Origin of the sequence: Streptomyces sp. CWNU-52B (assembly GCF_047444975.1) — a bacterium.
Lineage (GTDB): Bacteria > Actinomycetota > Actinomycetes > Streptomycetales > Streptomycetaceae > Streptomyces.
In genome coordinates, this window is sequence record NZ_JBLFJV010000019.1 from 400,997 (window position 1) to 513,194 (window position 112,198).

General features: G+C 71.1%; 101 protein-coding genes (2 of these 101 cut by a window edge). 57 read left to right on the forward strand and 44 right to left on the reverse strand.

Annotation, left to right across the window (positions count from 1 at the left end):
• The 3 genes from ACLVWQ_RS19620 to ACLVWQ_RS19630 form a co-directional block, all read right to left on the reverse strand.
• Positions 1-1,043: the 5' portion of an acyltransferase family protein gene (locus ACLVWQ_RS19620; RefSeq protein WP_414110185.1), read on the reverse strand. The gene continues 130 nt to the left of window position 1, outside the view; only the first 1,043 of its 1,173 coding nucleotides appear in the window; it begins with the start codon at positions 1,041-1,043; its stop codon lies beyond the left edge, outside the window.
• 302 nt (positions 1,044-1,345) lie between these two features.
• Complete coding sequence (locus ACLVWQ_RS19625; protein WP_414110187.1) at positions 1,346-2,680, reverse strand: polysialyltransferase family glycosyltransferase; 1,335 nt, start codon at positions 2,678-2,680, stop codon at positions 1,346-1,348.
• A complete protein-coding gene (locus ACLVWQ_RS19630) occupies positions 2,677-3,654 on the reverse strand; it encodes a glycosyltransferase family 2 protein (RefSeq protein ID WP_414110188.1) in 978 nt (325 codons plus the stop codon). The genes ACLVWQ_RS19625 and ACLVWQ_RS19630 overlap by 4 nt, the downstream gene beginning before the upstream one ends.
• 198 nt (positions 3,655-3,852) lie before the next feature.
• Here ACLVWQ_RS19630 and ACLVWQ_RS19635 point away from each other — a divergent pair, with 198 nt between their 5' ends.
• The 12 genes from ACLVWQ_RS19635 (at position 3,853) to ACLVWQ_RS19690 (ending at position 19,764) form a co-directional block, all read left to right on the forward strand.
• Positions 3,853-5,187: a DUF6716 putative glycosyltransferase gene (locus tag ACLVWQ_RS19635; RefSeq protein ID WP_414110190.1), complete on the forward strand. Its 1,335-nt coding sequence runs from the start codon at positions 3,853-3,855 to the stop codon at positions 5,185-5,187.
• A gap of 151 nt (positions 5,188-5,338) precedes the next feature.
• On the forward strand, positions 5,339-6,652 hold the full coding sequence (locus tag ACLVWQ_RS19640; RefSeq protein ID WP_414110191.1) for a cytidylyltransferase domain-containing protein: 1,314 nt from the start codon (positions 5,339-5,341) through the stop codon (positions 6,650-6,652).
• Between the two features lie 14 nt (positions 6,653-6,666).
• Entirely contained in the window at positions 6,667-7,605 is a 939-nt protein-coding gene (locus ACLVWQ_RS19645) for an N-acetylneuraminate synthase family protein (RefSeq protein WP_414110192.1), read from the forward strand.
• A gap of 50 nt (positions 7,606-7,655) precedes the next feature.
• Positions 7,656-8,888, forward strand: coding sequence for a hypothetical protein (locus tag ACLVWQ_RS19650; RefSeq protein ID WP_414110193.1), 1,233 nt, complete (start codon positions 7,656-7,658; stop codon positions 8,886-8,888).
• Positions 8,889-9,200: 312 nt separating this feature from the next.
• Positions 9,201-10,421, forward strand: a complete 1,221-nt coding sequence (locus tag ACLVWQ_RS19655) for an amidohydrolase (RefSeq protein ID WP_414110402.1) — start codon at positions 9,201-9,203, stop codon at positions 10,419-10,421.
• A 269-nt stretch (positions 10,422-10,690) separates the two neighbouring features.
• The gene (locus ACLVWQ_RS19660; protein ID WP_414110194.1) at positions 10,691-11,776 is read left to right on the forward strand and encodes a BMP family lipoprotein; all 1,086 of its coding nucleotides are present in this window, start codon (positions 10,691-10,693) and stop codon (positions 11,774-11,776) included.
• Positions 11,777-12,589: 813 nt separating this feature from the next.
• On the forward strand, positions 12,590-13,642 hold the full coding sequence (locus ACLVWQ_RS19665; protein WP_414110195.1) for a BMP family lipoprotein: 1,053 nt from the start codon (positions 12,590-12,592) through the stop codon (positions 13,640-13,642).
• Positions 13,643-13,876: 234 nt separating this feature from the next.
• A complete protein-coding gene (locus ACLVWQ_RS19670; protein WP_414110404.1) occupies positions 13,877-15,622 on the forward strand; it encodes an ABC transporter ATP-binding protein in 1,746 nt (581 codons plus the stop codon).
• Complete coding sequence (locus tag ACLVWQ_RS19675) at positions 15,619-16,743, forward strand: ABC transporter permease (RefSeq protein ID WP_414110197.1); 1,125 nt, start codon at positions 15,619-15,621, stop codon at positions 16,741-16,743. The genes ACLVWQ_RS19670 and ACLVWQ_RS19675 overlap by 4 nt, the downstream gene beginning before the upstream one ends.
• Entirely contained in the window at positions 16,740-18,002 is a 1,263-nt protein-coding gene (locus tag ACLVWQ_RS19680) for an ABC transporter permease (RefSeq protein ID WP_414110198.1), read from the forward strand. Before ACLVWQ_RS19675 ends, ACLVWQ_RS19680 begins: the two co-directional genes overlap by 4 nt.
• Positions 17,999-18,415 (forward strand): cytidine deaminase, encoded by a 417-nt coding sequence (locus ACLVWQ_RS19685; protein ID WP_414110199.1) that lies wholly within the window; start codon positions 17,999-18,001, stop codon positions 18,413-18,415. Before ACLVWQ_RS19680 ends, ACLVWQ_RS19685 begins: the two co-directional genes overlap by 4 nt.
• 71 nt (positions 18,416-18,486) lie before the next feature.
• The gene (locus ACLVWQ_RS19690) at positions 18,487-19,764 is read left to right on the forward strand and encodes a thymidine phosphorylase (protein WP_414110405.1); all 1,278 of its coding nucleotides are present in this window, start codon (positions 18,487-18,489) and stop codon (positions 19,762-19,764) included.
• Between the two features lie 163 nt (positions 19,765-19,927).
• Here the strand turns inward: ACLVWQ_RS19690 and ACLVWQ_RS19695 are convergent, their stop codons facing one another.
• Positions 19,928-20,848 (reverse strand): AEC family transporter, encoded by a 921-nt coding sequence (locus ACLVWQ_RS19695; RefSeq protein WP_414110200.1) that lies wholly within the window; start codon positions 20,846-20,848, stop codon positions 19,928-19,930.
• A 175-nt stretch (positions 20,849-21,023) separates the two neighbouring features.
• Entirely contained in the window at positions 21,024-21,509 is a 486-nt protein-coding gene (locus ACLVWQ_RS19700) for a MarR family winged helix-turn-helix transcriptional regulator (RefSeq protein WP_414110202.1), read from the reverse strand.
• Positions 21,510-21,618: 109 nt separating this feature from the next.
• Here ACLVWQ_RS19700 and ACLVWQ_RS19705 point away from each other — a divergent pair, with 109 nt between their 5' ends.
• Positions 21,619-22,005, forward strand: a complete 387-nt coding sequence (locus tag ACLVWQ_RS19705) for an STAS domain-containing protein (RefSeq protein WP_414110203.1) — start codon at positions 21,619-21,621, stop codon at positions 22,003-22,005.
• Here ACLVWQ_RS19705 and ACLVWQ_RS19710 read toward each other — a convergent pair.
• Both ACLVWQ_RS19710 and ACLVWQ_RS19715 read right to left on the reverse strand, forming a co-directional pair.
• On the reverse strand, positions 21,898-22,905 hold the full coding sequence (locus tag ACLVWQ_RS19710; protein WP_414110204.1) for a sigma-70 family RNA polymerase sigma factor: 1,008 nt from the start codon (positions 22,903-22,905) through the stop codon (positions 21,898-21,900). The genes ACLVWQ_RS19705 and ACLVWQ_RS19710 overlap by 108 nt on opposite strands.
• Before the next feature lie 203 nt (positions 22,906-23,108).
• Complete coding sequence (locus ACLVWQ_RS19715; protein WP_414110206.1) at positions 23,109-24,419, reverse strand: MFS transporter; 1,311 nt, start codon at positions 24,417-24,419, stop codon at positions 23,109-23,111.
• Positions 24,420-24,481: 62 nt separating this feature from the next.
• On the opposite strand from ACLVWQ_RS19715, the gene ACLVWQ_RS19720 reads away from it, so the two are divergent.
• Positions 24,482-25,444 carry a LysR substrate-binding domain-containing protein gene (locus tag ACLVWQ_RS19720; RefSeq protein ID WP_414110208.1) on the forward strand — a complete coding sequence of 321 codons (963 nt, stop codon included), beginning with the start codon at positions 24,482-24,484 and terminating at the stop codon, positions 25,442-25,444.
• 11 nt (positions 25,445-25,455) lie between these two features.
• Here the strand turns inward: ACLVWQ_RS19720 and ACLVWQ_RS19725 are convergent, their stop codons facing one another.
• Positions 25,456-26,139: an NADPH-dependent F420 reductase gene (locus ACLVWQ_RS19725; protein ID WP_414110209.1), complete on the reverse strand. Its 684-nt coding sequence runs from the start codon at positions 26,137-26,139 to the stop codon at positions 25,456-25,458.
• A 198-nt stretch (positions 26,140-26,337) separates the two neighbouring features.
• Between ACLVWQ_RS19725 and ACLVWQ_RS19730 the strand changes: the two genes are divergently transcribed.
• Both ACLVWQ_RS19730 and ACLVWQ_RS19735 read left to right on the forward strand, forming a co-directional pair.
• Positions 26,338-27,267, forward strand: coding sequence for a LysR family transcriptional regulator (locus tag ACLVWQ_RS19730; RefSeq protein ID WP_414110211.1), 930 nt, complete (start codon positions 26,338-26,340; stop codon positions 27,265-27,267).
• 171 nt (positions 27,268-27,438) lie between these two features.
• Entirely contained in the window at positions 27,439-27,783 is a 345-nt protein-coding gene (locus tag ACLVWQ_RS19735) for a hypothetical protein (RefSeq protein WP_414110213.1), read from the forward strand.
• Between the two features lie 103 nt (positions 27,784-27,886).
• On the opposite strand, the gene ACLVWQ_RS19740 is transcribed toward ACLVWQ_RS19735, so the two are convergent.
• On the reverse strand, positions 27,887-28,855 hold the full coding sequence (locus ACLVWQ_RS19740; RefSeq protein WP_414110214.1) for a helix-turn-helix domain-containing protein: 969 nt from the start codon (positions 28,853-28,855) through the stop codon (positions 27,887-27,889).
• Between the two features lie 380 nt (positions 28,856-29,235).
• Here ACLVWQ_RS19740 and ACLVWQ_RS19745 point away from each other — a divergent pair, with 380 nt between their 5' ends.
• Positions 29,236-29,709 (forward strand): hypothetical protein, encoded by a 474-nt coding sequence (locus tag ACLVWQ_RS19745; protein WP_414110215.1) that lies wholly within the window; start codon positions 29,236-29,238, stop codon positions 29,707-29,709.
• 213 nt (positions 29,710-29,922) lie between these two features.
• On the opposite strand, the gene ACLVWQ_RS19750 is transcribed toward ACLVWQ_RS19745, so the two are convergent.
• Together ACLVWQ_RS19750 and ACLVWQ_RS19755 are read right to left on the reverse strand one after the other, a co-directional pair.
• Positions 29,923-30,132 (reverse strand): DUF397 domain-containing protein, encoded by a 210-nt coding sequence (locus ACLVWQ_RS19750; protein ID WP_414110216.1) that lies wholly within the window; start codon positions 30,130-30,132, stop codon positions 29,923-29,925.
• Positions 30,129-31,007: a helix-turn-helix domain-containing protein gene (locus ACLVWQ_RS19755; RefSeq protein WP_414110218.1), complete on the reverse strand. Its 879-nt coding sequence runs from the start codon at positions 31,005-31,007 to the stop codon at positions 30,129-30,131. Before ACLVWQ_RS19755 ends, ACLVWQ_RS19750 begins: the two co-directional genes overlap by 4 nt.
• Positions 31,008-31,207: 200 nt before the next feature.
• Here ACLVWQ_RS19755 and ACLVWQ_RS19760 point away from each other — a divergent pair, with 200 nt between their 5' ends.
• Both ACLVWQ_RS19760 and ACLVWQ_RS19765 read left to right on the forward strand, forming a co-directional pair.
• Positions 31,208-31,831 carry a TetR family transcriptional regulator gene (locus tag ACLVWQ_RS19760; protein ID WP_414110219.1) on the forward strand — a complete coding sequence of 208 codons (624 nt, stop codon included), beginning with the start codon at positions 31,208-31,210 and terminating at the stop codon, positions 31,829-31,831.
• Between the two features lie 128 nt (positions 31,832-31,959).
• Positions 31,960-33,528 (forward strand): FAD-dependent monooxygenase, encoded by a 1,569-nt coding sequence (locus ACLVWQ_RS19765; protein ID WP_414110220.1) that lies wholly within the window; start codon positions 31,960-31,962, stop codon positions 33,526-33,528.
• Positions 33,529-33,562: 34 nt separating this feature from the next.
• Here the strand turns inward: ACLVWQ_RS19765 and ACLVWQ_RS19770 are convergent, their stop codons facing one another.
• Positions 33,563-34,324 carry an alpha/beta hydrolase gene (locus ACLVWQ_RS19770; RefSeq protein WP_414110221.1) on the reverse strand — a complete coding sequence of 254 codons (762 nt, stop codon included), beginning with the start codon at positions 34,322-34,324 and terminating at the stop codon, positions 33,563-33,565.
• 113 nt (positions 34,325-34,437) lie between these two features.
• Here ACLVWQ_RS19770 and ACLVWQ_RS19775 point away from each other — a divergent pair, with 113 nt between their 5' ends.
• A complete protein-coding gene (locus ACLVWQ_RS19775) occupies positions 34,438-35,592 on the forward strand; it encodes an adenosine deaminase (protein ID WP_414110222.1) in 1,155 nt (384 codons plus the stop codon).
• Positions 35,593-35,716: 124 nt separating this feature from the next.
• Positions 35,717-36,076 (forward strand): ATP-binding protein, encoded by a 360-nt coding sequence (locus tag ACLVWQ_RS19780; protein ID WP_414110223.1) that lies wholly within the window; start codon positions 35,717-35,719, stop codon positions 36,074-36,076.
• Between the two features lie 138 nt (positions 36,077-36,214).
• Here the strand turns inward: ACLVWQ_RS19780 and ACLVWQ_RS19785 are convergent, their stop codons facing one another.
• The 5 genes from ACLVWQ_RS19785 to afsQ1 form a co-directional block, all read right to left on the reverse strand.
• The gene (locus tag ACLVWQ_RS19785) at positions 36,215-36,418 is read right to left on the reverse strand and encodes a PspC domain-containing protein (protein WP_414110224.1); all 204 of its coding nucleotides are present in this window, start codon (positions 36,416-36,418) and stop codon (positions 36,215-36,217) included.
• 148 nt (positions 36,419-36,566) lie between these two features.
• Positions 36,567-37,142, reverse strand: a complete 576-nt coding sequence (locus ACLVWQ_RS19790) for a VanZ family protein (RefSeq protein ID WP_414110226.1) — start codon at positions 37,140-37,142, stop codon at positions 36,567-36,569.
• Positions 37,143-37,255: 113 nt separating this feature from the next.
• Positions 37,256-37,942 carry a hypothetical protein gene (locus ACLVWQ_RS19795; RefSeq protein ID WP_414110227.1) on the reverse strand — a complete coding sequence of 229 codons (687 nt, stop codon included), beginning with the start codon at positions 37,940-37,942 and terminating at the stop codon, positions 37,256-37,258.
• Positions 37,942-39,522: an ATP-binding protein gene (locus ACLVWQ_RS19800; RefSeq protein ID WP_414110406.1), complete on the reverse strand. Its 1,581-nt coding sequence runs from the start codon at positions 39,520-39,522 to the stop codon at positions 37,942-37,944. Before ACLVWQ_RS19800 ends, ACLVWQ_RS19795 begins: the two co-directional genes overlap by 1 nt.
• 50 nt (positions 39,523-39,572) lie before the next feature.
• A complete protein-coding gene (afsQ1, locus tag ACLVWQ_RS19805; protein ID WP_414110229.1) occupies positions 39,573-40,250 on the reverse strand; it encodes a two-component system response regulator AfsQ1 in 678 nt (225 codons plus the stop codon).
• A gap of 288 nt (positions 40,251-40,538) precedes the next feature.
• On the opposite strand from afsQ1, the gene ACLVWQ_RS19810 reads away from it, so the two are divergent.
• Complete coding sequence (locus ACLVWQ_RS19810; protein ID WP_414110231.1) at positions 40,539-41,306, forward strand: SigE family RNA polymerase sigma factor; 768 nt, start codon at positions 40,539-40,541, stop codon at positions 41,304-41,306.
• Between the two features lie 353 nt (positions 41,307-41,659).
• On the opposite strand, the gene ACLVWQ_RS19815 is transcribed toward ACLVWQ_RS19810, so the two are convergent.
• Positions 41,660-42,316 carry a uridine kinase gene (locus tag ACLVWQ_RS19815; RefSeq protein ID WP_414110232.1) on the reverse strand — a complete coding sequence of 219 codons (657 nt, stop codon included), beginning with the start codon at positions 42,314-42,316 and terminating at the stop codon, positions 41,660-41,662.
• Positions 42,317-42,443: 127 nt separating this feature from the next.
• Between ACLVWQ_RS19815 and ACLVWQ_RS19820 the strand changes: the two genes are divergently transcribed.
• The gene (locus ACLVWQ_RS19820; protein WP_414110234.1) at positions 42,444-42,857 is read left to right on the forward strand and encodes a hypothetical protein; all 414 of its coding nucleotides are present in this window, start codon (positions 42,444-42,446) and stop codon (positions 42,855-42,857) included.
• Between the two features lie 117 nt (positions 42,858-42,974).
• On the opposite strand, the gene ACLVWQ_RS19825 is transcribed toward ACLVWQ_RS19820, so the two are convergent.
• From ACLVWQ_RS19825 to deoC, 3 genes are read right to left on the reverse strand one after another with little or no spacing between them, the layout of a single operon-like run.
• Entirely contained in the window at positions 42,975-43,928 is a 954-nt protein-coding gene (locus ACLVWQ_RS19825) for an aldehyde dehydrogenase family protein (RefSeq protein WP_414110236.1), read from the reverse strand.
• Positions 43,921-45,357 (reverse strand): aldehyde dehydrogenase family protein, encoded by a 1,437-nt coding sequence (locus tag ACLVWQ_RS19830; RefSeq protein WP_414110237.1) that lies wholly within the window; start codon positions 45,355-45,357, stop codon positions 43,921-43,923. Before ACLVWQ_RS19830 ends, ACLVWQ_RS19825 begins: the two co-directional genes overlap by 8 nt.
• Positions 45,358-45,374: 17 nt before the next feature.
• Complete coding sequence (gene deoC / locus ACLVWQ_RS19835) at positions 45,375-46,340, reverse strand: deoxyribose-phosphate aldolase (protein ID WP_414110238.1); 966 nt, start codon at positions 46,338-46,340, stop codon at positions 45,375-45,377.
• A gap of 558 nt (positions 46,341-46,898) precedes the next feature.
• On the opposite strand from deoC, the gene ACLVWQ_RS19840 reads away from it, so the two are divergent.
• Positions 46,899-47,666: a PH domain-containing protein gene (locus ACLVWQ_RS19840; protein WP_414110240.1), complete on the forward strand. Its 768-nt coding sequence runs from the start codon at positions 46,899-46,901 to the stop codon at positions 47,664-47,666.
• A 271-nt stretch (positions 47,667-47,937) separates the two neighbouring features.
• On the forward strand, positions 47,938-49,647 hold the full coding sequence (locus ACLVWQ_RS19845) for a hypothetical protein (RefSeq protein ID WP_414110241.1): 1,710 nt from the start codon (positions 47,938-47,940) through the stop codon (positions 49,645-49,647).
• Between the two features lie 20 nt (positions 49,648-49,667).
• Here ACLVWQ_RS19845 and ACLVWQ_RS19850 read toward each other — a convergent pair whose 3' ends face one another.
• The 3 genes from ACLVWQ_RS19850 to ACLVWQ_RS19860 form a co-directional block, all read right to left on the reverse strand.
• Positions 49,668-51,317, reverse strand: coding sequence for a phospho-sugar mutase (locus tag ACLVWQ_RS19850; RefSeq protein ID WP_414110242.1), 1,650 nt, complete (start codon positions 51,315-51,317; stop codon positions 49,668-49,670).
• A gap of 384 nt (positions 51,318-51,701) precedes the next feature.
• The gene (locus ACLVWQ_RS19855; RefSeq protein ID WP_414110244.1) at positions 51,702-52,526 is read right to left on the reverse strand and encodes a purine-nucleoside phosphorylase; all 825 of its coding nucleotides are present in this window, start codon (positions 52,524-52,526) and stop codon (positions 51,702-51,704) included.
• Positions 52,527-52,628: 102 nt separating this feature from the next.
• Entirely contained in the window at positions 52,629-53,066 is a 438-nt protein-coding gene (locus tag ACLVWQ_RS19860; protein ID WP_307131724.1) for a gamma-glutamylcyclotransferase, read from the reverse strand.
• 162 nt (positions 53,067-53,228) lie between these two features.
• On the opposite strand from ACLVWQ_RS19860, the gene ACLVWQ_RS19865 reads away from it, so the two are divergent.
• Together ACLVWQ_RS19865 and ACLVWQ_RS19870 are read left to right on the forward strand one after the other, a co-directional pair.
• Positions 53,229-54,677 carry an NAD(P)H-quinone dehydrogenase gene (locus tag ACLVWQ_RS19865; protein WP_414110245.1) on the forward strand — a complete coding sequence of 483 codons (1,449 nt, stop codon included), beginning with the start codon at positions 53,229-53,231 and terminating at the stop codon, positions 54,675-54,677.
• A gap of 235 nt (positions 54,678-54,912) precedes the next feature.
• A complete protein-coding gene (locus ACLVWQ_RS19870) occupies positions 54,913-55,902 on the forward strand; it encodes a DeoR/GlpR family DNA-binding transcription regulator (protein WP_414110246.1) in 990 nt (329 codons plus the stop codon).
• Between the two features lie 69 nt (positions 55,903-55,971).
• Here ACLVWQ_RS19870 and ACLVWQ_RS19875 read toward each other — a convergent pair whose 3' ends face one another.
• The gene (locus tag ACLVWQ_RS19875; RefSeq protein WP_414110247.1) at positions 55,972-56,538 is read right to left on the reverse strand and encodes a TetR/AcrR family transcriptional regulator; all 567 of its coding nucleotides are present in this window, start codon (positions 56,536-56,538) and stop codon (positions 55,972-55,974) included.
• Between the two features lie 246 nt (positions 56,539-56,784).
• Entirely contained in the window at positions 56,785-58,557 is a 1,773-nt protein-coding gene (locus ACLVWQ_RS19880) for an acetyl/propionyl/methylcrotonyl-CoA carboxylase subunit alpha (RefSeq protein WP_414110248.1), read from the reverse strand.
• Between the two features lie 373 nt (positions 58,558-58,930).
• On the opposite strand from ACLVWQ_RS19880, the gene ACLVWQ_RS19885 reads away from it, so the two are divergent.
• Positions 58,931-59,449 (forward strand): hypothetical protein, encoded by a 519-nt coding sequence (locus ACLVWQ_RS19885; RefSeq protein WP_414110249.1) that lies wholly within the window; start codon positions 58,931-58,933, stop codon positions 59,447-59,449.
• Positions 59,450-59,462: 13 nt separating this feature from the next.
• Here the strand turns inward: ACLVWQ_RS19885 and ACLVWQ_RS19890 are convergent, their stop codons facing one another.
• Complete coding sequence (locus ACLVWQ_RS19890; RefSeq protein WP_414110251.1) at positions 59,463-60,083, reverse strand: Maf family protein; 621 nt, start codon at positions 60,081-60,083, stop codon at positions 59,463-59,465.
• A 109-nt stretch (positions 60,084-60,192) separates the two neighbouring features.
• Positions 60,193-60,321 carry a morphogenic membrane protein MmpB gene (gene mmpB / locus ACLVWQ_RS19895; protein ID WP_414110252.1) on the reverse strand — a complete coding sequence of 43 codons (129 nt, stop codon included), beginning with the start codon at positions 60,319-60,321 and terminating at the stop codon, positions 60,193-60,195.
• A gap of 150 nt (positions 60,322-60,471) precedes the next feature.
• Here mmpB and ACLVWQ_RS19900 point away from each other — a divergent pair, with 150 nt between their 5' ends.
• Positions 60,472-61,623: an SGNH/GDSL hydrolase family protein gene (locus ACLVWQ_RS19900; RefSeq protein ID WP_414110253.1), complete on the forward strand. Its 1,152-nt coding sequence runs from the start codon at positions 60,472-60,474 to the stop codon at positions 61,621-61,623.
• Positions 61,624-61,698: 75 nt separating this feature from the next.
• On the opposite strand, the gene ACLVWQ_RS19905 is transcribed toward ACLVWQ_RS19900, so the two are convergent.
• Both ACLVWQ_RS19905 and ACLVWQ_RS19910 read right to left on the reverse strand, forming a co-directional pair.
• Positions 61,699-61,914: an acyl-CoA carboxylase epsilon subunit gene (locus tag ACLVWQ_RS19905; RefSeq protein WP_414110254.1), complete on the reverse strand. Its 216-nt coding sequence runs from the start codon at positions 61,912-61,914 to the stop codon at positions 61,699-61,701.
• Between the two features lie 36 nt (positions 61,915-61,950).
• Positions 61,951-63,549 (reverse strand): acyl-CoA carboxylase subunit beta, encoded by a 1,599-nt coding sequence (locus ACLVWQ_RS19910; RefSeq protein ID WP_414110255.1) that lies wholly within the window; start codon positions 63,547-63,549, stop codon positions 61,951-61,953.
• Between the two features lie 147 nt (positions 63,550-63,696).
• Between ACLVWQ_RS19910 and ACLVWQ_RS19915 the strand changes: the two genes are divergently transcribed.
• Both ACLVWQ_RS19915 and ACLVWQ_RS19920 read left to right on the forward strand, forming a co-directional pair.
• Positions 63,697-64,575 carry a biotin--[acetyl-CoA-carboxylase] ligase gene (locus ACLVWQ_RS19915; RefSeq protein WP_414110256.1) on the forward strand — a complete coding sequence of 293 codons (879 nt, stop codon included), beginning with the start codon at positions 63,697-63,699 and terminating at the stop codon, positions 64,573-64,575.
• Between the two features lie 436 nt (positions 64,576-65,011).
• Positions 65,012-66,103 carry an adenylate/guanylate cyclase domain-containing protein gene (locus tag ACLVWQ_RS19920; RefSeq protein WP_414110407.1) on the forward strand — a complete coding sequence of 364 codons (1,092 nt, stop codon included), beginning with the start codon at positions 65,012-65,014 and terminating at the stop codon, positions 66,101-66,103.
• A 206-nt stretch (positions 66,104-66,309) separates the two neighbouring features.
• On the opposite strand, the gene ACLVWQ_RS19925 is transcribed toward ACLVWQ_RS19920, so the two are convergent.
• The gene (locus ACLVWQ_RS19925) at positions 66,310-67,119 is read right to left on the reverse strand and encodes an enoyl-CoA hydratase-related protein (RefSeq protein ID WP_414110257.1); all 810 of its coding nucleotides are present in this window, start codon (positions 67,117-67,119) and stop codon (positions 66,310-66,312) included.
• 144 nt (positions 67,120-67,263) lie between these two features.
• Here ACLVWQ_RS19925 and ACLVWQ_RS19930 point away from each other — a divergent pair, with 144 nt between their 5' ends.
• From ACLVWQ_RS19930 to ACLVWQ_RS19945, 4 genes are all read left to right on the forward strand, one after another.
• Entirely contained in the window at positions 67,264-68,406 is a 1,143-nt protein-coding gene (locus ACLVWQ_RS19930; RefSeq protein ID WP_414110258.1) for a diguanylate cyclase domain-containing protein, read from the forward strand.
• 147 nt (positions 68,407-68,553) lie between these two features.
• The gene (gene hutH, locus ACLVWQ_RS19935; RefSeq protein ID WP_414110408.1) at positions 68,554-70,092 is read left to right on the forward strand and encodes a histidine ammonia-lyase; all 1,539 of its coding nucleotides are present in this window, start codon (positions 68,554-68,556) and stop codon (positions 70,090-70,092) included.
• A 147-nt stretch (positions 70,093-70,239) separates the two neighbouring features.
• On the forward strand, positions 70,240-70,443 hold the full coding sequence (locus tag ACLVWQ_RS19940; RefSeq protein ID WP_003969786.1) for a cold-shock protein: 204 nt from the start codon (positions 70,240-70,242) through the stop codon (positions 70,441-70,443).
• 140 nt (positions 70,444-70,583) lie between these two features.
• The gene (locus ACLVWQ_RS19945) at positions 70,584-72,224 is read left to right on the forward strand and encodes a DEAD/DEAH box helicase (RefSeq protein WP_414110260.1); all 1,641 of its coding nucleotides are present in this window, start codon (positions 70,584-70,586) and stop codon (positions 72,222-72,224) included.
• Between the two features lie 19 nt (positions 72,225-72,243).
• Here the strand turns inward: ACLVWQ_RS19945 and ACLVWQ_RS19950 are convergent, their stop codons facing one another.
• Both ACLVWQ_RS19950 and ACLVWQ_RS19955 read right to left on the reverse strand, forming a co-directional pair.
• Positions 72,244-74,355 carry a glycosyltransferase family 4 protein gene (locus ACLVWQ_RS19950; protein ID WP_414110261.1) on the reverse strand — a complete coding sequence of 704 codons (2,112 nt, stop codon included), beginning with the start codon at positions 74,353-74,355 and terminating at the stop codon, positions 72,244-72,246.
• 179 nt (positions 74,356-74,534) lie between these two features.
• Complete coding sequence (locus tag ACLVWQ_RS19955; protein ID WP_414110262.1) at positions 74,535-74,903, reverse strand: cell wall protein; 369 nt, start codon at positions 74,901-74,903, stop codon at positions 74,535-74,537.
• 110 nt (positions 74,904-75,013) lie between these two features.
• On the opposite strand from ACLVWQ_RS19955, the gene ACLVWQ_RS19960 reads away from it, so the two are divergent.
• The 6 genes from ACLVWQ_RS19960 (at position 75,014) to ACLVWQ_RS19985 (ending at position 83,829) form a co-directional block, all read left to right on the forward strand.
• The gene (locus ACLVWQ_RS19960; RefSeq protein ID WP_414110263.1) at positions 75,014-75,358 is read left to right on the forward strand and encodes a hypothetical protein; all 345 of its coding nucleotides are present in this window, start codon (positions 75,014-75,016) and stop codon (positions 75,356-75,358) included.
• Positions 75,359-75,561: 203 nt separating this feature from the next.
• A complete protein-coding gene (locus tag ACLVWQ_RS19965; RefSeq protein WP_414110264.1) occupies positions 75,562-76,827 on the forward strand; it encodes a L,D-transpeptidase in 1,266 nt (421 codons plus the stop codon).
• A gap of 239 nt (positions 76,828-77,066) precedes the next feature.
• A complete protein-coding gene (locus ACLVWQ_RS19970; protein WP_414110265.1) occupies positions 77,067-78,533 on the forward strand; it encodes an ABC transporter permease in 1,467 nt (488 codons plus the stop codon).
• Positions 78,534-78,810: 277 nt separating this feature from the next.
• Entirely contained in the window at positions 78,811-79,494 is a 684-nt protein-coding gene (locus ACLVWQ_RS19975; RefSeq protein WP_414110266.1) for an ABC transporter ATP-binding protein, read from the forward strand.
• A 96-nt stretch (positions 79,495-79,590) separates the two neighbouring features.
• Positions 79,591-83,022, forward strand: a complete 3,432-nt coding sequence (locus ACLVWQ_RS19980; protein ID WP_414110267.1) for a S8 family peptidase — start codon at positions 79,591-79,593, stop codon at positions 83,020-83,022.
• Positions 83,023-83,109: 87 nt separating this feature from the next.
• Positions 83,110-83,829, forward strand: coding sequence for an antibiotic biosynthesis monooxygenase (locus ACLVWQ_RS19985; protein WP_414110268.1), 720 nt, complete (start codon positions 83,110-83,112; stop codon positions 83,827-83,829).
• A 185-nt stretch (positions 83,830-84,014) separates the two neighbouring features.
• Here the strand turns inward: ACLVWQ_RS19985 and ACLVWQ_RS19990 are convergent, their stop codons facing one another.
• Complete coding sequence (locus ACLVWQ_RS19990) at positions 84,015-84,947, reverse strand: helix-turn-helix domain-containing protein (protein WP_414110269.1); 933 nt, start codon at positions 84,945-84,947, stop codon at positions 84,015-84,017.
• A 172-nt stretch (positions 84,948-85,119) separates the two neighbouring features.
• Between ACLVWQ_RS19990 and ACLVWQ_RS19995 the strand changes: the two genes are divergently transcribed.
• From ACLVWQ_RS19995 to ACLVWQ_RS20005, 3 genes are all read left to right on the forward strand, one after another.
• Positions 85,120-86,160 carry an NAD(P)-dependent alcohol dehydrogenase gene (locus ACLVWQ_RS19995; protein WP_414110270.1) on the forward strand — a complete coding sequence of 347 codons (1,041 nt, stop codon included), beginning with the start codon at positions 85,120-85,122 and terminating at the stop codon, positions 86,158-86,160.
• Positions 86,161-86,404: 244 nt separating this feature from the next.
• Complete coding sequence (locus ACLVWQ_RS20000) at positions 86,405-86,815, forward strand: VOC family protein (protein ID WP_414110271.1); 411 nt, start codon at positions 86,405-86,407, stop codon at positions 86,813-86,815.
• A gap of 256 nt (positions 86,816-87,071) precedes the next feature.
• The gene (locus ACLVWQ_RS20005; RefSeq protein WP_414110272.1) at positions 87,072-87,623 is read left to right on the forward strand and encodes a DUF3455 domain-containing protein; all 552 of its coding nucleotides are present in this window, start codon (positions 87,072-87,074) and stop codon (positions 87,621-87,623) included.
• Here the strand turns inward: ACLVWQ_RS20005 and ACLVWQ_RS20010 are convergent.
• A complete protein-coding gene (locus ACLVWQ_RS20010; RefSeq protein ID WP_414110273.1) occupies positions 87,605-88,048 on the reverse strand; it encodes a winged helix-turn-helix transcriptional regulator in 444 nt (147 codons plus the stop codon). The genes ACLVWQ_RS20005 and ACLVWQ_RS20010 overlap by 19 nt on opposite strands.
• A gap of 114 nt (positions 88,049-88,162) precedes the next feature.
• On the opposite strand from ACLVWQ_RS20010, the gene ACLVWQ_RS20015 reads away from it, so the two are divergent.
• The 3 genes from ACLVWQ_RS20015 (at position 88,163) to ACLVWQ_RS20025 (ending at position 91,195) form a co-directional block, all read left to right on the forward strand.
• Complete coding sequence (locus ACLVWQ_RS20015) at positions 88,163-88,825, forward strand: NADPH-dependent F420 reductase (protein ID WP_414110274.1); 663 nt, start codon at positions 88,163-88,165, stop codon at positions 88,823-88,825.
• Between the two features lie 105 nt (positions 88,826-88,930).
• Positions 88,931-89,623: an alpha/beta hydrolase gene (locus tag ACLVWQ_RS20020; RefSeq protein ID WP_414110275.1), complete on the forward strand. Its 693-nt coding sequence runs from the start codon at positions 88,931-88,933 to the stop codon at positions 89,621-89,623.
• A gap of 153 nt (positions 89,624-89,776) precedes the next feature.
• Complete coding sequence (locus ACLVWQ_RS20025; protein WP_414110277.1) at positions 89,777-91,195, forward strand: hypothetical protein; 1,419 nt, start codon at positions 89,777-89,779, stop codon at positions 91,193-91,195.
• A gap of 77 nt (positions 91,196-91,272) precedes the next feature.
• Here ACLVWQ_RS20025 and ACLVWQ_RS20030 read toward each other — a convergent pair whose 3' ends face one another.
• On the reverse strand, positions 91,273-92,193 hold the full coding sequence (locus tag ACLVWQ_RS20030) for a DUF5829 family protein (protein ID WP_414110278.1): 921 nt from the start codon (positions 92,191-92,193) through the stop codon (positions 91,273-91,275).
• 271 nt (positions 92,194-92,464) lie between these two features.
• Here ACLVWQ_RS20030 and ACLVWQ_RS20035 point away from each other — a divergent pair, with 271 nt between their 5' ends.
• The gene (locus tag ACLVWQ_RS20035) at positions 92,465-94,531 is read left to right on the forward strand and encodes a restriction endonuclease (RefSeq protein WP_414110279.1); all 2,067 of its coding nucleotides are present in this window, start codon (positions 92,465-92,467) and stop codon (positions 94,529-94,531) included.
• A gap of 198 nt (positions 94,532-94,729) precedes the next feature.
• On the opposite strand, the gene ACLVWQ_RS20040 is transcribed toward ACLVWQ_RS20035, so the two are convergent.
• Positions 94,730-95,317, reverse strand: a complete 588-nt coding sequence (locus tag ACLVWQ_RS20040) for a TetR family transcriptional regulator (protein WP_414110280.1) — start codon at positions 95,315-95,317, stop codon at positions 94,730-94,732.
• A gap of 152 nt (positions 95,318-95,469) precedes the next feature.
• Between ACLVWQ_RS20040 and ACLVWQ_RS20045 the strand changes: the two genes are divergently transcribed.
• Positions 95,470-96,453, forward strand: a complete 984-nt coding sequence (locus ACLVWQ_RS20045) for an amidohydrolase family protein (RefSeq protein ID WP_414110281.1) — start codon at positions 95,470-95,472, stop codon at positions 96,451-96,453.
• A gap of 159 nt (positions 96,454-96,612) precedes the next feature.
• Positions 96,613-97,125 carry a peptide-methionine (S)-S-oxide reductase MsrA gene (msrA, locus tag ACLVWQ_RS20050; protein ID WP_414110282.1) on the forward strand — a complete coding sequence of 171 codons (513 nt, stop codon included), beginning with the start codon at positions 96,613-96,615 and terminating at the stop codon, positions 97,123-97,125.
• Between the two features lie 216 nt (positions 97,126-97,341).
• On the opposite strand, the gene ACLVWQ_RS20055 is transcribed toward msrA, so the two are convergent.
• Positions 97,342-98,463 carry a hypothetical protein gene (locus ACLVWQ_RS20055; protein WP_414110283.1) on the reverse strand — a complete coding sequence of 374 codons (1,122 nt, stop codon included), beginning with the start codon at positions 98,461-98,463 and terminating at the stop codon, positions 97,342-97,344.
• 143 nt (positions 98,464-98,606) lie between these two features.
• Here ACLVWQ_RS20055 and ACLVWQ_RS20060 point away from each other — a divergent pair, with 143 nt between their 5' ends.
• Positions 98,607-99,761: a cystathionine gamma-synthase gene (locus tag ACLVWQ_RS20060; protein ID WP_414110284.1), complete on the forward strand. Its 1,155-nt coding sequence runs from the start codon at positions 98,607-98,609 to the stop codon at positions 99,759-99,761.
• A gap of 39 nt (positions 99,762-99,800) precedes the next feature.
• On the opposite strand, the gene ACLVWQ_RS20065 is transcribed toward ACLVWQ_RS20060, so the two are convergent.
• From ACLVWQ_RS20065 to ACLVWQ_RS20075, 3 genes are all read right to left on the reverse strand, one after another.
• Entirely contained in the window at positions 99,801-100,052 is a 252-nt protein-coding gene (locus ACLVWQ_RS20065) for a hypothetical protein (protein ID WP_414110286.1), read from the reverse strand.
• Positions 100,049-100,558, reverse strand: a complete 510-nt coding sequence (locus tag ACLVWQ_RS20070) for a sigma factor-like helix-turn-helix DNA-binding protein (RefSeq protein ID WP_414110287.1) — start codon at positions 100,556-100,558, stop codon at positions 100,049-100,051. Before ACLVWQ_RS20070 ends, ACLVWQ_RS20065 begins: the two co-directional genes overlap by 4 nt.
• Before the next feature lie 253 nt (positions 100,559-100,811).
• On the reverse strand, positions 100,812-101,324 hold the full coding sequence (locus ACLVWQ_RS20075; protein WP_414110409.1) for a MarR family winged helix-turn-helix transcriptional regulator: 513 nt from the start codon (positions 101,322-101,324) through the stop codon (positions 100,812-100,814).
• Positions 101,325-101,487: 163 nt separating this feature from the next.
• Between ACLVWQ_RS20075 and ilvA the strand changes: the two genes are divergently transcribed.
• The 3 genes from ilvA to ACLVWQ_RS20090 all read left to right on the forward strand — a co-directional run bounded on the left by ilvA (position 101,488) and on the right by ACLVWQ_RS20090 (position 104,780).
• Positions 101,488-102,717 (forward strand): threonine ammonia-lyase, encoded by a 1,230-nt coding sequence (ilvA, locus tag ACLVWQ_RS20080; protein ID WP_414110289.1) that lies wholly within the window; start codon positions 101,488-101,490, stop codon positions 102,715-102,717.
• 201 nt (positions 102,718-102,918) lie between these two features.
• Entirely contained in the window at positions 102,919-103,938 is a 1,020-nt protein-coding gene (locus ACLVWQ_RS20085) for an ATP-binding cassette domain-containing protein (RefSeq protein ID WP_414110291.1), read from the forward strand.
• Entirely contained in the window at positions 103,935-104,780 is an 846-nt protein-coding gene (locus tag ACLVWQ_RS20090) for an ABC transporter permease (RefSeq protein ID WP_414110292.1), read from the forward strand. The genes ACLVWQ_RS20085 and ACLVWQ_RS20090 overlap by 4 nt, the downstream gene beginning before the upstream one ends.
• A gap of 183 nt (positions 104,781-104,963) precedes the next feature.
• On the opposite strand, the gene greA is transcribed toward ACLVWQ_RS20090, so the two are convergent.
• Positions 104,964-105,461, reverse strand: a complete 498-nt coding sequence (greA, locus tag ACLVWQ_RS20095; protein WP_414110293.1) for a transcription elongation factor GreA — start codon at positions 105,459-105,461, stop codon at positions 104,964-104,966.
• A 246-nt stretch (positions 105,462-105,707) separates the two neighbouring features.
• Positions 105,708-106,100: a DUF4307 domain-containing protein gene (locus ACLVWQ_RS20100; protein ID WP_414110294.1), complete on the reverse strand. Its 393-nt coding sequence runs from the start codon at positions 106,098-106,100 to the stop codon at positions 105,708-105,710.
• 125 nt (positions 106,101-106,225) lie between these two features.
• Here ACLVWQ_RS20100 and mca point away from each other — a divergent pair, with 125 nt between their 5' ends.
• Entirely contained in the window at positions 106,226-107,107 is an 882-nt protein-coding gene (gene mca / locus ACLVWQ_RS20105; protein WP_414110295.1) for a mycothiol conjugate amidase Mca, read from the forward strand.
• Positions 107,100-107,357 carry a hypothetical protein gene (locus ACLVWQ_RS20110; protein WP_414110296.1) on the forward strand — a complete coding sequence of 86 codons (258 nt, stop codon included), beginning with the start codon at positions 107,100-107,102 and terminating at the stop codon, positions 107,355-107,357. Before mca ends, ACLVWQ_RS20110 begins: the two co-directional genes overlap by 8 nt.
• A 682-nt stretch (positions 107,358-108,039) precedes the next feature.
• Here the strand turns inward: ACLVWQ_RS20110 and ACLVWQ_RS20115 are convergent.
• On the reverse strand, positions 108,040-111,243 hold the full coding sequence (locus tag ACLVWQ_RS20115) for a tetratricopeptide repeat protein (protein WP_414110297.1): 3,204 nt from the start codon (positions 111,241-111,243) through the stop codon (positions 108,040-108,042).
• A 263-nt stretch (positions 111,244-111,506) separates the two neighbouring features.
• Here ACLVWQ_RS20115 and ACLVWQ_RS20120 point away from each other — a divergent pair, with 263 nt between their 5' ends.
• A protein-coding gene (locus ACLVWQ_RS20120) for a thioredoxin domain-containing protein (protein WP_414110298.1) crosses the window boundary here: on the forward strand, positions 111,507-112,198 show its 5' end (the start). Its footprint extends 1,342 nt past the window's final position; only the first 692 of its 2,034 coding nucleotides appear in the window; the start codon lies at positions 111,507-111,509; its stop codon lies off the right edge, out of view.

The window sequence follows — 112,198 nt, forward strand, 5'->3', positions numbered from 1 at the left end:
AGCCGCCGGTGGAACGTCTCGATGGCGACCCAGCCCAGGTGCTCGTGCACCAGGTAGAAGGGGTACGTCAGAGCACCCGCGAAGGTCAGCCAGCGCCAGTTCGCCCAGTTCAGCCAGCCGAGAGCGATCGCGGCGACGGCGACGAAGCCCAGCGTGACGACGAGGACGATCCCGAACGAGCTGCGGTAGGAGAAGAAGTCCGGGTTCGGCGCGTGCCACAGTCCGCGCATCGCGTAGTGCTGCCCGATCAGCCAGCTCACCAGCACGATGCCCCAGGCGTGTGCGTCGTGCCGGTTGCGGTGGACCAGGTAGAGGCCTATGCCGCCGATGAAGAACGGCGCGTACTCGGGCATCAGGACGAGGTCGAGGAGCGGCTCGTTCGCGGCCTCGGCGATCGCCGAGGCCAGGGTCCAGCCCGCGCAGAAGAGGATGACGCGCTGCCGGGTCGCCCCGGGCAGCACGATGCACAGCGCGAACAGCGCGTAGAAGCGGACCTCGGCCCAGAGCGTCCAGCAGACCCCCAGCACCCGGTCCGCGCCCAGCGGCTGCTGCATCATCGTCAGGTTCAGCAGCGCGTCGCTCGGCGAGACCGCCTTGTACGCCACCGCCGGCAGCGCGAAGACCGCGGTCACCAGGATGACCGCCGCCCAGTACGAGGGCAGCAGCCGGGACGCCCGGGAGGCGAAGAACGAGCGCAGCGGCTTGCCCCAGCCGCTCATGCAGATCACGAAGCCGCTGATCACGAAGAAGATCTGCACGCCCAGGCAGCCGTACGCGAACCAGGTGTGCAGCGTGGGGAACTGGAGCTGCGGCGAGCTGCCCCACGCCTTGCCGACCTCGCCGCCGCGGCCGCCGTAGTGGTACGCCGCCACCATCAGCGCGGCGATCAGCCGCAGCCCGTCCAGGGCGCGCAGCCGGTTCTCCCGCGGCTTCGGCTGCGGCGGTTCCGGTGGGAGGGGCGGGGCGGGTTCGGATGTCGGGAGGACGGTGCGCGTCAGCGTGCCCACGGATGTCGCGCGGGTGTCCTCGGGGGTTTCGGTCACGGGTTTCCCCTCAACGGCCGTCAGTGGTTTATGCGCACTGCGGGCCGTGGTGTTTCCGTGACCCGGGGCCACAGGAAGGCCTCAGTTGACGCATAAGCACACTAGTGCGACGCACAGGTAAGCCCTGGTTGAAGAGCCGACGATTCCCCGTTCGGACCCCATGAATTCACCCGCCGTTATCCTTGCTCCCCGTTTCGCCCGTGCCTCTCCTTTCGTTCTCATGCCTTTGTTTCGCACCGCACCGCAACAACACCCCGTAACACCCCGCCCCGCCCCGCCCCGCCTCGGCCGGGCCGAAGGCGTCAGCCGCGTACGGCCCTCTTGATCGAGCGTGCGCGGCGGGCCACCCGGCGCACCGTCGCGTTGCGCGGGAGGAACGCCAGCTGCGCCGGGACCGCGCCGGGCAGCGCGAGCGAGGTGAGGCGCTTGCGCTTGAAATAACGCCAGGTGTAGGTGCCCAGGTGCTTCGTCAGATAGGCCTCGGCGGCGGGGCGCAGGTCCGGGTAGATCTTGGGCTGCATCGCGTAGCCGACGGTGCGTACGAGTTCGGTCAGGACCTTCTCGTCGGTGCCCCGGCGCTGCTCGGTGACCGCCTCGCGGTCGGCCAGGTCCGGCAGCAGCGCGTCGACCACCGTCACCGGGACGCGGTTGCTGTTCTCGTACGGTGTCAGGTGGTCGAGGAGCAGCTCGGTGCCGACGCGGGCGACCGGCAGGCCGTACAGCGCGTAGGCCGTGAGCAGTGCCGTGGAGAAGCAGCCGACGACCAGGGCGGGACGCATCCGCTGGTAGAGGACCTCGGCGAGGACCGGGGTGGCGAGGACCGTCAGGTCGGCGCCCAGCTTCTCGGCCTCCTTCTCCAGGTCGCGGGTCCAGCGGGACGGCGCCGAGGGGTGCGGCTTGAAGACCACCCGGGTGTGGCCGAGCTCGACGGCCCCCCTCAGCATCCGCACATGGAGGTTCTCCTCCTCCTCGGGGGTGAGGATGCCGAGCGCGGAGAGGTACTGGCCGAGCAGCAGGGCCGGTTCGTCGATCGACGGCAGCGCGTCACCCGTGTCGACCAGTTCGGCGAGCACCTTCACGAACGCGTCCGTCGGCACGATCTCCGGCGCCACGCCGAACTCGGTGAGCAGCAGGGGCTTCAGCCCCGGGACCAGGTCGAGGTGGAGCAGCCGGTCCACCCGGGTGCCGACCAGCGGGTCGAGCTTGTTGCGCGTGGGGCCGTAGCTCATCAGGCCGTCGGCGTAGACGGTGACGGGCGCGCCGGTGAAGATCTGTGTGACGCCGAGCGCCGGGTTGACCTGGATCGACTCGACGGCGAGTTCCACGGGGTCCTCGCCCAGTCCCCAGGCGAGCCGCAGATGCCGCTCCCACAGGGGGACGTCGTCGAGCCGGGGGGCCCAGCCGCCCGGGTGGAAGGGGTAGATGGTCTCGTTCCACGACACGATGTCGTCGAACCGCCCGCGCAGCTGCTCGAAGCCGGGCATCTCGTCGACCCCGGGTGTCGTCTCCGGTGTCGTCGCGTTGTTGCAGACGAGCAGGATGCGCCGGTCGGCGGGCGCGAAGCAGTCGGCGTCGAGGGCCGCGGCGAGCGTGGCCGTGCCGTAGAGCGTCGACGCCAGGAAGATCTGCGTGGTCACGCGGCGACCCCCGCGGAGGCGGGACGGCGGCGCAGCCGGCGCAGCCGGGTGGCGCGCTGGACGTCCATGGAGTCGAGGGCTTCGTCGAGGACGCTCTGGGGCATACGGCGCAGTGCCGCGGCGCTCATCGACTTCAGTTTCCGTGCCACCGTCGGCTCGAACCTTTCCATGGATCCAAGATGATGAGAAATAATCGCGCAATACGTACGTACGGCTTTGGGGAGCAGTTTGTCCGCGTCCGGGTCCTGCGCGGTTTCCACGACGACCTGGTCGAAGGCGCGGATGAAATCGAGCTGCCGTACGTCGCCGATCTGCGTCAGCGAGGAGGCGACCCCGCGCCGGTAGAACACCCCGAGCAGGCCCACCGTGGCGAACGACTCCGCTTCCCGGTGCAGCTTCCAGATCCACGGCCGGTCCTCGGCCGTGCGCAGCCCGTCGGTGAAGTGCAGCAGGCCCCGGTCGGCCAGCCTGCGGTGGTAGATGCCGGCCCACGCGTACGCGTAGTCGACGGAGGTGGAGCGGTCGGCCGGCAGGATCGCCTCACGCGGATCCAGTACGACGCCGCGCCTGCCGTGCGGCACGCGGTGGACGGTGCGGGCCCGCGCGGTGCACTGGACGTGGTCGGTGCGCACGAAGTCGCACCCCAGGCCCTCTATGGCGGCGAGGAGCTGCTCGTAGTAACCGGGGGCGAGCCAGTCGTCCCCGTCGAGGAACGTGAGGTACTCGCCACGCGCCGCGTCGATGCCTGTGTTGCGCGCGGTGGCCAGCCCTCCGTTCTGCTCGTGTCTGACATGCACCGCACCCGGGAGCTCGCGCTCCGCGCGCGCGAGGATGTCCGGCGTCTCGTCGCGGGAGCAGTCGTCGACGAGAATGAATTCGAAGTCGTCACGCGCGTTCGCGCGCAGACTCTTCAGGGTGTCGGGTGCATATTGCTGCACGTTGTAGAACGGCACGATGACGGAGAGCTTGACCACCCGAGTGACGTTAGGCGGCGGCCCGGCATTCGTCTTGACCGTTGGTGAGATGCCAGGTGAACGACACGTGTCGGAATGGTGAACCCAGCCTTTTTGTATGCCGATCGGAGCCCGGGTCGCCATTCGTCGGTGTGCTGTTAACCCTTTGTTGTATTTGGGTTGGGCCAGTGATCGGAATGGCTTCCTAGCGTCTTCGGTGTGCCAGCAAGTACCACGAAGTCCCTGCGAGTGGCCGTCCTCGCCGATTCCGACACCCGGTGGAAATGGGGCGCGCTCACCGCGAACCGTATCGCACCGGCCGATTCGGACATCAGGCTCGACGGCTACCTCCTGCGGGGTCGTGCGACCCCCACCGCCCGCCAGCTCGAAGAGGTCGGCGTCCGCGCCGACTCCCTCAAGGAGGTCACCTCCGCCGAGTTCCTGCGGGAGATGGCCAGCGAGGAGGCCGCGTACGACGTCGTCGTGCTCTCCCTCGTCGGCGGCGGCGTCCAGGCGATGCTCCACGGGCTCTCCCACCAGTGGCGGGAGCGCGCCGCGACGAGCGGCGCCAAGCGGCCCGTGGTCGTCACCGGCTATGTCGGCGTCGTCTACGAGAAGCTCGCCGACGGGCTGCTGCTGCGGCACGGCGCGGACCTCGTCCTCGCCAACTCCCGCCAGGACGCGGACCGTTTCACCGCCGTGTACGAGGGAGTGGGCGCCGACGCCTCCGCGGTGACCGAGGTCGCGCTGCCGTTCCTCGGCGGCGACACGTACGAGAAGCACGACCCGTACACGGTCGTCTTCGCCGCGCAGCCCTCCGTACCGGAGAGCCGCAAGGACCGTACGTACCTGCTCAACCGGCTGGTCCAGCACGCCAGGCTGCACCCCGACCGCGAGGTCCTGCTGAAGCTGCGGTCCAGGCCGGGCGAGCACACCACCCACATCGAGGAGCAGCCCTACCAGCGCCTCGCGGAGCGGATCCCGGGCGGCCTGCCCGCCAACCTCCGCCTCGTGTACGGGCACATGGGCGAGGTCCTCGACCGTACGGACCTGCTGGTCACCGTCAGCTCCACGGCGGCCCTGGAGTCCCTGCACCGCCGGATCCCCACCGTCGTCCTCACCGACCTCGGGGTGCGCGAGTCGCTCGGCAACCACCACTTCGTCGGCTCCGGCTGCCTCGCCTCCTGGGACCAGCTGGACGACGGGCACGTCCCGACGCCCGACGCGCGCTGGGTCGCCCGGCAGGGTGTGGCCGCCGACGGCTCGTACGAGACGGCCTTCGACGCGGCCCGCGAGCGCATCGCCGCACTGCTCGGCGGCGGCGAACTCCCCGCCCTCGCCCCCTACTACACGCCCGTCACCGCGCCCGGCTACCTGCCCGGTGTGCTCGCCCGCCACCACCTCGCCCCGGACGGCAGCCCGCTGCCCGGCGCGCCCGACGCCGACCGGGAGCCGGGGCCCGTGCGGCAGATCGTGCGGCGGGCCGCGCGGGGTGCCTACCGGCACGGGGTGCAGCGGGTGGCGCCGGTCATCCGGCGGATGGGGGAGCTGTGAGCCCCGCCACGCCGGAGGACCGGGGCCCTGCCGCCGTCCTGAACCTGCGGGCCCGTGGTGGCCGGTCGCGCCCACTCGGCGCGGCCGTCATCGGCACGGCCCCGCGCCCCTTCGGGCGCGCCACGCGATCGTCGACCAAGGAGTACAGCCAATGACCAACTCGGAAGCGGGACCGGTGGCGGCGGGGCGGGTGAAACCGGTGCGGCGGGTGCTCGCCGTGATCCCCGCGCGGGGCGGCTCCAAGGGTGTCCCCGCCAAGAACCTGCTGCCCGTCGGCGGCGTACCGCTGGTCGCCCGTGCCGTGCGCGAGTGCCGCGCAGCCCGCCTGGTGACGGACGTCGTGGTCTCCACCGACGACCAGGCGATCGCCACCGCCGCCCGCGAGGCCGGCGCCGAGGTCGTGCTGCGGCCCGCCGCCATCGCCGGCGACACCGCCACCTCCGAGGCGGCCGTGCTGCACGCCATGGACGCCCACGAGGCACTGCACGGCTCCGCCGTCGACGCCGTACTCCTCGTGCAGTGCACCAGCCCCTTCATCGTCCGCGAGGACATCGACGGGGTGGCGGGCGCGGTCGTGGAGAACGGCGCCGACACCGCGCTGACCGTGGCGGCCTTCCACGGCTTCATCTGGCGGGACGCCGACGACGATCCCGCCGTGGTCGACACCGGGAGCACCCGCTCCGTCGCGGGCGGCACCACCGTCGCCGACCCCGCGGTCACGGACGGCGGTTACGGCGTCAACCACGACAAGTCCTTCCGCCCCCGCCGCCAGGACCGGCCCCAGGACCTCCTGGAGACCGGCGCCGCCTACGCCATGGACGCGGCGGGCCTGCGCGAGCACAAGCACCGCTTCTTCGGCCGGACCGAACTCGTCCGCACCGACCCCGCGCGGGTCCTGGAGATCGACGACCCGCACGACCTCGCCCGCGCCCGCGCCCTCGCGCCGCTCTTCGACGCGAACCGGCCCGGCGCCCTCCCGACCGCCGACGACATCGACGCGGTCGTCCTCGACTTCGACGGCACCCAGACCGACGACAGGGTGCTGATCGACTCCGACGGACGGGAGTTCGTCTCCGTGCACCGCGGGGACGGACTCGGCATCGCGGCCCTCCGCAAGAGCGGCCTCACGATGCTGATCCTGTCCACGGAGCAGAACCCGGTCGTCGCCGCCCGCGCACGGAAGCTCAAGATCCCCGTGCTGCACGGCATCGACCGGAAAGATCTCGCACTGAAGCAGTGGTGCGAGGAACAGGGCATCGCGCCCGAGCGCGTGCTCTACGTCGGCAACGACGTCAACGACCTCCCGTGCTTCGCCCTCGTCGGCTGGCCCGTGGCGGTCGCGAGCGCCCACGACGTCGTGCGCGGCGCCGCACGCGCGGTCACCACCGTCCCCGGCGGCGACGGCGCGATCCGAGAGATCGCCAGCTGGATCCTCGGCCCCTCTCTCGACTCCCTCGACAGTTAAGGAACTCCCTCACCATGAGCACCAACTCCCGTCTGCGCACCTTCGGTTCGAAGACCGCAGGACCCGGCCACCCCGTCTATGTCGTCGGCGAGATCGGCATCAACCACAACGGTGACCTGGAGAACGCCTTCAAGCTCATCGACGCCGCCGCCGAAGCCGGCTGCGACGCCGTGAAGTTCCAGAAGCGCACCCCGGAGATCTGCACCCCGCGCGACCAGTGGGACATCGAGCGCGACACCCCCTGGGGCCGGATGACCTACATCGACTACCGCCACCGCGTGGAGTTCGGCGAGGACGAGTACCGCCAGATCGACGAGTACTCCAAGTCGAAGAACATCGCCTGGTTCGCCTCCCCGTGGGACACCGAGGCCGTCGCCTTCCTGGAGAAGTTCGACGTCCCGGCCCACAAGGTCGCCTCCGCCTCCCTGACCGACGACGAGCTGCTCCGCTCGCTGCGCGCCACCGGCCGCACGGTCATCCTCTCCACCGGCATGTCGACGCCGAAGCAGATCCGCCACGCGGTCGAGGTCCTCGGCAGCGACAACATCCTGATGTGCCACGCCACGTCGACCTACCCGGCGCAGGCGGAGGAGCTCAACCTCCGCGTCATCAACACCCTCCAGTCCGAGTACCCGAACGTCCCGATCGGCTACTCCGGCCACGAGACCGGCCTGCAGACCACGCTCGCCGCGGTCGCCCTCGGAGCCACCTTCGTCGAGCGCCACATCACCCTGGACCGCGCGATGTGGGGCTCCGACCAGGCCGCCTCGGTCGAGCCCCAGGGCCTGACCCGGCTGGTCCGCGACATCCGCACCATCGAGGCCTCCCTCGGTGACGGCGTCAAGAAGGTCTACGAGTCCGAGCTGGGCCCGATGAAGAAGCTGCGCCGTGTCTCGGGCGTCGTCGCCGAGGCCGAGATCGCCGCCGCCGCAGGCGAGCCGGTCGCGGTCTGAGCCACTCCCACCCCTTCCGAATAATCCAGGGAAGCGACGGTCGTACGTCGATGAGTCCCCACGCCGGGTCCACCGGCCCCCAGTCACCCGCCACCCTGGCTTTCGTCGAAAGCCCGGTGCAGCTCCTGAACGTCCTGGAGTGGGCGCACGCGCACGCCCTCAGGGCAGCCGCCCTGAGGACCACGGGAGAGACCTCCGGACCCCCGGGTCCGGAGCTGGGGGCCGGCAGGCCCGGCGGAACGGGCCGGTTCGGCCGCTCCGGCAAGCCCGGCGGTTCGGGCAGGCCCGGCAGATCGGTGGACGCCAGACCCGGCGACGCCGGCACCGGACTCACCCTCGTCGTCCTGTCGCCCACCGACCCGATGACCCGGGGACAGCTCAGGCGCATGGCCGAGCTGGCCCGGGACGAGGGGTACGAAGTGCGGTGGGAGGAGGCGAGGGGCGGCGCGAGCGCGCCCTTCCACACGGTCGGCGGACTCGCCCCGCTGCTGCGGCGCGCACAGCGCATCGTGATGGGCGACCCCTTCTCGCGGTACGTGCAACTGCTGCTGACCATCACCCGCGCCCGCGACCTGGTCGTCGTGGACGACGGGACCGCGACCATGGAGTTCGTCTCCCAGCTCGCACGCGGTGAACGGCTGGTGCGCTGGCACCGGCGCGGCGGCCGCCCAGGGCCCCGGGACCTGGTCTTCGCACCGGTCTCGGCGCGGGCCCGCCGCCGGCTCACCCCCGGCGCCGGACGGCGCGTGGAGGTCTTCTCCTCCATGCCGATCACCGAGACGCCCGAGGGCGTCGACATCACGGCCAACGACTTCGCCTGGACCCGCGCGCGGTTCGGGCCGCCCCGCATCACCAAGGGCGCCGACCTGGTCGGCACGTCCCTGGTGGAGACGGGCGTCGTGGACCCCGACCGCTACCTCGAAGCCGTGCAGTCACTGGCCGGCACCTACGGCGCCACCCGCTACTTCGCCCACCGCAGGGAGAGCCCCGAGAAGCTGCACCGCCTCGCCGTCGAGACCGGCCTGGAGATCGTCCGCCCGGACCTCCCCCTGGAGCTGATCGCCCGGCGCGGCCCCATCGGCCGGACGATCCTGAGCTTCCCCTCGACGGTCGTGCACACCCTGCCGCTCGCCCTGGCCGGCACGGACGTCAAGGTCGCCGTCCTCGACATCGACCCGGCCTGGCTCACGGACGGTGCCTCTCCCCGAGCCCAGGGCTTCCTGTCGGGCGTCACCGGCACGGCCCGCGACGTCCACCGCCTGCCGGCGGTCACGGCCACCTGAATCACCCTGTCCGGCCGGTGAACGCAACCGTTCGACGGCCCGAATGCGTGGTATGCGTAGAGAGCCTGTTCCCGGGACCCGGGAACAGGCTGCGTCGCTCGGAGGTTGTCCCGGAGAGGGAAGACCGCATCCAGGTCCCTCCGGGCCCGGCTCACGACCCAGCACCCTGGAGAAGCCGGGCGAGTGTACCCAAGCCAGTCAATTCCTAAGCGCCACGCGGACAGGTTTTCTGCCTCAATCGGGTTGAAGTTTTGTTGATCGTAGGTCAGTTGGCCGTCGCGTCGCCCTACCCTTCAGAGGGTGAACCAACTGATGTACCGAGAGCCCGAGGCCGACTCGCCCGGGGAAGCACTGCTTCCCGGCACGCTGCCCGAGGCGCTGCGCGCCGAACTTGTCGCGTTCCGACGTGATCTGCACATGCACCCGGAGCTGGGCAACCAGGAGTTCCGCACCACCGCCGCGATCAAGGAGCGGCTGGAGCGGGCAGGCCTGCGGCCCCGCGTTCTCGACACGGGCACCGGGCTCGTCTGCGACATCGGCGTACCGGACCCGGCGTTCCCGATGCTCGCCCTGCGCGCCGACATCGACGGCCTGCCCATCCCGGACACGAAGGACGAGTGCGCGTACCGCTCGACCGTGCCCGACCGGGCCCACGCCTGCGGGCACGACGTGCACACCACCGTCGTCCTCGGGGCCGGACTCGTCCTCGCGGACCTCCACGCGAAGGGCCTCCTCGACCGGGCCGTACGCCTGATCTTCCAGCCCGCGGAGGAAGTGCTTCCAGGAGGCGCCCCCGACGTCATCAAGAGCGGCGGCCTGGACGGCGTCGGACGCATCGTCGGCGTCCATTGCGACCCCAAGGTCGACGCGGGGCGCATCGGCCTGCGCTACGGGCCCATCACCTCCGCCTGCGACCGGGTCGAGGTCTCCCTCGACGGACCCGGCGGGCACACCGCGCGGCCCCACCTCACCACCGACCTCGTCACCGCCGCCGCGCGGGTCGCCGTCGACGTGCCGGCCGTCGTCGCCCGGCGGGTCGACGCGCGCTCCGGGCTCTCCCTGACCTGGGGACGCATCGAGTCGGGCCACGCCTGCAACGTGATCCCCCAGCACGCCGAACTCTCCGGGACCGTGCGCTGCCTGGACCTCGCCGCCTGGCGCGCCGCGCCCGACCTGGTGCACGCCGCCATCGACGAGGTCGCCACGCTCCACCGGGCCAAGTCCGTGATCGACTACGTGCGCGGGGTGCCCCCGGTCGTCAACGACCCGGACGTGACCGATCTGCTGCGCGCCGCGATGACCGCCCGGCTCGGGGCCCACTCCGTGGAGGACACCGAGCAGAGCCTGGGCGGCGAGGACTTCTCCTGGTACCTGGAGCAGGTGCCCGGCGCCATGGCCCGCCTCGGTGTGCGGACGCCGGGCGAGCGCACGGTGCGGGACCTCCACCAGGGGAACTTCGACGCGGACGAGGCGGCCATCACGGTGGGCGTGGAGCTGTTCACGGCGGCGGCGCTGCTCGACACGCGGGACTGACGCCGGGACCTGACACCGGGACTGACGCCGGGGCCGACGAGGCTGACGCGGCCGACGTGAGGAGGGGGCGAAAGGGTGCCCCGGTAGGCACCCTTTCGCCCCCTTGTGTCACTCGTACGTAACCGGCGGCGGACGTTCGTAACCAGCCGTCGGCACGAATCGATAACGGCAGCGATGAACCCCGTTCCCCTCCTCTTCTACGCGCGTTACTGTGCGCCGCAGTCAGCGTCGGCAACGGCGCCGTTGGGGAACGTAAGGGGTGCTCTCTCATGCGCGGGATTTCTCGGAGAACTAGGCTTTCCCAAGCCGCTGTCGCCGTCGCGGTCGTCGTCCTCACGGCTGCCGGCTGCGGCGAGACCAGCGACGAGTCGTCGGGCAGCGACTCCGGCTCCGACTCGGGATCCGGGTCCGGCTACCAGGGCAAGGGCATCGGGCTCGCCTACGACATCGGGGGCCGGGGCGACCAGTCCTTCAACGACGCCGCCTTCACCGGGTTCGAGAAGGCCCGGAAGGAATTCAAGATCGGCGGCAACGACATCGAGCCGAGCGACGGCGAGTCGGACGCCGACAAGGTGCAGCGGCTGACGCAGATGGCCAAGGCCGGTTACAACCCCATCATCGGGGTCGGCTACATCTACGCCCCGGCGGTCAAGGAGGTCGCGGCCAAGTACCCCGACATCACCTTCGCCGTCATCGACGACGCCCAGGTGAAGGCCAAGAACGTCGCCGACATGGTGTTCGCCGAGGAGCAGGCCTCCTACCTGGCCGGTGTGGCGGCGGCCAAGACCAGCAAGAAGGACCACGTCGGGTTCATCGGCGGTGTGGACATCCCGCTGATCCACAAGTTCGAGGCGGGGTTCGTGCAGGGGGTCGCGTCGGTCGACCCGAAGATCAAGATCGAGAAGCGGTACCTGACGGAGAAGCCCGAGGACGGCGGGTTCGCCAACCCGAGCATGGGCAAGGAGGCGGCCAGCGGGCAGATCGAGGCCGGTGCGGATGTGATCTACCACGCGGCCGGTCTGTCGGGCCAGGGCGTCATCCAGGAGGCCGCGGCCGACAAGGTCTGGGCGATCGGTGTGGACTCGGACCAGTACAAGCAGAAGGCCCTGGCCGCGTCCAAGGAGTGGATCCTCGGCTCCGCGCTCAAGGATGTCGGCGGTGCGGTCTACGAGGTGACCAAGTCGGTGGTCGACGGCAAGCCGCTGTCCGGTGAGCACCGGGGTGACCTGAAGAGCGGCGGGGTGGGCTTCTCCGACGCGAACCCGAAGTACCGGGCGATGACGGAGGTCGCCGAGGCGGTCGACAAGGCGAAGGAAGACATAGTCACCGGCAAGGTAACGGTAAAGACGGCCTAGCCCTGCGGGGCTTGGGCCGTTGTTTGTCTGCGGGCCCGGTGGGGGCTGGGCGCGCGGTGCCCTGCGGGGCTTGGGCCGTTGTTTGTCTGCGGGTGCGTCGTGGCTGGTCGCGCAGTTCCCCGCGCCCCTAGGTGGGTGGGGGTGGAGGCTGGTGGTCGGGTGCGGGTGGGGGGCGTGTCGGGACGTGCGTCCGCAGCCGGAAACGCGTCGGGCCGGCCACGTTCGTGGAGGTGGGTGGGAGTCGTCGTACGCTGCGGCCACACATCCCGCCACACCCCTACACCAGGCAACCGACCCCAACCCCCACTCGTCAAGGGGCGCGGGGAACTGCGCGCTCAGCCACAACGCACCCGTACCCATCATCGAACCTCACCCCCCACCCACCCAGGGGCGCGGGGAACTGCGCGCTCAACCACAACGCACCCGCACCCGACAGCGCCGCTGAACCCCCGCCTACCCAGGGGCGCGGGGAACTGCGCGACCAACCCCCACCGGGCCGCACCCAAAAACCTGCCCAAGCCCCGCAGGGGCGCGCGGGGAACTGCGCGACCAGCCCCCACCGGGCCGCACCAACAAACCCGCCCAAGCCCCGCAGGGGGGCGCGGGGAACGGCGCGACCAGCCCCCACCGGGTCGCACCCAAGAACCCGCCCAAGCCCCGCAGGGGCAGACACCGTTCCGTAGGCTGTACGCCATCTGTGGCCACAGCTCGATAACGGACCGGACAGAAGGGGTTTTCCGTCCGGTCTACGCGCGTTACGCTGCGGCGGAACCTGCGCCTGGTATGGGCGCTTGCACTAAGGAGTCACGTTCCATGCGCCGGGTGTCCCGAATCGCTGTTGCGGGCGTTGCGACCGCTACCCTCACTGCCGCCCTCGCCGCCTGCGGCGGCACGTCCACCGACGCCGCGGACAGCGGTGGGGACGGAAAGAGCAAGGGCATCGCCCTCGCGTACGACGTCGGCGGCAAGGGCGACCAGTCCTTCAACGACGCCGCGACCGCCGGCATGGAGAAGGCCGCCGGTGAGTTCAAGTACGGCTCCAAGGCCGTCGAGCCCACCGACGGCGAGTCGGACGCCGACAAGGTGCAGCGCCTGGAGACGCTGGCCAAGTCCGGCTACAACCCGGTGATCGGCGTCGGCTACGCCTACGCCACGGCCGTCGGCGAGGCCGCCGCGAAGTTCCCGAAGACGACCTTCGGCATCGTCGACGACGAGACGATCGACAAGAAGAACGTCGCGGACATGGTCTTCCACGAGGAAGAGGCCTCCTACCTCGCGGGCGTCACCGCGGCCCTGACCACCAAGTCCAAGACCGTCGGCTTCATCGGCGGCGTGGACAACCCGCTGATCCACAAGTTCGAGGCGGGCTACAAGCAGGGCGTCGCGGCCACGAACCCGAAGGTCAAGGTCGTCTCGCGGTACCTGACCGAGAAGGCCGAGGACGGTGGCTTCGCCAGCCCCGACAAGGGCAAGACCGCCGCCGAGGGCCAGGTCGAGGACGGCGCCGACGTGGTCTACCACGCCGCGGGCCTGTCCGGCCAGGGTGTCATCGAGGCCGCCGCCGCCGCGAAGGTCTGGGCGATCGGCGTCGACTCCGACCAGTACAGCCAGGACGCCCTCAAGGCGTACAAGCAGTACATCCTGACCTCGGCCACCAAGGACGTCGCGGGCGCGGTCTACAACCTCGCGAAGTCGGTCCAGGACGGCAAGCCCGCGACCGGTGTCGTGCGTGCCTCCCTCAAGTCCGGCGGCGTCGGCCTGGCGGACTCGAACCCGGAGTTCAAGGGCAACGCGAAGCTCCAGGAGGCCCTGAAGAAGGCCACCGACGGCATCAACGACGGCACGATCAAGGTCAAGACCTCGTAGTAGGCCCTCGTAGGCATGGTCAACCGGGCGCTGTAATGGCAGCGTTACGGTCGCGAAAACGGGGTGTGGGAAGGATGTTCTTCTCGCGCCCCGTTCGCGCGGCGGATGATCCAGGGATGTCCAGTAGGCCACGGTAGATGTGGACATGCCTGGAACGCTCGACTCCGCAGAAGTAGTCGAAGTAGGGGCGCTACGCGCGTAGACAGGCCCCCTTTTCCAAGAGGAGAGTGCGCCATCGACGCGTCCAGCAGCCCTCCGGGCCCCCCGCACGCCGCGCCGCCGACCGGGCCTGCCGGGTCCACCGAGTCGCCCGGGACGACCGTGTCGGTCGAACTGACGGGGATCACCAAGCGGTTCCCCGGTGTCGTCGCCAACCACGACATCCACCTGTCCGTCCGCAAGGGCACCGTGCACGCCCTCGTCGGCGAGAACGGCGCGGGCAAGTCGACCCTGATGAAGATCCTCTACGGCATGCAGAAGCCGGACGAGGGCACCATCGCGGTCGACGGCGACCAGGTCGCCTTCGCCAGCCCCGCCGACGCCATCGCGCGCGGCATCGGCATGGTCCACCAGCACTTCATGCTGGCCGACTACCTCACCGTCCTGGAGAACGTCGTCCTGGGCAGCGAGAAGCTGTACGGCATCGGCGCCGCGGCCCGTCAGAAGATCAGGGAGATCTCCGAGCGGTACGGCCTCGGGGTGCGCCCGGACGCCCTCGTCGAGGACCTCGGCGTCGCCGACCGCCAGCGTGTGGAGATCCTCAAGGTCCTCTACCGCGGCGCCCGCATCCTGATCCTGGACGAGCCCACCGCCGTCCTCGTGCCGCAGGAGGTCGACGCGCTCTTCGACAACCTCCGCGAGCTCAAGGCCGAGGGCCTGTCCGTCATCTTCATCTCCCACAAGCTGGGCGAGGTCCTCTCCGTCGCCGACGAGATCACCGTCATCCGGCGCGGTACGACGGTCGGCACGGCCGTGCCCGCCGAGACCACCTCGCGCCAGCTCGCCGAGATGATGGTCGGCAGCGAACTGCCCACCCCGGAGACCGCCGAGTCGACGGTCACCGACAAGCCGGTGATCGAGGTCGAGCACCTCACCGTCTACGCGAGCGGCGGCGCCTCCCTCGGCGAGGCGGGGGCGGCCGGCGGGACCGCGGCGGCCGGATCCGCGACCGCCGGCCCGCTCGCGGACGCCGCGGGCGGCGACGCCAAGCGCGTCCTGGACGACGTCACCTTCACCATCCACGCCGGCGAGGTCATGGGCATCGCGGGCGTCGAGGGCAACGGCCAGACCGAACTGGTCGACGCGCTGATCGGCCTCAAGAACGCCGACTCGGGTGCCCTCCGCTTCATCGGCGAGGAGATGACCTCCTGGCCCACCCGCAAGCGCCGCGAGCAGGGCGTCGGCTACATCCCCGAGGACCGCCACCGCCACGGTCTGCTCCTGGAAGCCCCGCTGTGGGAGAACCGCATCCTGGGCCACGTCACCGAGAAGCCCAACACCAAGGGCTTCTGGCTGGACATAAAGGGAGCGCAGGCCGACACCCGCCGCATCGTCGAGGAGTACGACGTCCGGACGCCCGGCATCGACGTCACGGCGGCCTCCCTGTCCGGCGGCAACCAGCAGAAGCTGATCGTCGGCCGCGAGATGAGCCACAAGCCGCGCTTCCTGATCGCCGCCCACCCCACCCGCGGGGTGGACGTCGGCGCGCAGGCTGCGATCTGGGACCAGATCCGAGAGGCCCGTCGCGAGGGCCTGGCCGTGCTGCTGATCTCCGCCGACCTGGACGAACTGATCGGCCTCTCCGACACCCTGCGGGTGATCTACGACGGCAGGCTCGTCGCGGACGCCGACCCGGCGACCATCACTCCCGAGGAGCTGGGCTCGGCGATGACCGGCGCCGCCTCCGGCCACCTGGAGCACGTGGCGCACGAACAGCAGGCAAGCCAGGCAGAGGCAGCCCCGGAGGACGAGGCCCGATGAAGAAGTTCGACAAGGAGCGAGTGCTCCTCGCGGTGGCCGGACCGGTCATCGCGCTCGTGGCGGCCGTGGTGCTGACGTCGTTCGTGCTGCTCGCCTCGGGCAAGAGCCCGATCGAGCCGTACACGCTGATGTTCGAGCAGGCCGGGTTCGCCGACGTCCAGGTCCTGATCATCAACCAGGCCGGGGTCTACTACCTCGCCGCCCTCGCGGTGGCCGTCGGCTTCCGCATGAACCTCTTCAACATCGGCGTCGACGGCCAGTACCGCCTCGCCGCCATGATGACCGCGGTCGTCGGCGCGCACGTGTCGCTGCCCGCCGCCCTGCAGATCCCGTTCCTGATGCTGATCGCCGTCCTCACCGGTGCCTTCTGGGCCGGCATCGCGGGTGTCCTCAAGGTGACCCGCGGGGTGAGCGAGGTCGTCGCGACGATCATGCTCAACGCCATCGCCACCAGCCTCATCGGCTACCTCACCCTCACCGAGGTCTGGGGCAAGCCGCTCGGCAACAACCAGACCACCGGCGTGATGAAGGAGTCCGGCTGGTTCCCCGGCTTCGACATGGGTGACGCGGGCGAGATCTACGGCTTCACGCTGATCGCGGTGCTCGCGGGCGTCCTGTACTGGCTGGTCCTCAACCGCACCCGCTTCGGCTTCGACCTGCGCGCCACCGGCGCCTCCGAGTCCGCGGCGGCCGCCTCCGGCGTGGACGCCAAGCGCATGGTCCTCACCGCGATGCTGATCTCCGGCGGCATGGCGGGCCTCGCGGGCCTGCCCATCCTCCTCGGCGACGTCCACACCTACAGCCTGTCCTTCCCGACGGGCCTCGGCTTCACCGGCATCACCATCGCGCTGCTCGGCCGCAACAACCCGGTCGGCATCGCCTTCGCCGCCCTGCTCATCGCGTTCCTCGACAAGGCCTCGCCCGCTCTCGACTACGCGACCCCGGTGGCGTACGACAAGGAGATCGCGGTGATCATGCAGGGCCTCATCGTGATCGCGGTCGTCGTCTCCTACGAGGCCGTACGTGTCTGGGGCCTGCGCCGCCAGCAGCGGCGCGTCGGAGCGGAACTGGCCGCTGCCGCCGCCCACCACAACGCCAAGAAGGAGGTGGCTGCCCGATGAGCACCTCTACCGTCGCCAAGCCGCAGGCGCCGAAGCCCGCCCGGGGCCGCCGCCGTATCTCGCTCCCGGTCCTGCTCCTGCTCATCGCGGGGCTGCTCGTCCTGGTCTCCGTGGTCCGGCTCGTCACCGACGCGGACGGCATCACCTCGACCGGCCAGATGTCCACCGCCCTGCGCCTGGCCGTGCCGATCGGCCTCGCCGGTCTCGGCGGTCTGTGGGCCGAGCGCGCGGGCGTCGTCAACATCGGCCTCGAAGGCATGATGGTCCTCGGCACCTGGTTCGGCGCCTGGGCCGGTTTCCAGTGGGGCCCCTGGACCGGCATCGCGTTCGGCATCATCGGCGGCGCGCTCGGCGGCCTGCTGCACGCGGTCGTCACCGTCACCTTCAACGTCAACCACATCGTCTCCGGTGTGGCCATCAACATCCTGGCCCTCGGCGTCACCCGCTATCTGTCGACCTTCGCCTTCGAGGGCGAGGAGGGCGGTACGTCGAAGCAGTCGCCGCCCGTCGACTCGCTGGGCACCTTCGACATCCCGGGTCTCTCGGACTGGCTGCAGACCCTCAACGGCAAACACTGGTTCCTGGTCTCCGACCTCGCGGGCCTGGTCGGCGGACTCTTCACCGACCTGTCGCCGCTCACCGTGATCGCCGTCGCGCTCGTCCCCCTCACCTGGTGGGTGCTGTGGCGCACCTCCTTCGGGCTGCGGCTGCGCTCCTGCGGCGAGAACCCGGTGGCCGCGGAGTCGCTCGGCGTCAACGTCTACAAGTACAAGTACCTGGCCGTGATCATCTCCGGCGGCTTCGCCGGACTCGGCGGCGCCTTCCTCTCGCTGGTCGCCTCCAACATCTATCTGGAGGGCCAGACCGGCGGCCGCGGCTACATCGGTCTCGCCGCGATGATCTTCGGCAACTGGATGCCGGGCGGACTCGCCCTGGGCGCGGGCCTGTTCGGCTACACCGACAGCCTCAAGCTGCGCGGCGGCGGCACCAACGTGCACGCGCTGCTGCTGCTCCTGGCGCTGCTGCTGATCATCGGCGCGGCCTACCTGGTGTGGCGGAAGCGGTACGTGCCCGCGGCGATCACCGCGGTCGTCGGCGTGCTGGTGTTCCTCTGGTACACCACCACCAACGAGGTCCCCAACCAGGTCGTCACCGCGACCCCGTACGTGGTCACGCTGCTCGTCCTCGCGCTCTCCGCGCAGCGCCTGCGGATGCCGAAGGCGGACGGCATGCCCTACCGACGAGGGCAAGGAAAGTGACGCCGGCCGGCCGGGCCGAGGCCGGGGCCGTCGACTGGGAGGTCCTGCGGGAGGCGGCCCGCGCGGCCATGTCCCGCGCGTACGCCCCGTACTCGGGCTACCCGGTCGGTGTCGCGGCCCTGGTCGACGACGGCCGGGTGATCTCCGGGTGCAACGTGGAGAACGCCTCGTACGGGATCGGTCTGTGCGCCGAGTGCGGCCTGGTCTCGCAGCTCCAGAACACCGGGGGCGGCCGGCTCACGCACTTCACGTGCGTGGACGGCCACGGCGAGATCCTGGTCCCGTGCGGCCGCTGCCGCCAGCTGCTGTACGAGTTCGGCGGGCCCGATCTCGTCCTGGAGACCCCCGCCGGGCTCCTTCCGCTCTCCGAGATGCTGCCGCAGGCCTTCGGGCCGGAGCACCTCACCAGGTAAATCACGGGCGGCCCCCTGGGGACTCCGGGGGGCCGCTGCACTACTGAAGGGAAGCCATGACCTCGTTGTCGATGGACGCCATCTCCGTCATCCGCGCCAAGCGGGACCGCGGCGAGCTCAGCGACGAGCAGATCGACTGGGTCATCGACGCCTACACGCGCGGTGAGGTCGCCGACTACCAGATGGCCGCCCTCAACATGGCGATCCTGCTGAACGGCATGAACCGCCGGGAGATCTCCCGCTGGACGGCCGCGATGATCGACTCCGGCGAGCGCATGGACTTCTCGTCGCTGTCCCGCCCGACGGCCGACAAGCACTCGACGGGCGGCGTCGGCGACAAGATCACGCTCCCGCTGGCTCCGCTCGTGGCGGCCTGCGGCGCGGCGGTCCCGCAGCTCTCGGGCCGGGGCCTGGGGCACACCGGCGGCACCCTGGACAAGCTGGAGTCGGTCAAGGGCTGGCGCGCGGCCCTGTCGAACGAGGAGATGCTCGCCGTGCTGGACTCGGTCGGCGCGGTGATCTGCGCGGCGGGCGACGGCCTGGCTCCGGCGGACAAGAAGCTGTACGCGCTGCGGGACGTGACCGGCACGGTCGAGGCGATCCCGCTGATCGCCTCCTCCATCATGTCGAAGAAGATCGCGGAGGGCACGGGCTCGCTCGTCCTGGATGTGAAGGTCGGCTCCGGCGCCTTCATGAAGACGCTGGAGGACGCCCGCGAACTGGCCGCCACGATGGTCGGGCTCGGCACGGACCACGGCGTACGCACGGTCGCGCTCCTCACCGACATGGCGACCCCGCTGGGCCTGACGGCGGGCAACGCCCTGGAGGTCCGCGAGTCGGTCGAGGTCCTGGCGGGCGGCGGTCCGGCCGACGTCGTGGAACTGACCCTGGCGCTGGCCCGCGAGATGCTGGACGCGGCGGGCGTGAAGGACGCCGACCCGGCGAAGGCGCTGGCCGACGGCTCCGCGATGGACGTCTGGCGCCGCATGATCGCCGCACAGGGCGGCGACCCGGACGCGCCGCTGCCCGTCTCCCGCGAGCAGCACGTGGTCAAGGCCCCCGCCACCGGGGTACTGACCCGCCTGGACGCGTACGACATCGGCGTCGCCGCCTGGCGTCTGGGCGCGGGCCGCGCGCGCAAGGAGGACCCGGTGCAGGCCGCCGCGGGCATCGAACTCCACGCCAAGCCGGGCGACACGGTGACCGAGGGCCAGCCGCTCCTCACCCTCCACACGGACACCCCGGAACGCTTCGAGTACGCGCTGCGGGCGGTCGAGGGCGCGTACGACGTGGCGGCCCCCGGCACCCCCTTCACGGCGACCCCGGTGGTGCTGGAACGCATCGCCTGACCTGCGGTTTACCCATTCGGGTGAACGGGACCGGTGAACGCCCGCCGGTCCCGTTCGGCATGTTGGATCACCTCATGAACGCGTTCCTCGGGGACTGTCCGTTGCCGAAGCCGGTCGACCTCGACCCGGACACCAGCGAGTTTCCCGTCGGCTGACCCGGCCATCACCCCAGCAGCGCCGCGATCACCACCAGCACCGGCACCGCCAGCATCGTCGACAGCAGGATCGACTCGCGGGCCAGTACCTCGCCGACGCGGTAGCGGGAGGCGTACGTGAAGAGGTTCTGCGCGGCCGGCAGGGCCGAGGTGACGACCACGTCGAGCAGGGGCTCGCCCCGCAGACCGAAGACGCCCGCCGCCAGGGCCCAGGCCGCCAGGGGCTGGCCCACCGACTTCAGGGCGACCGAGAGCAGCACCGGGGTCCGGTCGGCGCCGCGGCCCGGCATCGTGCTCCCGCACAGGGAGATGCCGAAGGCCAGGAGGACCGCAGGCACCGACATGTTGCCGATCAGGGTCAGCGGGTCCATGACGGGGCCGGGGACGCTCAGACCGGTCGCCGAGACGGCCACCCCGGACAGTGAGCCGATCCCGATGGGGTTGCGGACCGGGGAGGTCACCCGCCGCCACAGGGACGGCTTCTCACCGGGGCCCGACAGGTCGAGGATCGTCAGGGCGACCGGGGTCATCACGAGTTGCTGGAAGAGGAGGACCGGGGCCACGAGCGAGGCGTCGCCCAGTACGTACACGGCGATCGGGATACCGAGGTTGCCTGCGTTGACGTAGCTGGAGCACAGCGCGCCGATCGTCGTACGGCCCACACCCCAGCGGCGTACGGCACCGACCGCGACGAAGACCCCCGCCACCGCGAGCGTGCTGACCGCCGTCACCAGCAGCCGGCTCGACAGGATCACCGACAGGTCGGCCCGCGCGAGCGTGGTGAACAGCAGCGCGGGTGTGGCGACATGGAACGCGAGCTTGGTCAGTACCTCCCGGCCGTTGTCGCCGAGAAAACCCCGCCGCCCGATCAGATAGCCGACGCCGATGACGACGGCGATGACCGCGAAGCCGCTCAGCACCCCTTGCACGGCACCTCCCGGAGCCCCCGGGGAAGCCCGGCGGGGGAGCGGCGCCGGTCCGGTGTCGGTCGAGCGAGGGGTACTGATTCATGGGGCATACACCCAACCCTCCGGGGTCGGACATGCCCAGGTCAATGTGACCTTGTGCGACGGCCGGCACCCCGGCGCCACGGGGCGTGACCTGCTACTCGTCCGCGGGCGCCTGGCGGCCGTGGTCCCTGACCGACCGCTCGATCGCGTACGCGGACGCGGTGAACGCCTCGATCTGCTGCGCCGTCAGATCGCGTACGGAGATCTCCTCCAGCGTGCGCCACATGTCGGCGATGGGCGCGCGCAGGGCGCGGCCCGCGTCGGTCAGATGGACGACCATGACGCGCCGGTCGTGTGCGGCGGGTTCCCTCGTGAGGAGCCCGGCCTCCTGCATGCGGCGCAGCGACTTGGAGACGGTGGAGTGGTCGAGGCCGGCGCTCTCCAGCAGTTCGGACTGGGTCTGGCCGTCGCGGTCGAAGAGCTGCATCAGCAGCAGTTCCTGTCCCGGGTGCAGCCTCATGGCGCGGAGCATCGTGGCGGCGTGGCCGCGGTGGGCGCGGGCGAGCTGGAAGATGGCGTAACTGAGGTGCCCGTCGCGCGCGGCGCTCGGGGGCCTCGACGTGGCCTCGGCCTCGGTCATTCGCTGCTCCTGTGCGGGATGCTTGTATGTGGCTAGCCACATGAAACGTAGCATCCGTTCACGCCGTCGGCCAGGTACCGGGGTCCGGCCCGGCTCGCCGCAGGGTGCGATGAGTTCCGTGCCGCCGTCCGGTCTACCGCACGTGGACGCCATGACACCCGCCGTACTCGTACTGCCCGGCCCCGTCGCCCGAGACGAGGTGCCGAGGCTGTGCGAGGACGTGCGCGCACGGCTGCGACGCAGCGGCGCCGGAGTCGTCGTCTGCGATGTCGCCGGCCTCGGACCACCGGGGCTGACGACCGTCGACGTACTGGCCCGCCTCGAACTCGCCGCCCGTCGCGCCGGGGGCCGGATCAGACTGCGCGACCCGGACCCCGCACTGCGCGCGCTACTCGCCCTGGTCGGCCTCCGCTTCGAGGTGGAGGGGCAGCCCGAACAGCGGGAACCACCGCTCCGTGTCGAGGAAGCAGTGGAACCCGGTGATCCGGCCCTCTGAGATCTCCAGGACCTGCACGGCCCACGCCGTACGGCCGCCCGTCTCCGGGTCGGGCTTGTACTGGGCGAAGCCCGGCAGGCCGTTCACCGCGACCGGGACCAGGTGGGAGTCGGCGCAGGCCGCGCCGAGCGTCGCCATGAAGCCCGTGATGTCCGCGGGGCCGGTCAGCCACAGGTCGAACGGCGGCATCGTCATGATGGCGTCCTCGTGCAGGAGCGCCGTCAACGCCGCCATGTCGTACCCCTCGAAGGCGGCCACGTAGCGCTCCAGGAGCTTCTGCTGCTCCTCGTCGAGCGGATCCGAGGTGACCGCCCGGGAGGCCACGCTCTCGCTCTCCGAGAGCGTGGCGCGGGCCCGCTGGAGCGCGCTGTTCACCGACGCGACCGTGGTGCCGAGCAGCTCGGCGACCTCGCTCGCCTTCCACGCCAGGACCTCGCGCAGGATGAGCACGGCCCGCTGCTTGGGCGGCAGTTGCTGCAGCGCTGCCATGAAGGCCAGGCGCACCGACTCCTTGGCCACGGCGGCCTCCGCCGGGTCGGTGACGGTCGGCAGCACGCGCGCGTCCGGCATCGGCTCCAGCCACGTGTGGTCCGGGCGCGGGGTCAGGGCCGCCTGCGCGAGCGGTGTGGAGTCCGTCAGGTCCATGGGGCGGGCCCGCTTGTTGCCCGCGGTCAGCATGTCCAGGCAGACGTTCGTCGCGATGCGGTACAGCCACGAACGCATCGAGGAGCGGCCCTCGAACTTGTCGTAGCTGCGCCAGGCCCGCACCAGCGTGTCCTGGACCGCGTCCTCGGCCTCGAAGGACGAGCCGAGCATCCGGTAGCAGTACCCCGTCAGCTCGACCCGGTGCTTCTCCAGCCGGACGTCCAGGTCGTCCACCGTCGCCGTACCGTCGCTCATAGCCAACCCACCCCTGTGCGGCCTTGTCCGTCGCGCCCGCGCCGCCCCATTGCGGCGCCGGCACTTCGGAAGCTACCGCAGCCCACTGACAATGGCCCCCCGAGCTGGAAAACGTGCAGGTCAGGACAGTTGCTGTCCTGACCTGCACGCGCATGTTCGCCGGTTGGCCCCGGGCGGACCGCGATTGGCCCCCGGGAGGTGTGTCAGTGCGGCACGGCCACCGGCCGCCGCTGCGCGCGGGCCGCGTGCGACCCGAGCAGGGTGATCGCCCCGACGCCGAACACCGCCAGCAGGCCCAGGGCCACCGTCCCGGCCCAGCCGCCGGAGTGGTAGGCGACCGCGCCGAGCGTGCCGCCCGCGCTGGACCCCAGGTAGTAGAAGGACTGGTACAGCGCCGAGGCCTGTGCGCGGCCCTCCTTCGCCGTGTGGCTGACCGAGGAGGACGCCACCGCGTGCCCGGTGAAGAAGCCCGCAGTGATCAATACGAGACCGAGCAGTACGAGGGGCAGGGCGTCCGCGAGCGACAGCAGCAGCCCCGCGGCCGTCGTACCGCCTCCCAGGTACAGCGCGCCGCGCCGCCCGAGCCGGTCCACCAGCTTCCCGGCCGTCGACGCCGTGACCGTACCGACCAGGTAGACGAGGAAGATCGAGCCGATGAGACCCTGGGGGAGCGAGAAGGGGGCCTCGGAGAGGCGGTAGCCGATCACCGTGTAGACGGCGCCGAACACCGTCATGAACAGCGCGCCGATCGCGTACAGCCTGCGCAGCAGCGGGTTGGCGAGGTGGCCGCGGACGGTGCGGACCAGCACCGCGGGGCGCAGCGAACCGGTCCTGAAGTGCCGGGGCGCCGGGATCAGCAGCCGGAAGGCCACCGCGCAGCCCACCGCGATCAGGCCGATCACTCCGACGGCCACCCGCCAGCCCCACTCCTGCGCGATCCAGCCGGAGACGACACGGCCGCTCATCCCGCCGATGCTGTTGCCCGCGACGAACAGGCCGATGGCGGCGATCAGCATCTTCGGCCGTACCTCCTCCGCCAGGTAGGCCGTCGCCGAGGCCGGCACACCGGCCAGTGCCGCGCCCTGGACCGCCCGCAGCGCGATCAGCCAGCCGACCGACGGGGCGAAGGGCACGAGGAGTCCGACGACCACGGCGACGGCCAGGGACGCCGTCATCAACGTACGCCGCCCGAACCGCTCGGAGAGCGCGCTCAGCGGCAGGACGAACAGGGCCAGCGCGCCGGTCGCCGCCGACACCGTCCAACTCGCCGTGCCGGCCGTGACCCCGAAGTCGGCGGAGATCAGGGGGAGCAGGGCCTGCGTGGAGTAGAGGAGCGCGAAGGTCGCGACACCGGCGAGGAAGAGCGCGAAGCTCATCCGCCGGTAGCCGGGCCCGCCCGGGGTCAGCCGGGAGTCGACGGGCACGGTGGGGACGTCGGGGCGGGTGGGGACGTCGGGAGTGGCGGCGGAGGGGGCGACCACGGTGGTGGACGCCCCGGTACTGGCGGAAGGCATGCCTCGAACCTAAAGACCTCCCTTTCATCCGTCCAATGCATGGAATTGCCATAATCGTTCCCGTGACGCATCAGCAGAGGTCAGAGAGTCGCCTGTCACCGTCCGGTGACACGGAAGACATCGTGGGCATGTCGAGATTGCTGGCCCCGCGGCTGGCGTACTTCGCCGGGGTCGCCCGCACCGAGCATGTGACGCGGGCCGCGCAGGAGATGCAGGTCCCGCAGTCGACGCTGTCCCGGGCGATGGTCCGCCTCGAACAGGACCTGGGCGTGGACCTCTTCGCCCGCCGGGGCCGCACGGTCTCGCTGACCGCGGCAGGCCGTACGTTCCTCGGCTCGGTCGAACGGGCCCTCGCCGAGATCGAGCGGGCCGCCGACGAGGTACGGGCGGACGCCGACCCGACGACCGGCAAGGTCGCGTTCGGCTTCCTGCACACCATGGGCTCCGAGACGGTGCCCGCCCTGATCCGGGCCTTCCGCGTGGACCACCCCAGGGTCCGCTTCAGTCTCGTCCAGAACTACGGCGAGGCGATGATCGAGCGCCTGCGCTCCGGCGAACTCGACCTCTGCCTCACCTCACCCGTCCCGGACGCCCCCGACCTGGTGGCCCGCCGCCTGGACGAACAGAAACTCCGCCTGGTGGTCCCGGCCGACCACCGCCTGGCGTCCCGCCGCCGCATCCGGCTGGCCGAGGCGGCGGACGAAACGTTCGTCACCCTGGAACCCGGCTACGGCCTGCGCCGCATCACGGACGACCTGTGCCGGCAGGCGGGCTTCCGGCCCCGGGTGGCCTTCGAGGGCGAGGAGGCGGAGACGCTGCGGGGCCTGGTGGCGGCGGGCCTGGGAGTGGCCCTGCTGCCACCGCCGGCGGTGGCCCGCCCGGGAGTGGTGGAACTGACGGTCACGGCCCCGCGTGCGGCCCGGGAGATCGGAGTGGCCTGGCTGGACGGCCATCCGGACACCGCACCCGTGACGGCGTTCAAGAAGTTCCTCCTGTCCAAGAGGGGCAATCTGCTCCCGGAGTGAAGGTCACCGCGTCACCGCGTCGCGGCGGCCAGTGCGGCGCGGATGGCGTCCTCGCCGACCGGCAGGCCCTTCGCGTCCGAGAACGCCCCGTAGGGGGTCCCCCACACCGGTGTGCCCGTCGCCTGCCGCCAGCCGTCGGCCAGCGGTCCCGCGTCCACGACGCCGTACCCGATGGACTCGATGAACGCGGTCACCGCCGCCTTCGCCGCCGCTGCCTTCGCCGGCTCCGGGTCCCCGGCGATCGGCAGGTACGAGCGGTCGGCCGCCCCCGCCGGGCGGGTGAGCGAGCGCAGGTGCTCGTAGTAGATGTTGTTGAACGCCTTCACGACGACGGCGTCCGGGAGGTACCGCAGCAGCAGTTCGCTCGACGTGAGCGACCCGCCGTCGAGCTCGGGGACGTGTCCGTCACGCTCGGGGCCGTAGTTGCAGGTGTCGATGACCGTCTTCCCGGCCAGCGGCAGGGCGGACACGTCGGGGAACGCCTTGACGGGCACCGAGACCACGACGATGTCACCGGCCGCCGCGGCCTCCGCGCTCGTCGCCGCGGACGCCGGCGACCCCAGGTCCGCGACCGTGTCCGCGAGTGTTTCGGGCCCGCGCGAGTTGCTGAGCACGACCCGGTGCCCGGCCTCGACGGCGAGCCGCGCGATGGTGGTGCCGATGGATCCGCTTCCGATGAATGCCACAGTCGTCATGTTCTCGGCGCTCCTTCAGGAGATTGATTTCTGTACCGAATTCCGTGTGCGAATTTCCTGTATGAATAACCTTCGGCGAATTCGCTCCGGCCCCGCGAGGGCGGTATGCATTCAATGTGCCAGTGGCCTGAGCCGGTGTCCAAGACCTCTTTCAACTGTTGCGATACCCTGGAGGCATCACCGGACCGGGGAGGTTCCATGGATCTGGACCCGCGTAAGGATCTGGACCTGCGTAAACTGCGCTATTTCGTCGCCGTCGCCGACAGGCTGCACTTCGGCCGCGCCGCCGAAGAGCTGCATATCGCGCAGCCGGTGCTCAGCCGTCAGATCCGCGCGCTGGAACAGGACCTCGGCGCCCCGCTGTTCACCAGGGACCGCCACGGCGTGGCGCTGACCGACGCGGGCAGGCAGCTGCTGACCGACGCAGGCCCGCTGCTGGCCGCCGCGCACGCGGTCCGCCACCGGGTGACCGTGGCCGCGCGGGGCAGCCGGCGGATCATGGTCGGCTTCCGGGCGGGCATCGCGGTCGCCCCCGCGGTGGAGCTGTTCGCCGCCCGGCACCCGGACGTTCTGGTGGACGTGCAGCGGTTGGAGGCGGACGACCAGGCCGCGATGCTGCTCGACGGCCGCATCGACGTCGGCTATGTGCGGCTGCCCATCGAGGAGACCGGCCTGCGCGTCATCCCGCTGTACACCGAGCCGAGAGTGGCGGTGCTGCCCGCCGGCCACCGGCTGGCCGGCAAGGAGGAGGTCACCGAGGTCGACCTGGCGGGCGAGCCGCTGGTCTGGAACGCGGACCCGAGCACGCAGCCCACCAGGCGTCGGCACCCCAACGCCGGGTACCGGGTGCGCGGGGTGGACGAGACGCTCGAACATGTCGCGGCCGGGCGGGGCATCTCGTTCCTGGCCCGTTCGGCGACGGTGTTCTACTCGCATCCGGACATCAGTTACGTGCCCATTCCGGAACTCGCGCCCGACCAGGTGTATCTGGCGATGGCGGCATCGCGCACCTCGCCGGTGGTCGACGACTTCTTCGCCGCGGCGCAGGCGACGGCCCAGGTCACGGCGGAATGCGGGAACTATGAGATGTGGCGGCTCGGGGGAAGTGCCGCGGCGCAGCACGGTTGAGCGGTTCGACGGACGTGTTTCGACGGACGAGTTCGGCTGACTAGTCCGACGGACGACTGACGGCTGACAAGACGTGCCGACCGAGGGCGCACGATCACGGACGTCGGTGGCCGAGATTGGGCGTTACCTCGCTCGGGCCGAACCGTTGGATGGATCATGAATACCCGACGCATGACCACTGCGCTGAGCGCCTTGGTCACCTCCGCCCTGCTCGCCCTCTTCGTGCCCGCCACCACCGCCCACGCCGCCGAGTGCGGGGTCCGCTCCGACGGCCGGCTGTACTGCGGCAACGCGGTGGGGGCGAAGGGGTACGCGGACCGCTCGTACCGCTCTGCCACCCGCGGCACGCTCACCACCGGGTTCAACTGGTTCGTGTGCTGGGGCCACGGCGACCCCCACCAGGGCCAGAACGACATCTGGTACTGGACCCAGCTCGACAACGGCCAGTGGGGCAACGTCCCCGCCGTCTCCCTGAAGACCGGCGTGGACCCGGCTCCCGGCCTGCGCCAGTGCTGAAGCCGTAGAGCCACTGCACCCGTGGGTCACGTCGGTCCGGGCCGACGTGACCCACAGAGCGTTTTCGCGCCACCTCGGCGGGGTGGAGCGCAGCGGCAGACCCTCACACGGAGGAGCGGGGGCGGTTCTGGTCGCGCCAGCCGCGGGGCGAGATTCCGTAGGTCTGCTTGAACACCTTGCTGAAATGGGTCGCGTCCAGGAAGCCCCAGCTCCGCCCTATCGCCGCGATGGTCCGCAGCCGGCTGTTCGGGCCCGCCAACTCCCGTCTGCATTCGGCCAGGCGATGTGTGCGGATCCAGTCTCCGAGGCTGATGCCCGACCGGGACAGCACGGCGTAGAGGTGGCGTACGGAGATGCCGTGCGCGGCGGCGATCCGTGCCGCCGACAGATCGGGTTCGGCCAGGTGTGCCCGGATGTAGTGGGTGATCCGCAGACTGAGCGTCGCCTCCAACGAGGCCCTGGCCCGACCGGTGTCGCCTTGCTGGGAGGTCAGGACGGCGCGGAGCAGTTCGATGCTGGGTGCCACGACGGCGTCGGCATGCGCGCCCTGCCGCAGTTCGTCGCTGACGGCCAGTTGGGAGAAGTAGGTGAAGGCGAGGCGCGCGACGGGGTTGCCGGGGCCCAGGGGGATCGCGGAGGCGTCCCGCAGCAACCGCTCGGGGAGCGCGAGCGCCGCGCGGGGGAGGCGGAGGAAGTGGTGGTCGACTCCCTCGTCGAAGAGAAGCGTGTAGGGAGAGGTCGACTCGTAGACGGCGAAGTCCCCGGGTCTCAGCAGACATTCGCGGCCGTTCTGCACCACCAGGCTGGTGCCCGTCATCTGCAGACCGAGGAACACGAGCGGTTCCTCGTCCACCCGGGCCAGCTGCTCCGTCCGGTGGATGGTGACGGCGGTCGCCCGCGCCGAACAGATCCTGAGAGGCCCGACGGCGCCGAGCCCTATACGGACGGAGATGTCCTCGGCCGGCAGAGGGTGGTCGATATCGACCGCGACCACGGATTCCCACACCGCGTTCCGGACTAATTCCTTCCGGTCCTGCGGTGGCATGAGCGCGGTGTCCAGGACCGGGCTCATGAGGTGGACTCTCGTCTGTATCGGTCATAAAGCCGGCCTGCCAAAACCTCGCCCCGTTGCCCCACAAGACACCCTTCTACGTGGACGGTTCCTGACGTCAGTTTGGCAGGATTCGCTCTTGCGGCGCAACGGCTTCGACGCGCACACGCAGGCCCCTGACCTGACGCGTTCCTGATGCGGCGTCACCTTGAGGCGGTGCGCCACTGACAAAGTTTCCTGCACCACCGACAAAGTCCGATGCTCGCGGCGACCTTAAAGTCCACGGGTGAGGCCGTCGTTCCTGGAGGAATGAGGAACAAGGGCGCGCCGAATGAAGGAAGAGAAGTTCGTCCGTCGTTCTTTCCGCTGCTTTCGCGGTTCGTTCAATTGAAGGGAAACTCATGACCCTCCGCGCGATACGTACCCGCCTGGGCGCCACCGCTCTCGCCGTCACCGCCCTGGCCACCGGCGCCGTGACCATGAGCGCCTCGCCCGCCTCCGCCACCAGCATGTACGGCTGCTCGTACCCGCGCGTGTGTCTGTACGACGGCTCCTACTCGAGCGGCAGCATCTTCAGCTACTACCAGGACACCACCTACCAGCCCATCATCGGTGGCGGGAACCGGGCGGACGCGGTCGTCAACACCCGTAACGACGACTCCGTCTGGCTGATCGACCAGGGCGCCTCCCCGGACGCGTACATCTGCATCCCGCGGAACACCGCCGTCAACCTCGGCAACTACACCCACCCCAACGGCACCACCTGGGCGAACGACGCCGACGCCATCAAGATCTGGGGCGACCCCGACACCGGGACGTGCAGCGGCACCACCCGGGTACAGCAGGGCCGCATCAACGACGGCTGGCGCCCCTGACGTGCGAGGGCGCCCTCGGGCACTTCAGGCCCGGGGGGGCGGAGAGCCGGAAGGGGCAGCGCTGACGAGCGCCGCCCCTTCCGTGCGAACCGTCAGGCGAGACCCGCGTACGTCACCGAGCGGCCGGAGCCCACTTCACGAGAGACGGTCGGCCAACCGTCGTCCCCGGTCGCGCGGGCGCGTAGGCGTGCTCGGCCGGGAGGCGTACGGCGGTCAGCTCCCAGACGCGTACGTCACGAAGTCCGTCCATACGTGCGGCGTGAGCGCGAGTCGAGGGCCTGCGAGGTTCTTGGAGTCGCGCACGTGGACCGCTCCGGGGGCGGTGGCGATCTCTATGCAGGAGTCGCCCTCGCTACCGCTGCTGTAGCTGCTCTTGAACCACGTGAGGTCGGAGGGGTTCCCGGCCGAGGTGTTGCGGATCATGTTTCCTCCAGCAATCGCTCGATGGAGGCCATGGTCTCACGGGGGGTGAGCGCCTGAGCCCGGATGATGCCGTACCGCAGTTCCAGAACGCGGAGTTGCCTGGGCTCGGAGACCGATCGGCCGCCGGCCACGACCGGTGACCGTCCCACGGCCGAGCCGTCAGCGAACTTCAGCACCTCGATCTTGCCGTCCACTCCTGCGTGCTCCTCACGGTCCATCGGCATCATCTGTAGCTCGACGTTGCGCAACTGCCCTGCGTCCAGCAGATGTTCGAGCTGGCGGTGCAGCACCGCCCTCCCGCCGAGCGGGCGTCGAAGCGTCCACTCCTCCACGACGAAACTGAGCTCGGGTGCCGGGTCCCGTTCGAAGATCGCCTTGCGGGCCACGCGTGCGGCGATGAACTGCCGCACCTCGTCCTCCGTGTACGCGGGGCGCCGCATCAGCAGAAGCCCGCGTGCGTACTCCGGGGTCTGCAACAGGCCGTGGATGTTGAGGGGGTCGTACAGCTGCAGCTCGACGGCCTTCGCCTCGGCGTTGGCGATGTCCCGGACCTTCTTCGGGTACCGAACCCTCGCCACGTCCGCCTTCATCGCCGAGAGCAGCCCGCCCGCCCCCAACACCTCGTCCGCCCGGTCCAGATACTCGCCCCGGGGGATGCGTCTGCCTCCCTCGATCTTGTAGACCAGGCACTCTCCGTACCCCACCGCCTTCCCGAACTCGGCGGCCCGCATGCCCTTCGCCTCCCGGCGCAGCTTCAACTGCCGCCCCACGGTGGTGACGACCGCCACGCCCCAGTCGTCGTCCGGGTCGACCTCCCAACCCGGTTCGTCCGCCTCGCTCTTGAGCCGTTCCGTGTCAACGTCCGCCTGCGTCATCTCAGGTGCCTCCGCCGTCCCGCTGTGTCGCTGAGTCCCGTACTCGTACTCGTACGTCCCTGCCGTTCGGCACCGTATTTGCGTGCGGCCGGGCCGAGTGGCGTGAATCAGGGAAAGTCCACCCGGCCCAGCTACCCCGGTCGGGAAATTGCGTGAAACGCATATTTGCGTGACGCGCAGTTTCTGTTACCGTGGTGCGCATGAGCGGTCTTCGGGAGCGGAAGAAGGAAGCCACCCGCGCGGCGCTGAGCTGGGCCGCGATCCGGCTCACCGTCGAGCACGGGTTGAGCGCGGTCAAGGTCGAGGACATCGCCGCGGCGGTGGGAGTGTCGCCGCGCACCTACAACAACTACTTCTCCAGCAAGGCCGAGGCGATCGCGTTCCGCTACCTTCGGCGCTCCCTGCGGCTCGCGGCGGAGTTGCGCCACGGACCGCCCGATGAGCCCCTGTGGGAGGCGGTCACCCGTGCGGCGCTCAAGCAGTTGGAGCGCGGTCCCGAGGTGGAGCACATGCCGCCGCAGGAGCCCGACGAGTGGGTGGCCGGCCTGCGGGTGATGCTGGCCGAACCCGCGCTGGAGGCCGAGATGCTGCGTGCCAGCAAGATCGCGGAGAAGGAGCTCGCCGCGGCGATCGCCGACCGCACGGGGATGGACCCCGGGTCCGATCTCTACCCCCGCCTGGTGGCCGCGAGCGTGATGGCCGCTGGCAACGTGGCCCTTGAACTGTTCGTGCACGGCGGCACGGACGAGTCGATGGAGGCCCTGCTGACCCGGGCTCTCCGGACGGTCTCCACAGGGCTCCCTGTTCCGAAACTCGCTCCGTAACTCGTTCCGCCGGTCGGGTCCGCCGGTCCGCCATGCCGTCCCAGGCCTCGTACATCCTCCACACCGTCCCGGGCAGGGGCCGCTCCTCGCGGCCTCCGCCCCTCCCTGCCTCGTGAAGGAGAATCGTCATGCTTGATGTGGTAATCGTCGGCGGCGGTCCGAACGGACTGATGCTCGCCTGCGAGCTGGCCCTGGCCGGGGTGCGTCCGGTCGTGCTCGAACGTCTCACCGGCCCGAAGACCGAGCCCCGGGCGAACGGCCTGGTCGGCCAGGTCGTGCGCATGCTCGACCGCCGCGGCCTCTACGCACGCATCAGCGGTTCCGGCGAACCGCCCCGGCCCGCGCCCCGCTACATGTTCGGCGCGTTCACGCTGGACCTCGCGGACCTCGCCGACAACCCCGTGAGCCTGCTCCCGGCACCGCAGGAGCGGATCGAAAGGGTCCTCGCGGAACGTGCCGTGGAGCTCGGCGTGGACCTCCGCACGGGGCACGAGGTGACCGGCCTGCACCAGGACGACGACCTCGTCCGGATCACTCTCGCCGACGGTGGGACCCTCACCACCCGTTACCTGATAGGGGCCGACGGAGGGCACAGCTTGGTGCGGCGCCAGTCCGGCATCGATTTCCCGGGCGTGACCACGGACGACTTCATCACCCGCTCCGCCCAGGTGTCCGTGGCGGACGAACACCTCGGCCCGGACGGCGGCCTGCGCGTTCCCGGCTACGGGACCCTGCCGCCCCTGCAGTACGTGCGCACGGAGCACGGCACGATTGCCTGGGGCCTGCTGCCCGGCCGGGAGCCTGTCCTCAACACCACCGAGACCGGTACGCCGGACGCGCACACCGGCACCATGACCTTCGAGGAGATGACGGCCAGCGCCGAACGCGTGCTGGGCGTCCCGGTGCCGCTGGGTCCGCCGGCGGGGGACGGACCGCACCTGCTCCGCCGGCTCGTCGGCGGCAACACCCGGCTGGCGGAGCGCTACCGGGACAGGAGGGTACTGCTCCTGGGCGACGCGGCCCATGTGCACTCGGCGATCGGCGGACCGGGACTCAACCTCGGCCTTCAGGACGCGGTCAACCTCGGCTGGAAGCTGGCCGCCACGGTGCGCGGGTGGGCCCCCGAAGGTCTGCTCGACACCTACGACGAAGAACGCCGGCCGGTCGCGGAACGCGTCGTGGCGTCGACCTTGTCGCAGTCGGCGCTGATGCGCCCCGGACCGGAGGTCAGCGCCCTGCGGACCGTCTTCGGCGACCTGCTCGCCTCACCCGACGGCACCGGACGCATCGCCCACCTGCTCGCCGGAACCACCGAGGGCTTCGCACCCGACCTCGTGGTCCACACCGCGACGGGCACCCGCCGGCTGGCCGAACTGACCACCACTGCCCGGCCCTTGCTGCTGGACCTGTGCGGCGACTTCGCGGCGGCGGCGAAGCCCTGGCACGACCGGGTGGACGTCGTGAGCGGCAAGGCGGAGGGCACGAGCGCGACCGGCCTGCTGCTGCGTCCCGACTGCCACCTCGCATGGACCGGTCACGAGCCGGACGACGCCGACGCTCTGCGCGCCGCGCTGCACACCTGGTTCGGAGCACCGTTGAACTCCGCCCGTGAGCCGGCGCGGGAGCCGACGCGTGAGCCGGGGCCGGAGCCGCGGTGGGAGCCTGGGCCGCAGTCGGAGCCGACCGGCAACCGCTGACCCGAACGCGCTCCCACCCCGGCAGGGCCACGCGCTAACGGCGAAGCGACCGCCCGAAGCCCGACGCGAGCGGCATCCGTAACCCCAGCGGCGGTGGTGCCGCCAGCGCGTCCTCGACCGGGCGGGCGAAGGCCCGGCCGAACAGCGTGCCCATCACGAAGTCCTGTGCCAGCGCGTACACCTCGTCCCGGAACGCGTGCAGCGCGTGCCGGTCCGAGTGGACCTCGAACCGGCAGATGTCCCGGTTCGCCTTCTTCGCCCTCGCCGCGAGGCGGAACGACAGCTCGGGGTCGGTCCGTTCGTCGTTCGTGCCGTGGACGATCAGGACCCGGCGGCCCGCCAGCTGCTTCACCGGTTCGGGCGGTGCCGCGACGTCGTCCTCGGGCAGCCAGGGGGACAGCGCCAGTACGGAGCTGACCGCGGTGTGGCCTCCCGCGTGCACCGCGGCCCGCGCGCCCATGTCGACGCCGACGAGGCACACCGGCACGTCCCCGTACCGCCGCACGACCTCGTCCGCGGCCCACGCGGCGTCCTGCGCCGGATGCGCCTCGCTCCCGTTCCAGCCGCGGTACCGGTAGTGCACCACGTGCACGACCAGCCCGTCGTCCCGCCCCGCGCGGGCGAGCCGGCGGCCCAGCGCCCGGACGGAGGCGGCCGCCATCATCGGTGACGGTCTGCGGGCAGAGGTCTCCTCGCCGCCCGGCAGCAGCAGCACCACGCCGCTCACCGCCGTCGGCTCCGTGCCCAGTGCCCGCCCCAGCCTGGCCGTGCGCACCGGCGTCGCTTGCTGTGCCATGACAGAACAGTGTCAGAAGTGATGGTGTACGCCACTGGTCCGCACGGTCACCGTTACATATCGACGGATCCGGGCGACGAGATATCTACGCGCGTAGGCGTTAGGGTGCGGAGATGACGAGCCAGACCAAGAACACCCCGAGCTCGGACCAGATCCGCCGGTCGCCGAAGGTCCTGCTGCACGACCACCTCGACGGCGGGCTGCGCCCCGGGACGATCGTCGACCTCGCCCGCGCCGCGGGCTATACGAACCTTCCGGAGACGGACCCCGCCAAACTGGGCGTCTGGTTCCGCGAGGCCGCCGACTCCGGTTCCCTGGAGCGGTACTTGGAGACCTTCGCGCACACCTGCGCCGTCATGCAGACCCGTGAGGCGCTGGTCCGGGTCGCGGCCGAGTGCGCCGAGGACCTGGCCGAGGACGGCGTCGTCTACGCGGAGGTGCGGTACGCGCCCGAGCAGCACCTCGAAGCCGGGCTCACGCTCGAAGAGGTCGTCGAGGCCGTCAACGAGGGCTTCCGGGAAGGCGAGCGGATCGCCCGGGAGAACGGCCACCGCATCCGGGTCGGCGCCCTGCTGACCGCGATGCGGCACGCGGCCCGCTCCCTGGAGATCGCCGAACTCGCCAACCGCTACCGCGATCTGGGCGTGGTCGGCTTCGACATCGCGGGCGCCGAGGCCGGCTTCCCGCCCACCCGTCACCTGGACGCCTTCGAGTATCTGAAGCGGGAGAACAACCACTTCACGATCCACGCGGGCGAGGCCTTCGGGCTCCCGTCCATCTGGCAGGCGCTCCAGTGGTGCGGCGCCGACCGGCTGGGCCACGGCGTGCGCATCATCGACGACATCCAGGTGCAGGAGGACGGCTCCGTGAAGCTGGGCCGCCTCGCCTCCTACGTACGCGACAAGCGGGTCCCGTTGGAGCTGTGCCCCAGTTCCAATCTGCAGACGGGCGCCGCCGACTCGTACGCCGAGCACCCCATCGGGCTGCTGCGGAAACTGCACTTCCGGGCCACCGTGAACACCGACAACCGGCTGATGTCCGGCACCAGCATGAGCCGGGAATTCGAGCACCTTGTCGACGCTTTCGGCTATTCGCTTGACGACATGCAGTGGTTCACAGTCAATGCGATGAAATCAGCATTCATTCCTTTCGATGAACGACTGGCCATGATCAACGACGTGATCAAGCCCGGTTACGCCGAACTGAAGTCCGAATGGCTGTTCCAGCAGACCGCCTCCACCAGCGGTTCTGTGCAAGAAAAGGACTGAAGGGGAAGGACGGGAGCGGCCGGGTGGTGACGACTCGGCCGCTTTTGGATGTTTGCGGAGCGGGCTCGCACGTGATTACCGTTTTGGACCGCTCAAATCCCCGTCACAGCATGCAAGGACGAAGATGAAGCAGTCTGCTGCCAAGACCCTCGGCGTCGCCGCTCTCGGTGCCGCCTTCGCCGCCGCCGGAGCGGGCGCCGCCGACGCGGCCCCGGCCCTCCCGGACGCCGGACCGGTGCTCTCCACCGCCACCAGCACGCTGCCGGTGGACGGGGTCGCCAAGACGCTGCCCGGCGCGGGCGAGTCCCTCACCCAGGGGCAGAACGCGCTCGGCAGCGGAGTCGCCGCCGCCAAGCCGGCCGTGGCGAACCTCCTCGCCGAGGGTCCCACCGCGCCGGTCGCCGGTCTGCTCGGCGGCCTGCCCGTCGGCAGCCTCGGCCTCCCCACGCACGGCCTGCCGGTGAACGGCATTCCGCTGGGCTGAGGCCCGGAGCGCGGCGGCTTCGCCCCGCCGTCCTCGTACGCGTACGCGCCGATGGGGCGCACCCCCGCTCGGGTGCGCCCCATCGGCATGGGCGGTGACAGTGCTACGCGTGGATGCGCGTGGATGTGCGTGTCGTCGTCACCAGGCCGTGCGGGACGCCTTGCCCTCGGAGGGGAAGAGGATCCACAGCGCTATGTAGAGCAGGAACTGCGGGCCGGGCAGCAGACAGGACAGCAGGAAGATCACGCGCATCGTGGTCGCGGAGGTGCCGAAGCGCCGAGCCAGCGCAGCGCACACTCCGCCGATCATCCGGCCGTCGGTGGGGCGGGCAAGGCGGTTCATCGTGACTCCTTCGTGAGCGTCGTCAGACGGGTTCCGAGCGGTCGGGCCCCGGGCCTCCGGGGACCTTCGTGCTCTCCGTGCGGCGCTTCCGGTGCGGCCGCCTCGTCTGACATCCACGGTACGGATCCGACGGTGTGGGGGCGTCGCTCTAGGGAGCGATCCCGACCCTGGGAATCGTCGGGGTCAGACCCTGAGTCGCCGCTTCGGCCGCGGCGGCCGCCTCCCTGCGGCGCAGCGCGGCGGCCCGCCGGTGCGTCTCGACCCGGCGGCGCAGTACGGCCCGTGCGGCGGGCACGACGGCCAGATGGGCCAGCGCCACCCCCACGGTGTTCAGCAGCAGCGAGTCGACGTCGACGACCTGGCCGGGCACCCCGGTCTGGGCCAGCTCGATCCCCAGCGACAGCAGCGCACCGGCCGTGACCGTGCGCAGCAGGGACAGCAGAGGGGACACGACGAGCTTGCCGCCCGCCATCGGCAGCAGCACCCCGAGCGGGGCGAGCAGTAGCAGGCCCTTGCCGAGGGCGCGCGCGGCCGCCCCGGGGCCCATCGCGAGATCGGCCCTGATACTGGCGAACGGACGCAGGTTCGCGGCGCTCACCCAGGGCACGTCCAGGGGGCGCAGCACGAACCAGGCAACAAGCGCGAGATGTGCGACGAGGAGGAGACCTCCCGTCGCACGGACGCGGATCACGGCGGTTTCGCCGTACAAGCCTTGACGCTGCACGAACCCCAAGACGCGACCACCGGCAGGATCGGTTCCGTGTGACGGCGTCGCATGGTCCGCACGAGTGAGGCATGCGCCACACCCCGCCTCGGACCGAGGCGCCCCCGCTGCCCTCAGGTCTCGTCGGTCCGTGTCGACGGAGGGGTCTGGGTGCCCGGCCGGGTGCGTACGGCCTCCGTGCACTCGTAGCGCCGCGCGGCCTCCCTGCCGGGGCCGCCCAGGGTCACCGTGCCGTCGTCGGAGGCGGCCTCGGAGTCGCTGAAGGTGCAGATGATCTGCGCCAGGGCGTACGTGGTCAGGTCCTCGGGCGCCGTGCTCAGCCGAAGCGCGTCGGCCGGGTCGGTGCGCTGCGGGCCGGTCACCTTCAGGGCCTTCGGCACGGTCGTCGAGTAGTTCGCCTGCTTCTCGGCGTCCGACGGGGACCGGGAGAGCTCGTCGAGGAGCGCCTGTGCGGCGCGTACCCGGTCCGTGTCCGCCGGCCCCGCCGCGATGCGCACCGTCCGGTCGACCGACGCGAGCTGGGAGGAGCAGATGAGGAAGACCTGGACGAGGATGCCGCGCGAGGACTGCGTACCGACGTCGGGGCCGGTCAGCGCGCACGGCATCCGGGAGGGCGCGGGACCGAACTCCGTCGGTACCTCCGTCGCCCGGATACCGCAGCCGGCCAGCGCCACGGCGAGCAGCGGCACGGCGAGCGCGAGACGGGCCGCACGGGCGGTACCGGCCCCACGAGCCCCGCCGGTCCCACGAGCCCCGCCGCGTACGCCCCAGGCGTCCCGCGCGTTCCGTATGGACACCATCACGCGCCCCCCTCGGTGCGACCGGAGCCGGAGCCGGAGCCGGAGCGGGAGCCCGTGCCCGCGTCGGCGTCGATGTCCGCGTCGGTCAGGTCCGGGTCCCCGGACTCGTCCTGGTCCATCGGCTCGGAGGCGTCGAGCGGCAGCCGCAGCGTGAAGACCGCGCCGCCCTCGGGCGAGTTCGCGGCGGTGATCTCGCCGCCGTGGATGTGGGCGTTCTCCAGGGCGATGGACAGGCCCAGGCCGCTGCCCTCGGAGCGCGGCCGGGAGGCGCTCGCCTTGTAGAAGCGGTCGAAGACGTGCGGCAGGACGTCCTCGGGGATGCCGGGGCCGTGGTCCTGGACCTCGATCATCAGGTCGGTGCCCTCCTCGCGCACGGACACCCGGACCGGGGAGCCGCCGTGCTTGAGGGCGTTGCCGATCAGGTTCGCCAGGATGACGTCCAGGCGGCGCGGGTCGATGAGCGCCATGATGCCGCGCCGGGCGTCCAGCTCCACCGCGTCCAGCCAGGCGCGCGCGTCGATGCACGCGGTGATCTGGTCGGCGATGTCGACGTTGTCGGCGACCAGCCGGGCGGTGCCCGCGTCGAAGCGGGTGACCTCCATCAGGTTCTCCACGAGGTTGTTCAGCCGCCGGGTCTCGCTGACGACGAGCCGTACGGCGGGCTCGATCATCGGGTCGACGCTGCCCGTCTCGGCGTCCAGCTCCTCCTCGAGGACCTCGGTCACCGCGGTGATCGCGGTCAGCGGTGTCCGCAGTTCGTGCGACATGTCCGCCACGAAGCGCCGGGACGCCTGCTCACGGGCGCTCATGTCCTCGACCCGTTTCTCCAGCGACTCCGCCGTGCGGTTGAACGTCCGGGACAGATCGGCGAGTTCGTCCGTGCCGGAGACCCGCAACCGGGTGTCGAGCTTGCCCTCGCCGAGCCGCCGCGCGGCGATGCCGAGGCGGTGCACCGGCTTCAGTACGGTCGTCGCGGCGGCCTGTGCGAGCAGCGCCGAGCCGATCAGCGCGAGCCCGGTCGCGATCCCCAGCGACCAGGCGAGCGAGTTGAGGTCCTTGGCCTCCGGCTCCAGCGACTTGAGCATGTACCCGGTCGGACCGCCGCCGATCACCTTGGCGCCGCCCACGAGATACGGCTTGCCGTCATGCGTGGTCCGCTGCCAGTACAGGTGGTACGCGTACTCGTTGTTCGAGGAGATCTTCTGTTCCTTGTTGACCGCCTTCTGGAGGGACCGCGGTACGTCCCCCAGCGTGAAGGTGTCCAGGTCCGAGTTGCCGCGGACCGTCCTGCCGCTCTCGTCCTCGGCCATCAGGAGCACGCTGAAGCGCTGGCTGCTGTTCGCCATCTGTCCCGCCGCGCGCTGCAGATCGTCCTGGGTGGGGTGCTGGCGCAGCGTGCTGGCGCGGGTCTGCATCGCCTGCTTGAAGTCGCCGAGCACCGCCTTCTGCGTACGGCTGAGCACGGCCTCGCGGTTGAGCCAGTACGCGATCCCGGACGCGGACACGGCGGCGGTGAGCGCGACGAGCCCGAACACCACGACCAGCCGCAGCCGCAGACTGGTGAAGCGCAGGCCCGCCATGACCGCCTTGCGTGCCGCGGCCCAGCCGCGGAGTTCGGCCTGCGGTTTTGTCACTGAGGAGAGTCCAGCCGGTAGCCGACCCCACGCACGGTGCGGATCAGCGTCGGCGAGGACGGCACGTCCTCCACCTTGGCGCGCAGCCGCTGCACACACGCGTCGACGAGCCGTGAGTCACCGAGGTAGTCGTGCTCCCACACCAGCCGCAGCAGCTGCTGCCGGGACAGCGCCTGACCGGGCCGCCGGCTCAGCTCCAGGAGCAGCCGCAGCTCGGTGGGCGTCAGCTGCAGGTCCTCGCCGTTCTTCGTCACGGTCATCGCGGCACGGTCGATCACCAGCGAACCGAACGTGGCGGAGTCGTTCGCCTCGCGCTCGCCGCGCCGCAGCACAGCCCGGACCCGGGCGTCGAGCACCCGCCCCTGCACCGGTTTCACCACATAGTCGTCGGCACCGGACTCGAGACCGACCACGACGTCGATGTCATCGCTGCGCGCGGTCAGCAGAATGATCGGCAACTGGTCGGTGCGCCGGATGCGTCGGCACACCTCGAATCCGTCGATTCCGGGCAGGTTCACATCGAGGACGATCAGATCGGGCCGTTGCTCGCGCAACAGCTTCAGACCGTCCTCACCGGTCGCAGCGGTGGTCACCCGGTGTCCCTGGCGCGTCAGTGAGAGCTCCAGGGCCGTCCGGATGGCGTCGTCGTCCTCGATCAGCAACAGGGAAGGCACAGACGTCATTCTGTCCCATGACATGGGCGGGTATCGACTGTTGGAGCGCTCCCTCACATGTCCTGCGTACGACGGGCGGCGACTGTGCCGGATGCGTAGTCGTACGACGCTTCTCTGTGACCGGTCTGTGGGCTGCCTGGGGCGGACCCCTGTGACAGGCCTGTGACAGTCGGCGGACACCGTCATGAAGTGGCCCCGGCAAGCTTTTGGTCACAGGCAAGGAAGCACCGGGACAAGCACCACAGCGACGTAAGAGAAGTACCGGAACTCCACGACGGGGGGCGCGAGATGAACACGCTGCACAGCACCAGCAACAGCACTGGCGCAGTTGTCACGCGGCTCCACGACGTCACGAGGAGCACGGAGAAGTCCGGTGCCGTGAGCGGGCGGGGGTGCGCTCGCGGCACCGGGCGTCAGCACACCGGGTCGTACATGACGGTGGTTGACGCATATGCGGGGGGAAGCGGTACGGGGGTCGCCCACGGGGGAACGGGGGCGGCGTACGGGGAGGCCACGGGGGAGCGTCGTTCGGCGTCGGAGGTGGAGTTCACCGCCTACGTCCAGGAGCGCCGCGCCTCCCTGTACGCGACCGCCTACCACCTGACCGGTGACCGCTTCGAGGCCGAGGACCTGCTGCAGAGCGCCCTCTTCTCCACCTACCGGGCGTGGGACCGCATCAGTGACAAGGCCGCGGTCGGGGGCTACCTCCGCCGCACGATGACCAATCTGCACATCAGCGCGTGGCGCCGCCGCAAGCTGAACGAATACCCGACCGAGGAGCTGCCGGAGACGGTCGGCGACACGGACGCGATGCGCGGCACCGAGCTGCGCGCGGTCCTGTGGCAGGCGCTCGCCCGGCTCCCCGAACTCCAGCGCACCATGCTGGTCCTCAGGTACTACGAGGGCCGTACGGACCCGGAGATCGCGGAGATCCTCGACATCAGCGTCGGCACGGTGAAGTCCAGCATCTGGCGGTCGCTCCGCCGGCTGCGCGAGGACGACGTCCTCAGCTTCGGCCGTGACGAGGAGGAGTCCTTCGGCGAGCTTGTCGCCTGAAGGCTGCGGGGGGACGTCCGTCACTTCGGGGGAGGCGGCGGACGGCACGGGGGAAAGGTTCGTCACTCCGGGGGGAGGCGACGGACAGCACGGGGAGAGGTTCGCCACTTCGGGGGAGGCGGCGAACCGCACGAGGGGGGGTGTCCGTCACTTCGGGGGAGGCGGCGGACGACTCGGGGGAGTCAACGGGGTCACGGGGGACCACGGGGGAGCACAAGGAGAAGCGGGGCTGGAGGGCCGGGGGGTCCATCCAGCCCCGCTTCTCTGTTCTCCGGGGCCGCCTCGCAGGGCCGCGCCCTCAAGGGTCGCGCACTTGAGGCCCGCGCACTTGGGGGGCGTGGGGAACGGCGCGCTCAGCCCCCACGCACCCGCAGATCGTTGTCGGCCTCCCGCGCGGAGCCCTCGGCGGCAGCCAGCCGCGCCAACGCCTCGTCCCGCCCGCACGCGTACGCGCCGAGCGCCACCTGCCGCCCCACGATGGCCCGCTCGTCCCGCATCAACCGCCACCCCCGCCGGAGAAGGAACGGCACGGACTTGCGGCCCTCGCGCAGATCCCGCAGGAACCGCCGGCGGAACGTGGTCACCGCGCCCCGGCTGAGGCACAGCGCGTCGGCCAGGAGCCCCGCCTCCCGGCACCGCTCCACTATCTCCGCGGCGAAGATGCCCTCGGCGATGAAGACCGGCGCCCCGCCGAAGTCGACGCTCTCCGAGCCGGTCCGGGCGCTCAGGGAGATGTCGTACACGGGAACGTCCGTACGCCCCGTCCCGCACAGCTCCGCGATCGCCGCGACGGCCGCGTCCGCGTCCCAGGACAGCGGGTGGTCCCAGTCGATGTCCGAACTCCCCGCCACCTGCGGCAGCGTCGGGTCGTGGCCCTCTTTGTAGAAGTCGTCGAGCCGCAGCACCGGAAGGCCGGAGCGGGCCGCGAGAAGGGACTTGCCGGAACCGGAGGGGCCGCACAGCAGTACGACGCGCGCGGTTGTCGCGGAATTCGGGAGAGGTGAACTCACGAGACACCAGTGTGCGGCATCATGCGCGCCCTGCCGAGTCCGCGGGTCGTCTTTGGAGTGCACGTCCCACCTCAACTACCCTGTGTGTCGACCTGATTACCCAAAGCGGCAGAAGGTGGCAGCAGCCATGGCACGACACTCGGCCTCCCAGTCCCCGACCGTCCGGCGCGCGGTGCTGGCCCTCACCACCGCGTCGATCGCGGGGATCGCGGTGGGCGCCGGTGCGACCTCCGCGGCGGCGGACACCGACCCCGTGGCGGACGTGATCCGCACCCGGCCGACCTCCCTGGGCAACATCGACCCGCAGGCCGGCCTCCAGGCGGTGACCGGGACCGTGGGATACGTGACCGGTCCGGTCGCGGGCCTGAAGCCCAACCCGCTGGCGGGCACGGGCGTCGACCCGCTGGACAACGGCCTCGGCACGCAGGTGGCCGACTTCCCGCCGGTGGCCACGACCATGCTGACGGCGCCGGTCGCCCAGGCCCAGTCGCTGGGCGCCGTGCCGGTGGTGGGCCAGGTGACGGGGCTGCTGGGCGCCTGACCCGCCCCCTACGGGCCCGCGAGACACGTGTGAGGGCGGAAGAGAGAGCCGCGCCTCCCCCGGACGGTGGGGAAGCGCGGCTCTCCCGTACTGGTGCGGCCGCACGGGCGGGTCGGCCTAGTACGACGAGCCGGACGCGCCCAGTGCTCCCGTCGGGTGCCAGACCGTCTTCGTCTCCAGGAAGGCCGTGAGGCGCTCGATGCCGGGCGTGTCGAAGTAATCCACAGGCTGTGGACGGACGACCCGCTTGAGGTTGTCGGCGGCCGCGACCTCCAGTTCCTTCGCGAGGGCCGCGTCGGCGCCGGCGAGGTCGATCGCGTTGACGTCCTGGTGCGCGGCCAGGGGTGCCGCGATCTCCGCCGTCCCGCCGGAGAGGATGTTCACCACGCCGCCCGGGAGGTCGGAGGTGGCAAGGACCTCGCCCAGCGACAGCGCGGGGAGCGGGGACCGCTCGCTCGCGATCACGACCACCGTGTTGCCGGTCGCGAGCGCCGGGGCGACCACCGAGACCAGCCCGAGGAAGGACGACTCCTGGGGGGCGAGGACCGTCACCACGCCCGTCGGCTCGGGGCTGGAGAGGTTGAAGAACGGGCCCGCCACCGGGTTACCGCCGCCGACGACCTGGGCGATCTTGTCGGTCCAGCCCGCGTACCAGACCCAGCGGTCGATCGCCGCGTCCACCTGGGCGGCCGCCCTGGACGTGGACAGGCCCTCTGCCTCCGCGACCTCCCGTACGAACTGGTCCCTGCGACCCTCCAGCATCTCCGCGACGCGGTAGAGGATCTGGCCGCGGTTGTACGCGGTCGCGCCGGACCAGCCGCCGAACGCCTTGCGGGCGGCGACGACCGCGTCACGGGCGTCCTTGCGGCTCGACCGCGGCGCGTTGGCCAGCCACTTGCCCTGTGGGTCCGTCACCTCGTACACCCGGCCGCTCTCGGAACGCGGGAACTTCCCGCCGACGTACAGCTTGTAGGTCTTGAAGACGCTCAGGCGCCGCTGCCCTGCCTGTTCGGTTCGTTCGGTCTTCTCAGACCTCTCGGTCTTCTCGGTCTTCTTCGGCTTGTCAGACATCGAGGTACGCCTCCAGGCCGTGGCGACCGCCCTCGCGGCCGTAGCCCGACTCCTTGTAGCCGCCGAACGGCGAGGTCGGATCGAACTTGTTGAACGTGTTGGACCAGATGACGCCCGCGCGCAGCTTGCCCGCGACCGCCAGGATCCGGGAGCCCTTCTCGGTCCAGATGCCCGCCGAGAGGCCGTACTGGCTGTTGTTGGCCTTCGCGACCGCCTCGTCCGGGGTCCGGAAGGTGAGGACGGACAGGACCGGGCCGAAGATCTCGTCGCGGGCGACGGTGTGCGCCTGGGTGACGTTCGTGAAGAGCGTCGGGGCGAACCAGTAGCCGGCGGACGGCAGTTCACAGGCCGGGGACCAGCGCTCGGCGCCCTCGGCCTCACCCCGCTCGACGAGCGAGGAGATGCGCGCGAGCTGCTCGGCCGAGTTGATCGCGCCGATGTCGGTGTTCTTGTCGAGCGGGTCGCCCAGGCGCAGGGTCGAGAGCCTGCGCTTCAGGGAGTCGAGCAGCTCGTCGTGGATCGACTCCTGGACCAGCAGCCGGGAGCCCGCGCAGCAGACCTGGCCCTGGTTGAAGAAGATGCCCGTGACGACACCCTCGACGGCCTGGTCGATGGGCGCGTCGTCGAAGACGATGTTCGCGCCCTTGCCGCCGAGTTCGAGCGTGACCTTCTTCTTCGTGCCCGCCACCTGGCGCGCGATGGCCTTGCCGACGGCGGTGGAGCCGGTGAAGGCCACCTTGTTCACGTCCGGGTGCCCGACGAGTGCCGCGCCCGTGTCGCCGTATCCCGGCAGGATGTTGACGACGCCCTTGGGCAGGCCCGCCTGGCGGCAGATGTCCGCGAAGAACAGGGCGGAGAGGGGGGTCGTCTCGGCGGGCTTCAGCACCACCGTGTTGCCGGTCGCGAGGGCCGGGGCGATCTTCCACGCCAGCATCAGGAGCGGGAAGTTCCAGGGGATGACCTGGCCGGCGACGCCCAGCGGACGCGGGTTCGTGCCGAACCCGGCGTGGCCGAGCTTGTCGGCCCAGCCCGCGTAGTAGAAGAAGTGCGCGGCGACGAGGGGGAGGTCGGCGTCCCTCGTCTCCTTGATGGGCTTTCCGTTGTCCAGCGTCTCCAGGACGGCCAGTTCGCGGCTGCGCTCCTGGATGATCCGGGCGATACGGAAGAGGTACTTGGCGCGCTCGGAGCCGGGCAGCGCGGACCACTTCTCGAAGGCCCTGCGGGCGGCCTTGACGGCGCGGTCGACGTCGGCCTCGCCCGCCTGGGCGACCTCGGAGAGGACCTCCTCGGTGCTCGGGCTGACCGTCTTGAAGACCTTGCCGTCGGCGGCCTCGGTGAACTCGCCGTCGATGAACAGGCCGTAGGAGGGCGCGATGTCGACGACGGAGCGGGACTCGGGCGCCGGTGCGTATTCGAATGCGGAAGCCATTGCGGAAGCCATGTGGATCAGTCCACCGTCACGTAGTCGGGGCCGGAGTAGCGGCCGGTGGCCAGCTTCTGACGCTGCATCAGCAGGTCGTTCAGGAGCGAGGACGCGCCGAAGCGGAACCAGTGGTTGTCCAGCCAGTCCTCGCCCGCGGTCTCGTTGACCAGCACCAGGAACTTGACGGCGTCCTTCGTGGTGCGGATGCCGCCGGCGGGCTTCACGCCGACCTGGACCCCGGTCCGGGCGCGGAAGTCGCGGACGGCCTCCAGCATGAGGAGGGTGTTCGCGGGTGTCGCGTTGACGGCGACCTTGCCGGTCGAGGTCTTGATGAAGTCGGCGCCCGCGAGCATGCCGAGCCAGCTCGCGCGCCGGATGTTGTCGTACGTCGACAGTTCGCCGGTCTCGAAGATGACCTTCAGGCGGGCGGCGCCGGAGGCCTCCTTCACGGCGACGATCTCGTCGTACACCTTCAGGTACCTGCCGGACAGGAACGCCCCGCGGTCGATGACCATGTCGATCTCGTCGGCGCCCGCGGCGACGGCGTCCCGCACGTCGGCGAGCTTCACGTCGAGCGCGGCGCGGCCGGCCGGGAAGGCGGTCGCGACCGAGGCGACCTTCACGCCGGAGCCGGCGACGGCCTCTCTGGCGGCGGTCACCATGTCGGGGTAGACGCAGACGGCGGCGGTTGTGGGGGCCGTACGGTCCGTGGGGTCCGGGTGGACGGCCTTGGCGCCGAGCGCGCGGACCTTGCCGGGGGTGTCCGCGCCTTCGAGTGTCGTCAGGTCGACCATCGAGATGGCGAGGTCGATGGCGTACGCCTTCGCCGTCGTCTTGATGGAACGGGTCCCGAGCGAGGCGGCGCGAGCCTCCAGGCCGACCGCGTCGACGCCGGGCAGCCCGTGAAGAAAGCTGCGCAACGCGCTGTCCGACGCGGTCACGTCCGTGATCGCGAGTGCGTGAGCTGCGGGGGATGCAGTGGTGGGCATGGTCACCAGACGAGCATATCTACGCGCGTAGCGGCTGTACACCCCCGAACACGACGCCACGGGGGAGCCCCGCAAGGGGCACAGAACGGCCGGTGCCAGCCCCGTAAGGGGCGCGGGGAACGGCGCGCTAAGCCCCCACGCACCCGCACGGGGTAGCCGGTGCCAGCCCCGTGAGGGGCGCGGGGAACGGCGCGCTAAGCCCCCACGCACCTGCACGGGGTAGCCGGTGCCAGCCCCGTAAGGGGCGCGGGGAACGGCGCGCCCAGCCCAAACGCGCCCGCACGGGGCGGCCGGTGTCAGCCCCGCAGGGGGCGCGGGGAACGGCGCGCTAAGCCCCTAGGCACCTGCACGGGGTAGCCGGTGCCAGCCCCGTAAGGGGCGCGGGGAACGGCGCGCTAAGCCCAAACGCGCCCGCACGGGGCGGCCGGTGTCAGCCCCGCAGGGGGCGCGGGGAACGGCGCGCCCAGCCCCCACTCACCCGCAGACAACCACCGGCACCCCCGCGGAGCGACAACCCGACGAACGGCCGCATCGAAGCCGTCGGGCAGAATCGGGACCATGACGACCCCGGACCACCAGCCACCCACACCGGATGTACCGGACGCGCCGAACAACCCGGAGACCCCGGACGGTCCGGAGACCCCGGAGACCCCGGAAACTGCGGAGACCCCGGACGGTCCGGAGGTCCCGGAGACCTCCGAGGTCCCGGGCCCCCAGTTCAAGGACAGGGTCTACCGGTCACCCTCCGGCGTCGCGGGCGGCGTACTGCTGCTCGCGATCACAGGCTGGCTCGGCACCGACGCGCTGGTCTCGGGCGAGGGCAGGACGCCATGGCTGGCCCTGGCCACGCTGCTCCTGCTGGTACCGCTGGTCTCCGCCTTCACCCTGCGCCCGGCCGTCTTCGCGAACGAACAGCGGCTGCGGGTCCGTAACCCCTTCCGGATCATCACGCTGCCCTGGGGAACGGTCGAGGGATTCAAGTCCGGCTACTCGAACGAGGTGCTCGACAAGTCCGGCACCAAGTACCAGGTGTGGGCCGTACCGGTCTCCCTGCGAGGCCGCAAGAGGGCCGCGCGCAAGGAGGCGCGCGGCGACGCGCCGGGCGCCCGGCGCGGACGGGCCCCGCTCCCGCATCCCGCGCCGGTGCCCGAAGGCCCCGTACGCGCCCAGGGCGACCAGATCATGGCCGAGCTGCGCGAACTCCTGGACGCCCGCGCCAAGGACCCGCACGCCCAGGGCGAGGTGTCGGTGAGGTGGGCGTACGAGATCGCGGCCCCCGTGGCGGCCGGTGCCGTGCTGCTGGCGATCCTGCTGGCAGTGGGCTGACGGGCGGCGGTACGACGGAAGCGGCGCTGGGCCCAGCCCCGGCGGTCGGCCCGGGGCGTGGCCGGATGCGGGCCCCCGGTGGGGAGAACCTGTGGGTCCGGTGCGTACGGCTTGAGGAGATGAGCGCCCTCGGCCGTACGAGAGGGCGGCACCTGTCCGACCGGGGGCCGGGGCGTCCGCCGGCCTGGGCGGGGCGTTCCGGTCGCTAGTGTCACCACCGGTGCCCGCGTCGGTGTCGGCACCGGCGTTCCCACGCGATCCAGGAGTGCATGTGTCGTACGACGAGCCGCTGCGACTGCCCGTGACCGCGATACCCGACGACTGCCGGGACTGGACGGCAGGGCAGGCCGCGGGCTGGTCGGCCGCGCTGCCGCCGCGCTGGACGTTCCTGCGGGTGCGCAGGTCGATCGCCGGCGCCGTCGCCACCCTCGCGCTCTGCGTGTGCGCCTGGGCCGCCATGCTCGGCGGACTGTGGCCGTTCGTCGCGGCGGGCTTCGCGGTGTACGTCCTGTGGGTGCTCGCCCGCCCCGAACTGGTCTGGGCCGGTGCGCCCGCCCTGCTTCTCGCACTCGCCGTGGAGGCACCGTCGCAGCCGTGGCCCGTGACGGCGTTCGGCGTGCTGGTCGTGGTGGCCTCCTGGGCCGTCGTCGCCGTGCGCCTGCGGGCCCGCGGCGCCCAGCTGGAGCGGGCCCTGAAAGCCGCGGGCGACGGCACGGCACGGATCCCGGACGCGGACACCCCGCTGCGCAGGGGCCGTTTCCTGCTCCCGCTCGGCCTCGTCGTGCTCGGGCTGGGCGTGGCCACCGGCGCCACCGCCGGGCTCTGGGGCACGGTCGACGACCAGCGCGGTTCCTGGATCATGGCCTTCTACCTGGCCGGGCTCGGCGTGACCGCCCTCGCCTCCGCGTGGCTCGGCCGCCACCGGGCCGCCGCGCTGCGCCGGGACCCCGTACCCGTACTGCGCGTCCTCGTACGCGACGACGCGCAGGGCACCACGGAGGTGTACGCGGCGGACGACCTCGCGGCGACACGGCCGCTGTTCACGGTGGACCTGACCTCGTACGACGGTGAGTCCGAGGAGGAGAACGACGCGGAGGCCGCGCCGGACGCCCTCGACGCCCCTACCGACGCGGACGCCGACGCCGATGCGGACGCCGATTCCGTCGACGCCGCCGAAGACCTTGAGCGGCTCCTCGACGCCGTGGACGACGACATCCCCGGGCCGTTCCGCGAGGCCGTCCTCTTCGGTGCCCCGTTCGACGGGGCCGAGGTCGTGGTCCTCAGCGCCGACGAGGACCCGGACCAGCCGCCGCTGACGGAGTGGTCGACGGGCCCCGTACGGCCCCTGTCGCCGAGCGCCGGTGTGCGGCACATCGCCAAGGAGAAGGCCCGCGAGGAGCAGAGCCGTCAACTGGAGGAACAGGCAAGGGAGTCGGCCGTGGACCGCGCCCCCGCCCCGGTCCGCCGCTGGAGCGCGGGCTGGCTGGACTGGGTGGCCGCCGCGCTGCTGGTGCAGTGGGGTGCCTGGCTCATCTGGGGCGGATTCACCGAGGCCGAACTGCCGTCCTGGAAACTGGGGTTGGTCGCCGCGCTCGGCATCTACGGTGCCGTCCGCGTCCCGGTGAAGCTCGCCTGGCGCATCACGGCCGACCGCTCGGGCCTGTGGGTCACCGGACTGCGCGGCCCCCGGCACGTCCCCTGGGACGACATCCGCTCCGTACGCCGCCGGTCCTTCGAGCTGAAGCTCCGCTGGCGGGACGACAACTGGTCGGTCGCGGCGCCGCGTTGGGAGTGGTTCGAGCGACGGCGAGGCGTGGTCCATCCGTACGACGCGCTCGCCGCCGAACTGTCGGCCATGCGCAAGGACCCGGCGCTGCGCCCCACCGGCGAGAGCACCGCGCCCGAACGGGGCCGCCCCCTGTGGCCGTTGGCCCTGGTGCTGGCGCTCGTGTGGGCGGCGGTGCTGGTGGTGTGGGGCTGAGCGGAGCCTGGTTGCGCCGGTCAGATACCCGCGGCCGCCGACAGGTCCCGTTTGATCGCCGTCAGCAGCTCCGTCGCCTTCGCGCGCGCCGCCGGCAGGCCGTCGTGGGTGCCGACCGGCACCACGACCTCCAGGTAGCACTTCAGCTTCGGCTCCGTACCGCTCGGGCGGACGATGACCCGGGCGCCGTCGAGCGTGTAGCGCAGGCCGTCCGTGGGCGGCAGCCTGTCCGTGCCCCGGGTGAGGTCCTCGGCGCCGGTGACGGGCAGGCCCGCGAGCTGCGTCGGGGGCCGCTCGCGCAGCCTGCGCATCGCGTCGGTGATCAGGGAGAGGTCCTCCACCCGGACCGCGAGCTGGTCCGTGGCGTGCAGACCGTGTTCGACGGCGAGGTCGTCGAGGAGATCCAGGAGCGTACGGTTCTCCGCCTTCAGCTCCGAGGCCAGCTCCGTGATGAGGAGCGCCGCCGTGATGCCGTCCTTGTCCCGTACGCCGTCGGGGTCGACGCAGTAGCCCAGCGCCTCCTCGTAGCCGTACCGCAGATCCGCCACCTTGGCGATCCACTTGAAGCCCGTCAGCGTCTCCTCGTACGGCAGGCCCGCCTTCTCGGCGATGCGGCCGAGGAGGGAGGAGGAGACGATCGACTCCGCGAAGGTGCCGCGTGCGCCCCGGCGGACGAGGTGCTCGGCGAGGAGCGCGCCCACCTCGTCGCCGCGCAGCATGCGCCAGCCGCCGCTGGCCTCGCTGCCCTCGCGGTCCTTGACGGCCGCGGCGCAGCGGTCCGCGTCCGGGTCGTTCGCGATGATCAGGTCGGGGTCGCTCTCGCGTGCCGTCGCGAAGGCCAGGTCCATCGCGCCCGGCTCCTCCGGGTTCGGGAACGCGACCGTGGGGAAGTCCGGGTCCGGGTCGGCCTGCTCGGCGACGAGGACGGGCGCGGGGAAGCCGGCCCGTGCGAACGCCGCGAGCAGGGTCTCCGTGCCGACGCCGTGCATCGCCGTGTAGACGGTGCGGGCGATACGCGGGGAGCCGGCGGCCAGGACCGCGTCCGTGCGCTCCAGATAGGCGTTCAGGACACCGTCGTCGAGGGTCTGCCAGCCGGAGTCCGGGCGGGGCACGTCGGCCAGGCTCCTGACCGCGGCGATCTCGGCGGCGATCTCGGCGTCCGACGGGGGGACGATCTGGGAGCCGTCGCCGAGGTAGACCTTGTAGCCGTTGTCCCGCGGGGGGTTGTGGCTGGCCGTCACCTCGACGCCCGCCACCGCGCCCAGATGCCTTATGGCGTACGCGAGCACGGGGGTGGGGAGGGGGCGGGGGAGCAGGGCCGCGCGCAGGCCGGCGCCGGTCATGACCGCGGCGGTGTCGCGGGCGAAGTCGGTGGACTTGTGGCGGGCGTCGTAGCCGATGACGACGAGGCCGTCCGTCTCGCCCTTCGCCTTCAGGTAGGCGGCGAGGCCGGCGGCGGCGCGGACGACCACCGAGCGGTTCATCCGCATGGGGCCCGCGCCCAGCTCACCGCGGAGGCCGGCTGTGCCGAACTGGAGGGTGCCGGCGAAGCGCGCGGTGAGCTCCGCGGTGTCCTCGGTGGCGATGAGCTTGGCGAGTTCCTCGCGGGTTTCCGGGTCGGGGTCCTCGGCCAGCCATGCCTTGGCCCGAGTGATGAGTTCGTCCTGCACGAGGGGTCGACCTCTCTTCTCGTCGTCTGTGCGTACTTGTGTACCCGGGTCTTCTCGCCCCCGCCGCCCCTACCCGTCCCGTCCCTGGGGGCTCCGCCCCCAGACCCCCGCATCGGCCTGAACGGCCTCGTCCTCAAACGCCGGACGGGCTGAAAACCCCAACCCCCGGCCGGGCGGCGCTGAAAAGCCGGGGCGCAGCCCCGCTTTTCAGGGGCGCGGGGAACTGCGCGACCAGCCACAGCGGACCCGCACCCGCAGGACGGACCCAGGAGGCGAGGGCGAAGCCCCGCCTTCAAGGGGCGCGGGGAACTGCGCGACCAGCCCCCACCGGACCCGCACCCGCCCCCGAGGGCAAGCCGGGACGGCCTCCCCAGGGGCGGACCCCTACAACCGGTCCAGCACCTGAGTGAGGAGCGCTCCCATGTGCGCGGCGGAGTCCCGCCCAGCCTGAAGCACCTCCTCATGATTGAGCGGCTCCCCGGTCATCCCGGCGGCGAGGTTCGTCACCAGCGAGATCCCGAGCACCTCCGCCCCCGCCTCCCGCGCCGCGATCGCCTCCAGCGTGGTCGACATCCCGACGAGGTCCGCCCCGATGGCCCGAGCCATCCGGATCTCCGCCGGCGTCTCGTAGTGCGGGCCGGGGAACTGCGCGTACACACCCTCTTCGAGCGTCGCGTCGATCTCCTTGCACAGCGCCCGCAGCCGCGGCGAGTACAGATCCGTCAGGTCGACGAAGTTCGCACCGACGATCGGGGACGTCGCCGTCAGGTTGATGTGGTCGCTGATGAGAACGGGCTGTCCGGGCCGCATGCCCTCACGCAGACCACCGCAGCCGTTGGTCAGCACGATCGTCTTGCAGCCGGCGGCCACGGCCGTGCGGACGCCGTGCGCGACGGCTGCGACCCCGCGGCCCTCGTAGTAGTGGGTGCGGCCCAGGAACACGAGCGCGCGCTTGTCGCCGGTCTGGTACGAGCGGACCTGGCCGCCGTGGCCCTCGACCGCCGGGGGCGGGAAACCGGGCAGCTCGGTGACCTGGAACTCGGCATCGGGGGCGCCGAGGGCGTCCACCGCCGGCGCCCAGCCGGAGCCCATCACCAGGGCGACGTCATGGGTCTCGGCGCCCGAGAGTTCCCGCAGGCGCGCGGCGGCGGCGTCGGCGGCGGCGTACGGGTCGCCCTGGATGTCGTCCGGAAGAAGAGATGCGTTCACGCGCACGAGGGTAGCCGGTTAGTGCCTACGCGCGTAGATGTTGATGGTCACGGGTTTGCGATCGTTGTCTTGTCGTTTCCGCCGAAAGAGCCGCGGGAGCCGTCAGCAGGGGCGCTTGCGCAGCTCCATCACGTAGTCGTGCGGGGCGCCCGCCGACTCCGCCGCGTCCGCGAGCTCGCCGAGGTAGCGGGCCGAGGGAAGCCCTCCCTCGTAACCGTTGAGGACGTAGAGCCACGCCGAGTCCTCGCCCTCCAGCGTGTGGATCCGTACGCGCATCCGCCGGTAGATGTCGAGGCCGACGCCCTCCCAGCGGTCCAGGGACTCCTCGTCCGGGGGCGCGATGTCGTACAGGGCCACGAAGACCTGGGAACGCGGGGCCTCGACGATCGTCGCCAGCGCGCCCTCCCAGCCCATGTGCTCGCCGCCGAACGTCAGCCGCCAGCCGTTGAGCCACCCCGTGGCGCGCAGCGGCGAGTGAGGTGCGCGGCGCGTCATGAGCCGCGGGTCGAGATTGCCGGCGTACGCGGCGTAGAGCGACATGGGACCGAGGGTACGGCAGGCGACGCATACGCATCTCCCGTAACCGGAGCCCCGGAACCCCCACCGGCCGGGCGCCGGACGGGCGCCGGTCGCGTCCCCGCGGTTCACCGCGGCACCCGGACGGAGGCCCCGGGGCGCAAGCATCTTGAAGCGTGCGGGACAATGGAGTATGTGACTCGGATTGTGATCATTGGCGGCGGACCCGGCGGATACGAGGCGGCACTGGTGGCCGCCCAGCTCGGCGCGGAGGTGACCGTCGTCGACTGCGACGGTCTGGGCGGGGCGTCGGTGCTCACCGACTGCGTCCCGTCGAAGACCCTCATCGCGACGGCCGAGGTGATGACCACCTTCGACTCGTCGTACGAGGAGCTGGGGATCATCGTCGCCGACGACACCCCGCACATCGACTCGCCCGCGCGCGTCGTCGGTGTCGACCTCGGCAAGGTCAACCGCCGGGTGAAGCGGCTCGCGCTCGCCCAGTCCCACGACATCACCGCCTCCGTGACGCGTGCCGGGGCGCGGGTGCTGCGCGGCCGTGGACGGCTGGAGGGCATGCAGGCCCTGGACGGCTCGCGCAAGGTCGTCGTACGGGCCGCCGACGGCAGCGAGGAGACGCTCGTCGCCGACGCCGTGCTCATCGCCACCGGCGGGCACCCCCGCGAGCTGGCCGACGCGCAGCCGGACGGCGAGCGGATCCTGAACTGGACCCAGGTCTACGACCTCGACGAGCTCCCGGACGAACTCATCGTGGTCGGCTCCGGTGTCACCGGCGCCGAGTTCGCCGGTGCCTACCAGGCGCTCGGCTCGCGGGTCACGCTCGTCTCCAGCCGCGACCGCGTGCTGCCGGGCGAGGACCCGGACGCGGCGGCCGTCCTGGAGGACGTGTTCCGGCGGCGTGGCATGAACGTCATGGCCCGCTCGCGCGCCGCGTCCGCCAAGCGCGTCGGGGACCGGGTCGAGGTGACGCTCGCCGACGGCCGCGTCATCACCGGCTCGCACTGTCTGATGGCCGTCGGCGCCATCCCGAACAGCGAGGGCATGGGCCTGGAGGAGGCCGGGGTCAAGGTCCAGGAGTCCGGGCACATCTGGACCGACAAGGTCTCCAGGACCACGGCGCCCGGCGTGTACGCGGCCGGTGACGTCACCGGGGTCTTCGCGCTCGCCTCGGTGGCCGCGATGCAGGGCCGGATCGCCATGTACCACTTCCTCGGCGACGCGGTGGCCCCGCTCAACCTCAAGACGGTGTCGTCGAACGTCTTCACCGACCCCGAGATCGCCACCGTCGGCTACTCGCAGTCGGACGTCGACGGCGGCGTCATCGACGCCCGGGTCGTGAAGCTGCCCCTGCTGCGCAACCCGCGCGCCAAGATGCAGGGCATCCGGGACGGCTTCGTGAAGATCCTCTGCCGCCCCGGCACCGGGATCGTCGTCGGCGGTGTGGTCGTCGCACCGCGCGCCTCCGAACTCATCCACCCCATCGCGCTCGCGGTCGACAACAACCTGACCGTCGAACAGATCGCGAAGGCGTTCACGGTGTACCCGTCCCTGTCGGGTTCGATCGCCGAGGTGGCACGACAGCTCCACACCCGGAAGTCCGCGGGCGAGGCCTGAGACGCCCGCGCGGCGCCCGGGGTGACGGGTGGTTCCCCTGGGTTCCCCTGGTTTCCGCTGGTCACGAGGGATCGGCGGCCCTCGGCCACCGGGAACGGGCCCGGGACGGCAGGGGTCGGTCACGAGGAGTCGCGGACCATTCGCGGGGCATAGGCGGGGCGATTAGGCGCGTATACCACTCGGGAACCCGCCATGCGAACAACTTCTGCTATTCGGCGCAAACTGCTGAAAGCAGATGGTCGTTGGGGTTACTGTCAGTTTCGTGTTCGCTGCAGAACGTCGCCAATTGATCCTCGAAATGGTGCGAGCAAATGGAGCCGTGTCGCTCCGTGAGCTCGCCCGTGTCGTCCAGACCTCCGAAGTGACCGTACGGCGGGACGTGCGCGCACTGGAGGCAGAAGGACTCCTCGACCGCCGGCACGGCGGTGCGGTATTGCCGGGCGGGTTCACGCGGGAGTCCGGCTTTCCGCAGAAATCTCATCTCGCGACCGCTGAGAAGACGGCCATCGCCGACCTCGCCGCGGGCCTCGTCGAAGAAGGCGAGGCCATTGTGGTGGGGGCGGGAACCACCACGCAGGAGCTGGCTCGCCGGCTCGCGCGGGTGCCGGGGCTGACCGTCGTCACCAACTCCCTGCTGGTGGCCCAGGCGTTGGCCCATGCCAACCGTGTGGAGGTCGTGATGACCGGCGGCACCCTGCGCGGTTCCAACTACGCCCTGGTGGGCAGCGGGGCCGAGCAGTCCCTCCAGGGGCTGCGCGTCTCCCGGGCCTTCCTGTCGGGGAGCGGACTGACCGCCGAGCGCGGCCTGTCCACCTCCAACATGCTGTCGGCGTCCGTCGACCGCGCGCTCGTCCAGGCGGCCTCCGAGGTCGTCGTCCTGGCCGACCACACCAAGCTCGGCACCGACACGATGTTCCAGACGGTGCCGACCGATGTGATCACCCGCCTGGTCACCGACGAGCCACCGGCCCAGGACGACCGCGCGGCCACCGAACTGCAGGCCCTGGCCGATCAGGGCGTACAGATCGCGGTGGCGGGAGCGGGCGGTTCGGGCAGCGATACGGTCCCGGCGGGGCGCCAGTCGTCACGCCGGGACGTACCGGTGCCCGGCCCCCGGCGTGGCCCGGTGCCCGGCAACGGGCCCCAGTTGCGCAGCGCCGCGGCCGTTCTCGGGGACCAGTCCCAGAGCGAGCGGGCGCGCGTCGCCGACCTGCGCAGACGCTGAGGGGTCTCCAGCCCGCGCTGACACCGGCCCTGCCGCACGCGGAGCGCCGTGGGGTACCGCGGAGCGGTGTCAGGGCTTGAGGCCCCGCAAGGTCAGTGCCAGCAGACGGTCGGCCAGCTCCGGGTCGCCCGGGGTCTCCTCGGCGGCCAGCGCGATCGCGTTGGTCAGCTGGAGCAGATCCACGATGGACACACCGGGCCGTACGGCGCCTGCGTGCTGCGCCCGGGTGAGGAGAGCGCTGCCCGCCTCACGCATCGGGCCGCTGCATCGCGCGAGCGCCGACGCGTCGTCGTGCGAGGCCGACATGAGCGCGCGCGACAGCCCGCGGTACTCACTCGCATGAGTGATGACGGCGCGCAGCCAGGCCACGAGTGCCGTGCACGGGTCCGGGGCGTCGAGCAGTTCGCGTGAGCGGTCCAGCAGGTCGCTCACCGCGTCCGCGAAGACCGCGCTCAGGAGCGCGTGGCGGTTCGGGAAGTGCCGGTACAGGGTGCCGATGCCTACGCCCGCGCGTTTCGCCACGTCCTCCAGAGAGGCGTGGGCGCCGTGTTCCGCGAACGCGGTCTGGGCCTCTGTGACCAGGCGGGCGTGGTTGCGGCGGGCGTCCGCGCGCCTGCCTCCCGGCGGGTTGGCCATGGGTCCTACCTGCCCTCTTTTTGCTGCGTCGGCGTCGGCGTCGGCCTCCGGCGGTCGGGCCGACGACCGACTCGTCCGCCCGGTGACGGCCGGCCGGGTGCTGCGGGTGCGTCGTGGCTGGGCGCGCCCACACGGCGGAGCCGCACCATGTCACAGTCCGCGCCCCTTCCAGGGGCACAAGCCGAAGCGCCCGCCGCGGTCAGGGTATTCCTGGCTGCGGCGGGCGCCTCGGCTGGTCGGGCCGGGTCAGTCCTTGATCTCGCAGATGATCGCGCCGGAGGTGAGGGAGGCGCCGACCTCGGCCGTCAGGGACTTGACGGTCCCCGAACGGTGGGCGTTGAGAGGCTGTTCCATCTTCATGGCCTCCAGGACGACGATCAGGTCGCCCTCCTTGACCTCCTGGCCCTCCTCGACGGCCACCTTCACGATGGTGCCCTGCATCGGCGAGGTGAGGGTGTCGCCGGAGGCCGCCGGGCCGGACTTCTTCGCCGCGCGGCGCTTGGGGCGGGCGCCCGCCGCGAGCCCCGTACGGGCCAGGGACATGCCCAGCGAGACCGGCAGGGAGACTTCGAGGCGCTTGCCGCCGACCTCGACCACGACCGTCTCACGGCCGGGCTCGTCGTCCGTGTCGGAGTCCCCGGGAGCGGTGAAGGCGGGGATCTCGTTGACGAACTCGGTCTCGATCCAGCGGGTGTGGACCGTGAACGGATCGGCGGAGCCGGTCAGTTCCGGGGCGAAGGCGGGGTCGGTGACCACCGCGCGGTGGAACGGGATGGCCGTGGCCATGCCCTCCACGGTGAACTCCTCCAGCGCGCGGGCGGCCCGCTGGAGCGCCTGCTCCCGGGTGGCGCCGGTGACGATCAGCTTGGCCAGCAGGGAGTCCCAGGCCGGGCCGATCACGCTGCCGCTCTCCACGCCCGCGTCCAGGCGCACACCCGGACCCGACGGCGGGGCGAAGCTGGTCACGGTGCCCGGGGCGGGCAGGAAGCCCCGGCCCGGGTCCTCGCCGTTGATGCGGAACTCGAAGGAATGGCCGCGCAGCGCCGGGTCGTCGTACCCCAGCTCCTCGCCGTCGGCGATCCGGAACATCTCACGGACCAGGTCGATACCGGAGACCTCCTCGGTGACCGGGTGCTCGACCTGCAGACGGGTGTTGACCTCCAGGAAGGAGATCGTGCCGTCCGCGCCCACCAGGAACTCCACGGTGCCCGCGCCGACGTACCCGGCCTCCTTGAGGATCGCCTTGGAGGACGCGTACAGCTCGGCGACCTGGGCGTCGGAGAGGAACGGCGCGGGCGCCTCCTCCACCAGCTTCTGGTGGCGTCGCTGCAGGGAGCAGTCACGGGTGGAGACGACCACCACGTTGCCGTGGGAGTCGGCCAGGCACTGCGTCTCCACATGGCGGGGCTTGTCGAGGTAGCGCTCCACGAAGCACTCGCCGCGCCCGAAGGCCGCGACGGCCTCGCGCACCGCCGAGTCGAACAGCTCGGGGATCTCCTCCAGCGTGCGGGCCACCTTCAGACCGCGCCCGCCACCGCCGAACGCCGCCTTGATCGCGATGGGCAGACCGTGCTCCTCGGCGAAGGCGACGACCTCATCGGCACCGGCCACCGGGTCCGGCGTACCGGCCACCAGCGGAGCGCCGGCGCGCTGCGCGATGTGCCGGGCCGCCACCTTGTCACCGAGGTCGCGGATCGCCTGCGGGGGCGGGCCGATCCAGACCAGCCCGGCGTCGAGGACGGCCTGGGCGAAGTCGGCGTTCTCCGAGAGGAAGCCGTATCCGGGGTGGATCGAGTCCGCCCCTGAGTCCTTGGCGGCCTGGAGCACCTTGGCCATGTCGAGGTAACTGCTCGCGGGGGTGTCACCGCCCAGCGCGAACGCCTCGTCCGCGGCCCGCACATGCAGCGCGTCCCGGTCCGGCTCGGCGTACACCGCCACGCTCGCGATACCGGCGTCTCGGCACGCCCGGGCGACACGAACAGCGATTTCGCCACGGTTGGCGATCAACACCTTGCGCACGTTGGCTCCCTCTCCTTGAAACAAGCCGAGTTTAGGGACTGCCGACACGTCGTTTCGACCCGTCCCCGATGGTGAGCTTGCCCACACGGAGCGTGATGCAAGGTCTGCCCGCCCGCGAAATCCCTTGTCGCACCTGGGTATGCGTGGGGCTTTCCCTGAACCCTAGCTCTCCGGTGTGGTCAAGGTCTCTGTGAGAGGGTGCCGCGCGACACTCCGATTCTTTGTGGGGTCCCTACGAATGGCCCAACGATTCTTTGCCATCGGCGAATCCCTTGTCCCTGGGTTTACTCGTTAGTAGCGTGCTGGCTGTCTCGAACGTACTTGAGGTAACAGCAGCCCTGCTCGGGCGGAAGTCGAAAGTGGGTGGGGGCCGGTGGTCCGTAGACCGGTGGCGTGGGTGACCGCGATCGTGCTCTTCGTGGAGGCGGTGGGCATCGCGTTGGTCAACTGGTTCATGGGAGTCGTGGTCGACCGGCAGGACATGTCCCTCGCGGGCCTCGACCCCGATGTGATGTCCACGTCCTCGAAGGTCGCGGGGCTGGTCTTCGGCCTCTACTTCGCGCTCTGCGCCTTCGTCGCCCTGCGGGTGGCCCTGCGCGACCGCGCGCCCGCCGGGATCGGGCGCATCCTGCTGATCAGCGCCGCGGTGGTGCACGCCCTGCTCGGCGCGTTCACCGTCGGCCTGGTGGGCTGGGGCGCGTTCGCCTTCATGATGGTCGTGCTCGGGCTGATCGTGCTCATCTTCATGACGTACGACCGCCGGGAGGGCGACGTGTCCGACGCGAAGCCGGACGCGGACCCCGCGGGGCCCACGGACCCCGGGAGCCCCGGCGGCCATGAGGGTGCCGGAGGCGGTGTCGTGCCTCCGCCCCCGGCGCCCTCGGCCTCCTGACGGCGCCCGCGCGTCACTTCTCGCGCGGGGCCCACAACTGCGTGATGCCGACGCCCAGTTCGGCCAGCAGGCGGCGGACCAGCGGCAACGAGATCCCGATGACGTTGCCGTGGTCGCCGTCGATGCCGTTCAGGAACGGGGCCGAGAGGCCGTCGAGGGTGAACGCCCCGGCGACGTACAGCGGTTCGCCCGTGGCGACGTACGCGGCGATCTCGGCGTCGGTCGGCTCGCCGAAGCGGACGACGGTGGACGCGACCCCCGACGTGTGACGGCCGGCCGCCGTGTCCCACACGCAGTGGCCGGTCTGCAGGATGCCCGCCCGGCCGCGCATCGACTTCCAGCGCGTGGTCGCCTCCTCGGCGTCGGCCGGCTTGCCGTACGCCACGCCGTCCAGTTCGAGCACCGAGTCGCAGCCGATCACCAGGGCGCCGGCGACCTCGGGCCGCGCCGCCACCACGGAGGCCTTCGCCTCGGCGAGCGCGAGCGCCAGTTCGGCGGGGGTCGGGGCGCTCACCGCGTCCTCGTCGACCCCGCTGACGACGACCTCGGGGTCGAGCCCCGCCTGCCGCAGCAGTCCTAGCCGGGCGGGGGACTGGGAGGCGAGGACGAGCCTGCGGCGTGGCTGATCAGTCATACGGTCAGCGTATCGGCGGGTCCACGGCGGCTCGTACCGAGGCCGGACCCGTACCGAGGCCGTTGCCGCGTCAGGTGCCGACGTCAGGCCGGACCCGTATCGCCCGGTCTCACATCAGGCCGAGGACGACCATCGCGCACACCACGGCCAGCGCGATGAGAACGCCGAGCCGCCGCAACATGTTCTGCATGTCGCGCAGCTCCTTGGGCGGCTCGTTCTCCGGGTCGGACCACAACATGTCTCCGATCGTCACTCCGGCGCGGTTCCGGACGCCTGAGTACGCGTACTCATCTTGAGTAAATGGGGCCATGGTTCCGTTAGTGACTGGGTCTCTGTTAGCGTTCCCGGCATCACTAAAGGGATTTCTGTCCCGTTAGGAAGGATCGCTGTGTTCACCACCCCCTGGACCGCCGCCTGGGCCGCCGCTCCGCAGTCGCCCAGCACCGGCTTCACCCCCAACTGGTCGCAGGAGGGCTTCTGGCGCCACTCCCTGCGTCAGGCCGTCCGCCTCACCGCGGGCGGCGACCGCGTCCGGATCCGCCTCAGCAACGCGTACGGGACCTCGCCGCTGCGGATCGCGGGCGCGACCCTCGCCCGTACGGCCCCCGGCGCCGCCGTCCACCCCGACTCGGTCCGGCGGCTCACCTTCGCGGGGTCCGGGTCCGCCGAGATCCCGGCGCGCGGGGAGATCGTCGGCGACGCGGCCGAACTCGCCCTTGAGGCGGGGGAATCGGTGACCGTGACCCTGCACCTCGACGCCGTCACCGGGCCCGCCACCTTCCACGCGCAGGCCTTCGCGACCAGCTACCGGGGCGCGGGCGACCTGCTGGACGACACCGGGGGCACGGGCTTCGACGACACCACCGAGTCCTGGTACTTCCTGTCCGGAGTCGAGGTCCTGGCCGGGCGCACCGACGGCGTGGCGCTCTTCGGCGACTCGGTCACCGACGGGTTCGGGTCCACGCCGGGCGCGGACCGCCGGTGGTCCGACGCCCTCGCCGCACACACCGGGCGCCCCGTCCTCAACGCGGGCATCGGCGGGAACCTGCTGCTCAACGACTCGGCCTGGTACGGGGAGAAGGGTGTCCACCGGCTGGAGCGGGACGTGCTCTCCCTGGCCGGCGTCGACACCCTCGTCGTGCTGCTCGGGCTCAACGACATCGGGTTCAGCGAGACGGAAGACCAGCCGACGTATCGGCCCGCGCCGGTCGTCGGGGCGAGCGAACTCGTCGCCGGGCACCGTGAGTTGCTGAGGCAGGCCCGGGGCCGTGGCGTGCGGGTCGTCGGCGCGACCCTGCTGCCCTTCGGCGGGTCCGACCACTGGGGGGAGCGGGCGGCGAAGGTGAGCCATGAGTTCAACGAATGGGTCCGCCGCTCGGGGGAGTACGACGCGGTGGCCGACCTGCACCGGGCGTTGGCCGGCGACGGTGGCGATGGCGGGGCGGACGCGTTGAGTGCCGCGTACGACTTCGGCGATCACCTGCACCCGAACGACGCGGGGTATCAGGTGATGGCCGAAGTCGTCGCGCGTGTTCTTTGACCGCGGGCCGGTGGGGGCCGGTCGCGCGGTTCCCCGCGCCCCCGGGAGGGGGCTGCGCCCCCGTCGGCGACCTGTCTACCGGGGCCGGAAGGAGTGGACCCACGCCTGCGGGCCCGGGGCAGGCAGGCGGGTCCGGGCCACGCGGGACGGGTCGGACCACGCGTCCCTCTCCTGCTCCTGCGCCGCGCCGGGCGGGGACGTGGCTGCCGCCGCGGCGCGGGCCCGGACCACTGCCAGTGCGGCGGCCAGCTCCTCGGGGGTCGGGTTGCCCCGTACGACCTTGATGTTCATGACGGCTCCCAGCCGGACTAGAGGGGGTGTGCCGGGCTAGAGGGGGATGTTGCCGTGCTTCTTCGGCGGCAGGGACTCCCGCTTGCTGCGCAGCGACCGCAGACCGCGTACGACGTGGGAGCGGGTGTCGGACGGCAGGATCACACCGTCGACGTAACCGCGCTCGGCCGCCGTGTAGGGGTTGAGGAGCGTGTCCTCGTACTCCCGGATGAGGCGGGCCCTGGTGGCCTCCTGCTCGCTCTCGGGGGTCGCCGCGATGGTGCGCCGGTGCAGGATGTTCACCGCGCCCTGCGCGCCCATCACCGCGATCTGGGCGGTCGGCCAGGCGAGGTTGAGGTCCGCGCCCAGGTGCTTGGAGCCCATCACGTCGTACGCGCCGCCGAAGGCCTTGCGGGTGATGACCGTGATGAGGGGGACGGTCGCCTCGGCGTACGCGTAGATCAGCTTGGCGCCGCGGCGGATGATGCCGGTGTGCTCCTGGTCGACGCCCGGCAGGAAGCCGGGGACGTCCACGAAGGTGAGGACCGGGACGTTGAAGGCGTCGCAGGTGCGCACGAAGCGCGCGGCCTTCTCGCTCGCGTCGATGTCCAGGCAGCCCGCGAACTGCATCGGCTGGTTGGCGACGATGCCCACCGGGTGCCCCTCCACCCGGCCGAAGCCGGTGAGGATGTTCGGCGCGAACAGGGCCTGCGTCTCGAAGAACTCGGCGTCGTCCAGGACGTGTTCGATCACCGTGTGCATGTCGTACGGCTGGTTCGCGCTGTCCGGGATCAGCGTGTCGAGCTCGCGGTCCTCGTCGGTCTGCGCCAGGTCCGCCTCCTCGGGGAAGGCGGGCGGCTCGCTGAGGTTGTTCGACGGGAGGTAGGAGAGCAGCGACTTGACGTACTCGATCGCGTCCTTCTCGTCGCCCGCCATGTGGTGGGCCACGCCGGAGGTCGCGTTGTGCGTGCGCGCGCCGCCCAGCTCCTCGAAGCCGACGTCCTCACCGGTGACAGTCTTGATGACGTCGGGCCCCGTGATGAACATGTGCGAGGTCTGGTCGACCATCACCGTGAAGTCGGTGATCGCGGGGGAGTAGACGGCGCCGCCCGCACACGGTCCGACGACCAGGCTGATCTGCGGGATCACACCCGAGGCATGGGTGTTGCGGCGGAAGATCTCGCCGTACATGCCGAGCGCCGCGACGCCCTCCTGGATACGGGCGCCGCCCGAGTCGTTGATGCCGATGACCGGACAGCCGGTCTTGAGCGCGAAGTCCATCGCCTTCATGATCTTCTGGCCGAAGACCTCGCCGAGGGCCCCGCCGAAGACCGTGAAGTCCTGCGAGAACACGGCGACCGGGCGGCCGTCCACCGTGCCGTAACCGGTCACGACCCCGTCCCCGTACGGGCGGTTGTCCGCCAGGCCGAAGTCCGTCGAGCGGTGCTGCGCGAACTCGTCGAACTCGACGAAGGACCCCTCGTCCAGCAGCAGCTCGATCCGCTCGCGAGCCGTCAACTTGCCCTTGGCGTGCTGCTTTTCGACGGCACGCGCCGAGCCGGCGTGCGTCGCCTCGTCGATGCGGCGCCGCAGGTCCGCGAGCTTGCCCGCGGTGGTGTGGATGTCGGTCTCGTGCTGCTGTTCCGGCTCGGACATCGGGATGCGGCTCCCTGCCTGCTCAGTGGGGACGTGAGGGTTGACGAACGAGGTCGTGCTCAGAAGGGGGGTTGGCTACTCATCCGTAGCGTAGTGCTGTGCCTACCGTTCGGCAGTGCGGCGTTTACCACACCTAGGGTGGGTTGCATGACGCCGCGAGATGACTCAGACGCGAACAGCAACGCGAACCGCAACCGGTGGTCCGACCTGGACCGTCCGCCGCTCAACGCCGTGGCGCTGCGCCGCGCGCTGGTGCGCAGCGGGAGTCTGTGGTCCGACGTCCAGGTGGTGGCCCGTACCGGTTCCACCAACTCCGACCTCGTCGCGCTCGCCACGGACGGCAAGGCGGAGGAGGGCACGGTCCTGGTCGCCGAGGAGCAGGACGCCGGGCGGGGGCGCCTGGACCGGCGGTGGACGGCCCCCGCCCGCTCGGGTCTGTTCTTCTCCGTCCTCCTGAAGCCCGTGGAGGTCCCCGTCGAGCGGTGGGGCTGGCTGCCGCTGCTCACCGGTGTCGCGATGGCGACGGGGCTCTCGCGGTCGGCCGGTACGGACATCGCGCTGAAGTGGCCCAACGACCTGCTGGTGACGGTGGACGGCGCGGAGCGCAAGGCGGGCGGCATCCTCGCGGAGCGGGCCGGGGCCGACGCGGTCGTCGTCGGGGTCGGCGTCAACGTCACGCTGCGCGCGGACGAACTGCCCGTGCCGGGCGCCGGATCGCTCGCCCTCGCGGGAGCGACGACCACGGACCGGGACACGATCCTGCGGACCGTCCTGCGGTCATTCGAACAGTCGTTCGAGAAGTGGCGGAGTGTGGCGGGCGACCCCGCCGCGTCCGGCCTCCAGGACACCTATGCGGCGGGCTGTGCGACGCTCGGGCGCGAGGTGCGGGCCGAGCTGCCCGGCGGGAAGTCGATCACCGGGGAGGCGGTCGCCGTCGACGGCGACGGACGGCTGGTCCTGGCGACGGAGGAGGGCATGCAGCAGCCCGTGGGGGCCGGGGACATCGTGCACCTGCGTCCGGTGTGACGGGCGGGGCTCCCCCGTGTCTTTCCTGTTGTGTCTTTTCCTGCTGTGTCTTTCCTGTGGTTCGCGCTGGTGGTGAGCAAGGGGCGCGGCGGGGCCGTACGACTGGGAGCGGCCCACCGGACGTACGGGTGACGCACGTGTGACGTACGTGCGGGGAGTGGGCCGACGGGCCGTCCGGCCTCGCCGGACGGGAGTGAGCCACGGCACACCTGCCGTAGAGTTGAGGCCGGTCGATACCTGACCGCGGCAGATCGGAAGGGCAGCAGGCGTGACGGTCGACGACAGCGGTTCGGGCACGGGTGATCCCGCCCCCGACGGCGAGCCGGGGCGTGCCGCCGGGTCCGTCGCCGACCCTGCGGCCACGGCGGCCACGGCGGCTACGCGAGTCGACCGCGCGGAGGCGCACGCGCGCGTGGCGGAAGAGGAACAGAACCGAGTGGACGCGCAGGACAGCCGCGCCGACCAGCCCGACGCCGAGTCCGACGAGGATCCGCTGGCGCTGCGGCTCGAACAGCTCATCCTCGGCGCTGAGCGGCGCTACACCCCGTTCCAGGCGGCCCGCAGCGCGGGTGTCTCCATGGAACTGGCCTCCCGGTTCTGGCGGGCCATGGGCTTCGCCGACATCGGCCAGGCCAAGGCGCTGACCGAGGCGGACGTACTGGCCCTGCGCCGGCTGGCCGGTCTGGTCGAGGCCGGACTGCTCAGCGAGGCGATGGCGGTCCAGGTGGCCCGTTCCACCGGGCAGACCACCGCCCGGCTGGCCGAGTGGCAGATCGACTCCTTCCTGGAGGGGCTGACCGAGCCTCCCGAGCCGGGCATGACGCGCACCGAGGTCACGTACCCCCTCATCGAGCTGCTGCTGCCCGAGCTGGAGGAGTTCCTGATCTACGTGTGGCGGCGTCAGCTGGCCGCCGCGACCGGCCGTGTCGTACAGGCCGCGGACGACGAGGAGATGGTGGACCGGCGGCTGGCCGTGGGCTTCGCGGACCTCGTCGGCTTCACGCGGCTGACCCGGCGCATGGAGGAGGAGGAACTCGGCGAGCTCGTGGAGGCCTTCGAGACCACCGCGGCCGACCTGGTCGCCGCGCACGGGGGGCGGCTGATCAAGACCCTGGGCGACGAGGTGCTGTACGCGGCGGACGACGCGGGCCTGGCCGCGGAGATCGCGCTGCGGCTGATCGAGACGATGGCCAACGACGAGACGATGCCCGAGCTGCGGGTGGGCATCGCCTTCGGCACGGTGACCACTCGCATGGGGGATGTGTTCGGTACGACGGTGAACCTCGCGTCCCGGCTGACGTCGATAGCTCCCAAGGACGGGGTGCTGGTCGACGGGGCGTTCGCGGAGGAGCTCATCCGGACGGGTGATGCGCCCGCTTCCGAGGCGGTGGCCGCGGAGGAGGCTGCCGCGGCGGAGAAGGAGGGTGAGGAGGCGCCGGCGTACCGGTTCGCGCTTCAGCCGATGTGGCAGCGGGCGGTTCGTGGGCTGGGTGTGGTGGAGCCCTGGCTGATGAGTCGCCGCGGTTGATTGTGCGCGCGGTGTGTCGTCTGCGGGTCCGGTGGGGGCTGGTCGCGCAGTTCCCCGCGCCCCCCGGGTGGTGGGGGCGCGGCGTTCGCTGCGTCGCGAAGGTCAAGGATTGCGCAGTTCCCCGCGCCCCTGAAGATTGCGCAGTTCCCCGCGCCCCTGAAGATTGCGCAGTTCCCCGCGCCCCTGGGTACCTAGGCGGTGAGTGGTTACTTGCCGGGCCACTGGGGGGTGCGCTTCTCGTTGAATGCCGCCACCCCTTCCACCCGGTCGCCGGAGAACGCGACCGAACGCCACGCCGCGTCCTCGATCTCCAGGCCCGTGCGGAGATCGAGCCCGTGCCCCAGTCGCAGCGCCCGCTTGGCGGCCCGCAGCCCCACCGGCGAGTTCCCCGCGATCCGCCCGGCCAGCGCCAGCGCCTCCTCGCGGACCGACCCGTCCGCGACCAGGCTGTCGATCAGCCCCAGCTCCTTCGCCTCCACGGCCTCCACCCGCCGCGCCGAGAAGATCAGCTCCGCCGCCCGCGCCGCACCCACCCGGCGCGGCAGCAGTTGCGTACCGCCGCCCCCGGGGACGACACCGACCGACACCTCGGGCAGGCCCACCACCGCCGTGCCGTCCGCCACGATCAGGTCGCAGGACAGCGCCAGCTCGAAGCCGCCGCCCAGCGCGTAGCCGTGCACGGCGGCCACGGTCGGCATCGGCAGCTCCAGCACACCGGTGTACGCGGCCCGCGACACCGGACGCTGCCGGAGCAGCTCGGCGTCCGTGAGGGAGTTGCGCTCCTTGAGGTCCGCGCCGACGCAGAAGGCCCGCTCGTGGGTCGAGGTCAGCACGACCACCCGTACGTCCGGATCGGCGGCCAGCGCCTCGCAGGCCGCGGCGATCGAGCGGGCCATCAGGGACGACACGGCGTTCATGGCCTTGGGCCGGTCCAGGGTGAGCTCCGCGACGTGCGACGCGTGGCTGCGCACCGCCACGTACTCCCCGAACCGCCGCTCCGCGCCCTGCTCCGCCATGACACCCTCCCGGTTAACGCGAGTTAACTTCCGTGGCCGATCATCCCAGCCCGTCGTCCCGGGGGAAAGGCCCACTCGCTCCAGGCCGCCCCTGTTCGTCGCGTCGACAGCACAAAACCATACAAAACTACCTAACCTAGTGTGATGGGTGGTGACGATGTGCGACTGAGGGCCGTGGTGGCGCTGGCGCAGGGCATGGCCGCCGCGCACGCCCCGCGGGAGTCGTGGCGCGCGGCGGCGGCCGGGGCCCGCCGGGCGCTGGGCGGCAGCTTCGCCGCGCTGTCCGTGTGGGAGCGGGAACTGGGGCGGCTGCGGGTCCTGGTGAACACCGGGGACCGGGCCCGGGGCGAGGAGGAGTTCCCGGAGCAGGAGGCGTACCCCGTGCACCAGTTCCCCGAGATCACCGAGTTCCTGCACGAGCGCTGGGTGGGCGGTGGCGGGCCCAACGCCTGGGTCGAGACGGCGGAAGGACCGGCCGAGGGGCGCGCCGAGTACTGCCACCAGCGGGTCGCCGCTCTGAGGCGGCGCGAGCGGGGCTGCTGTGTCGTCGCGCCGATCGTCCTGCACGGCCGCGCCTGGGGGGAGCTGTACGTCGCCCGCCCGGTCGGCGCCCCCGTCTTCGACCGGGCCGACGCCGACTTCGCGACCGTCCTCGCCTCCGTGGTCGCCGCCGGGATCGCGCAGACCGAACGGCTGGAGGAGGCCCGCAGGCTCGCCTTCACCGACGCGCTCACCGGCCTCGCCAACCGCCGGGCCGTGGACATGAGCCTGGACGAGGCCGTCGAGCGCCACCGAGCCCAGGGGGTGGTCGTGAGCCTCGTGGTGTGCGACCTCAACGGACTCAAGCGCGTCAACGACACCCAGGGGCACGCCGTCGGGGACCGGCTCCTGGAGCGTTTCGGGTCGGTGCTGTCCCTGTGCGGCGCGATGCTCCCCGGCACGCTCGCCGCCCGCCTCGGCGGCGACGAGTTCTGTCTGCTCGCGGTGGGCCCCGCCGCCGACGAGGTGGTCCGCGTCGCCGAGGAGCTCTGCCGCCGCGCCGCCGGGCTGGAGCTGGGCGAGGGGGTGGCGTGCGGGGTGGCCTCGACGGGGGATCCGCTGGGGCCCGTGCGCTCGGCCCGGCGCCTCTTCCGGCTCGCGGACGCGGCGCAGTACCGGGCCAAGGCCGTACGGTCCGCGAAGCCCGTGGTCGCGGGGCGGGAGGGGCCGGACGATCCGGTCGTCCGGCTCGCCGACGCGCCGCCGCCCGCGGCGGGCGAGCGGCGGAGGTTCCGTGGGCGCCGGTGAGCCTCGCTGGAGGGCCGTGCGGCGTCCTGCGGGTGAGTCGTCTGCGGGTGCGTCGTGGCTGGGCGCGCAGTTCCCCGCGCCCCTTCGGGGTGCCGGTACCCACTAGTGACACCGCCGCATTCACTGCGTACGATCCTGAATATGGATATGCACACTGTGGTGGTGGGGACGGCCGGTGTCACCGCGGCCGACGTGCTCGCCGTGGCACGCGACGGCGCCCGGGTCGAGCTCTCCGGTGAGGCGGTGGCGGCGCTCGCCGCGGCCCGCGAGATCGTGGAGGCGCTGGCCGCCAAACCGGAGCCCGTCTACGGGGTCTCCACCGGCTTCGGCGCCCTCGCGACCCGGCACATCAGCCCGGAGCTGCGGGCGCAGCTGCAGCGCAACATCGTGCGGTCGCACGCCGCGGGGATGGGGCCGCACGTCGAGCGCGAGGTCGTACGGGCCCTGATGTTCCTGCGGCTGAAGACCGTCTGCTCCGGCCGCACCGGCGTACGCCCGTCCGTCGCGCAGACCATGGCCGACGTCCTCAACGCCGGCATCACCCCGGTCGTCCACGAGTTCGGCTCGCTCGGCTGCTCCGGCGACCTCGCGCCGCTCTCCCACTGCGCCCTGACCCTGATCGGCGAGGGGGATGCCGAAGGCCCCGACGGCGTCGTCCGCCCGGCCGGCGAACTGCTCGCCGCGCACGGCATCGAGCCCGTCGAACTGCGCGAGAAGGAGGGCCTGGCCCTCCTCAACGGCACCGACGGCATGCTCGGCATGCTGATCATGGCCCTCGCCGACCTCGACACCCTCTACAAGTCCGCCGACGTCACCGCCGCCCTCACCCTCGAAGCGCTGCTCGGCACCGACAAGGTCCTCGCGCCCGAACTGCACGCCATCCGCCCGCACCCGGGCCAGAGCGCCAGCGCCGCCAACATGCTGGCCGTCCTGAAGGGTTCGGAACTGACCGGACACCATCAGGACGACGCCCCGCGGGTCCAGGACGCCTACTCGGTGCGCTGCGCCCCGCAGGTCGCCGGCGCGGGACGCGACACCATGGCCCACGCCCGGCTGGTCGCCGACCGCGAGCTGGCCTCCGCCGTCGACAACCCGGTCGTCCTGCCCGACGGGCGCGTCGAGTCGAACGGCAACTTCCACGGCGCCCCGGTCGCGTACGTGCTGGACTTCCTCGCCATCGCGGCGGCCGACCTCGGCTCCATCACCGAGCGCCGCACGGACCGGCTCCTCGACAAGAACCGCTCGCACGGCCTGCCGCCCTTCCTCGCCGACGACGCGGGCGTGGACTCCGGCCTGATGATCGCCCAGTACACGCAGGCCGCCCTGGTCAGCGAGATGAAGCGGCTCGCCGTCCCGGCCTCCGCCGACTCCATCCCGTCCTCCGCGATGCAGGAGGACCACGTCTCCATGGGCTGGTCGGCCGCCCGCAAGCTCCGTACGGCCGTCGACAACCTGACCCGGATCGTCGCCATCGAGCTGTACGCCGCCGCGCGCGCCGTCGAACTGCGCACCGGGCTCACCCCGGCGCCCGCCTCGCGGGCCGCCATCGCCGCCGCCCGCGCCGCCGGAGTGGCGGGCCCGGGACCCGACCGGTTCCTGGCCCCGGACCTCGCCGCGGCGGACGCCTTCGTGCGCGCCGGACACCTGGTCGCGGCCGTGGAGCCGGTCACGGGACCGCTGCTCTGAGGGTGGCCGGGTCGCGTATGCTAGGGTTCATAGCGAAACGTTTTTGGTACCCATTAACTTTGTGCGCCTGAAAGGAATCCTCTCTCAGGCGCGTTTTGTTTGTCCGGTCATTTCCGGATGGGAGCCACCTATCCAAGGAGAAATGACATGGCTACTGGCACCGTGAAGTGGTTCAACTCGGAAAAGGGCTTCGGCTTCATCGAGCAGGACGGCGGCGGCGCCGACGTCTTCGCCCACTACTCGAACATCGCCACCTCTGGCTTCCGTGAGCTGCAGGAGGGCCAGAAGGTCTCCTTCGACGTCACGCAGGGCCAGAAGGGCCCCCAGGCGGAGAACATCGTCCCCGCCTAATTCCGGGACGCGCACCACGCGAGCCGGGGCCCGCACCTTTGGGTGCGGGCCCCGGCTTGTGCTGTCCGTGTGTCCCAGAGCACGGGAAACCGTGAAAGCACGGGAGACCGTGCGGCCCAGGAAGGAATTCCAGATCCAGCATGACTCGATCCGAACGTCCTGAACGACCCGCCGGCGCACGCCCGGCGAATTCCCGGGGTACCCGCGGCTCTCGTGGCACACGTGGCGCAGGCCCGGCGGCCTCCGCGAACGGCGGCGGCAGAAACAGCGGCGCACGCAAGAAGCCGTCCGTGCAGTCCACCGTGCCGCGCGAGTTCGCCCTGCCGCAGACGCTCACGCCCGCACTGCCCTCCGTCGAGTCCTTCGACGCGCTGGACATGCCCGCCGCGCTCACCAAGACCCTCGGCGCCCAGGGCGTGACCGACCCCTTCCCCATCCAGGGCGCCACGCTGCCCAACTCGCTCGCCGGGCGCGACATCCTCGGCCGGGGCCGCACCGGCTCGGGCAAGACGCTGGCCTTCGGCCTCGCGCTGCTCGCCCGTACGGCAGGCAGGCGCGCCGAGAGCAAGGCGCCGCTCGCGCTCGTCCTGGTCCCCACGCGTGAACTGGCGCAGCAGGTCACCGACGCGCTCACGCCGTACGCCACGGCCGTCAACCTGAGGCTCGCGACCGTCGTCGGCGGGCTCTCCATCGGCAAGCAGTCCGCTCTGCTGCGGCGCGGTGCCGAGGTGCTCGTCGCCACACCGGGGCGTCTCAAGGACCTGATAGACCGAGGGGACTGCACCCTCGCACAGGTGGCGATCACCGTCCTCGACGAGGCCGACCAGATGGCCGACATGGGGTTCATGCCCCAGGTCACCGCGCTCCTCAACCAGGTCGAGCCGAACGGCCAGCGCATGCTGTTCTCGGCGACGCTGGACAAGAACATCGACAAACTCGTGCGGATGTACCTCACGGACCCCGTCGTGCACTCCGTCGACCCCTCGGCCGGCGCGGTCACGACGATGGAGCACCACGTGCTGCACGTCGCCGACGAGACGGACAAGAAGGCCGTCGCGATGCGGATCGCCGCCCGTGACGGGCGCGTGCTCCTCTTCGTCGACACCAAGCGCTCGGCGGACCGCTTCACCAAGCGGCTGCTCGCCAGTGGCGTACGGGCCTCCGCGCTGCACGGCGGACGCTCCCAGCCGCAGCGCACCCGCACGCTCGACCAGTTCAAGACCGGTCTGGTGACCGCCCTCGTCGCGACCAACGTGGCGGCGCGCGGCATCCACGTCGACGACCTCGACCTCGTCGTGAACGTCGACCCGCCCACCGACCACAAGGACTACCTCCACCGCGGCGGCCGCACCGCCCGCGCGGGAGAGTCCGGCAGCGTGGTCACGCTGGTCCTGCCGGAGCAGAAGCGGGAGATGACCCAGCTGATGGCCAACGCGGGGATCAACCCGCACACGGCCCGTATCAAGTCCAGCGACGACGAACTCGTACGGATCACCGGTGCGCGCGAGCCCTCCGGCGTCCCGGTCGTCATCCCCGTACCGGAACCCGCGGTCGCCCAGCAGTCGCAGGGCAAGCCCCGGGCACGGCGCGGTGGCGGTGGCGGCGGCGGTGGCCGTGGAGCGGCTTCGGCCGGTGCGCGGTCCGGAGGCGGCAGCAGGTCGGGCGGCGGTGTCGGTGGCGGCACGCGCGGCCGTGGCGGCGCGGGCACGGGAACGCGTACGGCGGGCGCGGGCAACCGCGGGACGCGGGGTGGACAGGGCGGCGGCCGACGGTCGGCCTGACCCACGGCGACCCGGCGCGTCAGGTCGCGCTGATCGCCAGGTCGTTGGTGACGGTGAAGAAGAAGCGGGCCCGCACGGGCCGGTCCGCCGCGGCTCCCGTTCCCAGCGGCGTGGCCGGGTGCCTGTCCGTCCCCTTCCGGTCCACGATGTCGTCGACGATCCGCCCCACGCGTATGGGGTCGGCGGCAGTGGCGGGACGTACGAACAGGTCCCACAAGGACTTCTCCACACCCTCCGGACGGGGCAGGGAAGTGATCCGTGCCCGGAACGTCCGGCCTCCGTCGGAGACCGCGGGCGCCTCGAAGTCGTACGCGGTCCCGTCCCGGGAGACGCCCGTCAGCGCCGCGCCCCGGCCGAGCGTGGCCCCGTAGAACACGCCGTGCACGGACAGTGAGTCGTCGTCGGTGTGCAGGGCCGTGGCCTCCGCGTGGGCGGGGCGGCGGAAGGCGCGCAGCGCCAGAAACCGGTCCTTGGTCGCGTACGGGATCCACCAGGCGAACGCCTCGCCCGCGGCGGGCTCCGCGCTCAGCAGCCCGCGCTGCTCGACGAGTCCGGCTGTGATCCGGCGCAGTGCCCCGTCCGCCGCGCGCTCGACGTGGAGGTCCCAGCGTCCCTCGCCCAGGGTGAGCTGTCGGTGGGTCAGTTCCGCCGTCCAGGGCGACTTCGGGTCGCTCGGCGGTCGCAGCGGAACGCGCACCTCGTCGTCGCCGTGGCGCCGGCGCAGGAGGAGCGCGAGAGCGTCACCTGAGACTCCCGACGGGTTCACCGCGACGCGTATGCCACCGGTGGAGTCGGTGGTGCAGCGGCCCTTCGGACGCAGCGGACGCGGCGGCCCCTGGGGGCGCGAGGGGTCTGAGGGGCGGTCGGCCGGGACCGGAGCCGCGGGCGGGTGCGCGGCGCTCGCGCCGGGCGACGGCGCCCGCGTCGGGAGCAGCGTGCCGAACATCCGGCGTACGCGGCGGCGGGCCTTGGCCGCCGTCGAGGTCCGGTCCTCCCGCAGCTCGGCGATGAGGCGTTCGTACTCGGCCGCGATCCTCTGCGGGGAGAACCGCTGAGCGGTCGCCCTGGCGGACTCGCCCATCGACCGCCGCCGGTCGGCGTCCTCGATCAGCCGCAGCAGCCCCGCGGCGAGCGCCTTCGGATCCCCGGGCTCCACGAGCAGACCGTCATGGCCGTGCGTGATGATCTCGCCGGGGCCGTGCGGGCAGTCCGTCGCGACGACCGGGACCCCGGCGTGCATGGCCTCCAGGATCGTCATGCCGAAGGACTCCCAGTCCGAACTCACCGCGGCGACGGAGGCCTTGGCCCACTCCGTCTCCATGGTCGTGTGCGGCCCCATGAGGAGTATCCGGTCGTTGAGCCGGTGGGCGTCCACGGCGGCCCGCAGGGCGGCGCGCTCCGGCCCCTGTCCGTAGATCCGCAGCCGCCATTCGGGCCGTACGGCGACGACCTCGGCGAACGCGTCGATGAGGAGGTCGTAGCGCTTGACCGGCATCAGCCGCCCGGCGGCGACCACCAGCGGGGCCGCCAGGTCGGAGCGTGCGGCCTTCGGCCTCGGCGCCGCGTTCGGTATGTCGGTGATACGCGTCCGCAGGCCGGGTAAGTGCGCGCGGTGATCGGCCGCGTCCTGGGCCGAGACGGTCACGAAGGCGTCCAGGCGCCCGATCGCGTCGTCCTGCGCCGCCCGTACCCCGGGGACGTGATTGTCGTACGACAGGTGCTCCTGCCCTATTCGCAGCGGGCGGGCCGGGCCGTGCTCGGCCAGCAGGACGACCAGGGCGGGACGCGTCGCGACCAGGACATCGGCGTCGGTCCCGTCGAGGAATCCGCGCAGCCGTTCGTCCGAGAGCGCCGAGTAGCGATGGGCGAGGACCTCGGTGGGCGGCACGAGCGCGGAGGGCCGGGCCGCGAGGGGATGTCCGCCGTCGAACGCCGGCGCGTCAGGTCGTTCGTCCACGAGCGGTACGAGCCGGACCTTGCCGCTCACCCCGAGCAGCGGCTTCTCCTCGGTACGGAAGACCGACACGACCTCCACCTCGTGCCGCGCGGCCAGCGCGCCGGCCAGATTGAGCGTGGAGCGGACCGTACCGCCGATGGCATAGGCGTTGTGGACCAGAAAAGTGATCTTCAAGAGGGCGGCGTCCTGCCTGGGGAGTGCGGTCGGCGACCCGGGCAGGACCAGGACCAGTACCAGGACCGGTATGTGTCCGGGAAGCCGTTGACATCCAGCTGTGTGCGGCAGGGCGACGCGAGGGGGGAGAGGACCGTCGTACGGCCGAGCGGAGGGGGGCGCTCAGAAGCGGGGGTCGATCAGAACTCGGTCATGCGCTCCCTGCGTACCGAATAGACCACGAACCCCGCTCCCAGGCTCAGGAACAGCGTGCCGCCTGCCACGTACGGGGTCGTGTCGAAGCTTCCCGTGTCGGCCAGGCGGGTGTGGGTTCCGGCGGGGGCCTCGTCGCTCGTCCCCGAGGACTGCTCGGCTGCCTCCCCGGACGTCTGGAAGGTGCCGGAGGAGTCGGCGGTGTGTGCCGCGGTCCTGAGCACCGTGGTGGTCGTGGTCTGCGTGCGGTGCTGCGCGGGTTTGTCGTCCGTGGCGTTGGCGGACGGGACGAACCACAGGGCACCCAGCAGGGTCCCCGCGGCGGTGGCGGTCAGCAACGATCGACGTGCGGACACGGAATATCGATCCCCTTGTGACGCTGGCGAATTGGCCGTGTGGGGCGATGTTAGTGAAAGGTGCGGGTCACGGGAAAGTCACGGTGGCCATGAGTCGTACGCTCCCACGTATGAGCACACCTGAGACATCACGTTTTGTACGGTTGAGCGTCGAATTGGTCATCGAGGTCGACGACGAGAGCGCCCTCACGAAGGCGGCACTGGCCCGTGTCGCCGAGGATCCCGACATCCCGGCCGACGAGCGGGTCAGTGCCGAGAGTACCGTGACGGAAGACACGGCCGAGGCCCTCGCGTACCTGGTCGACCCGTTTGACCTGGTCGGGGACGTGCCCGGGGTCGAACTCGCGCAGGCCTCGTGGAGCAGTGAAGTGATCGACTACGACCCGGATTCGCCGGATTGGGACCTGGACGAGGATGATGACACCTCGGACCGGGAAGTGGTGGCCGGCTCATAACGCTTGGGAGAATGTGACCCCGGGCGGCAACCGCCACCCGGGGTTCTGTCGTCTCATGGGGCGCAGTGACCGACACCCGCACCAGGCGTATCCCCGTGGAGCGACGTGGCGTGCCCCACATCCGAGATGGATATGGGACGGAACGAACCGGTCGTAGCGTTGAAGTGTTACGGGGACTCTCGGGTTTTGGGGATTCGGCAACGATGGAGAAGCGTGTGATGACGGACAGTAAGCGGCGCAAGGGTCTGTCGGTCGCGTCCGCACTGCTCGGCGGGGTGCTGGTGCTCTCTGCGTGCAGCGGAGGCGGCGACGACAACCCCAAGGGCGAAGGTGACGGCTCGTCGCAGTCCAAGGTCGACGAGGCGGCGGCGAAGAAGACGTCCGAGGCCCAGATCAAGATCACACCGAAGAACAGGTCCGACAACGCCTCCATCAACAGCGCCGCCGCGGTCACTGTGACCAAGGGCACACTGACCGAGGTGAAGATGACGACGGCGGCCGGTGCCGCGGTCGAGGGCGAGATATCCGCGGACAAGAAGAGCTGGAAGCCCAGCGGTCAGCTGGAGCGTGCCACCTCCTACAAGATCGCCGCGACGGCCGAGGACTCGGACGGCCGCGCCGCCCACGAGAACTCGTCGTTCACGACGGTCTCCCCGGCCAACAGCTTCATCGGCAACTTCACGCCGGAGGACGGTTCCACCGTCGGCGTCGGCATGCCGGTCTCGATCAACTTCGACAAGGCGATCACGAACAAGGCGGACGTCCAGAAGGGCATCACCGTCTCCTCCACCAGCGGCCAGGAAGTCGTCGGCCACTGGTTCAACGCCAACCGCCTGGACTTCCGCCCCGAGGACTACTGGAAGGGCAACAGCACCGTCACCCTGAAGCTGAACCTCGACGGTGTCGAGGGTGCCTCCGGCGTGTACGGCGTGCAGCAGAAGACGGTCACCTTCAAGATCGGCCGCGATCAGGTCTCGATCGTCGACGCGAAGACCAAGACCATGAAGGTCACGCAGGACGGCAAGACCATCAGGACCATCCCGATCTCCGCGGGTTCGCCGGAGAACAAGACGTACGAGGGCCGGATGGTGATCTCCGAGAAGTTCAAGGAGACCCGGATGGACGGCGCGACCGTGGGCTTCACGGACGACGACGGCAAGGGCGAGTACGACATCAAGGACGTGCCGCACGCGATGCGTCTGTCGAACTCCGGCACGTTCATCCACGGCAACTACTGGGGTGCCAAGTCCATCTTCGGCAGCGTCAACACCAGCCACGGCTGTGTGGGCCTGGCGGACACCAAGGGCGCGAACGACACGAACAGCCCCGGCGGCTGGTTCTACAGCCACTCGATCGTCGGTGACGTCGTGGACGTGCGCAACACCGGTGACAAGACCGTCGCCCCGGACAACGGCCTCAACGGCTGGAACCTGGACTGGGCGGCGTGGAAGGCCGGTTCGGCCGCCTGACCCGCACGGACGGTTCGGCCCCGCGCAGGCGGCCGAGTCGTCCGACCTGAACACGCTTCGCCCCGAGGGCGGTCGCTCGTCATGAGCGGCCGCCCTCGGCGTTCTTCCGCGGCACCCCGGCGGATTCACAGCGTTTCAGGGGAGCGTTCCGGGCTCCGCACAGCCTTCTCGTCCTTCTTCTCATCCTTCTCTTATGCGGGGCTTATCCCGTCATCACACGCTGTCCTTACCTTGCGGCCATGTTCTTCACCTATCTGAGGCGCGAACTGCGCCGCCGCAGAAAGGCGGCGCTCGTCGTCGCCTCCGGACTCGCCCTGGGCATCGCCCTGGTCATCGTGGTCAGCTCCGTGTCGTCCGGCATGGAGAAGGCGCAGGGCAAGGTCCTCCAGTCGCTGTACGGGCTGGGTACGGACATGACGGTCACCAAGGCGGCCCAGGCCCAGTCGAGCACGGGCGAGCGGCCGCGCTTCCAGTTCGACGCCCGCGACAGCGACTCCGACGAGGAGCAGAGCAGCGACCGCGTGATGGTGCAGGGCTTCCAGACCCTGGCCGCCGGCACCGTCTCCGAGGTCGACACGCAGCAGGGCGTCTCGGACGCCGTCGGCGGGCTCAGCCTCCAGGTCGTCAAGGTCAGCGGCCAGTTCCAGCGGGGCCAGTTCCAGCAGGACCAGCAGCAGAACGGGGGCGGCGGCAACCGGCAGGGCGGCGGTTCCGGCGCCGAACAGTCCCCGCAGGGCCGTGTCGAGGGCGGTGGGGCCGACTTCGACGTCAACAACTACTCCGTCTACGGCACGGACGTCACCAAGCCCGCGCTCGGCCCGCTGACCTCCTCGAAGATCACCAGCGGCCGTACCTTCAAGACCTCCGAGACCGACGCGAAGGTCGTGGTCGCCGACGCCTCCTACGCCAAGGAGAAGAAGCTCGCACTCGGTGACACCGTCACCGTCAAGAGCGTCAAGTACAAGGTCATCGGCCTCGCGACACCCGACAGCGGCGACGCGGCGGCCAACCTCTACATCCCGCTCAAGCAGGCGCAGACGCTGAGCGACTCCAAGGACAAGGTCACCACGATCTACGTCCAGGCGGCGGACTCGCAGCAGATCGACGCGGTCAAGTCGACCATCCAGAAGAACATCTCGGGTACGACGGTGACGACCTCCGCCGACCTCGCCGACACGGTCTCCGGCTCCCTGTCCACCGCCTCCGACCTCGCCTCGAACGTGGGCAAGTGGCTGTCGATCGCGGTGCTCGTGGCCGCGTTCCTGGTCGCGGGACTGCTCACCTCGTCGGCCGTCTCGCGCCGGGTACGGGAGTTCGGCACGCTCAAGGCGCTGGGCTGGAAGTCCGGCAGGGTCACCCGGCAGGTCGTCGGGGAGGCGGTCGTCAACGGCCTCGTCGGCGGCGTCCTCGGTATCGCGCTGGGCCTCGGCGGCGCGTACGCGGTCACCGCGATCAGCCCGACGCTCCAGGCCGAACTGGGCTCCACGGGCGGCGGAGCGGGCGGTCCCGGCGGCGGCGGTATGGGCGGCCCCGGCCGCCAGGCGGCGTCCAAGGCCCTCGACGTGGCACTGACCGCGCCGGTCGCCCTCGACACGATCGCCGTGGCGGTCGGCCTCGCGGTGGCCGGCGGCCTGATAGCAGGAGCGTTCGGCGGCTGGCGAGCCTCCCGCCTACGCCCGGCGGACGCCTTGCGCCGAGTCGAGTAACAGGAGGAACGGCACGCCCCGAAGGGGCGCGGGGAACGGCGCGCCAAGCCGCAACGAACCCGCAGGCGTCACACGGCGATGACCCCCGCTCTCAAGGGGCGCGGGGAACGGCGCGCCAAGCCGCAACGAACCCGCAGGCGTCACACGGCGATCACCCCCCGCCCTCAAGGGGCGCGGGGAACTGCGCGCCCAGCCACAACCAACCCGCACCCGCCGACGCAGCCTCCCGACCCAACCCGCGGAGCACCCCGCGGAGCGAACCCCCAGGAGCCCCACCATGTACGAACTGAAAAGCGTCACCAAGCAATACCGCCGGGGCAAAGACACCGTCCACGCCCTCGCCGGCGTCGACCTGACCATCGGAGACGGCGACCGACTCGTCATCCAGGGCCCCACCGGCGGCGGCAAGTCCACACTTCTCCAAATGCTCGGCGGTCTGGACCGCCCCACCTCCGGCAGTATCGAACTCGACGGAACAGATCTCGCCAAACTGTCCGAGACCAAGCTGACGAACGTACGCAGCGAGAACATCGGATTCGTTTTCCAGAGTTTTAACCTCATTCCCACCCTTACCGCCCAAGAGAATGTCGAAACGGCCCTCGTCCCACTGAAGGTCAAAGTGAAAGAGCGGCGGGAAAGGGCCGCCGCCGCCCTGGAGTCCGTCGGCCTCGCCGAGCGGTTCGGTCACCTGCCGGCCGAACTCTCCGGCGGCCAGCAGCAACGCGTCGCCATCGCCCGCGCCCTGGTCAAGCAGCCGAAGGTGCTGCTCGCCGACGAACCGACCGGAAACCTCGACGAGTCCATGCGCGACGAGATCATGGACGTACTCGAAACCATGTGGAAGGAGTACGGGCTCACTTTCATCATGGTCACGCACGATTCCAGCATCGCGAAGAAGGCCCCGCGGGTCGCCACGATCCGGAAGGGAAAGATCACCGTCAAGGAGAACATCAACTCTTAACTCCAGCCACACTATTGAGCACCCGTTAGCCCCCCGGCATACTGAGTATTCCGGGGGGTCGCGCGCGATCACACGTACGGGATGTCCCCCGGCCGGATGAACGGGGATTCACTCCGGACCTGCTCTCCTGGGGGAGACTTGCGCAGCCAACTGAAAAGAGCGTGCGTGGCCACGATCGCCGCGGCGGCAGCCGTGGCCCTGGCGGCGGGCATGACCAGCCCGGCGGCGGCGAAGGCACAGCGCACGGACACCGACTCGGCTCATGACACGACACGTGGCGTGACAGGTGGAGTGACAGGTGACGCGGCACGTGACACGGCGTCACAGAACATTCCCAAGCAGCCCGTCACCCTGATAACCGGCGACCGCGTCCTCGTCGACGCCAAGGGCCGCGCCGTCGGCCTGGAGCGGGCGAAGGGCCGCGAGAAGATACCCGTCCGGATCAGCAAGGCCGCCGGACACACCCTCGTCGTACCGGCCGACGCCGCGCGGCTGATCGCCGAAGGCAAGCTCGACCAGCGGCTCTTCGACGTCACCGAACTCAACAAGTCGGCCGGCCGCACGGCCCGCAAGCAGGGCCTCAAGGTGATCGTCGGCTACCGCGGCGCGGCAGCCGCGGCGAAGGCGGACGTCCGCGACGCCGGTGACACCAAGGTCCGCAGGACCCTCAAGTCCCTGAACGCGGACGCGGTCCTGACACCCGGGGACGACGTGTCCGAGCTGTGGGCGGCGGTCACCGACACGCAGGCGGACAGCGGCGCGAAGACCGCGTCGGGCATCGCGCACGTATGGCTCGACGGGGTCCGCAAGGCCAGCCTCGACAAGTCCGTTCCGCAGATCGGCGCCGACAAGGCGTGGGCCGCCGGGTACGACGGCAAGGGCACCAAGATCGCCGTCCTGGACACCGGTGTCGACTCGACCCACCCCGACCTCCAGAACAAGGTCGTCGCCGAGAAGAACTTCTCCACCGCCGCCGACGCGAGCGACAAGTTCGGCCACGGCACGCACGTCGCGTCCATCGCGGCCGGTACGGGAGCCAAGGCGGCCGGCACGTACAAGGGCGTCGCGCCCGGTGCCGACCTGCTCAACGGCAAGGTCCTCGACGACAACGGCTTCGGCGACGACTCCGGCATCCTCGCCGGCATGGACTGGGCGGCCGAGCAGGGCGCCGACGTGGTGAACCTGAGCCTGGGCGGCGGGGACACCCCCGACATCGACCCGCTCGAAGCCCAGGTCAACAAGTTGTCCAAGGAGAAGGGCATCCTCTTCGCCATCGCCGCGGGCAACGACGGTGAGTTCGGCGAGCAGACGATCGGCTCCCCGGGCAGCGCGGAGGCGGCCCTCACCGTGGGCGCCGTCGACGACACGGACACCCTGGCCCCGTTCTCCAGCACGGGCCCCGGCCTCGACGGGCAGATCAAGCCCGACGTGACCGCGCCCGGCGTGGACATCACGGCCGCCGCGGCCCCCGGCAGCGTCATAGCGCAGGAGGTCGGCGAGAACCCGGCCGGCTACCTGACCATCTCGGGTACGTCGATGGCCACCCCGCACGTCGCGGGCGCCGCGGCGATCCTCAAGCAGCAGCACCCCGACTGGACGTACACCGAGCTCAAGGGCGCGCTGACCGGCTCCGCCAAGGGCGGCGCGTACACGCCGTTCCAGCAGGGTTCGGGCCGTGTCCAGGTCGACAAGGCCATCGAGCAGACCGTGGTCGCCGTCCCCTCGTCGGTGAGCTTCGGCATCCAGCAGTGGCCGCACACCGACGACACCCCGGTCACCGAGAAGGTCACGTACAAGAACCTCGGGACGGCCGACGTCACGCTGGACCTCGCGGTGACGGCCACCGACCCGAAGGGGCAGACCGCGCCGGCCGGCTTCTTCACGCTCGGCGCCCGGACACTGACCGTCCCGGCGGGCGGCACGGCCTCCGCCGACCTCACGGCCGACACCAGGCTGGGCGGCACGGTCGACGGCACCTACTCCGCGTACGTGACCGCGACCGGCGGCGGACAGAGCGTACGCACGGCGGCGGCGGTGCAGCGCGAGCTGGAGTCGTACGACGTCACGCTCAAGCACATCGGCCGCGACGGCCTGCCCGCGACGGGCTACCTCACCGACCTGGTCGGCTACGCGGGCCTCGGCAAGGACCGGCGCTTCGCCGTGCCGGAGAGCGACGGCACGGTGAGCCTGCGCGTGCCCAAGGGCACATACCTGCTGGACGCCTGGATCGTCAAGGACTTCGGGACCTTCGACGGCGGCCTCGACTGGCTGCTCCAGCCCAAGCTGAACGTCACCGAGGATGTCTCGGTGACCCTGGACGCCCGTACGACGAAGGCGGCCCGCTTCACCGTGCCGGACGCCTCGGCGAAGCCGCTGTCCGCGTCGGTCTCCTACTTCTACGACCCCGCCGCGTTCAGCGTCGGCGTGGGCCTCGAATCGTTCGCCGACGTGCGGGTGGCGCACCTCGGCGGGGACGTCACCGGTCTGACCCAGACCTGGGGCGGCCAGTGGGCCAAGGGGGCGAACGCCGAGTACGACGTGGCGACCTCGGCCCAGGTCAAGCGGTTCCAGGGCGACAAGGTCCGCCACTACGAGGCGGGCGAGTTCGCCACGGTGAAGAACCACCTGGGGGCCTCGTCGTCCGGCAAGACCGGCGCGATCGTCCCGGTGGGCGAGTTCGAGACGGACTACACCATCGGGGTCCCCGTCGAGCAGAAGCTGCCCAGCTCCCGGACGCTGTACGTGTCGACGGGTGACAAGGTCAAATGGGGGCCGCAGTTCGAGCAGCGCGGCGGTGTCGACGAGGACGGGTTCCCGATCTACGAGGCCTTCTACTCGCTGGACAGCGCGCAGGCCCTCACCGCGGGCAAGAAGTACGAGAAGACCTTCAACACGGCGGTCTTCGGTCCGCGCATCAGCTCGGACCTGGGCCTCGGCCTCTACCGCGAGGGCGACAGCATCTACGGCCTCGTGCCGCTGTTCTCCGACGGCAGGACCCACATCGGCTCCTCGGTCTACTCGTCGGTCACCACGACCCTCTACCGCGACGGCGTCAAGGTCGGCTCCAACAGCGACCCGCTGTCCGGCGAGGCCTTCACCGTCCCGGCGGGTGACGCCGCGTACAAGCTGACCAGCTCGGTCAAGCGCAGCGTCAAGGTCGCCGCGGCATCCACCCGGATCGACGCCAGCTGGACCTTCCGCTCCAAGACGGCCGACCTGGCCGAGCTGCCCGCGTCCACGGTCCGCTTCAAGGCGGCCGTCGGCCTGGACAGCCGGGCCCCGGCGGGCAAGAAGGTCTCCGTCCCGGTGACCGTCCAGGGTTCGGCCGCGGGCAAGAACCTCAAGTCGCTCGCGGTGTACCTGTCGTACGACTACGGCCAGACCTGGAAGAAGGTCGCCGTCAAGAACGGCAAGATCCCCGTGACGAACCCCGCCAAGGGCAAGGGAATCTCGTTCCACGCCAAGATCGCCGACAAGAAGGGCAACAAGTCGACGATCTCGATCTATAACGCGTACTACGGGAAGTGAGCCAGGACGGCCCGCCGACAGCCGGTTGCTCTGAGCCACAGGGCCGGAGCCACAGCTATCGGCGGGCCGTCGGGGTAGGCGCGGGGTATGACCGCGCACACCATCGAGTACACCCGGTACCTCATCCCCGAGCAGCTGTCGGCCCAGTTCCTCGCCGCGTACACCCGGGCCGCCGTGCAGCTGGCGGCGGCCCCCCAGTGCGTCGACTACGAACTGGCCCGCTGCGAGGACGACTTCGAGCACTTCGTGCTCCGCGTCACCTGGACGTCCACCGAGGACCATGTCGAGGGTTTCCGCGAGTCCGAGCTCTCCACCGACTTCGCCGCCGAGGTCGGCCCCTTCGACCGGTTCGTCGAGGAGACCCGCCACTACACGCCGACGGCGGTACGGGGCACGGGGGCGGCCGTGCCCACGCTGTACGCCCTGGCCGGCGGCGCCGAGGCCTTCGCCCGCCTCACCGAGGTCTTCCACGACAAGGTCCTCAAGGACGACGTCCTGGCCCCCGTCTTCGAGGGACTCACCGCCGAGGACGCGTCCCGCGCCGCCCGCTGGCTCGGCGAGGTCTTCGACGGCCCGCCGGGCCACTCCGACACACCGGACGGCGGTCACGGCCACGCGGCCGCCGTCCACCTGGGCAGGGAGATCACGGAGCGGCAGCGCCGCCGCTGGGTCAACCTGCTCCAGGACGCGGCGGACGAGGCGGACCTGCCGACGGACCCGGAGTTCCGCTCGGCATTCGCCGCCCAAGCGGAACGACAAACACGCCGGACAACGGGCGACGACCCCCTGACCCCCACACCGACCTAAAACCGGGGGTAGGGGCGAAGCCCCACCCCCCAGGGGCGCGGGGAACTGCGCGCCCAGCCACACGTGACCGGCGGGTGCCGGACGGCCTGGGGGGGCGAGGGCGCAGCCCCGCCTTCCAGGGGCGCGGGGAACTGCGCGATCAGCCCCCACTCACCCGCACCCGCACCCGCACCCACCGGACGCCGTCACGCCCGCGGCGCCACCGCCCCGGCCCACGCCGCATCCGTACCCCAACTCGCCAGCAAGCGCAGCGCCTCCGCCGAAGGCGACCCCGGCTCCGCGTGATACGTGACCATCGACAACTCCTCGTCGTCGACCAGCTTGAACGTCTCGAACGAGAGCGTCAGCTCACCCACCAACGGATGCCGCAGCCGCTTCAGCCCATGGCTCTTCTCCTTGACGTCATGCGTCGCCCAGAGCCGCCGGAACTCCTCACTCTTCACGGAGAGCTCCCCGACGAGCGCGGACAGCCGCGGATCGTCCGGATGGCACCCCGCGTCCATCCGCAGAAAACTCACCATGTCGGACGCCTTCTGCTCCCACTCCACGAACAGCTCGCGGTACTCGGGCTTGAGGAACACCATCCGCGCCCAGTTCCGCTCCCGCGCCGGCATCTGCGCCCAGTCCCCGAAGACGGCCGCGGACATCCGGTTCCACACGAGGATCTCCGAGCGCCGCCCCACGACGTACGCCGGCACCGTGTCCAACGTGTCGATCAGCTCCCGCATCGCCACCCGCACCTGCTGCGGCCGGGCCGACGGCTTCTTCTTGTGCTGCTTGGGCTTCGCGAGGTGCGTGAGATGCGCGTGCTCGGCCCCGCTCAGCCGCAGAGCACGCGCGATCGCGTCGAGCACCTCCGCCGACACGTTCCGCCCGTTGCCCTGCTCAAGGCGGGTGTAGTACGCCACGGACACCCCGGCGAGCTGCGCCAGCTCCTCGCGGCGCAGCCCCGGCACCCGGCGGTGCCGCCCGAAGTCCGGCAGCCCCACGTCCTCCGGCTTCAGCCGCGCCCGGCGGGTGCGCAGGAACTCGCTGAGCTCGGCGCGCCGGTCCAGCCGCCGCCCCGGATCCTGTCCGGGTTCCTCGCCGGCCGGCTCCTGAGAAAGCTGTGGATCCATACGTTCAGTATTCACGGTCGTACGCATACGAACCTGCCCCTATCAGTAGTAGGACCAGTGGACGTACGAAAAGGCGTGGTCTGGGTGAGGACGGGCAAACGGCGCAGGCTGGACGCCGTACCCGGCCGGATGACAGGCCGGGGCGCAGTCCCTCCTGAGGAGAAACCCCCGCATGACCACTGTCGCCGCATACGCCGCGCCCGCCGCCAAGGCTCCGCTGGAGCGCACGACCATCGAGCGTCGTCCGGTCGGCGAGCACGACGTCCTCATCGAGATCAAGTTCGCCGGTATCTGCCACTCCGACATCCACCAGGCCCGTGAGGGCTGGGGAGAGGCCATCTTCCCGATGGTCCCCGGCCACGAGATCGCCGGGATCGTCACCGAGGTCGGCTCCGGGGTGACCAAGTTCACCGCCGGTGACCGCGTGGGCGTCGGCTGCATGGTCGACTCCTGCCGCGAGTGCGACAACTGCAAGGCCGGCCTGGAGCAGTACTGCGTACAGGGCAACATCGGCACGTACAACGCCGTCGACCACGCCGGCGAGGTCACGTACGGCGGCTACTCGACGCACATCGTCGTCGACGAGGCCTTCACCGTCGGGATCCCCGAGGGCCTGGCCCTCGACGTGGCCGCGCCGCTGCTGTGCGCCGGCATCACCACGTACTCCCCGCTCAAGCACTGGAACGCCGGCCCCGGCAAGAAGGTCGCGATCCTCGGCATGGGCGGCCTCGGTCACATGGGCGTCAAGATCGCGCACGCGCTCGGTGCCGAGGTGACCGTCCTGTCGCAGTCGCTCCGCAAGAAGGACGACGGGCTGAAGCTGGGCGCCGACCACTACTACGCGACCAGCGACCCGAAGACGTTCGAGGAACTGCGTGGGACGTTCGACCTGATCCTGTCCACGGTGTCGGCTCCGCTGGACCTGGACGCCTTCCTGGCGCTGCTGCGGTCGGACGGCGCGTTCGTGAACGTGGGCGCGCCCGAGGAGCCGGTCTCGCTGAACCTGTTCTCGGTGATCGGTGGGCGCAAGACGCTTGCCGGGTCGGGCATCGGCGGCATCCGGGAGACCCAGGAGATGCTGGACTTCTGCGCGGAGCACGGGCTGGGCGCGGAGATCGAGCTGATCAGCGCGGCTGAGATCAATGAGGCGTACGAGCGGGTGCTGGGCAGCGAGGTGAGGTACCGCTTCGTGATCGACGCCGCGACGATCTAGTTCCACTGGGAGGCAGGGGAGGCAGGGGAGGCAGGGGGCTGGGTGGCTGCGTGCCTCGTCGTGCACCTGCGGGTCGGTTGCGGCCGGCCGCGCAGTTCCCCGCGCCCCTGAGCAACCGGGGCCGCAGCCCGCTCCCAGTGGTGCGGGGGTCGGCCGACTGGTAAGCGTGGGGTGGCCCGCGAGTGACGAGTTGCCGGGTTACCGAGTTGTCGAGCTGCCGAGTTGTCCGGCCGAGGAGGTTCCTGTGACCGTCGAGCTGAACCACACGATCGTCGCCGCCCATGACAAGAAGGCGTCGGCCCGGTTCCTCGCCGATCTGCTGGGTCTGGAGGTGAGCCCCGAGTACGGCCCCTTCGTCCCGGTGCGGATCCCCAACGGCGTGACCCTCGACTACATGGACACCGTCGGCGCCATCCAGCCCCAGCACTACGCGTTCCTGGTCTCGGAGGACGACTTCGACGCGATCTTCGCGCGCATCCAGGACGCCGGCCTCACGTACTGGGCGGATCCGTCCCACCGGCGGGTCGACGAGATCAACACGAACGACGGCGGACGCGGCACGTATTTCGATGACCCGAACGGTCACAGCCTGGAGATCCTCACGCGTCCGTACGGGAGCGGGGTGGTACCCGCTGACGGGCCAGACTCGATGTAATGAACACCAACTGGCCCTGAGCTGGGGTGAGTTGACGCCGGTGCCGTGAGGGCATGCCGAGCGTCCCCGAGTCCGCCCGGGTGTGACCGCCCGGGTGCCCTCCAGGCCCTCGCCGGGCCGGAACCGTGGTGGTACTCCCTTCTCTGAGGCGTGGCGATCCGCGCCGGGAGCTCTCCCGGTCAGGTCAGGGCGGCCCCGGCGTCACGTGCCGCGCGCTCGACCGGACTCGTTCAGAATCATTCTGGAGACACACCCGATGAAGCTCGCCAAGCGTCTTGTCCTCACCACCGCGGCTTTCGCCGCCGTCACCGTCGGCACGCTCTCGGGCGTGACGGCCGCCCAGGCCGCCGGCTCGCGGCCCGCATCCGCCGGCCTCGACGTCCCCGCCGCGCTGGCGGTTCCCGAAGGCAACCGGCTCACCGGCGTCTTCTCCGCCGCAGGTGTCCAGACCTACACCTGCGCCGACGGCGCCTGGACGCTGCTGGAGCCGGCCGCCACCCTCTGGGCCAAGGGCGACCGCTCCCACCGCACCGTCGCCCTGCACTCCCGCGGCCCCGTCTGGGTGTCCACGGTGGACGGCAGCGCGGTGAACGCCACCGCCGTGGCCAACTCGCCGAAGCCCGGCACCATCCCCGAGCTGCTGCTGAAGTCCACCGCCACGCGCGGTACGGGGGTCTTCGCCGACGTCTCCTACATACAGCGCCTCGGCACCGACGGCGGCGTGGCCCCGGCCGGCGCGTGCACGGGCACCGGCCAGACCAGCGTCCAGTACTCCGCCACGTACGCCTTCTACAAGCCCGCCGAGTGACGCGGCGGTAGTGCGGGCGGCAGTGCGAGCGGCAGCGCGGAGCCAGGGGGCCTCCGAGTGACTTCGGAGGCCTCCTGGGCTTCGAGCAGTTCGTCGCCGTGCTCCACCACCCAGGCGCCGAGGGCCGTCATCGGGCCCTCGACCAGGCTCCGGCCCAGGCGGGTCAGGCCGTACTCGACGCGCGGCGGCGCCTCGGCGTGCGCGTGGCGTTCGACCAGGCCGAAGGCGAGCAGACGGCGCAGGGCCTCGGTCAGGACCTTGTCGCTGATGCCGCCGATCGCGGCGCGCAGCTCGCGGCGTCTGCGGGGTTCCGCGCCCAGAGCCGCCAGGACGACGGGATCCCAGGTGTGGGCGAAGAGATCGGTGGCCGCACGCAGCGGGCAGTCGGCGACCAGCTCGTATCGGTGGGCTCCGTGATCAGTCATCTCGCCGCCCATCGTCGCGCGTCGGTCACGCACCGATCGGTGCGTATCGCCTTGCCTACCGTAGCCGCGCAACTGGTCGGTCCTTGTGACTGCTTGAGAGAGGCGGCGACGACGATGCGCATCGGGATCCTGGGAACGGGAACACTGGCGGCGGCCCTGGGCGCGGGCTGGGTACGCGCGGGGCACGAGGTGGCGGTCGGCGGGCGGTCGCGGGCCGGGGCGGTTCGGCTCGCCGGGCGACTGGGCCGCGGGGCGGTGGGCCTCGCACCGCGTGAGGCGGCAGCCGGGCGCGACGCGGTCCTGCTCGCCGTGGCGTGGGACGGTGTGGAGGACATGCTGCGGCTGGCGGGCGAGGGTGACGGCGTACTCGACGGGACGCCGCTGATCGACCCCACGAACGCGGTCGCGCATGGTGTCGGGGCGCTCCTCATCGACGACGGCGCGTCGATGGCGAGGCGGATCGCCGGGCTGGCGCCGGGTGCCCGGGTCGTGAAGGCGTTCCACCTCTTCCCCGCCGGCCAGTGGACGAGGCCTCCCGGCGACGAAGGCTCCCGGGTGACCGTCGCGATGTGCGGCGACGACGCGGCGGCGCTGGGCACCGTGGGGGAGCTGGTCCGTGACGTCGGCGCGGTGCCGGCGACCGTGGGGACGCTGGACCGCGTCCGCCAGCTGGAGGAGGTGGCGGGTTTCGTGATCGGGCTGGCGTTCGCGGGCGTCGACCCCGGCGCCGCGGTCCCGCACGTCTCCGGAGGCGGAGGCGGCTCCACCCGGCCGTGACGCACAACATGCCGCAGAACTACGCCACTTGACGGTATCGATCACGGTCGTCCCTCCCTAGTTTGCTTCGCGTGGCCGCAACGGGCCGCCGCCGAAGGAGGACTCATGACTGTGAGCTCGGAACCGCGGAACATCGTCCTCGTCCACGGAGCGTTCGTGGACGGGTCAGGCTGGCAGAAGGTCTACGACCTCCTGACCCGGGACGGGTACGACGTCAGCGTCGTCCAGAACCCGACCCTGTCGCTCGAAGGGGACGTGGCCGCGACGCGCATGGTCCTCGACGACCAGGACGGTCCGGTCGTCCTGGTGGGCCACTCCTACGGCGGTGCCGTGATCTCCGAGGCGGGCACCCACTCGAAGGTGGCGTCGCTGGTCTACCTCGCCGCGTTCGCGCCCGACAAGGGGGAGTCGGTCGGCACGCTCATCGCCGACCCGCCGCCGGGCGCCGCGGTCCCGCCCATCCTGCCGCCCAGGGACGGCCTCCTGCTCCTGGACCGCCAGAAGTTCGCGGCTGCCTTCGCCGCCGACCTGCCGGCCGAGCAGGCGGCGTTCATGGCCGACTCCCAGGTTCCCTGGGGGGTCGACGCGCTCAACGGCGCCGTGACGGAACCGGCCTGGCAGGTCAAGCCGAGCTGGTACCTCGTCGCGACCGAGGACCACATGATCCCGCCGCCGGCCCAGCGCACGATGTCGGAGCGGGCCGGCTCGAAGGTCATCGAGATCACCGCCAGCCACGCCGTCTACCTCTCACATCCGGCGGAGGTGACCACACTGATCAAACAGGCCGCCGCCCGCTGACTGCTGACCGCGGGTCCAGTGGGTCATGTGGGTCATGTGGGTCCACGCGCCGCGCTGCCGACCGGGCCGACTCCGGTCGGCAGTACCGTGCGACGTCGTAAGGACTAACACCCGCGGGCCCGCGACGGCCGTCGGCGAGAAAACGGGGGCACCATGTGCGGAAACTGCGGTCACCGGGAGACGGTCACGTCGATCGCGCGCAATGCGGCGGCACCTGCCGACGTCCTGATCAGGCTGTTGTGCGAAGAAGCCGACGCGGCATGGAGCACGGTCGCCTGGAGAGCCCTGCCGGACGAGGTGATCGACGCCGTCCTCGCGCACCCCGACCGCAGGCTGCGGACCGCGCTCGCCGAGAACGTCTCGATACCGGCGGAGCAACGCGCCAGGCTCGTGGACGACCCGGACCCGCGCGTCCGCCTCGCTCTGGCCATCGGGCCCGAGTGGTTCCGTACCCCCACGCCGCCACTGCCGCTGCCCGTCCAGCGGCGACTGCTCGCCGATCCGGAACCGACGGTCCGGCGAGGCGTGGCCTTCTGCCACGACACAGCTTCGGACCTGGTCGCCGGGCTCGCGGACCATTCGGACGCGGACCTCCGACGGGCCGCCTGTCGCCGGTGGGCCGCGCTGTCCGAGGACACCCGACGCGACCTGCTCCACGACGCCGATGACAAGGTCCGTCAGGCGGCCATGATGGAGGCCTGCCGGAATGACGCGGCCTGGACGGACCTCCTTCTCGGCCCTCGCGCCCCTCTTGACGTAGGAATCAGCATCAGCGGCTTCGACAGACACGAGGTGATCCGTCACGGTGCGATGAGCACGGCGACCGCCGAACAGCTCGCGGCGAGCACCGCGGAGGCGGACCGGCGGGAACTGGCGGCGAATCTCCACGTTCCCATCGGCATCGTCCGGGCGTTGGCGGACGACGCCGCGCGTAGCGTACGGCTTGCGGTATCGGTGCGCCCCGAGCTGACGGAGGCCGAACGCGCCGCCATCGACGTCACCATCAGCACGTCCGACCGGCTCCAGCCGGTCGACTGGGTGCGGCTCTGCACCGACCCCGATGTCCTGCGGCGGTGCGCCAGATCGGCCAACACGCTGCTACGGCGCAGCGCCGCCCACAGCCCCCACCTGCCGGCCGACGCCGTCGAGCTGCTCTCGAAGGACGACGACCACCCCGTACGCCTGTTGCTGTGCGAGAACCAGCCGACCGTGCGCGGTGAGGTGGTGCTGCGGACCTATCTGGACTGCAAGGTGATCACCAGGGGTGCTCTGCTGAGGCATCCGAACTTTCCACGGCAGGGCAGTGCGCGACGTTTCGCCGACGACCTGGATCCGGAGAGGCGGCGGCTGGCGGGGCTGGACCCCGAGGCGCCGGTCGACATCCTCGTCCGGCTGCTCGCCGATCCCCACGATCGGGTGAGTGCCACGGCTGCCGCGCACCCCGCGCTGCCGGTCGGCCTCATTCTCGAAAGCTGCGGGAAACCGGCGACCTGCTCCGCGGCTCTCGGCAACCCGAGCCTCCCCGTGGAAGCCATGCACCAGTACCTTGACGAGGCAGGCGTACCTCGCTGACGTGGCGGGACCTGGAAGGATCAGCCGGACGTGCGGGTGCGCCCCCTTGCGACGAAGGGGGCGCACCCGTCGGGCTGCTATCGGGTGCCGTTGGCGGGGAACGTCCAGACGGCGTGGCTGCCGGGGCCGACGGTGAGGGTCGAGTTGCCGATCTGTTCCACGTGCCGGTCCTTCACGGGCCGGTTGAGTGACAGGTCGACCCGCTGCAGTCCCGCCTGTGCGCGCGGCACGGGGTCGAACCGGAGCGTGGTGCCGCCGCGCTCCGCCACGACGCCACCGTCCGAGCCGGTCCGTACGGTGAACCCGCCGGCCCGCAGCAGCGGCACGGTGTCGGCGAGGTCGCTCTCGGTGACCTTGAGGTGGACGGAGGTCACGTCACGCATCAGGTGGGTGCGGTAGTCGTCGGACAGGTACCGTTCCCGGCCGACGTCACCGGGGGAACTCGCCGGTTCGGTGTTGCCGCGGGGGTCGGCGAAGTACTCCGGCCGGTACTCCATCGCCCAGGCCCCGAAGGCGTCGTACGTGGTGGCGGTGAGGACGGCGTCGAACCACGGCACGGGCACGCCGTCACCGAAGTCCCGCGTCTGGAGGAACTCGACGGGGTCGGCGACCCCCTCGTCCTTGAGCCGCTCGGTGACCGTCGCCAGGTCTCCCGCCCACTCGGTCGACAGGCCCAGACCGGCGGAGCCGAGGGTGCCGTCCTGACCGGCGATGTCACCGACGCCGAACAGTTCGAGGTAGGTTTCACGGCCCATCAGATAGCGGCCGGTCCAGGTCTGTCCGTCGGCTCCGGTCGTGGTGCGGACCTGGAAGTTGGCGAACTCCCGCAGGTAGTCGGAGTGTTCGATGGCGTCGGCGGTCTCCCGGTCGAGGACTCCGTAGGAATGGTTGTAGAACAGCAGCTGTCTCTCCTGCGACACCTGGCTCCCCGCGGCCTGCGCCGTCCCCAACCCACCCCCGATCGCACCGGCGAGGGCCATGGCGAACACGATGATCATCCGTAATGTCCGACGAATCAGCATGTGGGGGATCGTAGGACGGGGAGGGCGCTGTCGCCGTTCTTTTCGGACGTGGCTGAAATGCTTGACACCTGGCGTCCGTCGATGGCTGCCCGAACGGGGCGGGGTCCGTGGTGGTGACGGTGGCGGTGGCGGTGTGAACAGGTTGCCTTCGGCACCTGGATAGGCGGGGAGGTGATTGCTGGCTAGAGTTGTCCCGTTACAGCTGGTTGTGGGGACAACCAGAGCGCCTTGGGGAGGGCCGCACCACATGAGTCGTCGATCTGCCGGTTTTGTCGGCGTCTGGGCTGAAGTGCAACGCCAGCAGCAGCGTCAGCTGGAAGCCGAAGCCAGACAGCAGAGACAGCAAGTTCAGCAAGCACGTGCCTATCAACGGCGAGTCGCCCAGGGGCATCGTGAGTATCGGCAGGCGGAGGCACTGCGTCGCACCGAGGAACTCGACGCGCGGGTCGCCTCGTTGCAGGGCCTGCTCACTGCCGGATGCCAGGTTCCGGCCTTCAGGGTCTCGTCCCTGCTGCGATCCGAAGAGGTCGAGGCCTTCGCTCCGGGGGCGTTGGCGCGACCCGTACCCATGCCGGACTGGAACCAGTACCAGGCACAGGCGAACAGTGGGTGGACCGCCAGTCGCCGGGCGCAGTCACAGACCGAGGCGCGGACGCGTTTCGAGCAGGACTGGCACGCCGCCCAGACGGCCGAGGGGCAGCGGCAGCAGCAACTGGCGGCGTACCACAGGGAGTACCAGCGGTGGGCCGACGCCCAGCTGGCCGAGGTGCGCCGGCACAACGCCGGCATCCTTGAGGTGACCGAAGGCGTACGGCGCTGCGCACCCGAGTCGGTGGTCGAGTACTTCTCCGGTGCTCTTTACGCCTCGACCGCCTGGCCGGAGGGGTTTCCGCGCCAGGTGGCGGCCGCCTACGACCCGGCTGCCCGGCAACTGGTGCTGGACTGGGAGCTGCCCGCCTACGACGTCGTCCCCGAGACCAAGACCGTTCGGTATATGTCGGGAGTGGACCAGGACAGGGAGACCGCCCGTCCGCTGGGGCAGCGTCGGGCTCTGTACCGGGAGGTCCTCGCCCAGTGCATGCTGCTCGTCCTGCATGAGCTCTTCGCGGCGGATGAGCTGGGCGCGCTGGAGTCGGTGACCCTGAACGGGTTCGTGGACGGACACGACCCCACGACGGGCCGGCCGGGCCACATGTACCTGGCCACCGTCATGACGTCACGCTCGACCTTCCGCGACCTGCATCTGGCACAGGTGGACGCGGGCAGCTGCCTGGCCGACGCGCTGCGCGGCCAGCTCTCGCCCCGGCCCGATCAGCTGACGCAGGTACGGCCGAGTCGCCTGCCGCAGGATGTCGGGAACCGTGTCGTCGCGCACGGCAGCGATGACGAACCCGACCTCTACGACATGGATCCGGTCGTCTTCGAGAACCTCGTGGCCGACCTCTTTCGCGCCATGGGCATGCAGGCGGTCACCACGCAGCGCTCCAACGACGGAGGCGTGGACGTCGACGCACTGGACCCGGCGCCGATCCGGGGCGGAAAGATCGTCGTGCAGGTGAAGCGCTACCGCAATACGGTGCCGCCCACTGCCGTACGTGACCTGTACGGGACGGTGCAGGACGCCGGTGCCAACAAGGGCGTCCTGGTGACGACGTCGCGGTTCGGCCCCGGTTCCCACACCTTCGCCAACGGAAAGCCGCTCGAACTGATCGCGGGCAGTGAACTCGTGGACCTGCTGCACCGCCATGGCCTGCGTGGCCGCCTGGGAAGCGCCGGACGTTCTGCACCGGCGCAGCCGGCACCGCCCGAGCAGGGCGACCGGCTGCCCGACGACTACAACGTCCTGGGCATGTCGTGGACCGGAGGCGTCGCCCTGGACGTGTGCGCTCTCGTCTGCCGTGGCAACCGCGTCCTCAGCGACGAGCACTTCGTCTTCTTCAACAACCCCCGAACCGCGGACGGCTCCGTACGTGCCCTTCCCCCCACGGCACCCGACAAGGCCGCGATGTGTGTCTCTTTCGACGGGCTGCCGGACGAGGCCGACCGGTTCGTCCTCGTCGCGGCCGTCGACCCGGAGGTGAACCCCGACGCGGACCTCACTGGTTTCACGGATGCCTGCATCCGCCTGCGCGACCCGGGGCTGGCCGAACTGGGGCGACTCGACGTCTCCGACGGCCGTCCGCTGGAAACGGCCCTGGTACTCGGTTCCTTCCGGCGCAGGGCGAACGGCGACTGGGACTTCGTCCTGGGCGGCAAGGGCTACACGGGCGGCCTGGAGGAACTCGTCCAGGACTTCGGCATCGAGGTGGAGTAGCGCGACGGGGCGGTTGCGCAGAGCACAGCTCGGCGGCTTGGCGTCAGTGGCCCGTCGGGGCCTCCGGCAAGGGGCGAGGCCGTGCCGGTGCCACTCTTCCTGGTGGTGCGGTGTTCCTCGTGTGCTCACGCGTGGGCGGCGCGCGGACGTTCGGGATGGCCGGGTGGTCTGGGGCTGATCCGGGGTCGGCCGGCGCGCTCAGGCCGATTCGGTTGAGGGCGGGGGGCGATCTCCCTCGGTGGGGTCCACTCCCGTGGTGATCCACGGACGGGCGACGCGGGCGATGTCGGCGTCGGAGGCTTCGGCGAACGCGTCGAGCTTCAGGAAGTGACGGGCGACCGTGAGTCCGAGGATGCTGCTGACGATCAGTGCCGCCCGCAGCTCGGCGTCCTCGCCGCCCATGGCCCCGCTCAGGTTGGCGACCCGCTCGTTCAGGAACGCGGCCATGGCGGCCTCCGCCTCGGGTGCGGTGAGCATGGACCGCACGAGAGCCCTGGTCTCCGGCGGCAGGGCCCCGATCCGGACGTCCAGCACGTCGTGCAGATGGGCCTTGACCTCCGCCGGCGCGGACTCGCCCATCTCGATGGACGTGGCGAAGAGGGCCGCCTTCGACCCGTAGTGCTGCATGACCAGGGACGGGTCCACCTGCGCGCGCTGGGCGATGCGCCGGATGGTCGTCGCCTCCAGGCCGCGCTCTCCGAACTCCGCACGCGCCGCCTCCAGGATGCGCTGTGCGGTCGCGGCTCGCTTCTGGGCCCTGCTCCTCGGCTCGCTCACGTCGCTCACGCCACTCACTCTACCGTTGTTGAGCGAACGGCGGCCGAAGCGTGTAGCTTTCACTCAACAGGTGATGAGTGAACTCGTGGCCGAGTGGTCCGCCGGCGGTCATGGCCGCTCTGATCCAAGAAATCGAGACTCGACTTCCGGGAACGTGCAACGTGAAGATCATCGCGATCGAAGAGCACTGGAACAGCGTCACCATCCGCGACGCGCTCGACCGCCTCCCCGACGGAGCGCGGGACGAGAGCGTCGCCTTCAACACCATGGGCGACAACCGGGCCCGGCTCGAGGACATCGGCCAGGGCCGTATCGAGACGATGGACGCCGCGGGGATCGACCTCTCGATCCTCTCCGTCGTCACGCCCGCCACACAGGCACTGCCCGCCCCGGAGGCCGTCGCGCTGGCCCGGGAGGCGAACGACGAGGTCACGGACGCCGTGCGGGCGCATCCGGACCGCTTCCGCGCGTTCGCCACCCTGCCGACCGGCGACCCGCAGGCCGCCGCCGCGGAACTCGAACGGTGCGCCACCGAGCTGGGGCACGTCGGCGCGATGGTCCACGGACGGACCGGCTCCCGCACGCTGGACGACCCCGCCTACGACGACCTGTTCGCCACCGCGGCCCGGCTGCACCAGCCCGTCTTCATCCACCCGCAGATCCCCTCGAACGAGCTGCGCGACGCCGCCTACCGGGGGCTGGACCCGCTGACCGACCTCGCGCTGGCGAGCTTCGGCTGGGGCTGGCACATGGACGCCGGACTGTCCGCGCTGCGGCTGATCCTGCGCGGCGTCTTCGACCGGCACCCCGACCTCCAGCTCGTCCTCGGCCACTGGGGCGAGATGCTGCTGTTCTGGACCGACCGCGTCGACAGCCTCTCCAACGTCGCCAAGCACCTCGAACGCCGGGTCTCGGACTACATCAGGACCAACATCCACATCACCGGCAGCGGCATGCTCCAGGAACGGCTGCTGCGCCACACGCTGGACTTCACCGGTGCCGACCGGGTGCTGTTCTCCACGGACTACCCCTTCCACCGGCCCGACGCGGCGGCCGTCCAGCAGTTCTTCGCCGCCGTCCCCGACCCCTCGGACCGGGTCAGGATCGCCTCCGGGAACGCGGAAAAGCTGTTCCGGCTGGGCTGAACCTCCGGCCGCGCGTCCGGCCCCGGGTCCGACCTCGCATCCGGTCCCGCATCCGGAATCGCCTGGAGCCCTCGCGCGTTGAGGGGGGTGGGTACGGGTGCCGGTGTGCACGCCGGCCGGTAACCCGAGTGATGAGCTGACGAACATGGGAGGGCCGCAATGGCTGGGCAGACGCAGAGGGCCGTACTGGCGGGCGGATGCTTCTGGGGGATGGAGGAGCTGATCCGCCGGCTTCCCGGCGTGACGGCCACCCGGGTCGGATACACCGGGGGTGACGTGCCGAACGCGACGTACCGCAACCATGGCACGCACGCGGAGGCCATCGAGATCCTCTTCGACTCCGAGAAGACCGATTACCGCGCGATCCTGGAGCTCTTCTTCCAGATCCACGACCCGAGCACCAAGAACCGCCAGGGCAACGACATCGGGCTGAGCTACCGCTCGGCGATCTACTACGTGGACGACGAGCAGAAGCGGATCGCCGAGGACACGATCGCGGACGTCGACGCGTCGGGGCTGTGGCCGGGTGAGGTCGTGACCGAGGTGGAGCCGGTCGGCCCGTTCTGGGAGGCCGAGCCCGAGCACCAGGACTATCTGCAGCGGTATCCGGACGGATACACCTGCCACTTCCCGCGGGCGGGGTGGCGGCTGCCGGCTCGGGCGGAGGGCTGACCCCGCGGGTCGTGTGTGGCTGGTCGCGCAGTTCCCCGCGCCCCTGGATGCGCGGGGCTGCGGCCCTGCGCAAGCCTCTGGCGGGTCGGGAGGCTGCGGGTCGTGTGTGGCTGGTCGCGCAGTTCCCCGCGCCCCTGGATGCGCAGGGGCTGCGCCCCTGCGCATCGCCTCCCGGCTCGCGCCGTTCCCCGCGCCCCTGAAGGCGCGGGGCGTGGTTCAGTGCGGGAGCGTTGCCGGGCTGCCGCCGTTCGCCTCGTAGCCTGCTACCGCCAGCGCTCGGTACACCGCGTAGTCCGCGGCCGGGTCGCGGGTCAGGGTCCAGGGGAGGGCGCCGACGTGGCCGTCGACGTGCACCAGCTGGCCCATCGCCTCCGACCAGCGCTCGCCGCGGACCAGGAAGAACACCAGCAGATGGCGGACGTGCGCGAGCATCGGGTCGTCGGAGCGCGCCGAGTGGACCGCGTAGAGCGCGCCGTGCACCGCCTTGGTCACGACCTCGCTCTGGTAGAAGCCGCTGACGAGATTCACCTCGGGCAGATGCTCGAAGACCGCGAAGAGCGGCATGGCGGCCAGCAGGGAGCCCTGGGGGGCGCGCGCCGCGGCCGCCTCCGCGAACGAGTACGCCGTCTCCCGCGAGCCGTGCCACTTCTCGCACCAGTAGTGCAGCGCCGCCAGATGCGCCCCCATGTGCGCGGGCGCCCGGTCCAGGATCTTCAGCCAGAGCTTCTCGAACTCCGGCTGGGAGTACGCCAGCCCACGCGCCACCGACAGCTCGACGATGTACGGGATCGGGTCACCCGGAGCCAGCAGCGCCGCGTCACCGCAGGCGGACCGCGCCTCCTCCATGATGATCCGGAACTCGTCCGTGCCCGGTGACGACGTGCGCCACGCCTGCTGCACCAGGAACTCCGCGTGCACGGCGGCGCCGCCCGCGTCCTTGGGGTTCTCGGCCCGCCACACCCGCAGCCACTGCCCGCCGGGGCTGTCGCTCACGCCGCCGGGCCGCTGCTGCAGTTCGAGCGAGGCCGCGCCCGCGAAGGCCTGGACGCGCTGCCAGCGCCGCTCGCCCTCCGTCTCCGTACCGGACAGGAGCTGGGACGCCGCGCGGTGGTCCTGGGTGCGCTGCACCAGGTCGAGGACCTCCAGCAGGTCCTCGTCGGGGCCGGGCATGCGGATGTCCAGCTCCTCCTGACGCAGAAAACCGTAGTTCGCCGGGTCGGCGGCGTCCGGGTCGCCGGGGGCGACCTGCTGGATACCGCCGGCACGCCTGCGCATCATGATCGGTCCGAGGGCGAACCCGATCATGAGCAGCGCCATCAGGACCCAGAGAATCTCCATGCCACAAGCGAACCAGACGGGCCCGACAATTGGCGAACCAGGTCGGTCTCTCCTGTGGAAAACCTCGCCCGTCAGCAGTCCGCCGGCCGTCCGTACCCTCATTGGCCGTCACCGACCCCGCGAGCGCACTACCCTCGGTGCTCATGAACGACAGGCACATCAGCCAGCATTTCGAAACCGTCGCGATCCACGCGGGCAACACCGCCGATCCCCTCACGGGAGCGGTCGTCCCGCCGATCTACCAGGTCTCGACCTTCAAACAGGACGGCGTCGGCGGTCTGCGCGGCGGCTACGAGTACAGCCGCAGCGCCAACCCGACCCGGACCGCCCTGGAGGAGAACCTCGCGGCCCTGGAGGGCGGCCGTCGCGGGCTCGCGTTCGCGTCCGGACTGGCGGCCGAGGACTGCCTGTTGCGTACGCTGCTCAGCCCCGGCGACCACGTGGTCATCCCCAATGACGCGTACGGCGGTACGTTCCGTCTGTTCGCGAAGGTCGTCTCCCGGTGGGGCGTGGAGTGGTCGGTCGCCGACACCAGCGACCCCGCGGCCGTACGGGCCGCCATCACCCCGAAGACCAAGGCCGTGTGGGTGGAGACGCCCTCCAACCCGCTCCTCGGCATCACCGACATCGCCGCGCTCTCGCACGTCGCGCGCGAGGCCGGCGCCAAGCTGGTCGTCGACAACACCTTCGCCAGCCCCTACCTCCAGCAGCCGCTCGCGCTCGGCGCGGACGTCGTCGTGCACTCGCTGACCAAGTACATGGGCGGCCACTCCGACGTCGTCGGCGGCGCCCTCGTGGTCGCCGACCAGGAGCTCGGCGAGGAGCTGGCCTACCACCAGAACGCGATGGGCGCGGTGGCCGGTCCCATGGACTCCTGGCTGGTGCTGCGCGGCATCAAGACGCTCGCCGTCCGCATGGACCGGCACAGCGAGAACGCCACCAAGGTCGCCGAGATGCTCACCCGGCACGCGCGCGTGACGCGCGTCCTGTACCCGGGCCTGCCCGAGCACCCCGGTCACGAGACCGCCGCCAAGCAGATGAGGGCGTTCGGCGGCATGGTCTCCTTCCAGGTCGAGGGCGGCGAGGAAGCGGCCGTCGAGGTCTGCAACCGCGCCAAGGTGTTCACCCTGGGCGAGTCCCTGGGCGGCGTCGAGTCCCTGATCGAGCACCCGGGACGCATGACGCACGCCTCCGTGGCCGGGTCCCTCCTGGAGGTCCCCGCCGATCTCGTACGCCTCTCCGTGGGCATCGAGAACGTCGACGACCTCCTGGAGGACCTCAAGCAGGCCCTGGGATAAGAGGCTCACGCGGGCCCCGGCCCGCGTCGGCGCCCGGTCTCACCAGCCCGTCAGCGGTGGAGTCGTCTCCGACGGCGGCTCCACCCACGGCTGTGCGGTCGACAGCCACACCACGAAGGCCACGGCCGCCGCGAGCAGCACCAGCCACATCAGCCGCCGGGCGGCCCTGCGACGGCGCAGCATCCGCCCGCCCCTGCGCACCGCCTCCGCGTACAGCTCCGGCGGTACGGGCGGCTGCGGCTGCTCCAGAATGCGCCGGACATCGGCCTCCCGGCGGCTGACGGGGCTCATGAAGGCACCACCTTCGCGACCGGCGGGGCGGCGTCCCGCGGCGGATGCAGCAGCGTGGCCATGGCACGCGCACAGATGGCCCGTACCCGCTCCGTGGGCAGTCCCAGCAGCGCCGCGGCCTGTTCCTCGGCGACACCCTCGTACATGCGCAGTACGAGGATCAGCCGTTCCTGGGGAGTGAGGCAGCGCAGGACGCTGTCGGGGTGCGGGCGGTTCCGGGGGCGCGCCCAGCCGAACGCGCCGTACTGATGCCACGCCGCGCGCGCGAAGCGCACCGCCAACTGCTGCCGGGTCCTGTTGTACGGGTCCTCGCCGTGCAGCCGGTCCCAGGTGGCGTACGTGTGGGCCAGGGCCGCGGTGAGCAGGCGCCGCGCGCGCGGGTTGTCGTTCGGGGGCTCCGCGGTGAGCAGTGTGGCGGCATGCAGCAGTCGCCCTGCCGCGCCCGCGACGAACGCCTCGAACTCCCGGGCACGGCGGGCGTTCCGGGACGCCTGCCGCTCTCGCACCGCGCCTCCCGCCGATGGGAAACCGGGCCCCGTCGACGTACGCGCGGCACCGTCGCGTACATCAGGACCCGGTCTCATATGAGGCCAGGCGCGGGCCCCGGTCAAGAGGGCGAGAGGAGTCCGCGGGGAGCCCGCGGGGGAGACCGCACGGTGAGCGTCCCGAGCGGCGCCCTCGGTCATGGAGCGGCCGACCGATGGGTGCCGATGGATGCCGGTGGGTGGCGGTAGCGGCGGCGGGCGCCGGGACGGCCGGTCAGGACGGTGTCGGGGCCTCCGCGGCCGGGTCCCCGGACGGCGACGCGGACATCCGGGTGGAGAGCGCGACATTGAAGCGGGTGAGCAGCGCGCAGAAGGCCTCGCGCTCCTCGGGCGACCACTCCTGTGTGAGATCGGCCATCAACTGGCGCCTGGAGGACCGTACTTCGTCCAGCCGGGACAGCCCGCGCGGCGACAGCTGGAGCACCACGGCCCGCCCGTCCTCCGGGTGGGAGGTGCGCTTGACGAGTCCGGTGTCGACCAGCGGGGCCACCTGCCGGGTGACCGTCGACGAGTCGATGCCCATGCTCGCGGCGAGTGCCTTGACGCCCATGGGCCCCTCCTTGTCGAGGCGGTTGAGCAGCAGGTACGCGGCGCGGTCCATCGAGTTGCGCACCTGGCCGACCCCGCCGAGCCGGGTCTGTTCGGCACGGCGTGCGAACACCGCGACCTCGTGCTGCAGGGTTTCGAGAAGACCGGTGTCACCGACGGTCGTCATGTCCATCGACATTCCAGGTGTTGTGGGCATGGCCGGGGGCTCTATTCATGCGTGGGGCTGGGTTGGGGGACAGAGTACGCGGACGGGGGGCGGGCCGTACGGGCGCTGGACAAACCCGGTCTCGGACGGTGGTCACGACCGATGGGGCTCGGTGTGAACTGCGAGACTGGTGGTCATGAGCTATTCGACGGCTGACTCCTCGCCGCTGGTGACCCTCGACGATGTGCGGGGCGCCCAGAAGATGCTCTCGGGCGTGGCACGGGTGACCGCCATGGAGGGCAGCAGGCATCTGTCCGGCCTGGTGGGGGCGCCCGTCCACCTCAAGTGCGAGAACCTCCAGCGCACGGGTTCGTTCAAACTGCGCGGCGCGTACGTGCGGATCGCCGGGCTCCTCCCCGAGGAGCGGGCCGCCGGCGTCGTCGCGGCCAGCGCCGGAAACCACGCGCAGGGCGTCGCACTGGCCTCCTCCCTGCTCGGGGTGCGCTCCACGGTGTTCATGCCGTCGGGCGCCCCGCTGCCGAAGGTCGCGGCGACCATGCACTACGGCGCCGAGGTGCGTACGTACGGCACGGTGGTGGACGAGACGCTGGCCGCCGCGCAGGAGTACGCGGCCGAGACGGGCGCCGTCCTCATCCACCCCTTCGACCACCCCGACATCATCGCGGGGCAGGGCACGGTCGGCCTGGAGATCCTGGAGCAGTGCCCCGAGGTGCGCACGATCGTCGTGGGGATCGGCGGCGGCGGGCTCGCCGCGGGCGTCGCGGTCGCGGTGAAGGCGCTGCGGCCCGACGTGCGGATCGTGGGGGTGCAGGCGGCGGGCGCCGCCGCGTACCCGCCCTCGCTGGCGGCCGGGCGCCCGCTGTCGGTGGAGAACCCGGCGACGATGGCCGACGGGATCAAGGTCGGACGGCCCGGGGACGTGCCGTTCCGGATCATCCGCGACCTGGTGGACGAGGTCCGTACGGTCTCCGAGGACGCGCTCTCCAGCGCGCTGCTGCTCTGCCTGGAGCGGGCCAAGCTGGTCGTCGAGCCGGCCGGGGCGAGCCCGGTCGCGGCGATCATGAGTGAGCCGGACGCCTTCGATGGCCCGGTCGTCGCGCTGCTCTCCGGCGGGAACGTGGACCCGCTGCTGATGCAGCGCATCCTGCGCCACGGCATGGCCGCGAACGGCCGCTACCTCGCGGTCACGCTGCGGCTGACGGACCGGCCCGGCGCCCTGGCCACGCTGCTCGGGGTGCTGTCGGCGGCGGACGCCAACGTCCTCGACGTCAGCCACGTACGGACCGATCCGCGGCTCGGGCTCACCGAGGTGGAGGTCGAGCTGCACCTGGAGACCAAGGGGCCCAGGCACTGCGCCGAGGTGAACGCGTCGCTGCGGCGGGCCGGCTACACCGTCATCGACTGACCCGGGGAGCGCGAAACACGCGCGGAAAACTGCTTGAGGAAACGCGATACATCGCGTTATGGTGTGGTTCTCGTCACTGATGCCCCGACCGCCTGTGTGGATATTCGCTCGCCCAGGTGGGGCAAAGTAGGTGAAACTCATCACCTCGCTCGAACTTCTCACATACTTTCCGATGGACACCCGACCACTGGGGGGACTCTTATGCCAGGCGCCATCTACGCCGAAGGCCTGGTGAAGACCTTCGGCGACGTAAGGGCTCTGGACGGCGTCGATCTCGATGTCCCGGAGGGCACGGTCCTCGGCCTCCTCGGGCCGAACGGAGCGGGCAAGACCACCGCCGTCCGCTGCCTCACCACCCTGCTCCGCCCCGACCGCGGCAAGGCGGTCGTCGCGGGCATCGACGTACTGAAGAACCCGAACGAGGTACGACGCTCGATCGGCCTGTCCGGCCAGTTCGCCGCAGTCGACGAGTATCTGACCGGCCGCGAGAACCTCCAGATGGTCGGCAGGCTCTACCAGATGAGGTCGAAGCAGGCGAAGGCCCGCGCCGTCGAACTGCTGGAGCAGTTCAACCTCACGGAGGCCGCCGACCGCACGGCGAAGACCTACTCGGGCGGTATGCGCCGACGCCTCGACCTCGCGGCCGCGCTCGTCGTCTCGCCGCCGGTCATGTTCATGGACGAGCCGACGACCGGCCTCGACCCGCGCAACCGCCAGCAGCTCTGGGAGGTCATCAAGCAACTGGTCTCGGGCGGTACGACGCTGCTGCTGACCACCCAGTACCTCGAAGAGGCCGACCACCTCGCGCACGACATCTGCGTCGTCGACCACGGCCGGGTCATCGCCCGCGGCACCTCCGACCAGCTCAAGGCCCGTACCGGCGGCGAGCGCGTGGAGGTCGTCGTGCACGACCGCGAGCACATCGCGACCGCCGCCGAGGTCCTGCGGGGCTTCGGCAAGGGCGAGACCACCGTCGAGGAGCACACCCGCCGGCTCACCGTGCCCGTCACCGGCGGCGCGAAGCTCCTCGCGGAGGTCATCCGCGAGCTGGACATCCGCGGCATCGAGATCGACGACATCGGTCTGCGCCGCCCCACCCTCGACGACGTCTTCCTGTCCCTGACGGGCCACCTCGCCGAGCAGCGGGACGAGGGCACCGGCGACGCGCCCGGCGCCACCGAGCCCAAGGACCACGAGCGCAAGAAGGAGGCTTCCCAGTGAGCATCGTCACCGACGCCGTGCGGACCGCGGTCCCGGGCGGCTCCCTCGGCCAGGCCGTCCGGGACTCCCTGGTCGTCGCCCAGCGGAACTTGATCCGCATGACCCGGATCCCCGAGATAATCCTGTTCGGACTCATTCAGCCGATCATGTTCGTGGTGCTGTTCGCGTACGTGTTCGGCGGCTCCATGAACATCGGCGGGAGCACCGACGCCAGCACCTACCGCGAGTTCCTGATGGCCGGCATCTTCGCGCAGACCGTCACCTTCGCCACCGCGGGCGCCGGAGCGGGCATCGCGGACGACATGCACAAGGGGCTCATCGACCGGTTCCGTTCCCTGCCGATGGCGCGCGGCGCGGTGCTGACCGGGCGCACACTCGCCGACCTGGTCCAGACGGCCCTCACCCTGCTCGTACTGGCCCTGGTCGCCCTGCTGGTCGGCTGGCGCACGCACGCGGGGATCGGCGAGGCGCTCGGTGCCTTCGGCCTGCTGCTCCTCCTCGGGTACGCGTTCACCTGGGTCGGCGCGCTCATCGGCCTGTCGGTACGCACTCCGGAGGCGGCCACCTCGGGCGGGCTGATCTGGCTCTTCCCGGTCACCTTCATCTCGAACGCGTTCGTCGACTCCAGCCGGATGACGCCCTGGCTGCGGCACATCGCCGACTGGAACCCGTTCAGCGCCACGGTGCAGGCCTGCCGCGAGCTCTTCGGCAACCCCGGGGTCTCACCGTCGGACGCCTGGCCCATGCAGCACCCCGTCTGGGCCTCGCTGATCTGGTCGGTCCTGATCATCGTGGTCTTCCGGACCCTGGCGGTGCGGAAGTACCGCTCGGCGTCGGCATGAGCGAGCGGCGCCGGGGCGAGTGGGTACGCGCCGGTGCGACGACGTGACGAACGGCGAAACCCCCGGTGCGCTCGTGGGCACCGGGGGCTTCGACAGGGCGACGCAGGGACAAGGCCGCGACGCGTGGGACAAGGCGACGCTGGGACAGGACACCGCGCGGGCGGGGCCGCGCGCGGGTCGGAGTTACTCGGAGTACGGCTTGGCTTCGAGGACCTTCACCGAGGAGAGCTTGCCGTTCGGCAGCTCGTACTGCGCTTCCTCGCCGATCCGCTTGCCGTTCACACCGGAGCCCAGCGGGGACTGCGGTGAGTACGTCTCGATGTCGGTGCTCGCGTATTCACGCGAAGCGAGCAGGAACGTGAGCGTGTCGTCCTCGTCGCCGTCGAAGGCGATGGTCACGACCATGCCCGGCGCCACCGCACCATCGGCCGCCGGAGCCTCGCCCACCTTGGCGTTCTCCAGGAGCTGGGTCAGCTGGCGCACGCGCAGCTCCTGCTTGCCCTGCTCCTCCTTGGCCGCGTGGTACCCGCCGTTCTCGCGCAGGTCGCCCTCCTCGCGCGCGGCCGCGATCTTGGCGGCGATCTCCGTGCGCGCAGGACCAGACAGGTGATCCAGCTCGGCCTTGAGCTGGTTGTACGCCTCCTGGGTCAGCCAGGTGACGTTCTCGCTGGTCTGGGTCACAGGTGCTCCTCGTAGGTACTGGGAATACAAAGCATCGCCCTACCCAGAAGAATGTTCCTTCTCGGGTGGGCGAAACCACGAGCCTAACAATTCACGGCCGGAAGGGGGAGGACATAAGCCCGCAGAATTACATCCACGCAGGTCAGTGCGGAGTTGTCGTACTCGGCGTACGTCGGTGTCGGGCGTGGTCCGGCGTAGCCGGGCCCCGCACGGCCGGGCGGGACCCGAAGCGGGCCCGTCCCGCGGTCAGTTCGCGTGACAGCCGAGCAGCTCCGCGGTCGTGCCGGGGGCCGTCGTGCGGAGGGTGAGGACCTTGTCGACGCGGTTCGCGTCCTGGTCGAAGCGGAAGTCCGCGCGGCCCACCTCGGCGCCGTCCTCGGCCTGGGAGCGGATCGTGCAGTAGCCCGTCACCCCCGAGTCCTTGCGGACCTCCAGGTGCACCTTCACGGCGGAGTCCGAGGCGGCGAAGCTGATGACCTCGGCGCTGATCTTGTTGCCGGCCACGTAGTGGAAGGCGAAGTAGCCGACCAGCACGAGCAGTGCCGCCCCGAGCACGGAGCCGATGACCTTGAGCTTGCGGTCGGCTCGCTCGTCCGCGGAGCGGCCGTACCGGCCCTCGGGCAGCTGCACCGTACTCATGATCGTCCTCTCCGAGGCGGGTACGCGGGGCAGGGCCCGGAATTTTTCGCCCGCCGATTCGGTCACTATAGAAGCGCCGACCGCGCCGTTTCACATTGGGGCGCCGACTTGCTGAGGATTGAGTTTTGACTGATCAGTTGCGACTGATGGCCGTTCACGCCCACCCCGACGACGAGTCGTCGAAGGGTGCGGCCACCATGGCGAAGTACGTGTCCGAGGGGGTGGACGTGCTGGTCGTGACCTGCACCGGCGGGGAGCGTGGCTCCATCCTCAACCCCAAGCTGCAGGGCGACAAGTACGTCGAGGAGAACATCCACGAGGTGCGCAGGAAGGAGATGGACGAGGCCCGCGAGATCCTCGGGGTCAAGCAGGAGTGGCTCGGTTTTGTCGACTCCGGCCTGCCCGAGGGCGATCCGCTGCCGCCGCTGCCCGACGGGTGCTTCGCGCTGGAGGACGTCGACAAGGCCGCCGGTGAGCTCGTCCGCAAGATCCGCGCCTTCCGTCCGCAGGTGATCACCACCTACGACGAGAACGGCGGGTATCCGCACCCGGACCACATCATGACCCACAAGATCTCGATGGTGGCGTTCGAGGGTGCGGCCGACGCCCAGAAGTACCCGGAGTCCGAGTTCGGCCCGGCCTTCCGGGCGCAGAAGCTCTACTACAACCAGGGGTTCAACCGCCCGCGCACCGAGGCGCTGCACAACGCGCTGCTGGCCCGGGGGCTTGAGTCGCCGTACGGGGACTGGCTCAAACGGTGGGAGGAGTCCGACCACGTCGAGCGCACGCTGACGACGCACGTGCCGTGCGCGGACTTCTTCGAGATCCGTGACAAGGCGCTCATCGCGCACGCCACGCAGATCGACCCCGACGGGGGCTGGTTCCGCATTCCCATGGAGGTCCAGCAGGAGATCTGGCCGACGGAGGAGTACGAGCTGGCGAAGTCCCTCGTCGATACGTCCCTCCCCGAGCACGACCTCTTCGCGGGCATCCGCGACAATGCCTGACATGAGCGCAAGCCTGGCACTGACGCACCTCGTCCCTCTCGCCAAGGAGGTCGACGAGAACAAGGTCACCCCCGGTGTCCTCGGCTTCATCGTCTTCGCGGTGATGGCCCTGGCGGTATGGGGCCTCATGAAGTCGATGAACCGGCACATGGGCAAGGTCGACTTCAAGGAGGACACCGACCCGAAGGCCCCGGCCTCCGACAGGGCGCCGACCGGCCCCGGGGGGAAGGCTTCGCCGGCGAAGGGCTGATCCTTGGCGGCTGCCGCCTGCCGGCCGCCCGGCGCCCGGTCATCCGGCAGGCCGCCCAATGCCGATGCCGGTTGTCGAGGCGTCGGTCGGCCGCACAGTAGGTCTGCCTCGGATGCCGGATGCCGGATGCCGGATGCCGGATGCCGGATGCCGGATGCCGGGGGGTCGGACGCGGGTTGCCGACCGCTTGGCGCTGGTTTGTCGGGTGCCGCGTCGATGGACGATCCAGCCCTGGACGTTGCCGGGCGCGGACCCTTGGGGAGCCGGATGCCGATGCTGATGCCGGTCGTCGGGGGCGTCGGACAACCGGGTCGTGTGAGGCGGGCCTCGGACGGCGGACGGCGGACCATCGGGCCGCCAGCCGCCAGCCGCCAGCCGCCAGCCGCCAGATGCCGGTGGCCGGAAGCGGGTCGTCGGATTGCTGGTTGTCGGCCGCCGGGTGCCGAAGGCGCGGCGTCGGTTGTCGGGTCGCCGGCACCGGCTGGCTGGCTGCTGACCGCCGGACGCCAGGTCGTCCGGGTGTCGGTCCGCCGAGACCGGACGGGTGGGTCGACGGGCGGCGACCGGCGTGGGTGGTCCGGTTCGGTGGTGTCATCGGGTCGGTCAAACCCGGGGTTCGCCCCGCGGGGGAACCCCGGGTACCAGACCTGCTGCCGCGCTGGACGCCCACCCGGCGGCGTGCTTACGTGCGCTGTGCCGTGACCGCCACCCCCATGACCTCCCGCGCGTGGCGGTTGGGGACCATGCCCAGGCGCCACGCCTGCCAGCCGGCCTCCAGGTCGGCTCCGCGTTCCAGGAGGAGCTGGTACGCCTCGATGTAGTCGTCCAGTTTGCCGTCGCGGGCCGGGTGACCTGAGCGGGTCAGCTGGGACAGCTCCTCCTGGGCCACGGCCGTACCCACCTCGACCCCGCCGGGGGAGGCGTACGGCAGGAGCGTGCAGCGCAGGAAGCGGGCCCAGTCCTCGCCACGGCGGTCGCCGTAGGACGCGAACAGCGAGGCCGCCTCGTCGCACAGGACCAGCGCCGGCTGCGTACGGGCGTTCCCCGCGTCCACCACCGCCAGCTCCAGACAGGTCCAGGCCTCGCCGTGGGCCACACCGATCCGCTGGAAGTCGGCACGGGCGTCCACCAGGAGCTGCCGGGCGAACCCCGAGTTCCGCAGCGAGCCGGTCTGCGCGGCCCGCTGGTCACGGGTCACCCGCGCCGAATGGTGACGGGCGCACGCCAGACCGTAGACGTCGCGGATCCGCGAGAACATCGTCCGGGACCGCTCCAGCTCACGGACCGCCTGGTCGAGGTGGCCCGTCTCCTCCAGCGCCTGGCCCAGGTAGTACACCGTCCAGGCCTCGCCACGGGAGTCCTCGTTGTCGCGGTGCCGGGAGGCCGCCTGGCGCAGCGCGTCCACCGCGGACGACGGGTCGCCGTCGACCATCCGGGCCCGCGCCAGCTGGGTCAGCGCCCAGGCCTCACCCCGGGTGTCGCGCGTGCGCCCGTACAGGCGCAGGGCCTCACGCAGTTCGGACTCGGCGCGCGGCACGTCACCCATGCGCAGGCTCAGCTGGCCGAGCTGGAAGTGGGTCCACGCCTCGCCGTGCACGGACTCGCCCTCGCGGTGCAGGGCCAGGGCCTGGGTGAGGAGGTCCAGGGCCTCGCGCAGCCGCGCCCGGTCCCGCTCCACGGCCGCCAGTGCGTGCATCGTCCAGGCGCGGTCGGCGGCGAGGTCGGGGGAGGCCTGGAGGTCGAGGGCCTCCTGGAGCTTCACCGCCGCCTCGGTGAGGTTCCCCTGGTGGTGCAGGGTGATGCCGAGCGAACCCAGCGCCCGTGCCGCGCCCGCGTCGTGGTGGGCCTCGAAGTAGAGGTCGACCACCGATGTCAGCGTCGTACGGGCCTTGTCGAGTTCGCCGAGCTGCCGGGCCGCGATGCCCGTACGCCACTGGACCGAGCGCACGAGGAGCCCCTGGTCGACGGCCTGCGTCAACTCGCTGATCTCACCCAGGCGGTAGAGGTCGCCGCGCAGCAGGCAGTAGTCGCACAGCGCGCCCAGGAGATTGAGCACCGCGGCCTGGCTGACCCCCTCCGCGTGCCGCAGGGCCGCCGTGATGAAGCTCGACTCGTCGTCCAGCCAGCGCAGCGCCCCCTCCAGCGAGGTGAACCCGTGCGGGCCGAACTGGTCCGCGCGCGTGGACGTCTTGCCGTCGACCAGCCGGATCACCGCGTCGGCGAGTTCCCCGTAGTTCACGATGAGACGTTCCTGCGCGGCGGTGCGCTCGGCGGGTTCCTCCTCGTCGAGCAGGCGGGCCTGCGCGAAGGCGCGGACGAGATCGTGCAGGCGGTAACGGCTGCCGCGGACATGGTCGATCAACCCCGCGCGGGCCAGGGCGTCCAGATGGCGGGCCGCCTCCGGCTCGTCCGTGGCGAGCAGGGCGGCCGCCGCGGCGGCACCCAGCGAGGCGCGGCCCGCCAGGGCCAGCCGCCGCAGCAGCCGCCGCGCCATGTCCGGCTGGTCCGTGTAGCGCAGCCACAGCACCCGCTCGACCGGCTCGACGGGACCGTACGCCGCCAGGTCGGTGGCGAGCCTGCGCGGGGTGCGCGGGCCCAGCGAGGAACCCGCGATCCGCAGCGCCAGCGGCAGCCCGCCGCACAACTCCCTCACCTCGTCGGAGGCTTCGGCGTCGTACGGCGCCGAGTCGTCCTGCGCGGACGCCTTCAGGAGTTCCTCGGCGCCCGGCGCGGCCAGCGGCTCCACCGCGAGCTGGTGCACCCAGGCGGGCAGGTCGGCCGGCAGGTCGAGGGGTTTGCGGGCGGTGACGACGACGAGGCTGTCGGAGCGCTCCGGGACCAGCGTGCGTACCTGCTCGATGTCGTCGGCGTCGTCCAGCACGATCGTCACGGGCAGACCGGTCAGGTGCTGGTGGTAGAGCTCGGCGAGCCGCCGTACCTGCTGGTCCTGCGAGGAACGCTCCCGGAACAGGAGCTGCTCACGGGGCGCGCCCAGCCGGTTCAGCAGGTGGAGCAGCGCGTCGCGGGTGGTCAGCGGCGCCTCCTCCGCGCTGCCGCCACGCAGGTCCACCACGCACGCGCCGCGGAACTGGTCCTTGAGTTCGTGCGCGGCCCGCACGGCGAGCGTGCTGCGGCCGGAGCCGGGCGCGCCGTACAGGACGACCATCGTCGGTTTGGTCTCCGTGCTCGCGCGGGCCGCGTGCACCCACTGCGTGATCCGCAGCAGCTCCTGGCGGCGGCCGGCGAACGGGCCGACCGGCTCGGGCAGTTGACCGAAGGACTGCTCCAGGACGTTGCGCCTGCGGGCCGCCGCGCTCTTGTCCGTGCGCCGCAGCTGCGGTGCGCCCTTCTTCGCCCCGGTGGCGGCGTTGAACACCCGCTGCTGGTCGAAGAACGGCCGGATCCCGCGGATCTCCAGGGCGGTCAGCCAGGCCAGCCGCAGCTGCTGGGGGCCGCCGGGCTGGCCCAGGGCGCCCGCCCGGCGGCTCGCGGCCGGCAGATGGGAGGCCGTCACCTTCGCCACCGTGGCCGCCGCGCCCGCGACGCCGACGACCACGCCCGCGCCCACCGCCGTGCCCGTGCCGGTGCCGAGCGCCAGGTCCGCCACCAGGGCCGTGAGCGCCGCGACGGACGCCACCAGCAGGGGTGTTCCGGCGCCCTCGCGGGCGTAGCGCTGCCCGAAGGTCAGCCGGCCGGCCTCCGCCTCGTCCAGCGCCTTCGTGTAGGCGTCGTACTCCTCGGCCGCGGACTGCGCCATGGTGTCGAGCGAGGCCCGTGCCCGCGACAGCAGTACGCTCCCGTCGACCCGGCCACCCGACCGACGGACCTCTTCCTCCACGGCCCGGACCAACAGCCGTTCGGCCTCCGCCCGATGGCTGTCCCGCATCTGGTGTCCCCCTCCGGCAGCAACTTCCTTACTCGCCAGTGTCCTTCGTGCGGGGCGAGAGCGCGAGGGGGCGGCGATCACGGAGCGGACGGACCGACGGACACGGCGCGGACCGGCGACCACGGCGCGGGCCGGCCGGGCCCCGGCCGCCGTCGCGATCCGCCAGGAGCGGTCGTCCGGGCGTCGTCCGGGCGTCGTCCGGGTGGTCGTCCCGGGCGGAGGCGTCCCACGGTGGTCATGTCCCGTCAGGCAGGATGGACCACATGCCGAACCGACTGGCCCACGAGACGTCCCCCTACCTCCTGCAGCACGCCGACAACCCCGTCGACTGGTGGCCCTGGTCGGCGGAGGCGTTCGAAGAGGCGCGGCGCCGGGGCGTCCCGGTGCTGCTGAGCGTCGGGTACTCCTCCTGCCACTGGTGCCACGTCATGGCGCACGAGTCGTTCGAGGACCAGGAGACCGCCGACCGCCTCAACGCGCACTTCGTCGCCGTCAAGGTCGACCGCGAGGAGCGGCCCGACGTCGACGCGGTCTACATGGAGGCCGTGCAGGCGGCGACCGGGCAGGGCGGCTGGCCCATGACCGTGTTCCTCACCCCCGACGCCGAGCCGTTCTACTTCGGCACCTACTTCCCGCCCGAGCCCCGGCACGGGAGCCCCTCCTTCCGGCAGGTCCTCGAAGGCGTGCACAGCGCGTGGACCGACCGGCGGGGCGAGGTCGACGAGGTCGCCGGGAAGATCGTGCGCGACCTCGCCGGGCGGGAGATCGGCTTCGGCGACGCGCAGGTGCCCGGCGAGGGGGAGCTGGCGCAGGCGCTGCTCGGGCTCACCCGGGAGTACGACGCCGCGCACGGCGGTTTCGGCGGGGCGCCCAAGTTCCCGCCGTCCATGGCCGTCGAGTTCCTGCTGCGCCACCACGCCCGCACCGGGTCCGAGGGCGCGCTGCAGATGGCCGC

Excerpts from the sequence above, each read along its gene's own strand:
- ACLVWQ_RS19795 (WP_414110227.1), bottom strand. The coding sequence starts at position 37,942 with ATGGTGTCCATACGGAACGCGCGGGACGCCTGGGGCGTACGCGGCGGG.
- ACLVWQ_RS20055 (WP_414110283.1), bottom strand. The coding sequence starts at position 98,463 with ATGGAGATTCTCTGGGTCCTGATGGCGCTGCTCATGATCGGGTTCGCC.
- ACLVWQ_RS19930 (WP_414110258.1), top strand. The coding sequence starts at position 67,264 with ATGGGTGGTGACGATGTGCGACTGAGGGCCGTGGTGGCGCTGGCGCAG.
- ACLVWQ_RS19990 (WP_414110269.1), bottom strand. The coding sequence starts at position 84,947 with ATGGATCCACAGCTTTCTCAGGAGCCGGCCGGCGAGGAACCCGGACAG.
- ACLVWQ_RS19985 (WP_414110268.1), top strand. The coding sequence starts at position 83,110 with ATGACCGCGCACACCATCGAGTACACCCGGTACCTCATCCCCGAGCAG.
- ACLVWQ_RS19945 (WP_414110260.1), top strand. The coding sequence starts at position 70,584 with ATGACTCGATCCGAACGTCCTGAACGACCCGCCGGCGCACGCCCGGCG.
- ACLVWQ_RS20015 (WP_414110274.1), top strand. The coding sequence starts at position 88,163 with ATGCGCATCGGGATCCTGGGAACGGGAACACTGGCGGCGGCCCTGGGC.
- ACLVWQ_RS19810 (WP_414110231.1), top strand. The coding sequence starts at position 40,539 with ATGAACACGCTGCACAGCACCAGCAACAGCACTGGCGCAGTTGTCACG.
- ACLVWQ_RS19700 (WP_414110202.1), bottom strand. The coding sequence starts at position 21,509 with ATGACCGAGGCCGAGGCCACGTCGAGGCCCCCGAGCGCCGCGCGCGAC.
- ACLVWQ_RS20005 (WP_414110272.1), top strand. The coding sequence starts at position 87,072 with ATGAAGCTCGCCAAGCGTCTTGTCCTCACCACCGCGGCTTTCGCCGCC.
- ACLVWQ_RS19820 (WP_414110234.1), top strand. The coding sequence starts at position 42,444 with ATGGCACGACACTCGGCCTCCCAGTCCCCGACCGTCCGGCGCGCGGTG.
- ACLVWQ_RS20010 (WP_414110273.1), bottom strand. The coding sequence starts at position 88,048 with ATGACTGATCACGGAGCCCACCGATACGAGCTGGTCGCCGACTGCCCG.
- ACLVWQ_RS20025 (WP_414110277.1), top strand. The coding sequence starts at position 89,777 with ATGTGCGGAAACTGCGGTCACCGGGAGACGGTCACGTCGATCGCGCGC.
- ACLVWQ_RS19965 (WP_414110264.1), top strand. The coding sequence starts at position 75,562 with ATGGAGAAGCGTGTGATGACGGACAGTAAGCGGCGCAAGGGTCTGTCG.
- ACLVWQ_RS19915 (WP_414110256.1), top strand. The coding sequence starts at position 63,697 with ATGACGCCGCGAGATGACTCAGACGCGAACAGCAACGCGAACCGCAAC.
- ACLVWQ_RS20035 (WP_414110279.1), top strand. The coding sequence starts at position 92,465 with ATGAGTCGTCGATCTGCCGGTTTTGTCGGCGTCTGGGCTGAAGTGCAA.
- ACLVWQ_RS19645 (WP_414110192.1), top strand. The coding sequence starts at position 6,667 with ATGAGCACCAACTCCCGTCTGCGCACCTTCGGTTCGAAGACCGCAGGA.
- ACLVWQ_RS19970 (WP_414110265.1), top strand. The coding sequence starts at position 77,067 with ATGTTCTTCACCTATCTGAGGCGCGAACTGCGCCGCCGCAGAAAGGCG.
- ACLVWQ_RS20020 (WP_414110275.1), top strand. The coding sequence starts at position 88,931 with ATGACTGTGAGCTCGGAACCGCGGAACATCGTCCTCGTCCACGGAGCG.
- ACLVWQ_RS19975 (WP_414110266.1), top strand. The coding sequence starts at position 78,811 with ATGTACGAACTGAAAAGCGTCACCAAGCAATACCGCCGGGGCAAAGAC.
- ACLVWQ_RS19780 (WP_414110223.1), top strand. The coding sequence starts at position 35,717 with ATGAAGCAGTCTGCTGCCAAGACCCTCGGCGTCGCCGCTCTCGGTGCC.
- ACLVWQ_RS19740 (WP_414110214.1), bottom strand. The coding sequence starts at position 28,855 with ATGAGCCCGGTCCTGGACACCGCGCTCATGCCACCGCAGGACCGGAAG.
- ACLVWQ_RS19690 (WP_414110405.1), top strand. The coding sequence starts at position 18,487 with ATGGACGCCATCTCCGTCATCCGCGCCAAGCGGGACCGCGGCGAGCTC.
- ACLVWQ_RS20085 (WP_414110291.1), top strand. The coding sequence starts at position 102,919 with ATGCCAGGCGCCATCTACGCCGAAGGCCTGGTGAAGACCTTCGGCGAC.
- ACLVWQ_RS19680 (WP_414110198.1), top strand. The coding sequence starts at position 16,740 with ATGAGCACCTCTACCGTCGCCAAGCCGCAGGCGCCGAAGCCCGCCCGG.
- ACLVWQ_RS19705 (WP_414110203.1), top strand. The coding sequence starts at position 21,619 with ATGAGTTCCGTGCCGCCGTCCGGTCTACCGCACGTGGACGCCATGACA.
- ACLVWQ_RS19870 (WP_414110246.1), top strand. The coding sequence starts at position 54,913 with ATGGTCGTTGGGGTTACTGTCAGTTTCGTGTTCGCTGCAGAACGTCGC.
- ACLVWQ_RS20060 (WP_414110284.1), top strand. The coding sequence starts at position 98,607 with ATGAACGACAGGCACATCAGCCAGCATTTCGAAACCGTCGCGATCCAC.
- ACLVWQ_RS19785 (WP_414110224.1), bottom strand. The coding sequence starts at position 36,418 with ATGAACCGCCTTGCCCGCCCCACCGACGGCCGGATGATCGGCGGAGTG.
- ACLVWQ_RS19910 (WP_414110255.1), bottom strand. The coding sequence starts at position 63,549 with ATGTCCGAGCCGGAACAGCAGCACGAGACCGACATCCACACCACCGCG.
- ACLVWQ_RS19940 (WP_003969786.1), top strand. The coding sequence starts at position 70,240 with ATGGCTACTGGCACCGTGAAGTGGTTCAACTCGGAAAAGGGCTTCGGC.
- ACLVWQ_RS19640 (WP_414110191.1), top strand. The coding sequence starts at position 5,339 with ATGACCAACTCGGAAGCGGGACCGGTGGCGGCGGGGCGGGTGAAACCG.
- ACLVWQ_RS19825 (WP_414110236.1), bottom strand. The coding sequence starts at position 43,928 with ATGTCTGACAAGCCGAAGAAGACCGAGAAGACCGAGAGGTCTGAGAAG.
- ACLVWQ_RS20065 (WP_414110286.1), bottom strand. The coding sequence starts at position 100,052 with ATGAGCCCCGTCAGCCGCCGGGAGGCCGATGTCCGGCGCATTCTGGAG.
- ACLVWQ_RS19980 (WP_414110267.1), top strand. The coding sequence starts at position 79,591 with ATGAACGGGGATTCACTCCGGACCTGCTCTCCTGGGGGAGACTTGCGC.
- ACLVWQ_RS19715 (WP_414110206.1), bottom strand. The coding sequence starts at position 24,419 with ATGCCTTCCGCCAGTACCGGGGCGTCCACCACCGTGGTCGCCCCCTCC.
- ACLVWQ_RS20075 (WP_414110409.1), bottom strand. The coding sequence starts at position 101,324 with ATGTCGATGGACATGACGACCGTCGGTGACACCGGTCTTCTCGAAACC.
- ACLVWQ_RS19770 (WP_414110221.1), bottom strand. The coding sequence starts at position 34,324 with ATGGCACAGCAAGCGACGCCGGTGCGCACGGCCAGGCTGGGGCGGGCA.
- ACLVWQ_RS19775 (WP_414110222.1), top strand. The coding sequence starts at position 34,438 with ATGACGAGCCAGACCAAGAACACCCCGAGCTCGGACCAGATCCGCCGG.
- ACLVWQ_RS19830 (WP_414110237.1), bottom strand. The coding sequence starts at position 45,357 with ATGGCTTCCGCATTCGAATACGCACCGGCGCCCGAGTCCCGCTCCGTC.
- ACLVWQ_RS19750 (WP_414110216.1), bottom strand. The coding sequence starts at position 30,132 with ATGATCCGCAACACCTCGGCCGGGAACCCCTCCGACCTCACGTGGTTC.
- mmpB (WP_414110252.1), bottom strand. The coding sequence starts at position 60,321 with ATGTTGTGGTCCGACCCGGAGAACGAGCCGCCCAAGGAGCTGCGCGAC.
- ACLVWQ_RS19650 (WP_414110193.1), top strand. The coding sequence starts at position 7,656 with ATGAGTCCCCACGCCGGGTCCACCGGCCCCCAGTCACCCGCCACCCTG.
- ACLVWQ_RS19865 (WP_414110245.1), top strand. The coding sequence starts at position 53,229 with ATGGAGTATGTGACTCGGATTGTGATCATTGGCGGCGGACCCGGCGGA.
- ACLVWQ_RS19745 (WP_414110215.1), top strand. The coding sequence starts at position 29,236 with ATGACCCTCCGCGCGATACGTACCCGCCTGGGCGCCACCGCTCTCGCC.
- ACLVWQ_RS19765 (WP_414110220.1), top strand. The coding sequence starts at position 31,960 with ATGCTTGATGTGGTAATCGTCGGCGGCGGTCCGAACGGACTGATGCTC.
- ACLVWQ_RS19840 (WP_414110240.1), top strand. The coding sequence starts at position 46,899 with ATGACGACCCCGGACCACCAGCCACCCACACCGGATGTACCGGACGCG.
- ACLVWQ_RS19860 (WP_307131724.1), bottom strand. The coding sequence starts at position 53,066 with ATGTCGCTCTACGCCGCGTACGCCGGCAATCTCGACCCGCGGCTCATG.
- ACLVWQ_RS19730 (WP_414110211.1), top strand. The coding sequence starts at position 26,338 with ATGGATCTGGACCCGCGTAAGGATCTGGACCTGCGTAAACTGCGCTAT.
- ACLVWQ_RS19735 (WP_414110213.1), top strand. The coding sequence starts at position 27,439 with ATGACCACTGCGCTGAGCGCCTTGGTCACCTCCGCCCTGCTCGCCCTC.
- ACLVWQ_RS19665 (WP_414110195.1), top strand. The coding sequence starts at position 12,590 with ATGCGCCGGGTGTCCCGAATCGCTGTTGCGGGCGTTGCGACCGCTACC.
- ACLVWQ_RS20110 (WP_414110296.1), top strand. The coding sequence starts at position 107,100 with ATGCCTGACATGAGCGCAAGCCTGGCACTGACGCACCTCGTCCCTCTC.
- ACLVWQ_RS20100 (WP_414110294.1), bottom strand. The coding sequence starts at position 106,100 with ATGAGTACGGTGCAGCTGCCCGAGGGCCGGTACGGCCGCTCCGCGGAC.
- ACLVWQ_RS19725 (WP_414110209.1), bottom strand. The coding sequence starts at position 26,139 with ATGACGACTGTGGCATTCATCGGAAGCGGATCCATCGGCACCACCATC.
- ACLVWQ_RS20115 (WP_414110297.1), bottom strand. The coding sequence starts at position 111,243 with ATGCGGGACAGCCATCGGGCGGAGGCCGAACGGCTGTTGGTCCGGGCC.
- ilvA (WP_414110289.1), top strand. The coding sequence starts at position 101,488 with ATGAGCTATTCGACGGCTGACTCCTCGCCGCTGGTGACCCTCGACGAT.
- deoC (WP_414110238.1), bottom strand. The coding sequence starts at position 46,340 with ATGCCCACCACTGCATCCCCCGCAGCTCACGCACTCGCGATCACGGAC.
- hutH (WP_414110408.1), top strand. The coding sequence starts at position 68,554 with ATGCACACTGTGGTGGTGGGGACGGCCGGTGTCACCGCGGCCGACGTG.
- ACLVWQ_RS19995 (WP_414110270.1), top strand. The coding sequence starts at position 85,120 with ATGACCACTGTCGCCGCATACGCCGCGCCCGCCGCCAAGGCTCCGCTG.
- ACLVWQ_RS19890 (WP_414110251.1), bottom strand. The coding sequence starts at position 60,083 with ATGACTGATCAGCCACGCCGCAGGCTCGTCCTCGCCTCCCAGTCCCCC.
- ACLVWQ_RS19800 (WP_414110406.1), bottom strand. The coding sequence starts at position 39,522 with ATGGCGGGCCTGCGCTTCACCAGTCTGCGGCTGCGGCTGGTCGTGGTG.
- ACLVWQ_RS19875 (WP_414110247.1), bottom strand. The coding sequence starts at position 56,538 with ATGGCCAACCCGCCGGGAGGCAGGCGCGCGGACGCCCGCCGCAACCAC.
- ACLVWQ_RS19675 (WP_414110197.1), top strand. The coding sequence starts at position 15,619 with ATGAAGAAGTTCGACAAGGAGCGAGTGCTCCTCGCGGTGGCCGGACCG.
- msrA (WP_414110282.1), top strand. The coding sequence starts at position 96,613 with ATGGCTGGGCAGACGCAGAGGGCCGTACTGGCGGGCGGATGCTTCTGG.
- ACLVWQ_RS19925 (WP_414110257.1), bottom strand. The coding sequence starts at position 67,119 with ATGGCGGAGCAGGGCGCGGAGCGGCGGTTCGGGGAGTACGTGGCGGTG.
- ACLVWQ_RS20030 (WP_414110278.1), bottom strand. The coding sequence starts at position 92,193 with ATGATCATCGTGTTCGCCATGGCCCTCGCCGGTGCGATCGGGGGTGGG.
- ACLVWQ_RS19660 (WP_414110194.1), top strand. The coding sequence starts at position 10,691 with ATGCGCGGGATTTCTCGGAGAACTAGGCTTTCCCAAGCCGCTGTCGCC.
- ACLVWQ_RS19960 (WP_414110263.1), top strand. The coding sequence starts at position 75,014 with ATGAGCACACCTGAGACATCACGTTTTGTACGGTTGAGCGTCGAATTG.
- ACLVWQ_RS19655 (WP_414110402.1), top strand. The coding sequence starts at position 9,201 with ATGTACCGAGAGCCCGAGGCCGACTCGCCCGGGGAAGCACTGCTTCCC.
- ACLVWQ_RS19710 (WP_414110204.1), bottom strand. The coding sequence starts at position 22,905 with ATGAGCGACGGTACGGCGACGGTGGACGACCTGGACGTCCGGCTGGAG.
- ACLVWQ_RS19760 (WP_414110219.1), top strand. The coding sequence starts at position 31,208 with ATGAGCGGTCTTCGGGAGCGGAAGAAGGAAGCCACCCGCGCGGCGCTG.
- ACLVWQ_RS19905 (WP_414110254.1), bottom strand. The coding sequence starts at position 61,914 with ATGAACATCAAGGTCGTACGGGGCAACCCGACCCCCGAGGAGCTGGCC.
- ACLVWQ_RS19755 (WP_414110218.1), bottom strand. The coding sequence starts at position 31,007 with ATGACGCAGGCGGACGTTGACACGGAACGGCTCAAGAGCGAGGCGGAC.